General features: G+C 60.7%; 88 protein-coding genes and 1 riboswitch (1 of these 89 running past the window's edge). Of the genes, 46 read left to right on the top strand and 42 right to left on the bottom strand.

The genetic code is table 11. The features are described from left to right. Positions 1-134: 134 nt before the first annotated feature. Positions 135-542: an acyl-CoA thioesterase gene (locus tag GIW69_RS11450; protein ID WP_496570911.1), complete on the bottom strand. Its 408-nt coding sequence runs from the start codon at positions 540-542 to the stop codon at positions 135-137. A gap of 194 nt (positions 543-736) precedes the next feature. Further along, positions 737-837, top strand: a riboswitch (S-adenosyl-L-homocysteine riboswitch). A gap of 23 nt (positions 838-860) precedes the next feature. Here GIW69_RS11450 and ahcY point away from each other — a divergent pair. The 4 genes from ahcY (at position 861) to rhlE2 (ending at position 6,384) form a co-directional block, all read left to right on the top strand. Then, positions 861-2,270 carry an adenosylhomocysteinase gene (ahcY, locus tag GIW69_RS11445; RefSeq protein WP_236482583.1) on the top strand — a complete coding sequence of 470 codons (1,410 nt, stop codon included), beginning with the start codon at positions 861-863 and terminating at the stop codon, positions 2,268-2,270. Positions 2,271-2,455: 185 nt separating this feature from the next. After that, positions 2,456-3,301, top strand: coding sequence for a methylenetetrahydrofolate reductase [NAD(P)H] (metF, locus tag GIW69_RS11440; protein WP_236482581.1), 846 nt, complete (start codon positions 2,456-2,458; stop codon positions 3,299-3,301). A gap of 182 nt (positions 3,302-3,483) precedes the next feature. Continuing rightward, positions 3,484-4,296, top strand: a complete 813-nt coding sequence (locus GIW69_RS11435) for a transporter substrate-binding domain-containing protein (protein WP_236482579.1) — start codon at positions 3,484-3,486, stop codon at positions 4,294-4,296. A 222-nt stretch (positions 4,297-4,518) separates the two neighbouring features. Beyond that, positions 4,519-6,384: an RNA helicase RhlE2 gene (gene rhlE2 / locus GIW69_RS11430; protein WP_236482577.1), complete on the top strand. Its 1,866-nt coding sequence runs from the start codon at positions 4,519-4,521 to the stop codon at positions 6,382-6,384. Between the two features lie 69 nt (positions 6,385-6,453). Here rhlE2 and GIW69_RS11425 read toward each other — a convergent pair whose 3' ends face one another. Next, entirely contained in the window at positions 6,454-7,032 is a 579-nt protein-coding gene (locus GIW69_RS11425) for a YceI family protein (protein ID WP_236482575.1), read from the bottom strand. Between the two features lie 31 nt (positions 7,033-7,063). Beyond that, entirely contained in the window at positions 7,064-7,615 is a 552-nt protein-coding gene (locus tag GIW69_RS11420; protein WP_236482573.1) for a cytochrome b, read from the bottom strand. A 329-nt stretch (positions 7,616-7,944) separates the two neighbouring features. Between GIW69_RS11420 and GIW69_RS11415 the strand changes: the two genes are divergently transcribed. Beyond that, the gene (locus GIW69_RS11415) at positions 7,945-8,442 is read left to right on the top strand and encodes a hypothetical protein (RefSeq protein WP_236482571.1); all 498 of its coding nucleotides are present in this window, start codon (positions 7,945-7,947) and stop codon (positions 8,440-8,442) included. A gap of 347 nt (positions 8,443-8,789) precedes the next feature. Here GIW69_RS11415 and GIW69_RS11410 read toward each other — a convergent pair whose 3' ends face one another. Next, positions 8,790-10,556, bottom strand: coding sequence for a flavin monoamine oxidase family protein (locus GIW69_RS11410; protein WP_236482570.1), 1,767 nt, complete (start codon positions 10,554-10,556; stop codon positions 8,790-8,792). 222 nt (positions 10,557-10,778) lie between these two features. On the opposite strand from GIW69_RS11410, the gene GIW69_RS11405 reads away from it, so the two are divergent. Both GIW69_RS11405 and GIW69_RS11400 read left to right on the top strand, forming a co-directional pair. Beyond that, entirely contained in the window at positions 10,779-12,185 is a 1,407-nt protein-coding gene (locus GIW69_RS11405) for an adenosylmethionine--8-amino-7-oxononanoate transaminase (protein WP_236482568.1), read from the top strand. A 133-nt stretch (positions 12,186-12,318) separates the two neighbouring features. Next, on the top strand, positions 12,319-13,038 hold the full coding sequence (locus tag GIW69_RS11400) for a 16S rRNA (uracil(1498)-N(3))-methyltransferase (protein ID WP_236482566.1): 720 nt from the start codon (positions 12,319-12,321) through the stop codon (positions 13,036-13,038). A 92-nt stretch (positions 13,039-13,130) separates the two neighbouring features. Here GIW69_RS11400 and trhA read toward each other — a convergent pair whose 3' ends face one another. After that, a complete protein-coding gene (gene trhA / locus GIW69_RS11395) occupies positions 13,131-13,748 on the bottom strand; it encodes a PAQR family membrane homeostasis protein TrhA (protein WP_236482564.1) in 618 nt (205 codons plus the stop codon). Positions 13,749-13,964: 216 nt separating this feature from the next. On the opposite strand from trhA, the gene GIW69_RS11390 reads away from it, so the two are divergent. Next, the gene (locus GIW69_RS11390) at positions 13,965-14,879 is read left to right on the top strand and encodes a LysR family transcriptional regulator (protein ID WP_236482562.1); all 915 of its coding nucleotides are present in this window, start codon (positions 13,965-13,967) and stop codon (positions 14,877-14,879) included. Between the two features lie 138 nt (positions 14,880-15,017). On the opposite strand, the gene madM is transcribed toward GIW69_RS11390, so the two are convergent. The 16 genes from madM to pilG all read right to left on the bottom strand — a co-directional run bounded on the left by madM (position 15,018) and on the right by pilG (position 33,371). Then, positions 15,018-15,782: a malonate transporter subunit MadM gene (gene madM, locus GIW69_RS11385; protein ID WP_236482560.1), complete on the bottom strand. Its 765-nt coding sequence runs from the start codon at positions 15,780-15,782 to the stop codon at positions 15,018-15,020. A 5-nt stretch (positions 15,783-15,787) separates the two neighbouring features. After that, positions 15,788-16,180, bottom strand: coding sequence for a malonate transporter subunit MadL (gene madL / locus GIW69_RS11380; RefSeq protein ID WP_236482558.1), 393 nt, complete (start codon positions 16,178-16,180; stop codon positions 15,788-15,790). A 66-nt stretch (positions 16,181-16,246) separates the two neighbouring features. Next, positions 16,247-17,167, bottom strand: a complete 921-nt coding sequence (gene mdcH, locus GIW69_RS11375) for a malonate decarboxylase subunit epsilon (protein WP_236482557.1) — start codon at positions 17,165-17,167, stop codon at positions 16,247-16,249. After that, complete coding sequence (locus GIW69_RS11370) at positions 17,164-17,784, bottom strand: malonate decarboxylase holo-ACP synthase (protein ID WP_236482555.1); 621 nt, start codon at positions 17,782-17,784, stop codon at positions 17,164-17,166. The genes mdcH and GIW69_RS11370 overlap by 4 nt, the downstream gene beginning before the upstream one ends. Next, positions 17,778-18,581 (bottom strand): biotin-independent malonate decarboxylase subunit gamma, encoded by an 804-nt coding sequence (mdcE, locus tag GIW69_RS11365; protein ID WP_236482553.1) that lies wholly within the window; start codon positions 18,579-18,581, stop codon positions 17,778-17,780. Before mdcE ends, GIW69_RS11370 begins: the two co-directional genes overlap by 7 nt. Continuing rightward, positions 18,578-19,429 (bottom strand): biotin-independent malonate decarboxylase subunit beta, encoded by an 852-nt coding sequence (locus GIW69_RS11360; RefSeq protein ID WP_236482552.1) that lies wholly within the window; start codon positions 19,427-19,429, stop codon positions 18,578-18,580. The genes mdcE and GIW69_RS11360 overlap by 4 nt, the downstream gene beginning before the upstream one ends. Beyond that, complete coding sequence (locus GIW69_RS11355) at positions 19,422-19,721, bottom strand: malonate decarboxylase subunit delta (RefSeq protein ID WP_236482550.1); 300 nt, start codon at positions 19,719-19,721, stop codon at positions 19,422-19,424. The genes GIW69_RS11360 and GIW69_RS11355 overlap by 8 nt, the downstream gene beginning before the upstream one ends. Then, positions 19,721-20,593: a triphosphoribosyl-dephospho-CoA synthase gene (locus tag GIW69_RS11350; protein ID WP_236482548.1), complete on the bottom strand. Its 873-nt coding sequence runs from the start codon at positions 20,591-20,593 to the stop codon at positions 19,721-19,723. Before GIW69_RS11350 ends, GIW69_RS11355 begins: the two co-directional genes overlap by 1 nt. Then, positions 20,593-22,263 carry a malonate decarboxylase subunit alpha gene (gene mdcA, locus GIW69_RS11345; protein WP_236482546.1) on the bottom strand — a complete coding sequence of 557 codons (1,671 nt, stop codon included), beginning with the start codon at positions 22,261-22,263 and terminating at the stop codon, positions 20,593-20,595. The genes GIW69_RS11350 and mdcA overlap by 1 nt, the downstream gene beginning before the upstream one ends. Before the next feature lie 225 nt (positions 22,264-22,488). Continuing rightward, on the bottom strand, positions 22,489-22,854 hold the full coding sequence (locus GIW69_RS11340) for a DUF6124 family protein (protein WP_236482544.1): 366 nt from the start codon (positions 22,852-22,854) through the stop codon (positions 22,489-22,491). A 533-nt stretch (positions 22,855-23,387) separates the two neighbouring features. Continuing rightward, entirely contained in the window at positions 23,388-23,858 is a 471-nt protein-coding gene (locus GIW69_RS11335; protein WP_236482542.1) for a chemotaxis protein CheW, read from the bottom strand. Next, positions 23,851-29,754, bottom strand: a complete 5,904-nt coding sequence (locus GIW69_RS11330; protein WP_236482540.1) for an Hpt domain-containing protein — start codon at positions 29,752-29,754, stop codon at positions 23,851-23,853. Before GIW69_RS11330 ends, GIW69_RS11335 begins: the two co-directional genes overlap by 8 nt. Before the next feature lie 21 nt (positions 29,755-29,775). Further along, a complete protein-coding gene (locus tag GIW69_RS11325; protein ID WP_236482538.1) occupies positions 29,776-31,836 on the bottom strand; it encodes a methyl-accepting chemotaxis protein in 2,061 nt (686 codons plus the stop codon). A 154-nt stretch (positions 31,837-31,990) separates the two neighbouring features. Then, positions 31,991-32,530, bottom strand: a complete 540-nt coding sequence (locus GIW69_RS11320) for a chemotaxis protein CheW (RefSeq protein WP_236482536.1) — start codon at positions 32,528-32,530, stop codon at positions 31,991-31,993. A 10-nt stretch (positions 32,531-32,540) separates the two neighbouring features. Continuing rightward, entirely contained in the window at positions 32,541-32,906 is a 366-nt protein-coding gene (gene pilH / locus GIW69_RS11315) for a twitching motility response regulator PilH (protein WP_020295795.1), read from the bottom strand. 60 nt (positions 32,907-32,966) lie between these two features. Then, complete coding sequence (pilG, locus tag GIW69_RS11310; protein ID WP_236482534.1) at positions 32,967-33,371, bottom strand: twitching motility response regulator PilG; 405 nt, start codon at positions 33,369-33,371, stop codon at positions 32,967-32,969. A 214-nt stretch (positions 33,372-33,585) separates the two neighbouring features. Between pilG and gshB the strand changes: the two genes are divergently transcribed. The 7 genes from gshB to GIW69_RS11275 all read left to right on the top strand — a co-directional run bounded on the left by gshB (position 33,586) and on the right by GIW69_RS11275 (position 39,643). Next, positions 33,586-34,551 carry a glutathione synthase gene (gene gshB, locus GIW69_RS11305; RefSeq protein WP_236482532.1) on the top strand — a complete coding sequence of 322 codons (966 nt, stop codon included), beginning with the start codon at positions 33,586-33,588 and terminating at the stop codon, positions 34,549-34,551. 112 nt (positions 34,552-34,663) lie between these two features. After that, the gene (locus GIW69_RS11300; RefSeq protein ID WP_236482530.1) at positions 34,664-35,563 is read left to right on the top strand and encodes an energy transducer TonB; all 900 of its coding nucleotides are present in this window, start codon (positions 34,664-34,666) and stop codon (positions 35,561-35,563) included. A gap of 170 nt (positions 35,564-35,733) precedes the next feature. Then, complete coding sequence (locus GIW69_RS11295) at positions 35,734-36,306, top strand: YqgE/AlgH family protein (protein ID WP_236482528.1); 573 nt, start codon at positions 35,734-35,736, stop codon at positions 36,304-36,306. Further along, positions 36,306-36,743, top strand: a complete 438-nt coding sequence (gene ruvX / locus GIW69_RS11290; protein WP_236482526.1) for a Holliday junction resolvase RuvX — start codon at positions 36,306-36,308, stop codon at positions 36,741-36,743. The genes GIW69_RS11295 and ruvX overlap by 1 nt, the downstream gene beginning before the upstream one ends. Positions 36,744-36,836: 93 nt before the next feature. Then, positions 36,837-37,343: a bifunctional pyr operon transcriptional regulator/uracil phosphoribosyltransferase PyrR gene (pyrR, locus tag GIW69_RS11285; protein WP_236482524.1), complete on the top strand. Its 507-nt coding sequence runs from the start codon at positions 36,837-36,839 to the stop codon at positions 37,341-37,343. A 27-nt stretch (positions 37,344-37,370) separates the two neighbouring features. Further along, positions 37,371-38,375: an aspartate carbamoyltransferase catalytic subunit gene (locus tag GIW69_RS11280; RefSeq protein ID WP_236482522.1), complete on the top strand. Its 1,005-nt coding sequence runs from the start codon at positions 37,371-37,373 to the stop codon at positions 38,373-38,375. Beyond that, complete coding sequence (locus tag GIW69_RS11275) at positions 38,372-39,643, top strand: dihydroorotase (RefSeq protein ID WP_236482520.1); 1,272 nt, start codon at positions 38,372-38,374, stop codon at positions 39,641-39,643. The genes GIW69_RS11280 and GIW69_RS11275 overlap by 4 nt, the downstream gene beginning before the upstream one ends. A gap of 108 nt (positions 39,644-39,751) precedes the next feature. Here the strand turns inward: GIW69_RS11275 and GIW69_RS11270 are convergent, their stop codons facing one another. Then, positions 39,752-40,183: an NINE protein gene (locus GIW69_RS11270; RefSeq protein ID WP_236482518.1), complete on the bottom strand. Its 432-nt coding sequence runs from the start codon at positions 40,181-40,183 to the stop codon at positions 39,752-39,754. A 250-nt stretch (positions 40,184-40,433) separates the two neighbouring features. On the opposite strand from GIW69_RS11270, the gene GIW69_RS11265 reads away from it, so the two are divergent. Next, positions 40,434-41,051, top strand: coding sequence for a C40 family peptidase (locus GIW69_RS11265; RefSeq protein ID WP_236482516.1), 618 nt, complete (start codon positions 40,434-40,436; stop codon positions 41,049-41,051). A gap of 51 nt (positions 41,052-41,102) precedes the next feature. On the opposite strand, the gene GIW69_RS11260 is transcribed toward GIW69_RS11265, so the two are convergent. Next, positions 41,103-42,137 (bottom strand): type IV pilus twitching motility protein PilT, encoded by a 1,035-nt coding sequence (locus GIW69_RS11260; RefSeq protein WP_236482515.1) that lies wholly within the window; start codon positions 42,135-42,137, stop codon positions 41,103-41,105. 56 nt (positions 42,138-42,193) lie between these two features. On the opposite strand from GIW69_RS11260, the gene GIW69_RS11255 reads away from it, so the two are divergent. The 9 genes from GIW69_RS11255 to GIW69_RS11215 all read left to right on the top strand — a co-directional run bounded on the left by GIW69_RS11255 (position 42,194) and on the right by GIW69_RS11215 (position 48,806). Then, positions 42,194-42,880, top strand: coding sequence for a YggS family pyridoxal phosphate-dependent enzyme (locus GIW69_RS11255; protein WP_236482513.1), 687 nt, complete (start codon positions 42,194-42,196; stop codon positions 42,878-42,880). Between the two features lie 18 nt (positions 42,881-42,898). Next, positions 42,899-43,717, top strand: a complete 819-nt coding sequence (gene proC / locus GIW69_RS11250) for a pyrroline-5-carboxylate reductase (RefSeq protein ID WP_236482511.1) — start codon at positions 42,899-42,901, stop codon at positions 43,715-43,717. A 10-nt stretch (positions 43,718-43,727) separates the two neighbouring features. Then, positions 43,728-44,318, top strand: a complete 591-nt coding sequence (locus GIW69_RS11245) for a YggT family protein (protein WP_236482508.1) — start codon at positions 43,728-43,730, stop codon at positions 44,316-44,318. A 109-nt stretch (positions 44,319-44,427) separates the two neighbouring features. After that, a complete protein-coding gene (gene metX / locus GIW69_RS11240; protein ID WP_236482506.1) occupies positions 44,428-45,567 on the top strand; it encodes a homoserine O-succinyltransferase MetX in 1,140 nt (379 codons plus the stop codon). A gap of 7 nt (positions 45,568-45,574) precedes the next feature. Further along, complete coding sequence (gene metW / locus GIW69_RS11235; protein WP_236482504.1) at positions 45,575-46,195, top strand: methionine biosynthesis protein MetW; 621 nt, start codon at positions 45,575-45,577, stop codon at positions 46,193-46,195. Positions 46,196-46,221: 26 nt separating this feature from the next. Next, on the top strand, positions 46,222-46,656 hold the full coding sequence (locus GIW69_RS11230; protein ID WP_236482502.1) for a DUF4426 domain-containing protein: 435 nt from the start codon (positions 46,222-46,224) through the stop codon (positions 46,654-46,656). Next, complete coding sequence (gene rdgB, locus GIW69_RS11225; protein ID WP_236482500.1) at positions 46,653-47,249, top strand: RdgB/HAM1 family non-canonical purine NTP pyrophosphatase; 597 nt, start codon at positions 46,653-46,655, stop codon at positions 47,247-47,249. The genes GIW69_RS11230 and rdgB overlap by 4 nt, the downstream gene beginning before the upstream one ends. Then, the gene (hemW, locus tag GIW69_RS11220) at positions 47,246-48,451 is read left to right on the top strand and encodes a radical SAM family heme chaperone HemW (protein WP_236482498.1); all 1,206 of its coding nucleotides are present in this window, start codon (positions 47,246-47,248) and stop codon (positions 48,449-48,451) included. Before rdgB ends, hemW begins: the two co-directional genes overlap by 4 nt. A 31-nt stretch (positions 48,452-48,482) precedes the next feature. After that, positions 48,483-48,806: a DUF3392 domain-containing protein gene (locus GIW69_RS11215; protein ID WP_236482496.1), complete on the top strand. Its 324-nt coding sequence runs from the start codon at positions 48,483-48,485 to the stop codon at positions 48,804-48,806. A 64-nt stretch (positions 48,807-48,870) separates the two neighbouring features. Here the strand turns inward: GIW69_RS11215 and trmB are convergent, their stop codons facing one another. From trmB to GIW69_RS11195, 4 genes are all read right to left on the bottom strand, one after another. Then, positions 48,871-49,596 (bottom strand): tRNA (guanosine(46)-N7)-methyltransferase TrmB, encoded by a 726-nt coding sequence (trmB, locus tag GIW69_RS11210; protein ID WP_236482495.1) that lies wholly within the window; start codon positions 49,594-49,596, stop codon positions 48,871-48,873. Between the two features lie 9 nt (positions 49,597-49,605). Beyond that, on the bottom strand, positions 49,606-50,400 hold the full coding sequence (locus tag GIW69_RS11205; protein WP_236482493.1) for a thiazole synthase: 795 nt from the start codon (positions 50,398-50,400) through the stop codon (positions 49,606-49,608). Positions 50,401-50,449: 49 nt separating this feature from the next. Beyond that, a complete protein-coding gene (thiS, locus tag GIW69_RS11200) occupies positions 50,450-50,650 on the bottom strand; it encodes a sulfur carrier protein ThiS (protein WP_236482491.1) in 201 nt (66 codons plus the stop codon). Positions 50,651-50,762: 112 nt separating this feature from the next. Then, positions 50,763-51,134, bottom strand: coding sequence for a DUF423 domain-containing protein (locus GIW69_RS11195; RefSeq protein WP_236482490.1), 372 nt, complete (start codon positions 51,132-51,134; stop codon positions 50,763-50,765). Positions 51,135-51,208: 74 nt separating this feature from the next. Here GIW69_RS11195 and mtgA point away from each other — a divergent pair, with 74 nt between their 5' ends. Beyond that, positions 51,209-51,931: a monofunctional biosynthetic peptidoglycan transglycosylase gene (mtgA, locus tag GIW69_RS11190; protein WP_236482488.1), complete on the top strand. Its 723-nt coding sequence runs from the start codon at positions 51,209-51,211 to the stop codon at positions 51,929-51,931. 111 nt (positions 51,932-52,042) lie between these two features. Here the strand turns inward: mtgA and rpoH are convergent, their stop codons facing one another. The 4 genes from rpoH to ftsY all read right to left on the bottom strand — a co-directional run bounded on the left by rpoH (position 52,043) and on the right by ftsY (position 56,187). After that, the gene (gene rpoH / locus GIW69_RS11185; protein ID WP_042561557.1) at positions 52,043-52,897 is read right to left on the bottom strand and encodes an RNA polymerase sigma factor RpoH; all 855 of its coding nucleotides are present in this window, start codon (positions 52,895-52,897) and stop codon (positions 52,043-52,045) included. A 115-nt stretch (positions 52,898-53,012) separates the two neighbouring features. Further along, positions 53,013-54,038 carry a permease-like cell division protein FtsX gene (gene ftsX / locus GIW69_RS11180; RefSeq protein WP_236482486.1) on the bottom strand — a complete coding sequence of 342 codons (1,026 nt, stop codon included), beginning with the start codon at positions 54,036-54,038 and terminating at the stop codon, positions 53,013-53,015. Then, the gene (gene ftsE, locus GIW69_RS11175) at positions 54,035-54,706 is read right to left on the bottom strand and encodes a cell division ATP-binding protein FtsE (protein WP_003229148.1); all 672 of its coding nucleotides are present in this window, start codon (positions 54,704-54,706) and stop codon (positions 54,035-54,037) included. Before ftsE ends, ftsX begins: the two co-directional genes overlap by 4 nt. Then, positions 54,703-56,187 carry a signal recognition particle-docking protein FtsY gene (ftsY, locus tag GIW69_RS11170; protein ID WP_236482484.1) on the bottom strand — a complete coding sequence of 495 codons (1,485 nt, stop codon included), beginning with the start codon at positions 56,185-56,187 and terminating at the stop codon, positions 54,703-54,705. The genes ftsE and ftsY overlap by 4 nt, the downstream gene beginning before the upstream one ends. Before the next feature lie 344 nt (positions 56,188-56,531). Here ftsY and GIW69_RS11165 point away from each other — a divergent pair, with 344 nt between their 5' ends. From GIW69_RS11165 to GIW69_RS11140, 6 genes are all read left to right on the top strand, one after another. Beyond that, positions 56,532-57,887: a M16 family metallopeptidase gene (locus tag GIW69_RS11165; RefSeq protein ID WP_236482482.1), complete on the top strand. Its 1,356-nt coding sequence runs from the start codon at positions 56,532-56,534 to the stop codon at positions 57,885-57,887. Further along, positions 57,880-59,370 (top strand): M16 family metallopeptidase, encoded by a 1,491-nt coding sequence (locus GIW69_RS11160; RefSeq protein WP_236482480.1) that lies wholly within the window; start codon positions 57,880-57,882, stop codon positions 59,368-59,370. The genes GIW69_RS11165 and GIW69_RS11160 overlap by 8 nt, the downstream gene beginning before the upstream one ends. Then, on the top strand, positions 59,370-59,969 hold the full coding sequence (gene rsmD / locus GIW69_RS11155) for a 16S rRNA (guanine(966)-N(2))-methyltransferase RsmD (protein WP_236482478.1): 600 nt from the start codon (positions 59,370-59,372) through the stop codon (positions 59,967-59,969). The genes GIW69_RS11160 and rsmD overlap by 1 nt, the downstream gene beginning before the upstream one ends. Before the next feature lie 119 nt (positions 59,970-60,088). Next, positions 60,089-61,429: a M16 family metallopeptidase gene (locus GIW69_RS11150; RefSeq protein ID WP_236482476.1), complete on the top strand. Its 1,341-nt coding sequence runs from the start codon at positions 60,089-60,091 to the stop codon at positions 61,427-61,429. Further along, positions 61,422-62,885, top strand: coding sequence for a M16 family metallopeptidase (locus GIW69_RS11145; RefSeq protein ID WP_236482475.1), 1,464 nt, complete (start codon positions 61,422-61,424; stop codon positions 62,883-62,885). The genes GIW69_RS11150 and GIW69_RS11145 overlap by 8 nt, the downstream gene beginning before the upstream one ends. Positions 62,886-62,955: 70 nt before the next feature. Beyond that, a complete protein-coding gene (locus tag GIW69_RS11140) occupies positions 62,956-63,963 on the top strand; it encodes a hydrolase (protein WP_236482473.1) in 1,008 nt (335 codons plus the stop codon). A gap of 24 nt (positions 63,964-63,987) precedes the next feature. Here GIW69_RS11140 and GIW69_RS11135 read toward each other — a convergent pair whose 3' ends face one another. Together GIW69_RS11135 and GIW69_RS11130 are read right to left on the bottom strand one after the other, a co-directional pair. Next, positions 63,988-64,842 (bottom strand): sulfurtransferase, encoded by an 855-nt coding sequence (locus GIW69_RS11135; protein WP_236482472.1) that lies wholly within the window; start codon positions 64,840-64,842, stop codon positions 63,988-63,990. A 33-nt stretch (positions 64,843-64,875) separates the two neighbouring features. Then, the gene (locus tag GIW69_RS11130) at positions 64,876-65,547 is read right to left on the bottom strand and encodes a TetR/AcrR family transcriptional regulator (protein ID WP_236482470.1); all 672 of its coding nucleotides are present in this window, start codon (positions 65,545-65,547) and stop codon (positions 64,876-64,878) included. 147 nt (positions 65,548-65,694) lie between these two features. On the opposite strand from GIW69_RS11130, the gene GIW69_RS11125 reads away from it, so the two are divergent. From GIW69_RS11125 to GIW69_RS11105, 5 genes are all read left to right on the top strand, one after another. Then, positions 65,695-67,125, top strand: a complete 1,431-nt coding sequence (locus GIW69_RS11125) for a coniferyl aldehyde dehydrogenase (RefSeq protein WP_236482468.1) — start codon at positions 65,695-65,697, stop codon at positions 67,123-67,125. Between the two features lie 28 nt (positions 67,126-67,153). After that, a complete protein-coding gene (locus GIW69_RS11120; protein WP_236482466.1) occupies positions 67,154-67,699 on the top strand; it encodes a twin-arginine translocation pathway signal protein in 546 nt (181 codons plus the stop codon). Positions 67,700-67,794: 95 nt separating this feature from the next. Then, positions 67,795-69,390, top strand: a complete 1,596-nt coding sequence (locus GIW69_RS11115) for a GMC family oxidoreductase (RefSeq protein ID WP_236482464.1) — start codon at positions 67,795-67,797, stop codon at positions 69,388-69,390. A gap of 115 nt (positions 69,391-69,505) precedes the next feature. Then, positions 69,506-69,985, top strand: a complete 480-nt coding sequence (gene coaD, locus GIW69_RS11110; protein ID WP_236482462.1) for a pantetheine-phosphate adenylyltransferase — start codon at positions 69,506-69,508, stop codon at positions 69,983-69,985. 167 nt (positions 69,986-70,152) lie between these two features. Further along, complete coding sequence (locus GIW69_RS11105) at positions 70,153-70,404, top strand: YfhL family 4Fe-4S dicluster ferredoxin (protein ID WP_236482459.1); 252 nt, start codon at positions 70,153-70,155, stop codon at positions 70,402-70,404. Positions 70,405-70,537: 133 nt separating this feature from the next. On the opposite strand, the gene GIW69_RS11100 is transcribed toward GIW69_RS11105, so the two are convergent. The 3 genes from GIW69_RS11100 to GIW69_RS11090 form a co-directional block, all read right to left on the bottom strand. Next, complete coding sequence (locus GIW69_RS11100) at positions 70,538-70,861, bottom strand: multidrug transporter (protein ID WP_236482457.1); 324 nt, start codon at positions 70,859-70,861, stop codon at positions 70,538-70,540. 63 nt (positions 70,862-70,924) lie between these two features. Then, positions 70,925-71,737, bottom strand: coding sequence for a bifunctional DNA-formamidopyrimidine glycosylase/DNA-(apurinic or apyrimidinic site) lyase (gene mutM, locus GIW69_RS11095; RefSeq protein WP_236482456.1), 813 nt, complete (start codon positions 71,735-71,737; stop codon positions 70,925-70,927). Positions 71,738-71,760: 23 nt separating this feature from the next. Continuing rightward, the gene (locus tag GIW69_RS11090; RefSeq protein WP_236482585.1) at positions 71,761-72,573 is read right to left on the bottom strand and encodes an HDOD domain-containing protein; all 813 of its coding nucleotides are present in this window, start codon (positions 72,571-72,573) and stop codon (positions 71,761-71,763) included. A 228-nt stretch (positions 72,574-72,801) separates the two neighbouring features. On the opposite strand from GIW69_RS11090, the gene GIW69_RS11085 reads away from it, so the two are divergent. From GIW69_RS11085 to ilvD, 6 genes are all read left to right on the top strand, one after another. Continuing rightward, positions 72,802-73,341, top strand: a complete 540-nt coding sequence (locus GIW69_RS11085) for a type 1 glutamine amidotransferase domain-containing protein (RefSeq protein ID WP_236482454.1) — start codon at positions 72,802-72,804, stop codon at positions 73,339-73,341. A 153-nt stretch (positions 73,342-73,494) separates the two neighbouring features. Further along, entirely contained in the window at positions 73,495-74,691 is a 1,197-nt protein-coding gene (locus tag GIW69_RS11080; protein WP_236482452.1) for a class I SAM-dependent rRNA methyltransferase, read from the top strand. Between the two features lie 460 nt (positions 74,692-75,151). Beyond that, on the top strand, positions 75,152-76,231 hold the full coding sequence (locus tag GIW69_RS11075) for a SagB family peptide dehydrogenase (protein ID WP_236482450.1): 1,080 nt from the start codon (positions 75,152-75,154) through the stop codon (positions 76,229-76,231). Beyond that, positions 76,228-77,199, top strand: a complete 972-nt coding sequence (locus GIW69_RS11070) for a diiron oxygenase (protein WP_236482448.1) — start codon at positions 76,228-76,230, stop codon at positions 77,197-77,199. The genes GIW69_RS11075 and GIW69_RS11070 overlap by 4 nt, the downstream gene beginning before the upstream one ends. Beyond that, positions 77,192-78,406: an MFS transporter gene (locus GIW69_RS11065; RefSeq protein WP_236482446.1), complete on the top strand. Its 1,215-nt coding sequence runs from the start codon at positions 77,192-77,194 to the stop codon at positions 78,404-78,406. The genes GIW69_RS11070 and GIW69_RS11065 overlap by 8 nt, the downstream gene beginning before the upstream one ends. 191 nt (positions 78,407-78,597) lie before the next feature. After that, positions 78,598-80,439: a dihydroxy-acid dehydratase gene (ilvD, locus tag GIW69_RS11060; RefSeq protein WP_236482444.1), complete on the top strand. Its 1,842-nt coding sequence runs from the start codon at positions 78,598-78,600 to the stop codon at positions 80,437-80,439. A gap of 94 nt (positions 80,440-80,533) precedes the next feature. Here ilvD and GIW69_RS11055 read toward each other — a convergent pair whose 3' ends face one another. Beyond that, entirely contained in the window at positions 80,534-81,589 is a 1,056-nt protein-coding gene (locus tag GIW69_RS11055) for a haloacid dehalogenase-like hydrolase (RefSeq protein WP_236482442.1), read from the bottom strand. 252 nt (positions 81,590-81,841) lie between these two features. Here GIW69_RS11055 and GIW69_RS11050 point away from each other — a divergent pair, with 252 nt between their 5' ends. Continuing rightward, on the top strand, positions 81,842-83,233 hold the full coding sequence (locus GIW69_RS11050; RefSeq protein ID WP_236482440.1) for an L-cystine transporter: 1,392 nt from the start codon (positions 81,842-81,844) through the stop codon (positions 83,231-83,233). A 113-nt stretch (positions 83,234-83,346) separates the two neighbouring features. On the opposite strand, the gene GIW69_RS11045 is transcribed toward GIW69_RS11050, so the two are convergent. Beyond that, the gene (locus GIW69_RS11045; protein ID WP_236482438.1) at positions 83,347-83,859 is read right to left on the bottom strand and encodes a dihydrofolate reductase; all 513 of its coding nucleotides are present in this window, start codon (positions 83,857-83,859) and stop codon (positions 83,347-83,349) included. Between the two features lie 85 nt (positions 83,860-83,944). On the opposite strand from GIW69_RS11045, the gene GIW69_RS11040 reads away from it, so the two are divergent. Then, on the top strand, positions 83,945-85,318 hold the full coding sequence (locus GIW69_RS11040; RefSeq protein ID WP_236482437.1) for a DUF2868 domain-containing protein: 1,374 nt from the start codon (positions 83,945-83,947) through the stop codon (positions 85,316-85,318). Next, positions 85,311-86,687, top strand: coding sequence for a GTPase/DUF3482 domain-containing protein (locus GIW69_RS11035; RefSeq protein ID WP_236482435.1), 1,377 nt, complete (start codon positions 85,311-85,313; stop codon positions 86,685-86,687). Before GIW69_RS11040 ends, GIW69_RS11035 begins: the two co-directional genes overlap by 8 nt. A gap of 108 nt (positions 86,688-86,795) precedes the next feature. On the opposite strand, the gene GIW69_RS11030 is transcribed toward GIW69_RS11035, so the two are convergent. The 4 genes from GIW69_RS11030 to GIW69_RS11015 form a co-directional block, all read right to left on the bottom strand. Then, on the bottom strand, positions 86,796-87,353 hold the full coding sequence (locus GIW69_RS11030) for a phosphonate degradation HD-domain oxygenase (RefSeq protein ID WP_236482434.1): 558 nt from the start codon (positions 87,351-87,353) through the stop codon (positions 86,796-86,798). 178 nt (positions 87,354-87,531) lie between these two features. Next, entirely contained in the window at positions 87,532-88,557 is a 1,026-nt protein-coding gene (locus GIW69_RS11025; RefSeq protein WP_236482432.1) for a putative 2-aminoethylphosphonate ABC transporter substrate-binding protein, read from the bottom strand. A 39-nt stretch (positions 88,558-88,596) separates the two neighbouring features. Continuing rightward, positions 88,597-90,321 (bottom strand): putative 2-aminoethylphosphonate ABC transporter permease subunit, encoded by a 1,725-nt coding sequence (locus GIW69_RS11020; RefSeq protein ID WP_236482430.1) that lies wholly within the window; start codon positions 90,319-90,321, stop codon positions 88,597-88,599. After that, on the bottom strand, positions 90,321-90,696 hold the final stretch of the coding sequence (locus GIW69_RS11015) for a putative 2-aminoethylphosphonate ABC transporter ATP-binding protein (protein ID WP_236482428.1). Its footprint extends 701 nt past the window's final position; the window shows 376 of its 1,077 coding nt (coding positions 702-1,077); its start codon lies beyond the right edge, outside the window — the gene reads right to left on this strand; its stop codon occupies positions 90,321-90,323. Before GIW69_RS11015 ends, GIW69_RS11020 begins: the two co-directional genes overlap by 1 nt.

Genomic DNA, 90,696 nt, shown 5'->3' with positions numbered 1-90,696 from the left:
CCTAAGCAGATCATCTGTGCAGCGATGCGCAAACTGCTGCACTTCGTATACGGAGTGCTCAAATCGGGTCAACCATATGACCCAAATCTTGCAGTTGCGCGGTGAGATTTAAGACGGTATCTACAGGGCTCGCATTACTCGCTGTCGATGGCGTCTTCCTGAAACTGGTCTTTGACGTATTTGATTTCTGTGCGCCCGTGCGGTGCCGGCAGGCCGTCTTCACCCAGATTGACGAAGACCATTTTTTCAACCGTCAGGATGCTTTTGCGGGTGATCTTGTTGCGCACCTCGCAGGTCAGGGTGATCGAGGTGCGGCCGAACTCGGTGGCGGTGATACCCAGTTCGATGATGTCGCCCTGGCGCGAGGCGCTGACGAAGTTGATTTCGGAAATGTACTTGGTGACCACGCGCTGGTTGCCCAACTGAACGATGGCGTAGATCGCCGCTTCCTCGTCGATCCAGCGCAGGAGGCTGCCGCCGAACAGCGTGCCGTTAGGGTTGAGGTCTTCGGGTTTTACCCATTTGCGGGTGTGGAAATTCATGGGGGACGGACTCCGAGGTGTTTGGGCGATAGGTTTACTCCCCCAGCTTCAAGTTTCAAGCGACGAGCTGCAAGTAAAAGCAGTTTCGCTGTTACTTGCCGCTTGTAGCTTGCCACTTGCCACTTGCCACTTGCCGGACAAAGAAAGCTATAATCGCCACCGATTTCGAACGGCTGACTACCGTTTCCCGCCACCTGTCCGAGGGGCGCTGCAGCAGGTTCGACCTGTCAGGCTCGGATGGGGCGTTGCCCGGCCATGTTGCCGGACACTAAACGCACAACGGCGCCCATTCGCATACTTTACGAATGGAGGCTCTTCATGAGCGCTGTTATCACGCCTGCAGATTTTAACGATTACAAAGTCGCCGACATGTCCCTGGCTGCCTGGGGCCGTCGCGAAACCATCATCGCCGAATCCGAAATGCCAGCCCTGATGGGTCTGCGTCGCAAGTACTCCGGCGAACAGCCGTTGAAAGGCGCGAAGATCCTCGGCTGCATCCACATGACCATTCAGACTGCCGTGCTGATCGAAACCCTGGTTGCCCTGGGTGCCGAAGTGCGCTGGTCGTCCTGCAACATTTTCTCGACTCAGGATCAGGCCGCTGCCGCAATCGCCGCTGCCGGTATCCCGGTTTTTGCCTGGAAAGGCGAAACCGAAGAAGAGTACGAATGGTGCCTGGAGCAAACCATCCTGAAAGATGGCGCGCCATGGGATGCCAACATGATCCTCGACGACGGCGGCGACCTGACCGAGTTGCTGCACAAGAAATACCCGGCCGTTCTGGACCGCGTTCACGGCGTGACCGAAGAAACCACCACCGGCGTTCACCGCCTGCTGGACATGCTGGCCAAGGGCGAGCTGAAAATCCCGGCCATCAACGTCAACGACTCGGTGACCAAGTCCAAGAACGACAACAAGTACGGCTGCCGTCACAGCCTGAACGACGCGATCAAGCGCGGCACCGACCACCTGCTGTCCGGCAAGCAAGCGCTGGTCATCGGCTACGGTGACGTGGGCAAGGGCTCGGCCCAGTCCCTGCGTCAGGAAGGCATGATCGTTAAAGTGTCCGAAGTCGACCCGATCTGCGCCATGCAGGCTTGCATGGACGGTTTCGAACTGGTTTCGCCGTTCATCGACGGGATCAACGACGGCTCCGAAGCGAGCATCGACAAAGCACTGCTGGGCAAGATCGACCTGATCGTGACCACCACCGGCAACGTCAATGTTTGCGACTCGAACATGCTCAAAGCCCTGAAGAAGCGCGCCGTTGTCTGCAACATCGGTCACTTCGACAACGAAATCGACACCGCTTTCATGCGCAAGAACTGGGCATGGGAAGAAGTGAAGCCACAGGTACACAAGATCCACCGTACCGGTGCTGGCGCATTCGACGCACAGAACGACGACTACCTGATCCTGCTGGCCGAAGGCCGTCTGGTGAACCTGGGCAACGCCACCGGCCACCCAAGCCGCATCATGGACGGCTCGTTCGCCAACCAGGTACTGGCGCAGATCTTCCTGTTCAACCAGAAGTACGCCGACCTGTCGCCAGCCCAAAAAGCCGAGCGCCTGACCGTTGAAGTACTGCCGAAGAAACTCGATGAAGAAGTGGCCCTGGAAATGGTTCGCGGCTTCGGCGGCGTGGTCACCCAGCTGACCAAGCAACAGGCTGACTACATCGGCGTCACCGTCGAAGGCCCGTTCAAGCCGCACGCTTATCGCTACTAAGAGCAGCTGCAAGCTTTGAGCTTCAAGCTGTAAGTAAGGGCGGTTGGTTTACTTCAGCTTGCGGCTTGACGCTTGCTTCTTCATCGCTAATACGCAGCTGTTGGCTGCAAGCTTCAGGCACAAGACTTCGGCGCCCCGCCCTCTTGCCGCTCGCAGCTTGCAGCTTTCAGCTGGAGGTTCCCTCCATGTCCCAAGACCGTCGCTACAGCTTTGAGTTCTTCCCGACGAAGACCGATGCTGGGCATGAAAAGCTGATGAATGTTGCCCGTCAGTTGGCAACGTACAACCCCGACTTTTTCTCCTGCACCTATGGTGCGGGTGGATCGACCCGTGATCGTACGCTCAACACCGTGTTGCAGCTCGAAAGCGAAGTCAAAGTCCCTGCCGCACCGCATTTGTCCTGCGTCGGCGACAGCAAGGATGACTTGCGCAGCCTGCTGACCGAGTACAAGGCTGCCGGCATCAAGCGCATTGTCGCCCTGCGCGGTGACTTGCCCTCCGGTATGGGCATGACCAGCGGCGAACTGCGTCACGCCAATGAGCTGGTGGAATTCATTCGTGAAGAAACCGCCGATCATTTCCACATCGAAGTGGCCGCTTACCCGGAGATGCATCCGCAAGCGCGCAACTTTGAAGACGATATCGCCAACTTCGTGCGCAAGGCCAAGGCCGGTGCCGACAGCGCGATCACCCAGTACTTCTTCAACGCCGACAGCTATTTTTATTTTGTCGACCGTTTGCAGGCGCTGGGGGTGGATATTCCGGTGGTGCCGGGGATCATGCCGATCACCAACTACAGCAAGCTCGCGCGCTTCTCCGATGCCTGTGGTGCGGAAATTCCGCGCTGGATTCGCAAGCAACTGGAAGCGTTTGGCGATGACAGCCTGAGCATCCAGCGTTTTGGCGAGCAGGTTGTCAGCGAAATGTGCGAGCGCCTCCTGCAAGGCGGCGCGCCGGGGCTGCATTTTTATTCCATGAATCAGGCTGAGCCTAGTCTGGCGATCTGGAATAACTTGAAGTTGCCGCGTTGAATCAGCTGCAAGCCTTTAGCTGAAAGCTTCAAGCAAGATCAAGAGATCGCAGCCTTCGGCAGCTCCTGCAGAGATCGGTGCAGGAGCTGCCGAAGGCTGCGATCTTTTGCTTTTGATGCCCGAAACAGAGCTTGTGCAGGCAGTTTCTGGCTCTTTCGCATTTCTCGTCGTAATCTCAAGCCATGCCTTTGATCCCGCAGTTCTTCATGGTGCTGGTTTTTGCTTGCCTGAGCTTTGCCGCTCAGGGCGAGAAGTTGCGCATTGTCACGGAACCGTGGGCGCCTTACGTCTATGAAGACGGCGGAAAAAACCTCGGGCTCGATTACGAAACCACCGCAATCGTGTTCAAACGCCTGGGCATTGAAGTGGAATGGCAGTTCCTGCCGTGGAAGCGTTGCCTGTCCATGCTTGAAACTGGCCAGGCCGACGGTGCGCTAGACATTTTTCACACCGATGAGCGCGATGCGACGTTGTTGTATCCCAGCGAACCGCTGTCGGATGTCGAGTTCGTGATGTTTTATGCCAACGACCGCCCGCACCCATTCAGCCGGCTCGAAGACCTCAAAGGCCTGACCATCGGCACCTCGCCGGGCTACATGTACAGTCAGGATTTCAGTGAGTCGACGCTGTTTACCCGCGAACCCGCCCCCACACACGAAGCCAACTTCGGCAAACTGGTGCGCGGACGCATTGACCTGTTAATCACCGATCGCCGCGTCGGGCAGCACTTGCTGGATGAACTGAATATCCGCGACCTGATCACTGAAAACCCGGTGGTTATCAGCCGTCAAAGCCAGTTTCTGGCGGTTCGGCGCAATGCCGGCATGGATCTGCTGGTGGCGCGATTCGGTGCAGAACTCAAGCGTTTCAAGCGTGAGCCGGCCTATGCACAGCTGATTGCGCGCTATGGCGCCGACCCTGGCGTGACGCTGCCGATGGGTTCGGCCACCGCCAGCGGGAAAACCGTTGAGCAGCAGGAAAGCGGCGCGCAGTGATTGCTCTGTTATACTCCGGCCTCCCGCCAGGCTCACGCCCGGACGCCCGGAATCGTTACAGGCCTCCCCGCCCCGCTACAGCGCAGCTTTTCAGCCCGCGCGAGCGCTCCGGACGTGCCTTCGAGACCGAAGCAGGACCGGACGGGATTGCGTCCTCTTAAACGCCATTCGCGCCAGGCAAGACTCCCATTGGGCCAAGCCCTAACTAATACAGGATTACTCATGTCCTTTGCTTCCCTCGGTCTCTCCGAGGCTTTAGTCCGCGCCATCGAAGATGCGGGCTATACCGAGCCTACTCCGGTGCAACAGCGGGCCATTCCCGCCGTGTTGCAAGGTCGCGACCTGATGGTCGCGGCACAGACAGGTACTGGTAAAACCGGCGGCTTCGCCCTCCCGATTCTGGAGCGGTTGTTCCCCAACGGTCACCCGGACAAGTCCCAGCGTCACGGCCCGCGTCAACCGCGCGTGCTGGTGCTGACCCCGACCCGCGAACTCGCGGCCCAGGTTCACGAAAGCTTCAAGGTCTACGCCCGTGACCTGAAATTCGTCAGCGCCTGCATTTTCGGCGGCGTTGGCATGAACCCGCAGGTTCAAGCCATGTCCCGTGGCGTCGACGTGCTCGTCGCGTGCCCGGGTCGCTTGCTCGACCTGTGTGGCCAGGGCAGCGTCGATCTGTCCCACGTTGAAATCCTTGTGCTGGACGAAGCCGACCGCATGCTCGACATGGGCTTCGTCCATGACGTGAAGAAAGTCCTCGCCCGCCTCCCGGCCAAGCGTCAGAACCTGCTGTTTTCGGCGACCTTTTCCAAGGACATCACCGATCTGGCCGGCAAACTGCTGCATAACCCGGAACGCATCGAAGTCACGCCGCCGAACACCACGGTGGAGCGCATCGAACAACGCGTTTTCCGCCTGCCGGCCAGCCACAAGCGTGCGCTGCTGGCGCACCTGATCACTGCCGGCGCGTGGGAACAGGTGCTGGTCTTCACCCGCACCAAGCACGGCGCCAACCGTCTGGCCGAGTACCTGGACAAACACGGCCTGCCGGCTGTGGCGATCCACGGTAACAAGAGCCAGAACGCACGCACCAAAGCGTTGGCCGATTTCAAGGCTAATCAGGTGCGCATCCTGGTGGCGACCGACATCGCCGCTCGCGGTCTCGACATCGACCAGTTGCCCCATGTGGTCAACTTCGAACTGCCGAACGTCGATGAAGACTACGTGCACCGTATCGGTCGTACCGGCCGTGCCGGTCGTTCGGGCGAGGCGATTTCGCTGGTCGCGCCGGACGAAGAGAAACTGCTGAAAAGCATCGAACGCATGACCAAGCAGAAAATCGCCGACGGCGACCTGATGGGCTTCGATTCCAGCACCATCGAAGCGGAGAAACCGGAAGCGCGCGAGCGTCCGGACATCCGCAACCCGCGCAATCCTCGCGGCCCACGCGGCGACGGCCCGAATGGCGGCGGCGGAGGCGGTGGTCGTAAAGACAAAGGCAAAGACAAGGGCAAGGAAAAACCGGCCGGTGAACGCGGCGAGCGTCCAGCCCGTCAGCAAAAGCCGCGCGAAGGCACCCCTTCCCGTGAACAGCGTCAGCCAAGCCAGCCGCCACGCGCGGCCGCTGATCGTGCGCCGGACGAGTTCCTCGACGACGATATCGATAACTTCGGTAACCGCGTTGATTACGTGCCGAAGCCAGCGCCTAACGGTGGCCGTGGTCGTCGTCCTGGCGCTCCGGCTCAGGGCGCAGGTGCCGGCGCACCACGCGGCGGTCAGCCGCAAGGTCGCCAGAACGGCCCACGCAACAACAACGGCTCGAGCACAGGCACGCCGCCAGCCAAACGCAACGGCCCGCGCAACGGTGCCCCGCGTGATGGCCAAGGTCGTCGCGACGAGTCGCGCAACCGCCGCCCGGCCCGTGACGATCAGCCAAGCGCTGAACCGGCCGTGCAGAAGCCGCGCAACAATGGCCCGAAGATCATGCACAAGGAGTCGAAAGCCGACCGCTTCCCGACGCCCGAGCAACTGGATCAACTGCCAAGCCGTCCTCGTGGTGAAAAACCAGCCTTGCTGACCCGCAATCGCTGATTTGACGCTGCAATGAAAAATGCCCCGGTTCGCAAGAGCCGGGGCATTTTTTATGAGGCTGGCGAAAAATTACTTCGCTTTCACACCTTCAAACGATACGTACAGCTCCACCGCATCGGATTTCGGCCCCAGGTCTTTCTGCTTGCCGAAGTCGGAACGCTTGATGCTTGTGGTGCCTTCGAAGCCGGCACGGTAGCCGCCCCATGGATCCTTGCCTTCACCCAGGAATGCGGCTTTGACCACAACAGGTTTGGTCACGCCTGCGATGGTCAGATCGCCGGTCACGTCAGCGGTGTTGGCACCGGTGGACTTGACGCTGGTGGACTTGAACGTCGCCGTGGCGAATTTGCTGGCGTTCAGGAAGTCAGCGCTGGCGATGTGCTTGTCGCGTTCGGCGTGGTTGGTGAACACGCTGGCGGTGTTGACGTTGAACTCGATCTTGCTGTCTTCAGGCTTGGCAGCGTCGAAGCTGAACTTGCCATCGATGTCCTTGAAAGTGCCGGTAATGAAGCTGTAGCCCAGGTGGCTGATCTTGAAGTCGACGAAGGCGTGCTGGCCTTCCTTGTCGACCACGTAGTCAGCGGCCATTACGTTGGCGGACAGGACGGCGGAGCCGATTGCCAGAGCGGCCAGAGTCTTTTTCAACATGCTTTGTTTTCCTTTGAGTCGAGGATGAATTTCAGGCTTTGCGACCGAGCATTCGCGTCAGGGTCACATCACGATCGATAAAGTGGTGCTTCAATGCTGCCAACGCATGGAGACCGGAAAAAATTACCAGCGCCCATGCCAGATAGAAATGAATCACCCCGGCGGTATCTGCCTGATCCGGTAGTCCGGACACCAGTGCAGGGACTTCAAACAGGCCAAACACCGGAATCCCGACACCGTCTGCGGTGGAAATCAGGTAACCGGCAATCATCACGGCGAACAACGCCAGATACAAAAACGCGTGGCCGAATTTGGCGCCCATGCGCGTCATGCGGCTGTAGCTTTGCAGCGTAGACGGCGGCGGGCTGATGAAGCGCCATAACACCCGTAACACCATCACACCGAGCAGCACCAGACCTATGCTCTTGTGCAGATCCGGCGCGTCTTTGCGCCAGGTGCTGTAGTAATCCAGCCCCACCATCCACAGGCCAAGCGCGAACAGTCCGAAGACCGCCAGCGCGACGACCCAATGCATGAAGATGCTGACCCAACCATAGCTTGAAGAAGAGTTACGTAGCTGCATGCCCAAATCCTGTGAGAACTGCGAACCAAGACTAGCGAGTTATCTATCGAATTAAAGCGGAAAATTTTGCTTTGAAATATCGAGAAATACGATGAAGAGTGTTGAACAGGTGAGTTAAGGAAAGATTAAAGGCAATTCTGTCGCCGCGGTAGGCCGTGGACTTGCTCATTTTCTGCTCGTCATCCGGCCGTTTCCTGATCAGAGCAAGCAGCCCTTAACAAATAGATCACATAGCAAAAAATTGTTTCAGCCAAGCAATATATATTGCCACTCGTGTATTTGAACTTGATCAAATGAGCCCTCAACAACTCAATGAACAGGTGAAATATATGGCTATTCGTTATACCCCATTCCAGGCAAATGGCTCACCCGTGTTACCGCCAAATCAAACGATGTCACCGGGGCAATACCTTCAATCCGAAAACGGCCGCTTCCGCTTAATATTGCAGGGCGATGGAAACCTGGTAATTAAAGAAGGTGAAACCGTAGTCTGGATAGCAGATAGCAGTCAGCCTTACAGCAGAACATTACATCAAAAAAGAATGCGCGAGCCTCTACAGTTTGTCATCAGCAACAGTGGCTTTCTTTATGATCCGTCCAGGCGTCGCTTGTGGATTGCCGAAAGCACCCACAGCACTGACAAAGCCCTTTGGTACAACACCTGCCTGGTCGTCCAGGATGATGGGAATTTGGTCATCTACGACCAGCGTTCGGGGAGGCTATGCTGGGCTCGCTATGGGTTCGCTCCTGGACGTATCCCTAAACCCAAGCAAAGATGGATGAAAAACCTGCCGGCCGGCATTCCGGTTTTTGAGTGGATTTTTTAGTCACCCGCAGCTTTCCACTTAGGAGCTTTTAAAGAGTGGAGGCGGCTGCAAGCAATCAGGACTATAGGGATCAATCTTGCACTTATGAGCAAGTTCCGAGTTATGCGCCTTGAGCTTGAATTGGCCATTTATACAGCCAGAGGTTGTTAACAACAAAACCGTCAGCATGAAGATTTTCATGTACTCTCCCGTTTTTTGAAGAGCATAAAACGCAGAATCAGGCCATCTCTACCATTTCATTCCGATTCACTTGTAGGAAGTGTCCGATACATCTGTGTGATGTACCGCTGCCTAACTGATTCAAAAAAAACGCGGCTCTAAAGCCGCGTTTTTTGTTCACCTGAGCCTTACTGCCCCTTGGCCTCGGTGCTTGCCGCTGGTTTCGCCGCCGGTTTGGCCGCTGGCTTCTTCGCCGGTTCAGCCCTCTTCGCCGGAGCCTTTTTCGCTTCGGTTTTTGCCGCAGGCTTTTTCGCCGCAGGCTTGGCCGCTGCTTTCTTGGCTGGCTGAGCTTTCACCGGGGCCGCTGGTTTCGGCGCTTCAACCGGCGCTGGCGCAGGGGCCGGCGTCGGCGCAGGTGCTGGAGTCACGGGGGCAGGAGCAGGCGCAGGGGTCTTCACCGGCTCTGGTTTCTTCTCATCATCCGAACCACCAAACAGGTTGCTGAAGAAGTTGCCCTTCTTCGCCGCCACGGCACCTGCCGCGCCGGCTGCTGCCGCTGGAACCACTTTGGCCGGTTCAAACGACTTGCCGGCCGCCAGGTCTTCAACCTGGCTGGCCGCGCGCTGACCGGTGCGCAGTGCGCCTTCCAGGGTGCCCGGGTACAACGTGTCGGTGTGCTCGCCAGCGAAGGTTACGCGCTGCAACGGACGTTCCCACAGACGCCAGAACTTGCTGATTTGCCCCGGGCCGAATGCCAGGTAAGCGCCCCCCGTCGAAGGATCGGTGCTGTAGCGACGGATTTCATAGCCGGTGAATGAGCCACGGGCCTGTGGATAAAACGCGTGCAGGCGGATCAGCACCTGATCGGCCATTTGCTTGTCGCCGAACGCTTGCATCACGCGGGCATTGTCGCCGGACAAGTTGATCACCACGTTCGCGCCGCCCTTCAGCGCTGGTTCGATCCAGAGCATGCCGAGGCCGGCGTTACTGTAGATCTCGCCCGACATCCGTGCCTTGCTCTCCCACACCGGGTTCTTGAACTTGAGCATGATCTGGTCGCGCCAGCCGTAGTTGGTGCCCTTGATCGCCGCCATGTGCTGGGCATCCAGCGCCGGGGTCAGTTGAATCTTGTTGAGGGCACGCAATGGCACAGCCAGTACGACGTAGTCAGCCTGATAGCCCACCGGGCCAACCTTGACGGTCACGCCGTCCTTGTCCTGGCTGATGGCCGAAACCGGCGAGTTGGTCTTGATGATCTTCAGTTGCTTGACGAATGCCTGAGCCAGCACGGCGCTGCCGCCGACCAGACGCGAAGCGCGCAGGTCACGGTCGGACACGCCACGGTAGACGCGGCTCTGTTGCGCGTAATACAGCAGCGACAGGCGCGACGGCTCGTCGTAATGGGTGCGGATGTCCTGATTGATCAACTGACGCGCGGTGGCCGGCAGGTTCTGCTTGTCGAGCCAGCTCGACACGTTGATCTGATCCAGTGCATGCAAGGTGTTGGTCGCGGCCGGGTTCTGCGGGTCATCGATCGAGCGCGCCAGATCGTCGAGGGTTTTCGCGTAGCGCTTCAAGGCGTCGGCGGTAGCCGGCTGTTTGGTGGCCAGGTCGGCGGCGCTGAAATATTCGCCGTCGATCAGGTAACCCGGTGTACGCACGAATTCCGGCGCCGGCGTGGTGCCGAGCTTGAACGTCGACACGTATTTGTTCAGCACCGGTTGCGTCTTGTCGTTGCCGATCCACTCGCTGGTGGCCATGCCGGAGCGTCCGCCGAGGCTCGACCGGGCTTCGAGCAGGGTGACCTGCCAACCTTTGTTTTGCAGCTCGTAAGCCGCCGTCAGGCCCGACAGGCCGCCGCCGATCACGATCGCGGTTTTATCCTTGGCCAGCGCGGTCACGCTGAACAGCCCCAACATCACCAGCGCACAGGCGCGCAGCCAACCGACAGACATTCAGCGAACTCCGGAAATACACGAGAAAAAAGCAGTTCTTACGGGCCAGACGGCTCAAGAACCGCGAAGAATACGTCAGCCATCAAAACGCCGCCAGCGACGTCTGTCCGCCCAGACAAAGTAGCTCAATCGACACAATGGGTTGTCCCCGCGCGATGCATTGCATAGGCTTGCCCGATTGTTCGCCCGCGCCTGACGCGAGCCGCCTCGAGGAGACTGTAAATGGGCCTGAATAACCAGTGGATGCAACGCGATCTCGCGGTTTTGTGGCATCCCTGCACCCAGATGAAAGACCACGAACAGCTGCCGCTGATCCCGATCAAACGCGGCGAAGGCGTCTGGCTGGAAGACTTCGAAGGCAAGCGCTACCTCGATGCTGTCAGCTCCTGGTGGGTCAATGTGTTCGGCCACGCCAACCCGCGCATCAACCAGCGGATCAAGGATCAGGTCGATCAACTGGAGCATGTGATTCTCGCCGGCTTCAGCCATCAGCCGGTGATCGAGTTGTCCGAGCGTCTGGTGAAGATGACGCCGGAAGGCCTGAACCGGGTGTTCTACGCCGATAACGGTTCGTCCTGCATCGAAGTCGCGCTGAAGATGAGCTTCCACTACTGGCTCAATCGCGGCCAGCCGAATAAAAAGCGCTTCGTCACCCTGACCAACAGCTACCACGGCGAAACCATGGCAGCGATGGCGGTCGGCGACGTGCCACTGTTTACCGAGACGTACAAAGCGCTGCTGATGGACACCATCAAGGTCCCGAGCCCGGATTGCTACCTGCGCCCGCAAGGCATGAGCTGGGAAGAGCACTCGCGCAACATGTTTGCCGCCATGGAACAGACCCTCGCCGAGCACCACGACAGCGTCGCGGCGGTGATCGTCGAGCCGCTGATCCAGGGCGCCGGCGGCATGCGCATGTACCACCCGGTCTACCTCAAGTTGCTGCGCGAGGCATGCGACCGCTACGGCGTGCACCTGATCCACGACGAAATTGCCGTCGGCTTCGGCCGCACCGGGACGATGTTTGCCTGCGAGCAGGCCGGCATCCGTCCAGACTTTTTGTGCCTGTCGAAAGCCCTGACCGGTGGCTACCTGCCGCTGGCGGCGGTGGTGACCACCGACGAGGTCTACAGCGCGTTTTACGACGACTATCCGACCCTGCGCGCCTTCCTTCATTCGCACAGCTACACCGGCAACCCGCTGGCCTGCGCGGCGGCACTGGCGACGCTGGACATCTTCGAAGAAGACAACGTCATCGAGAACAACAAGGCCCTGTCTCAGCGCATGGCGTCGGCGACGGCGCACCTGGTCGATCACGCGAACGTCAGCGAAGTGCGCCAGACCGGCATGGTGCTGGCCATCGAAATGGTCAAGGACAAAGCCACCAAGGAAGCCTATCCGTGGCAGGAACGCCGTGGCTTGAAAGTGTTCCAGCATGCGCTGGAGCGCGGCGCGTTGTTGCGACCGCTGGGCAGCGTGGTGTATTTCCTGCCGCCTTACGTGGTGACGCTGGAGCAGATCGACTTCCTCGCCGAAGTCGCCAGCGAAGGCATCGACATCGCCACCCGCGAGAGCGTGAGTGTGGCGGTGCCGAAAGATTTCCATCCCGGTTTCCGCGATCCGGGCTAAGGGTGACGGCTCGTTCCCACGCTCCGCGTGGGAATGCAGCCCGGGACGCTTCGCGTCCCAACAGCTGACGCAGAGCGTCTGATGAGGCATTCCCACGCAGAGCGTGGGAACGATCCAATTTGAGAGACCCGAAATGAGACTGTCCCGCTTCTTTATCGACGCTCCCCTGAGCATCGGCGAACACGAACTGCCGGAAGCCCAGGCGCATTACATCAGCCGCGTGCTGCGCATGGCCGACGGCGACGCGGTGCAGTTGTTCGACGGTTCCGGGCATGAGTTTCTCGGCTCGCTGAAAGATGTCGGCAAGAAACGCGTCACCGTGCAACTCGACGAACAATTCGCCGGGCAGATCGAATCGCCGCTGCACATCCACCTCGGCCAGGGTCTGTCGCGGGGCGAGCGCATGGACTGGGCGATTCAGAAAGCCACGGAACTGGGCGTCAACGACATCACGCCGATCTTCAGCGACCGCTGCGAAGTCCGTCTGAAGGACGAACGCGCCGACAAACGCTTGCTGCATTGGCGCCAGGTGGCGATCAGCGCGTGCGAGCAATGCGGCCGCTCGCGGGTGCCGGTGATTCATCCGCCGGTATTGCTCGCCGACTGGATCAAACAGACCGAAGCCGATCTGAAACTGGTGCTGCACCCGGTAGCCGAGCCGCTGGTCAGCCACGCCAGGCCTTCGACGCTGGCGTTCCTGATTGGCCCGGAAGGCGGCTTGTCCGACGCCGAAGTCGAACAGGCCAAGGCAAACGGTTTCCACGCCGCCCGCCTCGGCCCACGGGTGCTGCGCACTGAGACTGCGCCAGTGGTGGCGCTGTCAGTTGCCCAACAACTGTGGGGAGATTTCTAAGGCCTCTTCGCGAGCAAGCTTGCACAGGGGATCGCATTCCAATGTGGGAGCTGGCTTGCCAGTTCCCACATTGGAATTGTGCTCAACCGGGGTTAAAGGACATAAAACAGAATCGCCACGAAGTGCAGCAGGCTTCCGGCAATCACAAACAAATGCCAGATCCCGTGGGCATGCCGCAGGCGATGATCCAGCGCAAAAAAGATGATTCCCACCGTGTACAACACGCCGCCCGAGGCCAGCCACGCGAATCCCGTACTGCCCAGCGCTGCGATCAACGGTTTGACCGCCACCAGCACGATCCAGCCCATCACCGCATAGATTACGATCGACAGAATCCGCGCTTCCGAGCGCGGTTTGATTTCTTGCAAGATACCGATCAGCGCCAGCCCCCAGACGATGCCAAACAACGTCCAGCCCCACACGCCACGCAGGGTCACCAGACAGAACGGCGTGTAACTGCCGGCAATAAGCAGGTAGATCGAAAAGTGATCGACCTTCTTCATGATCGCCTTCTTGCGCCCGCGCACGCTGTGATACACCGTCGAGGCGCTGTACAAAACCAGCAGGGTAAATCCGTAAATCGCCACGCTGACGATCTTCCACGGGTCGCCGTCGAGGCTGGCGATCACCACCATCCAGATTCCGCCGACAAACGCGGCCACCGCCCCGACCAGATGCGTCCAGGCGTTCAATCGTTCTCCGTGATACATGTGTTGCCCACCTCAAGTTCATCACTGCAGCGCGCAAGGCTCGGGCCTTGCGCGTAAAAGCGCAATGTTTCTGTTCAACGTTGATCATTCCCACGCTCCGCGTGGGAATGCAGCCGGAACGCACCGCGTTCCTCACCCGATCAAAAGATCGCAGCCTGCGCCAGCGCCTACAGAAACCGCGTATACAATCGAGCGATTCCAATAAGAGTCCGCGCCATGCTGATCGACGAAGAATTGACCCTGAAAAAACTCGAGGTGTTCCTCGCCTTCATGCGCACCGGCAACCTCGCCCGCGCCGCCGCTGAACTGCAAACCAGCAACGTCAGCGTGCACCGCGCCATTCATTCGCTGGAAAGCGCCCTGCGCTGCCCGCTGTTCAAACACGAAGGGCGCAACCTGACGCCGCTGGAAAGCGCTTACGTGCTGGAAGAACGCGCGCAAAAGCTGATCAACGATGTGCTCGAAAGCGTGCGCCTGACCCGTGAAGCCGCCGGGTTCTCCGCCGAACGTTTCAAGCTCGGCTCGCTGTATTCGTTGACGGTGAAGACCGTGCCGCAGCTGATCATGGGCCTGAAAATCCGCCGCAGCGAACTCAACATCGACCTGATCCTCGGCTCCAACATCGACCTGCTCTACAAGCTGAAAAACATGGAAGTCGACGCGATCCTCGTGTCCCTGGACGACAGCGTCAACGACCCGGACTGCGAGCAGATTCCGCTGTTTTCCGATGACATCTTTCTCGCCACCCCGGCCGATTCACGCTTCGCCCAGCGCAGCGAAGTCGACCTCGCCGAGGTGCGCGATGAAACCTTCATCACCCTGACCCAAGGCTTCGCTACCCATCAGGACGGCAACCGGGTGTTCAAACAGGCGGGGTTCGAGCCGAAAGTGGCGATGCAGGTGAATGACATCTTCACGCTGCTGAGCATGGTCAGTTCGGGGGTGGGTTATGCGTTGCTGCCGGGGCGGATTGCGGCGGTGTACGAGAACCGGGTGAAGCTGATCCCGTTGCAGGAAAAGTACCGGTTGCAGCAGCACATCGGCGTGGTGTTTTTAAAAGCCAAAGAGCGCGATCCGAATTTGTTGGCGTTGCTGGCGGAGTGTCGGATGTATGCCAATCGCCAGGCCTGACACCGAGGCGACGCCATCGCTGGCAAGCCCGCTCCCACAGGGTTTTGTGTCGATCAAAAAATCATGCTCTAACACAAAACCTGTGGGAGCTGGCTTGCCAGCGATGGCGTCAGCTCAGACAACAAAACACCAACGCCCTTAGCCCATCAGCCCGCGCATGACCAAAAACAGCACCGACGGCCCAAGCAGACAACCCAGCGCCGTATAGAACGCCGCCGTCAGACAGCCATAAGGCACCAGCTTCGGATCCGTCGCCGCCAACCCGCCGGCCACGCCACTGGAGGTGCCCATCAGGCCACCGAAAATCACTGCGCTGCGTGGGTTGTTCAGGCCGATCATCGGCGCCACGAACGGTGTCATCACCATCACCAGGATCGCCTTGATCAGCCCCGCCGCAATCGACAGCGCCATGACCTCGGAACTCGCGCCAATCGCCGCACCAGTCACCGGGCCAACGATGTACGTCACCGCGCCCGCGCCAATGGTCGTCAGGCTCACCGCATCGGTGTAACCGAACGCCATCGCCACGCCGACACCGGCAATGAACGAGGTGCCTACGCCGACAAACAAGGCCAGCACGCCGACGAACCCGGCGCGCTTGAGTTCATCGACACTCACACCGAACGCCGTCGCAACGATGGCGAAGTCCCGTAGCATGGCGCCGCCGAGCAGGCCGATGCCGGAGAGCAACGGAATGTCCACCACGCCTTTCTGGCCGCCGGTCAACGCGCCGCCGACATACGACAGCAGCAGCCCCAGCAGAATGGCGATGGCCGAACCGTGCAAACGGCCCTTGGTGAAGGTGTTGGACATCCAGTAGGACACCCACATGGTCACGCCGACGATCAGAAACCCGCTGATCAAACCGTAACCGGTGATCGCTTTCATCATGGATTCGTACATGGCGATTACCCCGCAGTCTTGGCTGGAGTGACCGGGGCCGGATCCTTGTTACCCATGCGCGTGAGCACCGGCACCAAGGCAAACGCGATCACCACCGCCGCCGTTCCCGCGAGAATCGCCATCGGCCCGCCCTTCAAGGCACCGTAGACGTTTTGCTGGGCGGCCATGGCGACCACGATTGGAATGTAGATTGCGCTCCAGAACTCCACACCCTGCTCGGTCTTGCCCTTGAGCCAGCCTGTTTTGTTGAGATAACTGCCCAGGCCGATCAGCAGCAGCATCGCGATACCGACACCGCCGACGTTGGCCGGCACGCCGATCAGCTTGCCGAGCAATTCACCGATGAAAATGCCCACCAGCGTACAAAAGGCGAGAAACGCCACACCGTAAATAATCATTGTTGTTGTCCTCAAAGTGCATCGTCGAATGTTGTTTTTGTTGTTCGAAGCTTCAAGTCGGCGGGTTCAGAGGTGGCGGCGGCCCTCCTCACGCAACAGCGCCTGCAAGGTATCGAGCCGCGCACCGTCGAAAGCGATGACGGTGCCCTGCTCGAATACCCGGCGCGCCAGCCCGGTCAGTACGGCACCGGGCGGCAGTTCGATCTGTAGTCGCACGCCTCGCTCGTAGGCGCTTTGCACGGTGCCGCGCCAGTCCACCACGCGGCACATGTTGAAGGCCAGATCCTCACGCAACGCCTCGACCTTGAGCACCGGCCGCGCACGGCTGCCGCTCAAGTAACCGATCTTCGGTGCCTGCAACGGCACCTGGGCGAAGGCCTCGGCGAGGGTCTGCGCCGGGGCGTCCAGCAACGGACAATGCGACGGCACGCTCACTGCCAGACGCTTGGCCAGACCCGCACCGCAACGCCGCGCCAACTCGGCCACGGCGTGCATCGCCGCCTCACTGCCGGCGATTACCACTTGGTTATCGGCATTGATATTGGCCAGATAAACCGGCGTCTCTGCACCGTGAACTTGCGCGAGCAAATCCTCGACCGTCGCCAGTTCCAGACCGATGATCGCGGTCATGCCGTAGCCCTGTGGATACGCCTGCTGCATCAGCTCGCCGCGCAGGCTGACCAAGTGCAGCGCATCACTGAAACTCAAGGCTCCCGCCACCACCGCCGCCGGATAAGCGCCAATGGACAACCCGGCGACGCAGTCCACCGCCAAGCTGTCCTGCAACAAGCGCCGCGAGGCCGCGACCCCGGCGATCAGCAGGCAAAGCTGCACCGCTCGGGTTGCGCGCAAGGCCTCGGCCGAATCCAGCAGCGAGACGTCTTCGCCCAGCGCATCGCTCGCTTCATCGAGGGTTTCCCGAGGCAACGACCGGAGCATGCCCGGTTGCTGCGCACCCTGGCCGGGAAACACCAGAAGACTGCTCACGCCGCTTGCTCCTGCGGGTTCCACGGATCGCTGACCAGACAAGCCTGATGGGCGTTTTTCAGCAGCACCCGCGACGCATTCCCCGCCCACTCACGCAAGGCGACAGCGCCGAACGGCGTTTGCAGTTGCAGGTCGACCCGGCAGGCGGCCTGATCAAAAGCGGCCACCATTTTGCGCGCCTCACTGCGCGTCAGTATTTGCGGTGCGCGCAAGATCAGATCGAGATCGCTGTCGGCATGCATCGCTGCAACGCCGCTCGCCAGTTCAAACCCGGCGCTGCCACTGATGCCCCAGACCCAACCGCAGTCATCGAGCATCGGGCGCAATTGTGCGAGGGCGTGAACCACGGGCAAATCCCGAGGGCTTTCAACCTGGCAAAGCGCTTCCGGACTGACGCGACAGGCGATCGAGCTGACTCGCATGAACGCCGCCAGCCGCTGATCCCGAGTCTGTCCGCGCAAACCGACAGCCACTAATCCTGCAGCGGCCAGCGCACGGCGAACCACCACCGGATGCCCGGCCTCAAGCGATTCGACCGCCCACAACGGCGCGTCCACGGGCAACTGCTCCGGGGTCATGCCCCAGAGCAGATCGTGGGCGAGCACGTCGTTCACCACTGCGCCCTCAACAGTTCACGTACGCGGCTGGAGGCGGCACGATTGCTCGCGCCGAGACGGCTGCTCAAGTCGCGACTGCTGGCCTGCACATCACTGATCGCCAGGCCCAGGCATTCACTCACGCGAACCACATCCTGCGCCGTCGGTTGCTCGATTTGCTCCACCGACAAAGTTTCCCAGAGCAAACCAAGGCTGGCGTAGCTGTCGATGTCATAGGCCATCGGCGGCACGCTCGCCGCCAGTTTTTCCAGTTCTTCAACACTGCGCAACGTCACCCGCGCCGCCGACGCCTTGCCCATGGCGTGCACCATGACGCCCGGGTCACGCAAAGCGATCAAGCGATTGGCCTGATACCCATGGGCGAGAAACGCCCCGGACATTGCCTTGCCCACCAGCAGCGCAATCACCGGATGCCCGGCCAGTCGTGCCCGCGCATAACTGTCTGCCGCACCCGCCAACGCCTGATGAATGCCGAGGGCTTCTTCGCGCCGACCATAGGCCTGACTCGGCACGTCAACAATGGCGATGATCGGGCGTTTCCGGCCTTTGTCGTGATCGGCCGTGATGACGTCGTCGACGGCTTTGGCCAGGCCCCAGCCTTCGAGCAATCCGACTTCGCCATGGCGAGCGCGCGGGAAGCGGTTTTCAGGATCGGCGACCACGGCGAGCAAACGCACGCGCTGATCACCGAGCAACACGTCGGCGGCTTTCAGCGACGGCGGCAGGCCATCGACGGTCGCGGCACCGGCGCTCAAGGCGTTGAACCAGTTCAGGCCCCGCAGGGAATAGCCACTCATGAGCGCTCTCCTTGATACAGATCGCGAACCGTCGACGGCTCGATTTGCGGTTCGGTGTCCAGTTGCGCCAGACGTTGCAGAAACAGCGCCGACTGGCGACTGCGCGGCTGCGCGGGCAAGCCCTGTTGCAGCAACTGGCTGACCTGATTGCGGATCTGCGCAACGTCATCGGCGGCATAGCGATCCACCAGTGCGCTGGCGAAACGTTGCTCGCCACCGGTCAGGCTCCAGATGAACGGCCGGTCACGGGAATCGTATTCTTCGATCCCGGCTTCCTGCTCGATCACCTGCGGGCCGTTGAGGCCCAGGCGTGCTTCCTGTGTCACCAGTAAATAACTGCACAACCCGGCGGCAATCGACATGCCGCCAAAGCAACCGACACTGCCGGCGACCACGCCAACCACCGGTTGGTATTGCTGCAAATCGACAATCGCCGCATGAATATCGGCAATCGCCGCGAGACCAAGATTGGCCTCCTGCAAACGCACGCCACCGGTTTCCAGCAGCAACACGGCGCGGGTCGGAATGCCTTTGCGGTTGTCTTCGGCGGCCAGTTCCAGCGCACCGGAAATCTTCGCCCCGCCGACTTCGCCGAGGCTGCCACCCTGAAACGCGCCTTCGATCGCGGCGATCACCACGGGCAGTCCGTCGATGTTGCCTTTGGCGATGATCACGCCGTCATCGGCCTGGGGCACTACGCCTTGGCGTTCGAGCCACGGCGACATCACACGCTGGAACGGATCGAGCAGTTCGCGAAAGGTGCCGACGTCGAGCAAGGCTTTCGCCCGTTGCCGTGCACCGAGTTCGACGAAGGATTGCTTGTTGAGCAGCGCGGCGTGATCAGTCATGAGCGATCTCCTCGAAGCCTTGCTCCAGACGCAGGCGCACCACGCCCGGGGTCGCGCCGAAATCGTGGATATCGATGGCCATGGCCGGCGGCGTCTGACCGTCGAACATCCGCGCAAACAGGTGCTGCCAGCGCTGCTCGGCGCCGTTGACCGACGTCTGTACGTTGATTGTCAGCTTGCCGGCCAGCCCCGGTTCGATGAGCACTTCCAGATCGCCCGAGCCGACACAGCCCACCAGCGCCCGGCCCCGTGGCGGCTGCCCGGCGGGAAATTCAAAGGATAAGGTTTCCATCAAAACGCTCCCTGAAGGGTGCCGTCGTGCTCGATGCGGTCGAGCAAAAGGGTGGCGGCGAGCAAGTCGGCCGCGCCACCGGGCGAGGCATTCAATGCGATGAGTTGTTGATCGAGTGCGTGCAGGCGACGGCGACCGGCGAGGCTCGCGCTGCCACCGGCATCCAGCACCGCTTGGGCGCCGGCCTGCATGGCCTGTAAGCCTTGTTCACCGGCGCGATAGAGCACGCAGGTGTCGGCCAGGCCGGTCATGATCGCGAGCAAGGCGTCAAGTCGGGCGTTCTGCTCGCCGTGGCCGGCGGCGCGGCTTTTGTTCAGTTGCGGCAGACCCCGTTGCAACACGGACGGAAAGGCCAGTTGCGCTTCTTCTCGGGCACCGCGTGCGCCGTAACGCGCGGCAACTTGTGCTCCGTGGCTGAGTGGGCGCGGGGCGTGACGATCATCGAGCAAGGCCAGACGTGCGGCGCGCAACGCGACAGCGCGGGCGCCGGTGGATTGCGGCTCAAGCGCGGCGGCAGTGACCAACAAACCGAGCGCCCAGATTGCGCCGCGATGAGTGTTCACGCCGTCGGTGGTGGTCATCATGGCGAGTTCACCTTCGCGACCAATGCGCCCGATGCTCTCGCGCAGCGTCACGTTGATCTCACCGGTAACGCCGCCAGCCTCGGCCATTTCCTTGAACGCCGGCCACAACGACAGCGCCGACGCGTGCATCAGGCCCAGGTGCAGATCGGTGTGAGCGCCGTTACCACGACGGTCGACCAGTGCCGGTTTCGGCGACAGATCGGCCTCGTCGATCAATGCGTCCACGGCCAGATCCGCCAGGCGTTCGCTCAGTGACAGCGGTTTCGCTTGCAGGTTGAGTGCGTGCATTACCAGCTCCTGAATTTCGCGGGCGGGTTGTAGAGGCCGCCGGACCACTCGACAAGATCGGCCACGCTCCTGGCCGCGAGCAGTTCGCGGGTGGCGTCGGTGCGGCGGATGCCGAGGTCTTCGGGCAACGCGATGAGGCCTTCGCGGCGCATGCGTTCGGTGTCTTTCGGGTTGTGGCGCAGGCCGATGGCGGTCACCCCGGCGACAGCGGCGATCATCGCCTGACGCTCTTCCAGCGAGCGCGCCTTGTACAGGTAGGCGATGCCTTCTTCGGTGAGCAGGTGGGTGACGTCGTCGCCGTAGATCATGATCGGCGCCAGCGGCATGCCGCTTTTCTTCGCCACTTCCACGGCGTCGAGGGTTTCGACGAAGGTCGGTTTGCCGCCCTCCTGGAACGTCTCGACCATTTGCACCACGAGTTTTTTGCCGCGTTCGAGCATCGGTTGTTCGGCGTCGCCGTGGCGCATGTCGAGCCACGCCGGGGTGCCGTGGCGGCGACCGCGCGGGTCGTGGCCCATGTTCGGCGCACCGCCGAAACCGGCCAGGCGGCCACGGGTTACGGTCGAAGAATGGCCGTCGCCATCGACCTGCAACGTCGCGCCTATGAACAAATCCACCGCGTATTGCCCGGCCAGTTGGCAGACCATGCGGTTGGAACGCAGCGAGCCGTCGCGGCCGGTGAAGAATACGTCCGGGCGCGCGGCGATGTATTTCTCCATGCCCAGTTCGGTGCCGAAACAATGCACGCTTTCGACCCAGCCGCTTTCGATGGCGGGGATCAGCGTCGGGTGCGGATTGAGCGTCCAGTTGCGGCAGATCTTGCCTCTGAGGCCGAGGGATTCGCCGTAGGTCGGCAGGATCAATTCGATGGCGGCGGTGTTGAAACCGATGCCGTGATTGAGCGACTGCACGTTATGTTTTTCGTAGATGCCACGGATCGCCATCATCGCCATCAACACATGCACAGGCTTGATGTGGCGCGGATCGCGGGTGAACAGCGGTTCGATGTAGAACGGCTTGTCGGCGACCACCACAAAGTCGACCCACGAAGCCGGGATGTCCACGCGCGGCAGCTCGCTGACGTCGTCGACCAGTTGATTGACCTGAACGATGACGATGCCGTCGCTGAACGCGGCCGGTTCGATCAATGCCGGGGTGTCTTCGGTGCTGGGGCCGGTGTAGATGTTGCCGGCGCGGTCGGCCATGAAACCGGCCGAGAGCACGACGTTGGGGATCAGATCCACCACCAGTCGTGCGTAGAGTTCGATGTAGGTGTGAATCGCGCCGACTTCCAGCAAGCCGTCTTCAAGCAACTGGCTGATGCGCAGGCTTTGGGTGCCGGCGAAGGAGAAATCGAGCTTGCGGGCGATGCCGCGTTCGAACAGATCCAGATGCTCAGAACGACCGACGCTGGGCATGATCATGTGCAAGTCGTGCAGTTTTTGCGGATCAGCCTTGGCGAGCGAGCGGGACAGGAAATCCGCCTGCTTCTGGTTGTTGCCCTCCAGCACCACACGGTCGCCGGGCAGAATCAGCGCTTCTAGCGCCGCGACGATCTTGTCGGTGGGCAGCACCGCTCCGTCGGCCAGGCCGCGCACCTTGTCGAGACGGCGCTGCTTCTCGTCACGCCGCCGCGTCCAGCGCGAGTCGGGGGATATTGTTGTTGTCATGACCACTCCACGGGTTCGCTGTCGTGGGAGCTACCGTAGGCGTGGTCGGGGAAGGCATCAATCAAGCACGGCGGTGAATCATTACGGTGAGCGTAATGGTCACCGGCCTCATCGCTGGCAAGCCAGCTCCCACAGGGTTATGTGGGCGTTCAAAAACTCATGAATCGCCGCAGATACTGTGGGAGCTGGCTTGCCAGCGATGAGGCCGGTGAACTCACTGAAAAATCAGGCGGTCGGCACCAATCGATCCAACACACGATTAACGGCCATCTCAGCCACCATCACCACCTGAGCAATCCCCTGCACGGTTTTGCGGTGCGTGCCTTCGAGCAGCGCGGCGTGGTTGTTGAGCATGACGGTGGCTGAACCGAGGGTTTCGCTGGCGTCGACCAGCAGGGATTCGGTATCGGCTTCGGGGCTGGCCATGTACAGCGTGTTGGCTTTATAAGGCGCGGCCATGATGTCGGCGGTCGCCGGGCAGAGATAGTGGTCGAGGGCGCGTTCGGCGGCTTCGTGGAGTTTCTTTGAATCGGTGGATTCGTAGGGGGATGTTGGGTCGGTGGGCGGCGGATTTGGGGTTACTTTGAACATGGAAGTGTTCCTCTGTGAAGCCTCACCTTCCCGCTGCTAAACGGTAGGGTGGCGGCTATGCGCAAGTTAGCAGACCGGTCACTCCCAACCCGGCGCACCCGAAGGTGCCAAGCGCACAGCCACCATCAAGCACAGGCAAATGCCTGACCGGATGACACTTATACGACCGGGAGCGAACGAAGCCGGGCTGCTAAACCCGATCACTGCGAATCAGTGACCCGATCCAAGTTACGCAGCAAGCCCCAGAGGCACAAGCCGGCGGATTCTGGCTTAGTGGTAGGCAGCGGCGCAAGGATTTGTAGGCCGGTGGGGCGTAACACCGAGTGTCTTTAAACAGGCGTGCTGCGGGGGTGTTTAATGCGCTGCAAAAAATGGTGATTTGTCTGTCGGCTTTGGGTGCGGCGACTGACGCCTTCGCGAGCAAGCCCGCTCCCACAGGGTTTTGTGTGGTTCACGGATTTGTGCGTCACCGCGGACACTGTGGGAGCTGGCTTGCCAGCGATGAGGCCGGTAAAAGCAACACACACTCCGGATCAGCCCGCCAACCCAGCCTCCACCAACAACCGCTCCAACCCCAACAAATCCGGGACCTTCGCCACTTGTTCGCCGACCTGCACCGCCGCCTGCTCCAGCGCACACAAAGGCACGTCGACATAGCTCAGTTGACTGTCGAGTTTGTACGACCGAGGGATTCCCTGTACCAGCAGCGCAATGAATTTCAACTCCGGCAACCCGCCAAGGGCATTGAGAATGACGATTCGCGCGCGTTCGCCGATGACGATTTTGTTGCCGCACGCCGACTCGAAGCTCAGCAACGGAATCTGCCGCTGCCGCCACATCACTCGCCCCAGATACCACGGCGGTGTGTCCAGATCGAAGGCGCTCGGCTGGTAGTCGATCAACTCGGCCACGGCGACGTTGGGCAGGATCAAGTTGCGATCCGCCAGCGGCAGCAGCAGCCCGGTGAGTTGGCTGGTGCGAGGGTTGTGGCGCCGCTCATGCATGTTTCTTGCTCCACTGGGCGATGCTTTCGAGCAGCACCGATTCCTGATACGGCTTGCCGAGGTAGTCGTTGACGCCAATGGCCATCGCGCGGTCGCGGTGTTTCTGCCCGGTGCGCGAGGTGATCATGATGATCGGCAGGTGTTGCAGACGTTCGTCGCTGCGCACCCGGGTCGCGACTTCAAAGCCGTCCATGCGCGGCATTTCGATGTCGAGCAGCATCACGTCCGGCGTGTGTTCTTCCAGCAGCAACATGGCGTCGACGCCGTCCTTGGCGGTCAGCACTTGCATGCCATGGCGTTCGAGCAGGCGGCTGGTGACCTTGCGCACCGTGACCGAATCGTCGACCACCAGCACCAGCAACGGCTTGTACGGTTCGACCTCGACCTCAAGCCCCGCCGGCCGCCGTGGCGCCCGGGCCTGCATCGCGCGAATCGGCGCCAGCAGATCAAGAATCAGCACCACCCGGCCATCGCCCAGGATCGTCGCGCCGGACACGCCCTGCACCGCCGCGAATTGCGGGCCGAGGCTTTTCACGACGATCTCGCGGGTGCCAGCCATCGCGTCCACCTGCACGGCGATGTGCCGCTCGTTGCATTGCACCAGCAGCACCGGCAGCGCCTGATTCTCGCCGAGCAATGTCGGCCGTGACGCGGTATTGAGCAGTTCGCCGAGGTAGCACAATTCATAGTGCTGGCCGGCGTAGTCGTAGCTCGGCGGATCGAGGCGCAAATACCCTTCCAGATCGTTGGGCAGCACGCGAACGATGCCGTCGATGATGTCGAGCGGAATCGCATATTGATCCTCGCCACACTGCACCATCAGCGCACGGTTGACCGAGACGGTGAACGGCAGGCGAATACGGAAATGCACGCCCTGCCCCGGCACCGAGTCGATGCTCATGCTGCCGCCCAGTTGCCGCACCTCTTCATGCACCACGTCCATGCCAACGCCGCGCCCGGAAATCTGGGTGATTTTTTCGGCAGTCGAGAAACCCGGTTGAAGGATGAATTGCAGCACTTCGCGGTCACTGATGTTGGCGTCCGGCACCAGCAAGCCGCGCTTGATCGCCTTGTTGCGCACCGCCTCCAGCGGCACCCCGGCGCCGTCGTCGCGGATGTCGAAGACGATGTCGCCACCCTCGCGCGACAGGTCGAGAGTGATCCGCCCCTGCGCCGGTTTGCCGGCCGCCAGCCGCGCTTCGGCGGATTCAAGACCGTGATCCACGGCGTTGCGCAGCATGTGTTCCAGCGGCGCGGCCATGCGTTCCAGAACGTTGCGATCCATCTCGCCATCGGCGTTGCCGACGATGAACGCGACGTCTTTGTTCAGCTCTTCGGCGACCTGGCGAACAATGCGCTTGAGGCGCGGCAGCATCCGTTCGAACGGCACCATGCGTGAACGCATCAGGCCTTCTTGCAATTCGGTGTTGATACGGCCCTGCTGTTGCAGCAGGTTTTGCGCATCGCGGTTGCGCCGGTCGAGGGTTTCTTTCAAATCGAGCAAGTCGGATGCCGATTCGAACAGCGCTCGGGACAGCTGCTGCAACTGTGAGTGGCGGTCCATTTCCAGCGGATCGAATTCTTCGTAACCGGAACGTTCGGCATCCACTTGCTGACGGCTGAGAATGCGCCCCTGGGTTTCCGTGTCGAGGCGACGCAACTGGTCGCGCATGCGCTCGATGGTGGTTTCCATTTCATTCAGCGCCACTTGCGCATCGCTGACTTGTTGCTCGATGCGCCCGCGAAAGATCGAGGTTTCCCCGGCGAGATTAACGAGGTCGTCGAGCAGTTCGGCGGACACCTTGACCATGTCGGCGCCGGCGTCGACCACCGGTGCCGCCGGCTCTGCCTTGACCGGCGCCGTCGGCAACGCAACCGGCGGCTCGGGCGTGAGCGAATGACTGAACGTCTGGATCGCGTTAATCAGGCGATCCGCTGGCGGGCACGGCTGGCCGGCGCGCACGCCGTCGAGCATTTGCGCCAGTCGATCCTGGCCGCGCTGCACCAGCGCAAACAGCTCGGCACTGGGTTTCAGCGTGCCGGCCGACAGGCTTTCGTAAAGGTATTCCAGTTCATGGGCGAGGTCGCCAATCGGGCCGATTTCGACCATTCGCGCGCCGCCCTTGAGCGTGTGCAAATCGCGCAACAGCGTTTCGATTTCCTGGCGGTTGCCCGGCTCGGCCTGCCAGCGCAGCAGCGCGGCGCCGGAGCTTTCAATGATGTCGAAGCCTTCTTCGAGAAAAATGTCCAGCAGTTCAGGATCGGCGCCGGGGCCGTCGTGGCTGGCGGTGGATGGCGGGGACTGGGCCGTCTCGGTCTTGCCCGAACGCCATTGCTCGATGGCTTCGACCAGATCTTCTGCCGGGGGCAACGCCTGGTGGTTGCGCAGGTGTTCAAGAAACGCCGCCAAGCGCTGATGGCATTGCTCCAGCAACAAGCCCAATGCCTCGTCGTAACGGTGACGACGATCCGCCAGCCCCTGATAAAGGCCTTCAAGCTCATGGGCGAGATCGCCGACAGCATCGACCTCGGCCATCCGCGCGCCGCCCTTTAGCGTGTGCAAATCACGCTGCAACGATGACAGCGGCGCGGTGTTGTCCGGATCGCTCAGCCAACGATCGAGGGCTTGGGCCGCACTGTCGAGAATGTCCACCGCCTCTTCAAGAAAGATCTCGACAATTTCATCGTCCTGCTCGATGTCGCCGGCGCTGTGCGCCAGCTCCGACGTGACGCTGCCCAGTTCGCGAATGCTCGTCGTGCGGCTGCCGTCGCTGCGGATCAGGCCCATGGCCGAAGGGTCGAGACTCTCGTCGAGCAGTTCGTGCAAGGCACGAATACGTTGCGGTTGCGGAGTGATTTCCTGGCCGGCGGCCAGTTCGTCGAGCATGTTGATCAGCGCTTCGTGGGCGCTTTGCGCTTCGCGGAAAAACCGCTCGCTGACCGCCAGACTGCTTTCTTCCACGGCGCCATAGAGGTCGAGCAAGGCTTCGCAGAGCACGTCCACCGGCAGCAGATCCGCCAGGTGTGCGCCTTCGCCCAGCGTGGTCAATTCATCGAGCAGTGCGCTCAATTCCTGACGCTCGCCGGGGTGCTGTTGCCAGCGTTGCAACAGGCTTTCGGCGTCGAGCAGGATGTCCATGCCTTGAGCGAGGAAGTTGTTGATCAGTTGCGGATCGCGCTTGATGCGCAGGCCGCTGCTGGGCGCGCTGAGGATTGATTCAAGGCGTTCGGCAAGCAGCGCTGCGGCGCGTTCGATCAACGCTTGCGCGCCCGGGATCGGCGCCAATGGATCGTGTTTGAGCTGGCGCAGGCCGACGCGGAACAGGCCTTCGGCTTCCAGCAGAATCTCTACTTCGTCGAGATCCAGATTCATCTGGTGTGCTTTGTATTCCCGCGCCAGTTTATCCAGCGGCGCGGCGAGTTCGGTAATCGGCAGCACGCCGGCCATCGACGCGCTGCCCTTGAGCGTATGCAGCGCTCGTTGCAATTCGTCGCTGGCCGCCAACGGCACATGCTCGGCGGCCTGATCGAGAAAACGGTTGAGGCTGGCCAGATGGATTTCGGCCTCGTTGCGGAAAATCTGCAGTAACAACGGATCGAGCGCGGCGACGTCTTCCACGTCTTCGGCGGCGGGCGGTGCATCACCCTTGGCCAGCGCATGGGCGCGGGCCGCCAGTTGATCGACGTCGTTGCGCTGGCGCTGGGCGTCGTTGGCAAATTCGTCGATCAAGTCGGGCAGCAGATGCAGCGCATCGGCGAGCAATTGCTGCACCGCCGCGACCGTTTCGACGCTGTCTTCGAGCACGCGATTGAGCAGGTTTTCCACCGCCCACGCGAGCTCACCGAGGATCAGCGCACGCACCATGCGCCCGCTGCCCTTCAAGGTGTGAAAGGCGCGACGCAGTTCGCTGAGGGCTTCACGGTCACGGACGTCAGCCGTCCAGCGTGGCAGGTGTTCGCGCAGCACTTGCAGGACTTCCTCGGTTTCTTCGAGGAACACTTCGCGCAGTTCATCGTCCACCGGTTCTTCACCGTCCGGCGGCGGCATCAGGCTGCCGGGCGTAGTCAGCGCCGGCGGGTTGAGCGCCGACACCGGGCTCGCCAGCACATCGGCCAGAGACTGTACTGCGTGCGGATCGTCGAGTGCCTGCACCTCTTGCATCACCAGCGCTTCGCTCGGGCTGAGCACATCTTCGAGCACCGGCACGTGCTGTTCGCTGGGGAAGTAACCGAGGCTCGCCAGCCCCTCTTGCGCCACGTCCAGCAGAGATTCGCCGGGGGCGAGCGGATCGTCGTTCAGGCGCTCCAGATAATATTCGAGGCTGGTGATGACGTCGGCCAGGTGCTCCAGTTGCTGCCAGCCCGGCTCGCGGGAATCGAGCAGCAGATGCTCGCGGATAAACCCGTTGCAAGCCTCGACCAGACTGGCGGCACGGTTCAGCGGAATCATCGCCAGCGCGCCGCGCACCTGCGTCAACAGGGCTGGCAGCGTTTGCAGTTGCTGGCGATCCCAATCGGCGTCGATGTAATCGATGATCATGTCTTTGGCCTGTTGCAGGCAGATACGCGCTTCCTTGATGACGATCTGGTGGATCTGCGTCAGGTCGGTGGTCGGCAGCCGCGCGTCTTCCCGGCTCTCCGGTTCGACTGTGCCGACCATGCCGGCCAGCGTCGCCTCGACATAGAGCAAGGCGCCGGCAACGTCCATCAGGATCGCGTCGTTGGGTTCGCGCTGTCCTTGGGCCAAGCTCAGCACCACCGCCAGTTGATCGATGATGACTTTGCGCGGCTGGCCGAAACCGAGCACCGCGAGGGTGTCGGCGATCTGGCGCAGAGGCGCCAGAAGACTGTCCAGATCCGACGCATGCTGGCGGTCGCTGCGCACGAACAGGTCGAGCCGCTCCTTGACCCGCACCAGTTCCTCGCAAAGTGCCGCGAGCACCGAGCGCATGGCGTCGCGGTCGGGGCCGGCGAGGCGCGCGCGTTCTTCATCGACCATCGCGCTGTCGGGCAACGCGTCGTCCAGGGAGTAGCGGTCTTTCATGGTCAGCATCTGCCCGGTGGGATGTTCGGCCTTGGCAATATAGAACAACAGACTTTTGAGCAGCTCCGGCGGTGGCGGCCGGTTGATACCCGGCATGCCTTGGTCAAGCAAGCGTTTGAGTTCTTTATCCGCATCCTTGAACAGACTGCGCAGGGCCGGGCTGTTGGCGATCTTACCTTCACGCATGCCCTCGACCAGTGCCGAGGCCACTTGCCACAACGGGCTCAGCGGCGCATCGGCGCACAGTGCTTCGAGACGAGTGAACACTTTGGCCAGGTAACCGAGATGCGTCAGGTCGTCCTGTTCACGCAGCAGACCGACCAGGGCCATTTGCAGCGTCTGGCGCAATTTGCGCAGCACATTGGGCAGCTCCGCCGGTTCGAGCAGCGCCAGCGCTTCATCGCTCAACGGCGGCAGCTCGGGCAGTTGCGGGCTGAACAGACTGGTTTCCGACAGCAATGTTTCGCCCCGGGCGCTGCGCAAATCGTTGATCAGCGGCAGCACCACCAGCGGCAAATCACGCCGGGCGCCTTGTACGCGGTCGAGGTAGGTTGGCAACTGGCCGAGGGCTTGCAACAACAGGTGCAAGGCTTCATCGCGATGGTTGACCCGATTCTGTTGCAGCGCCGCGCACAGGTGCTCCATTTCTTCAGCGAGCAATGCCGCGCCGTAGAACTCGACCATTTGCAAACTGCCGTGCACCTGATGGATGCAGGCCAGGCAATCGTCCAGCGCGGGCGACGCCTGCGGGTCATCAAGCACGGCTTCCACCGCCTGATGCGCCTGTTTCAGCGTTTCGGCAATTTCGCCCTTGACCCATTCGAGGGCCACGTAGTCGTGCCGATCGCCCATAACCGCTCCACTCAACATGCTTTACGTTTTGCCTGTCGTTTGCGCGGGCGCCGCCGGCAAGGTGAAACCGGACACCGAGCGGCGCAGCTGACTGGCCATTTTCGTCAGGTTGCCGATGCTCTCGGCAGTGGCCGTGGAACCGGACGAGGTCTGCGTCGTGATCTGCTGGATCACGTTCATCGTCAGGGAAATCTGCCCCGCCGACAACGTCTGTTGCTGGGCCTCGTTGGAAATGCTCTGGATCAGCGCCGCCAGGGTTTTCGACACGCCCTCGATTTCTTCCAGGGCCACTCCGGCATCCTGCGCCAGCCGCGCGCCGCGTACCACCTCAGTGGTGGTCTGCTCCATGGAAATGACGGCTTCGTTGGTGTCGGTCTGGATCGCCCGCACCAGTGTTTCGATTTGCCGGGTGGCGGCGGACGAACGCTCGGCCAGCCGCTGCACTTCGTCGGCGACCACGGCAAACCCGCGTCCGGCATCACCGGCCATGGACGCCTGGATGGCGGCGTTGAGGGCGAGGATGTTGGTCTGGTCAGCAATGTCGTCGATCAGGCTGACGATGTCGCCGATTTCCTGGGACGACTCGCCCAGACGCTTGATGCGCTTGGCGGTGTCCTGAATCTGTTCACGGATGTTGTCCATACCGTGGATGGTGTTGTGCACCACCTCGTTGCCCTTGTTGGCGATTTTCACCGAACGCTCGGCCACCGCCGAGGACTCGGCGGCGCTGGCCGACACTTGGTCGATGGATTCGGCCATGTCGCTGATCGCCGTGGACGCTTCGGAAATCTGCTGGGCCTGATGCTCCGAAGCTTGTGCCAGGTGCATGGCGGTAGCCTGGGTTTCCTGCACGGCAGCGGCAACCTGGCCGGCGGTGAGGTTGATCGTCGCCACCAGATCGCGCAGCTGATCGACGGAATAGTTGATCGAGTCGGCGATGGTGCCGGTGAAGTCTTCGGTCACCGAAGCGGTCACCGTGAGGTCGCCGTCGGCGAGGTCTTCGATTTCGTCGAGCAAGCGCATGATCGCGTTCTGGTTGCGCTCGTTCTTCTCGGCGGTTTCGCGTAGCTGACGGTTGGTTTCGCGAACCATGACCATGCCGATCAGGATGATCGAGGCCAGCGCCAGCAAGCCCAGCACGTAGCCGCCGATGGTGTCGGTGTTGCGCCCGCCCGCCAGGTTTTCGAAACCGGTGGCCAGGTGCGAGGCTTCGTCGAGCAGGGTTTGCGACAGGCTGAAAATATTAGTTGCCGACTCGCGCACCTTGAACAGCTCCGGCGAGGTTTCGAGGATTTCATCCACGGAGCCGGAGACAAACTGGAACAGCTCGGAAATTTCGCTCAAGCGCGCCCGGGCGTCACGGTCTTCGACCTGGCTGACTTTCAGGGCCGGATTGCCTTGCAGCATGCCGTTGAGCACCTGGCCGAAACGCGTGGCATCGCGGCCAAAGGCATCGGCGGCTTGCTGGGAATTTTCGTCGCCGGACAGCACGGTGTTGACCGCGCCGAGAATGCGTTCGGCCAGCAACGATTGACGCTGGGCCATCGCCACCTGACCGGCCGGGGCGCCGCGCTGCAACAGAATCTCCACGACTTTCTCGTATTCGATCTGCAACTGCGGCACGGTCTCGGCCAGGGTTGCCGCGACCTGATGCAGAGACAGCACGGTCTGTTCGCTGGAGAGAATGGCGTCGGTGTTTTTCAGCAGACGTTCCCAGTCCAGCTGCACGGCGCGCATTTCCGGGCGTACGGCGGCCGGAGCCGGTGGCAGGCCGGTGACCGGATCGCCCTTCTTCAAATAACCCCAGCGCTGGGCAAAATCGTTGCGCGCATCGCTGAGCAATTTGAACGCGGCAGCCTTGCCGGCGGCAGCTTCGGTGGCGTTCTTGGCGATACGTTGCGACAACACGCGCAACTCACCGGCGTGGCCGATGTACTGCTTGTCGTAGTTGGATTGGGTGTTGAGGTACGCGAAGTTGGCGAACAGCAGCATGATGAACACGATCAGCGCGATAAACAGCACAATGATCTGCGAGCGGCTGCGCGACCCTTCCCCGGGTGTGCCTGTTATTGCTTTTATCATCGGTTCTCGCCCTTAACCCGCGAACTTGAAGCTCACCGAGAAACCTGTGGGAGCGGGCTTGCCCGCGATAGCGTCAGGTCAGTCGATATCTATATCGGATGTGCCGGCCCCATCGCGGGCAAGCCCGCTCCCACAGGGTTCGGTGTTGTATTGGTTATATCGCTACGTTCATGAAGGCCTGGGATTGCGCCAGCGCAAACAGGCTGAACACTTGCCAGTCCTGCTCGCGCCGGAAACGGCCCTGGACGAACGTCGCCATCGGGCCTCGTCGGTTGTCGACGGGAAGCGCTTCGTAGCTGTTCTGCTCGAAATGCTGCAAGCCGAAGACCTCATCGACCATCAGCCCGGCGAACACATCGCCATGCTCGACCACCAGCACCCGGCACTGCTTGCGCACCGGCGACAGTTCATAGCCGAAGAACCCGCCCAGATCCATGATCGGCAATAGCCTTCCACGCAAATTGGCCACGCCCTTCACCCAGGATTTGACCCCGGGCAACTGGGTGAATCGCGGTTCGTGCAGCACTTCGCCGACTTCACCCATGGGCGCGACATACCATTGCTCGCCAAGGCGAAAGCCGATCCCGCTCCAGCGATCCTGCCGTCCGGGTTGTGACGGCAAGTCCGCTGCCAGCAAACGGCAGCGCTGGTCGATCTGCAACAACAGTTCGAACGCGGTCAGCAATTCCTTCATGGCGGCGCGGTCAGCCGGCCAGCACGTTGTTCAGGGTTTTGATCAGGGTTTCTTCATCGACCGGTTTGGTCAGGTAGTCCTTGGCGCCCTGACGCGTGCCCCAGACCTTGTCGGTCTCCTGATCCTTGGTGGTGATGATGATCACCGGAATGTGACTGGTTTCAGCATCCTTGGTCAGCTGCCGGGTCGCCTGGAAACCATTGAGGCCGGGCATGACGATGTCCATCAGCACCGCGTCAGGCTTTTCCTGTCGGGCCAGGGCCACGCCGTCGGCGCCGTTCTCGGCCTTCAACACTTCATGGCCGTGTTTTTCCAGCATGCCAGTGAGTTTGTACATTTCGGTCGGCGAATCATCGACGATCAGGATACGTGCCATGGTTTTCCCCATTTTTCTTGTCGACACCGGGCCCGCTGGCCGAGCGTCATTGTGCGTGTCTTACTGCGACAAAACGGCGGCAAAGCCCGGAACGTGGGCCTGGATCGCGTCGAGCAGTTCTTCCTTGCTGAACGGCTTGGTCAAAAATTGATCGGAGCCGACAATCCGCCCCTTGGCCTTGTCGAACAACCCGTCCCTGGACGACAGCATGATCACCGGCGTGGCCTTGAATGCGCTGTTGTTCTTGATTAAAGCGCAGGTCTGATAACCATCCAGACGCGGCATCATGATGTCGACGAAGATGATCCCGGGATGGTGGTCGGCGATCTTCGCCAGGGCGTCGAAACCGTCAATCGCCGTGATGACTTCGCACCCCACATTCTTCAACAAGGTTTCGGCCGTACGGCGAATTGTTTTCGAGTCGTCGATCACCATCACTTTCAAGGCGCTGGACTGCTGTTCCATAAGAGGGCTCTACCGTCGCCTTTGCGAATCAATTTGTCCGTTTTGCGCTCGAAACCCTTGATGCTCAAGGGCCAGCATGACTTGGCAGCCTTTTTAGCACAGTCTCCAAATCCAATCTATCGACGGGTTTTCCCTTGACCGAAAACCCGCCCGGCGCCACTCTGGCGGCACTTTTTACGTACCGTTCCGGTCACCCATTTTCGAGGAAAACCCAATGAGCGTTCGCGTCGGGATTGTCATGGACCCTATCGCCAGCATTTCCTATAAAAAGGATAGCTCGCTGGCCATGCTGCTGGCCGCGCAGAAGCGCGGCTGGGAACTGTTCTATATGGAACAGCGCGACCTGTATCAGGCTGAAGGTCAGGCTCGGGGGCGCATGCGTCCGCTGAAGGTCTTCGCCAACCCGGAAAAATGGTTCGAACTGGACGCCGAACAGGATTCGCTGCTCAGCGACCTGGACGTGATCCTGATGCGCAAGGATCCGCCGTTCGACATGGAGTTCGTCTACTCCACCTATTTGCTCGAACAAGCCGAAGCCGCTGGCGTGCTGGTGGTGAACAAGCCGCAGAGCCTGCGTGACTGCAACGAAAAGCTGTTTGCCACGTTGTTCCCGCAGTGCACGCCGCCGACCATCGTCAGCCGTCGCCCGGACGTACTGCGCGAATTCGCCGACCACCACGGCGACGTGATCCTCAAGCCGCTGGACGGCATGGGCGGCTCGTCGATCTTCCGTCACACCGCCGGCCATCCGAACCTGTCGGTGATTCTGGAAACCCTGACCCTGCACGGTCAGCAGCAAATCATGATTCAGGGCTACCTGCCGGCCATCGTCGATGGCGACAAGCGCATCCTGATGATCGATGGCGAGCCGGTTGATTACTGCCTGGCGCGGATCCCGGCACTCGGTGAAACCCGTGGCAACCTCGCCGCCGGTGGCCGTGGCGAAGCTCGTCCGCTGACCGACAAGGATCGCTGGATCGCCGCCCAGGTCGGCCCGACCCTGCGCGAGAAAGGCCTGCTGTTTGTAGGTCTGGACGTGATCGGCGAACACCTGACCGAAATCAACGTGACCAGCCCGACCTGCATCCGCGAAATCGACAACGCGTTCGGCACCGACATCGGCGGCATGCTGATGGAGGCCATTGAGAAGAAGCTGAAAGCTGCGAGCGTAAAGCCATAAGTTTGATCTCGATCACATGCAGCTTGTCGCTTCAAGCTTGCAGCTTGAGGCTAAAAACCAACATTGCGTTATCATGCCGGGCCCGTAAAAACGCGATGTTGGTTTTTCTGTCATGACCCTTCCGTCCGATCTGCCCCTCGAACTCGCCCACCGTGGCGTGCGCCCGGCCGATCGCCTCGGATTTACCCTGTTTCTCGCGGCGCTGATTCATTTGGCGCTGCTGCTCGGCGTCGGTTTCACCATGGTCGAGCCCAAGCAGATCAGCAAAACCCTCGAAATCACTTTGGCCACCTTCAAGAGCGATACCAAGCCGAAGAAGGCCGATTTCCTCGCCCAGGAAAATCAGGAAGGCAGCGGCACCCTCGACAAGAAGGCGACCCCCAAGACCACCGAGGTCGCGCCGTTCCAGGACAACCAGGTCAAGAAAGTCACCCCGCCACCGGCCGCCAAGCCGCAGGTTCGGGACGCCGCGCCCAAGGCTGCGGTGACCACCGTTGCGCCCAAACAGCAAAAAGCGCCGACCAAGCGCGAAGAGATCAAAACCGAGAAGAAGCCGGTGGTGGATGCACCGACGTTCGACAGTTCGCAGTTGTCCAGCGACATTGCCAGTCTCGAAGCGGAACTGGCCAAGGAGCAACAGCTCTACGCCAAGCGCCCGCGCATTCACCGCTTGAGCGCGGCCTCGACCATGCGCGACAAGGGCGCCTGGTACAAGGACGACTGGCGCAAGAAGGTTGAGCGCATCGGTAATCTCAATTACCCGGAAGAAGCGCGGCGCAAGCAGATCTACGGCAATCTGCGGCTGATGGTGTCGATCAACCGCGACGGCTCGCTGTATGACGTGCTGGTGCTGGAATCCTCCGGGCAACCGCTGCTGGACCAAGCGGCGCAGCGCATCGTCCGACTGGCGGCACCCTTTGCACCGTTTACCGGGGATCTGTCGGACATCGACCGACTGGAAATCATCCGCACCTGGAAATTCGCCCGGGGCGACCGACTCTCAAGCAACTGACACAGCACAATCCCCTGTAGGAACGAGCCTGCTCGCGATAGCATTCTTTCTGACACCTCAATGTTGAATGTGGCGCCCTCATCGCGAGCAGGTTCACGCCTACACTTGTTCTGTGTTGTTCTCTGATCTCCAGCTTGTCAGTTCGCCCCTGCAACGCCACACTAGCGCACATGAAAAACGTCAGCCCCAGCTACCTCAAGCATCACTTCCTGATTGCCATGCCACACATGGCCGACCCGAATTTTGCCCACACTTTGACCTACATCGTCGAGCACACGGCCAATGGCGCCATGGGGCTGGTGGTCAATCGTCCGCAAGAGCTGAATCTGGCCGATATTCTTGAGCAGTTGCGCCCGGAGATCGACCCGCCACTACTCTGCCAGCACGTGCCGATTTTCATCGGTGGCCCGGTGCAGACTGATCGTGGTTTTGTCCTCCATCCGTCGGGCAAAAGCTTCCAGGCCACCGTCGAGCTCGACGGCGAACTCTCGCTGTCCACGTCCCAGGATGTGCTGTTCGCCATCGCTGATGGCGTCGGCCCCGAGAAAAGCTTGATCACCCTTGGCTACGCCGGCTGGGAAGCCGGGCAGCTTGAAGCGGAAATGGCCGACAACGCCTGGCTGACCTGCCCTTACGACGCCGACATCCTGTTCAACACCAGCAGCGAACTGCGTCTGGAAGCGGCGGCACGGCATCTGGGCATCAACCTCAGCCTGCTGACCAGTCAGGCGGGGCACGCCTGATGGCCCTGCGCCTGATCCTCGGCTTCGACTACGGCACCAAACAGATCGGCGTTGCGGTCGGCCAGGTGATCACCGGCCAGGCCCGCGAACTCTGCACGCTGAAAGCGCAAAACGGTGTTCCGGACTGGAATCAGGTCGAAGCGCTGATTAAAGAGTGGAAGCCTGACGCCGTGGTCGTCGGCCTGCCGTTGAACATGGACGGCACCCGCAGCGACATGTGCGAGCGCGCCGAAAAATTCGCCCGCCGCCTCAACGGCCGTTTCAACCTGCCTTTTTATACCCACGACGAGCGCCTGACGACCTTTGAAGCCAAAGGCGAGCGACTGGTGCGTGGCGGACAAAAAGGCAGTTACCGCGACAACCCCGTGGACGCCATCGCCGCCGCCCTGCTGCTGCAAGGCTGGCTCGACGAAAACACCGCATTGTTTGAATTCTGAAAAGCGCTACGGCGCTTCTCTTTTAAGTGATAACCCGAGCCGGCGACCCGTTTTGTATCCGGACAACGAGGCTCGGGCCAAGAAGGAGCAACCATGAGCCTGCCAAACCCCGCCGAACTGATCACTCAGATGGCGACCCGCCTCAAGGCGCACCTTGCAAACCGTGGCATCAGCGAACCGCGCTACATCGGTATTCGCACCGGCGGTGTGTGGGTAGCCCAGGCATTGCTCAAAGAATTGGGCAGCGATGCGCCGCTCGGCACCCTCGATGTGTCCTTCTATCGCGACGACTTCAGCCAGAACGGCCTGCACCCGCAAGTGCGCCCGTCCGCCCTGCCCTTTGAAATCGAAGGCCAGCACCTGGTGCTGATCGACGACGTATTGATGAGCGGCCGCACCATTCGCGCGGCCCTCAACGAACTGTTCGACTACGGCCGCCCGGCCAGCGTGACCCTGGTCTGCCTGCTCGACCTGGATGCCGGCGAGTTGCCGATCCGCCCGAATGTGGTCGGCGCGACCCTGAGCCTGGCCGCCCACGAACGGGTCAAGCTGTCCGGTCCCGAGCCGCTGGCTCTCGAACTGCAAGACCTTGCCCTTTAATCCGCCCTATTGAGAGTCCCCCTCGCGATGACGCCTCTAGATACCAAGCGCCCGCTGCAGCTCAATGATCAGGGCCAGCTGCAACACTTCCTCTCGCTCGACGGCCTGCGCCGTGAGTTGCTGACGGAAATCCTCGACACCGCCGACTCGTTCCTTGAGGTCGGTGCCCGGGCGGTGAAGAAAGTCCCGTTGTTACGCGGCAAGACCGTGTGCAACGTGTTCTTCGAAAACTCCACCCGCACCCGCACCACTTTCGAGCTGGCGGCCCAGCGGTTGTCGGCAGACGTCATTACCCTGAACGTGTCGACATCGTCGGCGAGCAAGGGCGAAACCCTGCTCGACACCCTGCGCAACCTGGAAGCCATGGCCGCCGACATGTTTGTCGTGCGCCACGGTGATTCCGGCGCCGCGCACTTCATCGCCGAACATGTCTGCCCACAAGTGGCGATCATCAACGGCGGCGACGGCCGTCACGCGCACCCGACGCAGGGCATGCTCGACATGCTGACCATTCGCCGGCACAAGGGCAGCTTCGAGAACCTCTCGGTGGCCATCGTCGGCGACATCCTGCACTCACGGGTTGCGCGCTCGAACATGCTCGCCCTGAAAACCCTCGGCTGCCCGGACATCCGCGTGATCGCGCCGAAAACCCTGCTGCCGGTCGGCATCGAGCAATACGGCGTGAAGGTTTACACCGACATGACCGAAGGCCTGAAAGACGTCGACGTGGTGATCATGCTGCGCCTGCAACGCGAGCGCATGACCGGCGGCCTGCTGCCGAGCGAGGGCGAGTTCTATCGCCTGTTCGGCCTGACCACCGCACGCCTGGCCGGGGCCAAGCCGGATTGCATCGTCATGCACCCGGGGCCGATCAACCGGGGGGTCGAGATCGAATCCGCCGTGGCCGACGGCCCGCATTCGGTCATCCTCAATCAAGTGACCTATGGCATCGCCATTCGTATGGCCGTGCTGTCCATGGCCATGAGCGGGCAAACGGCGCAACGTCAATTCGAGCAGGAGAAGGCCCAGTGAAGCTCAGCATTCTCGGCGCCCGCGTCATCGATCCAAGCAGTGGCCTGGATCAAATCACCGACATCCACATTGAAGCCTGCAAGATCGTCGCCCTCGGCGCGGCACCGGCCGGGTTCACCGCGCTGGAAACCATCGACGCTCAAGGGCTGGTGGCCGCTCCGGGCCTGGTTGACCTCAACGTCGCCCTGCGCGAGCCGGGCTACAGCCGCAAAGGCTCGATTGCCAGCGAAACCCGTGCCGCAGCGGCCGGTGGCGTGACCAGCCTGTGCTGCCCGCCACAGACCAAACCGGTGCTCGACACCTCTGCCGTGGCCGAACTGATCCTCGACCGCGCCCGCGAATCCGGCAACACCAAAGTGTTTCCGATTGGCGCACTGAGCAAAGGTCTGGACGGCGAACAACTCGCTGAACTGGTCGCCCTGCGCGACGCCGGTTGCGTGGCGTTCGGTAATGGCCTCGACAGTTTCCGCAACACCCGCACCCTGTGCAGGGCGCTGGATTACGCGGCGACGTTCGATCTGACCGTCATTTTCAACTCGCAGGATCACGACCTCGCTGACGGCGGTCTGGCCCACGAAGGCCCGACGGCCAGTTTCCTCGGCCTGCCGGGCATTCCGGAAACCGCTGAAACCGTAGCGCTGGCCCGCGATCTGCTGCTGGTCGAACAGACTGGCGTGCGCGCGCATTTCAGCCAACTCACCAGTGCTCGTGGTGTCGCGTTGATTGCTCAGGCGCAGGCCCGTGGCTTGAAGGTGACGGCGGATGTTGCGCTGTATCAGTTGATCCTCACCGATGAAGCGCTGATCGATTTCAGCAGCCTCTATCACGTCCAGCCGCCGCTGCGCACCCGCGCGGATCGCGATGGCCTGCGTGAGGCGGTGAAATCCGGCGTGGTTTCGGCGATTTCCAGCCATCACCAGCCCCACGAACGTGATGCCAAACTGGCGCCATTCGGCGCGACCGAACCGGGCATCAGCAGCGTTGAACTGCTATTGCCGCTGGCGATGACGCTGGTCGAGGATGGTTTGCTGGACCTGCCGACTCTGTTGGCACGCCTGAGCGCCGGACCGGCCGAGGCGCTGCGCCTGCCGGCGGGCAAACTGGCGGTGGGGGGCGCGGCGGATATCGTGCTGTTCGACCCGAAGGCCTCGACCGTTGCGGGTGAGACCTGGCTGTCGAAGGGTGAGAACTGCCCGTTCCTCGGCCATAGCTTGCCGGGTGTGGTGCGTTACACCTTGGTGGATGGACGGATCAGCCACCAGGTTTGATACCGCGTAACGGCCAATCGCTGGCAAGCCAGCTCCCACAGGTTCTGTGTGTAACCATGGATTTGTGACAACGCAAATCCATGTGGGAGCTGGCTTGCCAGCGATGGTTTACTGGAAAGCGCCGCGATTCTGCGCGTTGCGCACCGACACCTGATCGTTCAGCGTCCAGAAGTCATACAGCACGCCAATAAAGAACAACCCACCACTCACCAGGTACAGCAATCCGCTGATCCATTTGCCCTGGTACATCCGGTGTACGCCGAACACGCCGAGAAACGTCAGCAGAATCCACGCCACGTTGTATTCGATCGGCCCAGAGGTGAAGCGCAGATCCGCTTCGCGATCCATCGCCGGGATCAGGAACAAGTCGATCAGCCAGCCGATGCCCAGCAAGCCGAAGGTGAAGAACCAGATCGTCCCGGTCACCGGTTTGCCGTAATAGAAGCGGTGAGCACCGGTAAAACCAAAAATCCACAGCAGATAACCCACCACTTTGCTGTGAGTGTCATGGGCGGGAGCATCGTTCCGATAGGTGTTCATGAATGACCTCATTTGCCTCAATAGATAAATATGTTCTGACTTTCTGTGACTTTTTTATGTTCAGCCGACAAGTGGCTAACACTTAGGGGAACTCTCGTAAGTCCTTGTCCTCGTTAGGTTCTGTCCGACAACCTGTGCAGATTTTCGTTCGTTGGGCTCTGGCCCGGGGCTTTCGCAATCGACCAACGGCCCCGGAAACAGTAAAAAAGCTGTTATAAAGTTGCGCGCTAACCCATATGAGCCCTGCCGAATGCGTCCATTTTTCAAGACATGGCTAACTATTTGCCTATTAATGCCACTGGCTGCCCACGCCACCAATCGTGAGCAACGTCTTCCCAACGTTAACGGTTTCACCCCTAAATCCCATGTTTCTGCTCCATCGAGCAAAAGCAAACAAAGCAAAACCACCACGCTGAGCAGCAAAAGCCACAGCAAACTGGTGCCGCCGATGGCGAGCAAGGAAAGCAGTAACGTCCTGAGCCGCGCCGTGAACGTCCTCGGTACACCGTACCGTTGGGGCGGCAGCAGCCCAAGTAAAGGCTTCGATTGCAGCGGTCTGGTGAAATATGCGTTCAACGACGCCACGTTCGATTTGCCACGCACCTCCAATGCAATGGCCAGCGGGCATGGCGAGAAAGTCGATCGCAAGGATCTGAAACCGGGCGACCTGATTTTCTTCAACCTCAAGAGCCGCCGGGTCAATCACGTTGCCATTTACCTGGGTAACGACCGCTTCATCCACGCGCCTCGTCGAGGCAAATCGGTGAGCATCGACACCCTGAACAAACCGTACTGGAAAAAGCATTACGTCGTTGCCAAGCGTGTATTGCCGAAAGAACAGGGCCAGATGCGCGTCGTTCAGCGCTGATCCCGTCCGCTATCGTTCCCACGTTGCGCGTGCGAGCGATAGCCGGCCCTATCAGAAATTATCCGGCGTACGCGCCTTCTCCCGCGCATGCTCGCGGCTGATCAGTCCTTTGATCACCAAGTCCTTCAGGCACATATCCAGTGTCTGCATCCCCAGCGACCCGCCTGTCTGAATCGACGAATACATCTGCGCCACTTTATCCTCGCGGATCAGGTTACGGATCGCCGGTGTGCCGAGCATGATTTCGTGCGCCGCCACCCGACCTCCGCCGATTTTCTTGATCAACGTCTGCGACACCACCGCCAGCAATGACTCGGACAACATCGAACGCACCATTGATTTCTCGTCACCGGGGAACACGTCCACCACACGGTCAATCGTCTTCGCCGCTGAGGTGGTGTGCAGCGTGCCGAACACCAAGTGCCCGGTTTCAGCCGCCGTCAAAGCCAGGCGAATGGTTTCCAGGTCGCGCATCTCGCCCACCAGAATCACGTCCGGGTCTTCGCGCAGCGCCGAGCGCAGAGCGGTCGCGAAGCTGCGGGTGTCGCGGTGCACTTCGCGCTGGTTGATCAGGCATTTTCGCGATTCGTGGACAAATTCGATCGGGTCTTCGATGGTGAGAATGTGGTGGTGGCGATGGGTGTTGAGGTAATCGATCATCGCCGCCAGCGTGGTCGACTTGCCGGAACCGGTCGGCCCGGTCACCAGCACCAGCCCGCGCGGGGCGTCAGTGATCTTGCGAAAGACGTCGCCCATGCCGAGGTCTTCCATGCTCAGCACTTTCGACGGAATGGTGCGAAACACCGCACCGGCGCCGCGATTCTGATTGAAAGCGTTGACCCGGAAGCGGGCTACACCGGGGACTTCGAAGGAAAAGTCGGTTTCCAGATGTTTCTCGAAGTCCACCCGCTGGGTGTCGTTCATGATGTCGTAGATCAATTCGTGCACTTGCTTGTGATCCAGCGCCGGCAAATTGATCCGTCGCACATCGCCGTCCACGCGGATCATCGGCGGCAGACCGGCCGACAGGTGCAGGTCGGAAGCTCCCTGTTTGGCGCTGAAGGCCAGCAGTTCGGTGATATCCATTGCGCTCCTCAATTCCAGTAGAATGCCGCGAACCTTCAGACCGCCGGCGCCTCTTGATGTCCACGATAGCAGACAACATTCAGTTGGTTAGTTCGCGTATCCGCGCCGCCGCCCAGGCTGCCGGGCGTGACGAAAACAGCGTTCAGCTCCTCGCCGTGAGTAAAACCAAGCCCGCCGAGGCCCTGCGCGAAGCCTATGCCGCCGGCCTGCGCGACTTCGGCGAGAACTACCTGCAAGAGGCCTTGGCCAAACAGCTCGAACTGGCCGACCTGCCCTTGATCTGGCACTTCATCGGCCCCATTCAATCGAACAAGACTCGCGCCATTGCCGAGCATTTCGACTGGGTGCACTCCGTGGATCGTCTGAAAATCGCACAACGCCTCTCCGAGCAACGCCCGGCGGATCTGCCGCCACTGAACATCTGCATTCAGGTCAACGTCAGCGGTGAAGCCAGCAAATCCGGCTGTACACCCGAAGACTTGCCCGCCCTGGCCAACGCCATCAGCACCTTGCCGCGTCTGACATTGCGCGGATTGATGGCCATTCCCGAGCCGACCGAAGATCGTGCCGCCCAGGATGCCGCTTTTGCTGCCGTGCAACGTTTGCAGGCCAGCCTCGATCTGCCGCTCGACACACTTTCCATGGGCATGAGCCACGACCTCGAGTCGGCGATTGCCCAAGGCGCGACGTGCGTACGCATTGGTACGGCACTGTTTGGCGCCCGCGACTATTCCCAGTCTTGAACCAGATAAGGATCTGACATGAGCGACACACGAATCGCCTTTATCGGCGCCGGCAACATGGCCGCCAGCCTGATCGGCGGCCTGCGGGCCAAGGGTCTGGAAGCGGCACACATCCGCGCCAGCGATCCGGGCGAAGACACCCGCGCCCGCGTCAGCGCCGAACACGGCATCGAAACCTTCGCCGACAACGCCCAGGCCATCGACGGTGTCGACGTGGTGGTGCTGGCGGTCAAGCCACAAGCGATGAAAGCCGTGTGCGAGGCGATTCGCCCAAGCCTGAAACCGAATCAATTGGTGGTGTCGATTGCCGCTGGCATCACCTGCGCCAGCATGAAGGCGTGGCTCGGTGCACAGCCCATCGTGCGCTGCATGCCCAACACTCCGGCGCTGCTGCGTCAGGGTGTCAGCGGTTTGTTCGCCACTGCCGAAGTGACTGCCGAACAGCGTCAACAGGCCGAAGAACTGCTGTCCGCCGTCGGCATCGCCCTGTGGCTGGATGAAGAGCAGCAACTGGATGCCGTGACGGCTGTGTCCGGCTCCGGCCCGGCGTACTTCTTTCTGTTGATCGAAGCGATGACCGCTGCTGGCGTCAAACTCGGCCTGCCAAAAGAAACCGCTGAACAGCTGACCCTGCAAACCGCCCTTGGCGCCGCGCATATGGCGGTTGCCAGTGATGTCGATGCCGCCGAATTGCGCCGCCGCGTAACCTCGCCAGCCGGCACCACGGAAGCTGCGATCAAATCGTTCCAGGCCAGCGGCTTCGAAGCTCTGGTGGAAAAAGCACTCGGCGCCGCCGCGCACCGCTCGGCCGAAATGGCCGAACAACTGGGCAAATAAGGAGCCTTACATGATTGGTCTGAACACCGCAGCGGTCTACGTGCTGCAAACCCTCGGCAGTCTGTACCTGCTGATCGTGCTGTTGCGCTTCGTCCTGCAACTGGTACGCGCAAACTTCTACAACCCGCTGTGCCAATTCATCGTCAAAGCCACTCAGCCGCTGCTCAAGCCGCTGCGCCGGATCATTCCGAGCCTGTTCGGCCTCGACATGTCGTCGCTGGTGCTGGCGATCCTGGTGCAACTGGCGTTGATGGCGCTGACGCTGCTGCTGACCTACGGCACCACCGGCAACCCGCTGCAACTGCTGATCTGGTCGATCATCGGCGTGACCGCGCTGTTCCTGAAGATTTTCTTCTTCGCGATGATCATCAGCATCATCCTGTCGTGGGTTGCACCGGGCAGCCACAACCCGGGCGCCGAACTGGTGAATCAGATCTGCGAACCGGCGCTGGCGCCGTTCCGTCGCATCCTGCCTAACCTCGGCGGGCTCGATCTGTCGCCGATCTTCGCATTCCTGGTACTGAAGCTGATCGACATGCTGGTGATCAACAATCTGGCGGCGATGACGATGATGCCGGAGATCTTGCGCGTACTGATGTAGCCCCTTCGTGAGCGTTCCCACGACCTGGTGGGAACGCTCACGGCTCGTTGCTTGCCGCTGACCTCGCCGGTCTTTAGACTTACGCCTCATTTCAACGAGAGCAGGGTCGATGCCAGCTGCCTTCCCCCCCGATTCTGTTGGTCTGGTGACGCCGCAAACGGCGCACTTCAGCGAACCATTGGCCTTGGCCTGTGGCCGTTCGCTGGCCGCTTATGACCTGATCCACGAAACCTACGGCACGCTGAACGCGCAAGCGAGCAACGCCGTGCTGATATGCCACGCCCTGTCCGGCCACCATCACGCCGCCGGTTATCACAGCGCCGACGACCGCAAACCCGGTTGGTGGGACAGCTGCATCGGCCCGGGCAAGCCCATCGACACCGACAAATTCTTCGTGGTCAGCCTGAATAACCTCGGCGGCTGCAACGGTTCCACCGGCCCGAGCAGCATCAATCCGGACACCGGCAAGCCCTTCGGCGCCGACTTTCCGGTGCTCACCGTGGAAGACTGGGTACACAGCCAGGCGCGCCTGGCCGACCGGCTCGGCATCGCGCAATGGGCGGCTGTGATTGGCGGCAGCCTCGGCGGCATGCAGGCGCTGCAATGGACGATCACTTATCCAGATCGCGTCCGTCATTGCCTGGCCATCGCCTCGGCACCGAAGCTGTCGGCGCAGAACATCGCGTTCAACGAAGTGGCGCGCCAGGCGATCCTCACCGACCCGGAATTCCATGGCGGTTCATTCCAGGAGGCGGGCGTGATTCCCAAGCGCGGCTTGATGCTGGCGCGGATGGTCGGGCACATCACGTATCTGTCCGACGACTCCATGGGCGAGAAATTCGGCCGGGGCCTGAAAAGCGAAAAGCTCAACTACGACTTTCACAGTGTCGAGTTCCAGGTCGAAAGCTACTTGCGTTATCAGGGTGAAGAGTTTTCCGGGCGCTTCGACGCCAATACCTATCTGCTGATGACCAAAGCGCTGGATTACTTCGATCCGGCGGCCAACTTCGACGATAACCTGGCGAAAACCTTCGAAAGCGCCACGGCGAAATTTTGCGTGATGTCGTTCACCACCGACTGGCGCTTCTCCCCGGCCCGTTCGCGGGAACTGGTAGACGCACTGATGGCCGCGCGTAAAGACGTCAGCTATCTGGAAATCGACGCACCGCAGGGCCATGACGCCTTCCTGATTCCGATCCCGCGTTACTTGCAGGCGTTCGGCAATTACATGAACCGAATCACGTTGTGAGAAAAGCATGAGAGCTGATCTGGAAATCATCCAGGAATGGATCCCCGCCGGCAGCCGCGTGCTCGACCTCGGCTGCGGCGACGGCGAGTTGCTGACGTGGCTGCGCGATCACAAGCAAGTCACCGGTTATGGCCTGGAAAACGATGCGGACAACATCGCCGAGTGCGTGGCCAAGGGTATCAACGTCATTGAGCAGGATCTGGACAAGGGCCTGGGCAACTTCGCCAGCAACAGTTTCGACGTCGTGGTAATGACCCAGGCCCTGCAAGCCGTGCATTACCCGGACAAGATCCTCGACGAAATGCTGCGGGTCGGTCGTCAGTGCATCATCACGTTCCCCAACTTCGGCCACTGGCGCTGCCGCTGGTACTTGGCGAGCAAAGGGCGGATGCCGGTGTCGGAGTTTCTGCCGTACACCTGGTACAACACGCCGAACATCCATTTCTGCACCTTCGAAGACTTTGAAGCCCTGTGCCGCGAACGCGATGCCAAGGTCATTGATCGGCTTGCCGTGGATCAACAGCACCGCCACGGGTGGGCCAGTAAGCTATGGCCTAATCTGTTAGGTGAAATTGGCATCTACCGCGTCAGTAGCCCTTTGCTGCAAGACCACAAAGTCGCGGTCTGAGCCACGACATTTCGAGGAGATCGATCATGGGACGCTTGATTACCGCACTGCTGGCCGCCTGCCTGAGCCTGTCGGCCGTGGCCGCCGATGTCATCAAGGGCGAGCGCAAGGAAGTGTTCGGCGATGTCACCGTGCATTACAACACCTTCAACTCGACGTTCCTGACACCGGACATCGCCAAGGCTGCCGAGCTGATTCGCAGCAAGAACCAGGGCGTGATCAACGTCTCGGTGATCAAGGATGGCAAACCGTTGATGTCTCAGGTCTCTGGCTCGGTGAAAGACCTGACCGGCAAGATGTTCCCGCTGGCGTTCCGCCAGATCACCGAGCAAGGCGCGATCTACTACATCGCCCAGTACCCGGTCGATCAGCAGGAAACCCGCACCTTTGAAATCAAGGTGCAGAACGGCGACAAGATCAACACCATCAATTTCAACCAAGAGCTTTTCCCCGGCGAATGATGAACCTCAAGCAACTCGTACTGGCCAGCCACAACGCCGGCAAACTCAAAGAACTCCAGGCCATGCTCGGCGACTCGGTGCAACTGCGTTCGATCGGCGAATGGAGCCAAATCGAGCCGGAAGAAACCGGCCTGTCGTTCGTTGAGAACGCGATTCTCAAGGCCCGCAACGCCGCACGTATTTCCGGACTGCCGGCGCTGGCCGACGATTCCGGTCTGGCCGTGGATTTCCTCGGCGGTGCGCCGGGCATTTATTCGGCGCGTTACGCCGACGGCAAGGGCGATGCGGCGAACAACGCCAAATTGCTCGACGCTTTGAAGGATGTGCCGGAACACGAGCGCGGTGCCCAGTTCGTCTGCGTGCTGGCGCTGGTGCGTCACGCCGAGGATCCGTTGCCGATGCTCTGCGAAGGCTTGTGGCACGGGCGCATCCTGACCGCTGCCAGTGGCGAACACGGTTTCGGTTACGACCCGCTGTTCTGGGTGCCGGAGCGCAACGTCTCCAGCGCTGAACTGAGCCCGGCCGACAAGAACCAAATCAGTCACCGCGCCCGAGCAATGGATCTGCTGCGCCAGCGTCTGGGCTCGAAATGACCGGTGATGCCTCTGCGTCGCCGCTGATTATCGGCGGCGCCGCCTCCTCGCCTCGGGCGCCGCTGCCGACGCTGCCGCCCCTGGCGTTGTACATCCACATCCCGTGGTGTGTGCGCAAATGCCCTTATTGCGACTTCAATTCCCACACCGCCAGCCCGGTGCTGCCGGAAGAGGAATACGTCGACGCGTTGCTGGCCGATCTCGATCAGGATCTGCACGCCGTTTATGGCCGTGAGTTGAGTTCGATTTTCTTTGGTGGCGGTACGCCGAGCCTGTTCAGCGCGCAAGCACTTGGGCGTTTGCTCAAAGGTGTCGAGCAGCGGATTCCATTTGCCAGCGACATTGAGATCACGCTGGAAGCCAACCCCGGCACGTTCGAGCAAGAAAAATTCGTCGCTTATCGCGCGCTGGGGATCAATCGTTTGTCGATTGGCATCCAGAGTTTCCAGCAGGAAAAACTCAAAGCCCTGGGCCGCATTCACAACGGTGACGAAGCCATTCGCGCTGCGGGTATGGCCCGTCAGGCCGGGTTCGATAACTTCAACCTGGACTTGATGCACGGCTTGCCGGATCAGTCGCTTGATGACGCTTTGGGCGATCTTCGCCAGGCCATCGCGCTGAACCCGACGCACATTTCCTGGTATCAACTGACCCTGGAACCGAACACTGTGTTTTGGAACCAGCCGCCCGTGCTGCCGGAAGACGACACCCTTTGGGACATTCAGGAGGCCGGGCAAGCCCTGCTGGCCGAACACGGCTACGCGCAATACGAAGTGTCGGCGTATGCCCAGGCCGGTCGCCCGGCGCGGCATAACCTCAATTACTGGAGTTTCGGCGACTTCATCGGCATCGGCGCGGGGGCCCATGGCAAGCTCAGCCACCCGGACGGGCGCATCGTCCGCACCTGGAAAACCCGACTGCCCAAGGATTACCTGAACCCGGCGAAAGCCTTTCAGGCCGGCGAGAAGGCGCTGACCAATGATGAGATGCCGTTCGAATTCTTGATGAACGCTTTGCGGCTCACGGCGGGCGTGGAATCGCGTCTGTATCCGGAACGCACTGGCCTGCCGCTGGAGAGTCTCGCTGAACACCGGCTAGAGGCCGAACAAAGCGGGCTGTTGCAGGTCGAACCGTCACGTCTGGCGGCCACCGAGCGCGGACAACTGTTTCTCAACGACTTGCTACAGAAATTTCTGAGCTGAAACCCCAAACGGCAGCCCTAAGGAAAAACCCATGGATTTGATACTCGACCTGCTCGCCACCGTGTCGCGCTGGAGCCGCAGCAATTTGTCGGAAATTGCCCTGGCGCTGGTGGGGTGTTTGCTGGTGCTGTTCGGCGCGGATTTCAAAGGTTGGGTCGAGCAACGCCTGGGCAGCATTGCCGGCGCTTTGCGCGTCCCGCTGATGGCCTTGCTGTGCATGATCGGCAGCGGCGCGGCGCTGATTTATGCGACGCCGTGGGTGATTAGAGGCCTGAGCCAGTTCAACAACTACAGCCTGGCGCCGGTGTTGCTGGTGGTGCTGGTGTTGATCGGCGTCGTCGCCGACCGCCGCTGAAGGGTGATGATCGTTTGTTGATGTTGATCGTTCCCACGCAGAGCGTGGGAACGATCGATATTCGTCAGGACTGTTTTTCGAACTTCAGATCCCAAACGCCATGCCCAAGACGTTCGCCACGGCGTTCGAACTTGGTGATCGGCCGCTCGGCCGGTCGCGGCACGCACTTGCCGTCTTCGGCGAGGTTGCGATAGCCCGGCGCGACGTTCATCACTTCCAGCATGTATTCAGCGTACGGTTCCCAGTCGGTGGCCATGTGCAGCACACCGCCAACCTTCAACTTGCTGCGCACCAGTTCGGCGAACGACGCCTGAACGATACGGCGCTTGTGGTGGCGGCTCTTGTGCCACGGATCCGGGAAGAACAGCATCAGGCGATCAAGGCTGTTGTCGGCGATGCAGCGGTTGAGCACTTCGATCGCGTCGCAATCGTAGACCCGCAAGTTCGTCAGCCCTTGGGTCAGCACGCCATTGAGCAGCGCGCCGACACCCGGACGGTGTACTTCCACGCCGATGAAATCCTGATCCGGCGCCGCTGCCGCCATTTCCAGCAGCGAGTGGCCCATGCCGAAACCGATCTCCAGCGAGCGCGGCGCCGACCGGCCGAACACTTGATCGAAGTCCACCGGCGCATCCGCCAGCGGTAGCACGAACAGCGGCGTGCCCTGATCCAGACCTTTCTGCTGGCCTTCGGTCATGCGCCCGGCGCGCATCACGAAACTCTTGATGCGGCGGTGTTGGCGCTCGTCGCCCTCTTCCGTCTGGATAGGCGTGTCGTTCGATTCAGTCATCAATGGCTCTTACTTGATCAGACCATCCAGCGGCGAAGACGCGCTGGCATAGAGTTTTTTCGGCATGCGGCCGGCGAGGTACGCCAAGCGGCCCGCGACGATTGCGTGTTGCATGGCCTGGGCCATCATCACTGGTTGCTGGGCGTGAGCGATGGCCGAGTTCATCAGCACAGCGTCACAGCCCAGTTCCATGGCGATGGTGGCGTCAGAGGCCGTGCCGACACCGGCATCGACCAGCACCGGAATGTTGGCTTCTTCGAGGATGATCTGCAGGTTGTACGGGTTGCAGATCCCCAGACCGGAACCGATCAGACCGGCCAGCGGCATGACCGCGATGCAGCCGATTTCCGCCAGTTGCCGGGCGATGATCGGGTCGTCGCTGGTGTAAACCATCACGTCGAAGCCTTCCTTGACCAGCGTTTCAGCGGCCTTGAGAGTTTCGATCACGTTGGGGAACAGGGTTTTCTGGTCGGCCAGCACCTCCAGCTTCACCAGGTTGTGACCATCAAGCAGTTCACGGGCCAGACGGCAGGTGCGCACGGCTTCGATGGCGTCGTAGCAACCGGCGGTGTTCGGCAGGAAGGTGTAGCGATCCGGCGACAGCACGTCGAGCAGGTTCGGCTCGCCTTCGATCTGGCCGAGGTTGGTGCGGCGTACGGCAAAGGTGACGATTTCGGCACCCGAGGCTTCGATGGCCTGACGGGTTTCGTCCATGTCACGGTATTTGCCGGTACCGACCAGCAAACGCGACTGGTAAGTACGACCGGCCAGAACGAACGGCTTGTCGCTACGAACGATGCTCATGGGGAATCCTCTGTTGGGGTGAGGGTCTTGCACAATGCTGCTGCGCGGATTAGCCGCCGCCGATGGCGTGCACCACTTCGACGGAGTCGCCGTCGTTCAGCGCAGTGTCTGCGTGCAGGCTGCGCGGGACGATATCCAGATTGAGTTCGACTGCTACCCGGCGTCCGGTCAATTCCAGACGGGTCAGCAGGGCCGCAACGGTTTCACCGTCGGGCAGTTCAAGGGATTCGCCGTTCAACTGAATGCGCATGCCAAATGCCGCCATCATTTTTAGGGGCTGGCATTCTAGCCCGATCATGACCTAAAGGTCAGTACCAAGCGTCAAGTGGTGAGCTGCAAGCATTCGGATCGCAGGCCTGGCGTCAGGTCAGGCGCCAGGCGGCGAGACCGAGGCAGATCCAGCCGATCAGGAAGGCCAGGCCACCGAACGGGGTGATGATGCCGAGTTTGCTGATGCCCGTGGTGGTCAGGACGTAGAGGCTGCCGGAAAACAGCACAATGCCGATGGCGAACGAGACGCCTGCCCAAGTGATCAGCCGCCCTTGAATCTGCGTCGCCAGCAGCGCCACGCCGAACAGCGCCAAGGTGTGTACCAATTGATAGGTGACGCCGGTATGGAAAATCGTCAGGTATTCGGGCGTCAGGCGGTTTTTCAGGCCATGGGCGGCAAAGGCGCCCAACGCAACACCGGTGAAACCGAAAAAAGCGGCCAGCATCAGAAAGCCACGCAGCATGTGCAACTCCAGTCAGACTCGAACGGCAGGGTCTGTATAATGGCGCGCTCAAACGGTTCGGCCAAGCCATCTCTATGCTGCGTATATTTTTCCGTCATCTCACGAAAGCCCTGCTCTGGTTCGCGGGCGGCAGTGTATTGCTGGTCTTGCTGTTTCGTTTCGTGCCGCCACCGGGCACCGCACTGATGGTCGAGCGCAAGATTGAATCCTGGATCGACGGCGAGCCGATTGACCTGCAACGCACCTGGAAGCCGTGGGACGAGATCTCCGATGACCTGAAAGTGGCGGTGATTGCTGGCGAAGACCAGAAATTCCCGGAGCACTGGGGTTTTGACTTCGGCGCGATCCGCGCCGCCCTCGCCCACAACGAACTCGGCGGCACCGTGCGCGGCGCCAGCACCCTGAGCCAGCAAGTGTCGAAAAACCTGTTTCTGTGGTCGGGCCGTAGTTGGTTGCGCAAAGGCCTGGAAGCCTGGTTTACCGCGTTGATCGAAGTGCTCTGGCCCAAGCAGCGGATCCTTGAGGTTTACCTGAACAGCGTCGAGTGGGATGACGGCGTGTTCGGTGCCGAGGCGGCGGCGCGGCATCATTTCAAGACCAGCGCCAAGGGGTTGAGTCGCCAGCAGTCGAGCTTGTTGGCGGCGGTGTTGCCCAATCCACGCGTGTGGAGCGCCGGGCGTCCATCGCCGTATGTATTGCGCCGGGCCGGATGGATTCGTCAGCAGATGAGCCAGTTGGGTGGCACCGGGTATCTGGTGGGGATCAATGATTCGCGCCGGGCGTTGTGGTCGCGATAGTGGCAAACCATCTTCCAGACTCCCACAGGGTTTTGTGTACACATTGTGAATGCAAAAACAAAAACGCCCCGATCATCGCTGATCGGGGCGTTTTTTTGTTACCGAGGCCGGTTACGCGGCGATCGACAGTTTGAGCTTGTTCATCGCGCTCTTCTCGAGCTGACGGATACGCTCGGCCGACACGTTGTACTTCTGCGCCAGATCATGCAGCGTGGCCTTCTCTTCCGCCAGCCAGCGCTGGTAGAGAATGTCACGGCTGCGCTCGTCCAGCACTTCCAGTGCTTCGTGCAGGTTGTTGTTGGAGTTGTCGCTCCAGTCGGCATCTTCCAGTTGACGGGCCGGGTCGTACCGGTGGTCTTCCAGATAGTTGGCCGGCGACTGGAAAGCGCTGTCGTCGTCCGCTTCCGCAGCCGGGTCGAAGGCCATGTCATGGCCGGTCAGACGGCTTTCCATCTCGCGCACTTCACGCGGCTCAACGCCGAGGCTTTCCGCCACACGGTGGACTTCCTCATTGTTCAACCAGGCCAGGCGTTTCTTCTGACTGCGCAGGTTGAAGAACAGCTTGCGCTGGGCCTTGGTGGTCGCGACTTTCACGATGCGCCAGTTGCGCAGGATGAACTCGTGAATTTCGGCCTTGATCCAGTGCACCGCAAAGGAAACCAGACGCACGCCCATTTCCGGGTTGAAGCGCTTGACCGCCTTCATCAGGCCGACGTTGCCTTCCTGGATCAGGTCAGCCTGAGCCAGACCGTAGCCGGAATAGCTACGGGCAATGTGTACGACAAAACGCAGGTGGGCGAGCACCATCTGCCGAGCCGCCCCCAAATCCTGCTCATAGTAGAGACTCTCGGCCAGTTCACGCTCCTGCTCCGGCGTCAGCAATGGGATGCTGTTGACGGTGTGCACATAGGCTTCCAGGTTTGCGCCTGGAACCAACGCGTACGCAGGTTGCAAAGAATTGGTCATACGAAAAAACCTCCGACTTACAATACTCGTGCTTCTCAGCACTGCGAAAAATTGACCGGAAACCAAAAGACAAGTTCCCATAAAAACCGTGAGGTCAATCACGCGCAAAAAGAATCTACTTCGGCGCCAGCTCCCTGAGGTGGCGTGCGACTGCAATCCATGCACCGATATAACCCAACAGCACCGCGCCAAGCAAGAGCGACAGACCATCGGCCACTGGCACTCCGGCCAGGGCGAAATCACTGCCGTACAAGCCGGCCAGTCCAACCACCGCGTCGTTCAGCCAGTCCAGGCCGAACGCCAAAACACCCCAGGACAGAATCCCCGCACCGAAGCCATACAGCGCGCCCATATAAAGAAAGGGACGACGCACATAGCTGTCCGTGCCGCCGACGAGTTTAATCACTTCGATCTCTGTGCGGCGGTTTTCAATATGAAGACGAATGGTATTGCCTATCACCAAAAGTAATGCAGACACCAAAAGCACCGTCAGACCAAAGACAAAACGATCACCGAGCTTGAGGATGGCGGCCAGACGTTCGACCCAGACTAGATCAAGTTGCGCCTGTTGTACCTTGGGCAATTCAGACAGTTTTTGTCTTAATGCTTCCAGAGTCGACTTGTCGACCTCGTTTGGCGTGACCAGCACAACCCCCGGCAGCGGGTTTTCCGGCAGCTCGCGCAGGGCTTCGCCGAGGCCGGACTGCTGCTGGAACTCCTCCAGAGCCTGATCGCGGCCGACATATTCGGCATCAGCAACACCGGGCATGCCTTTGATCTGCTCGCGCAGCGACTCGCCCTGCTCCGGGCTGGCGTCGAGTTGCAGATACAGCGAGATCTGCGCCGCACGCTGCCACGAACCACCCAGACGCTCGACGTTATTCAGCAGAAGCGACAGTCCCATCGGCAAACTCAGCGCGACGGCCATCACCATGCAGGTGAAGAAGCTGCCGATGGGTTGCTTGCCGAGACGACGCAGACTGTCCAGCAGGCTGGCGCGATGGCTTTCAATCCAGGCGCGGAACAGCGTGGCGAAGTCCGGGCCATCATCATCGTCGTGTTTTTTCTTCTTTTGCGGCTGCGGATCGGCGGCTTTCGGGGCCACGCGCTCGGAAACCTTCGGACTGCGAGTCGCACTCATACCCCGGCCTCCCCGTCGCCGATCAATCGGCCACGCTGCAGGGTGAGCATCCGGTGACGCATACGCGCGATCAGTGCCAAATCGTGACTGGCAATGAGCACGCTGGTGCCCAGGCGGTTGATGTCTTCGAACACACCCATGATTTCGGCCGCCAGACGCGGGTCGAGGTTACCGGTCGGTTCATCCGCCAGCAGCAAGGCCGGGCGATGGACGATGGCCCGGGCGATACCAACGCGCTGTTGCTGGCCGGTGGACAGATCACCCGGATACAAATCGGTTTTATCCGACAGCGCGACACGCTCCAGGGCCGAATCCACACGCTTGGCAATTTCGGCCTTGGACAGACCGAGGATCTGCAACGGCAATGCGACATTGTTGAACACGGTGCGGTCGAACAACAGTTGGTGATTCTGGAACACCACGCCGATTTGCCGGCGCAGGAACGGAATCTGTGCGTTGCTGATGGTACTCAGGTCTTGCCCGGCGAGCAGCAGTTTACCGCTGGTCGGACGCTCCATGGCCAGCAACAGCCGCAGCAACGTGGACTTACCGGCGCCAGAATGGCCGGTTACAAACAGAAACTCGCCGCGACGCACCCGAAAGCTCAGCTCATGCAAGCCGACGTGACCATTCGGGTAGCGCTTACCGACCTGTTCGAAACGAATCATGAACGCTCCCGCTCGGCAAACAGTGCCTGGACAAAGGGTTCGGCTTCAAAGGTGCGCAAGTCATCGATGCCTTCACCGACCCCGATGTAGCGGATCGGCAGGCCGAATTGCTTGGCCAGGGCGAAAATCACCCCGCCCTTGGCGGTGCCGTCGAGTTTGGTCAGCGCCAGGCCGGTCAACGTGACGGTCTGATTGAATTGCTTGGCCTGGTTGATCGCGTTCTGACCGGTGCCGGCGTCGAGCACCAGCAGCACTTCGTGTGGCGCATCTTCGTCAAGTTTGCCGATGACCCGGCGAACCTTTTTCAGTTCTTCCATCAGGTTGTCTTTGGTATGCAAACGACCGGCGGTATCGGCGATCAATACGTCGATGCCACGGGCCTTGGCGGCTTGCACGGCGTCGAAGATTACCGAAGCCGAATCGGCGCCGGTGTGCTGGGCAATCACCGGTATCTTGTTGCGCTCGCCCCAGACCTGCAATTGATCCACCGCCGCGGCGCGGAAGGTGTCACCGGCGGCGAGCATGACTTTCTTGCCTTCCAGTTGCAGCTTCTTCGCCAGCTTGCCGATGGTGGTGGTCTTGCCTGCGCCGTTGACGCCCACCACCAGAATCACGAAGGGCTTGTTCTGCGAAACGATTTTCAGTGGCTGCTCGACCGGTTTGAGCATGGCAGCCAGTTCGGCTTGCAGGGATTTGTACAGCGCATCGGCGTCGGCCAGCTCTTTGCGGGCAACCTTCTGGGTCAGTCGCTGGATGATCACCGACGTGGCTTCAACACCGACGTCGGCCGTCAGCAGACGGGTTTCGAGGTCTTCGAGCAACTCGTCGTCGATGATCTTCTTGCCGAGGAACAGGCTGGCCATGCCCTCGCCAATGCTGGCGCTGGTTTTGGACAAGCCTTGCTTAAGGCGGGCGAAGAAGCCGGATTTGGTTTCTTCGACGCGCGGCGCCTCGACTACCGAAGCATCAACGAGGGCTTCGACCCCGGCAGCGGGTGCAGCGGTGATCGGTGCAGGTTCAGGGGCGATCGGTTCAACGAATACCGGCTCGACGGGTTCCAGCGCAACCGGCGCGGTTTCGATCACTGGCTCGACCACGGGGTCTCGCAGCGGCTCGGGCGCAGGCGCAAACGGGTTCGGCTCGGGAATCGGCGGCGTCACATGCGACGTGGTCTCTTCGACAAACGCAACCGGCTCTTCCGCTACTGGCAATGTCAGCCATGGTTCGGCGACGGAAGTCAGCGGCAGTTCGGCGGCCATCGGCGCTTCTGGAGCAGGTTCCGGCTCGACAGCCGGCTGCAGAACCGGCTCAGTGAGCGGCAACACAATCGGCGCGTCTATAGCGGGCGCAGGCTCCGGCTCAGGAATCGCAGGCGGCTGTTCGACGACGGGTTCCTGCGGTTTCTTACGCAGCCATCCGAACAGGCTTTTCTTCTCGCCAGCCGCAGCTGGGGTCTTCTTGTCGTCGTTGGAACCAAACATGGAGGACGGCTATCTCACGGTAGCGAAGCGCCACAGGGCGCCCCGGCAAATAAATATTCGATGCAGAACAGACTGTGTTTCATCCAGCTTGTTCACGCGCAACATTTTGTCGAGGTACCGGAGGCACCTCAAAGGTCGATTTTTACGAAGGACTGGAACGGCATCATCGGCGAAAACGCTGAGTTTAGCTGACAAACCCAAAGCTTCTTCCGGAAACCCATTCAACCTATCGACCGATCAGTGACCCGATAGGCGTGGCCGCCAGTAAAACGGATCAGTATCCTAGCACCCTCTCGCCCGCCGACGCTAAGACCAAGCGGGCCGCCCAACAGGTTTAAAAACGAATGAATGCTCTTGCCCGCCGCGCCGCTGGCCTGCTGCTCAGCACAGTCTGCCTGCCCCTTTCGGCCCTGGCGGCCGACCCGCAACCGACTCATGAATTCACCCTCGACAACGGCCTGAAGGTCGTCGTGCGCGAAGACCATCGCGCACCCGTGGTGGTTTCGCAGGTCTGGTACAAAGTCGGCTCCAGCTACGAAACCCCGGGCCAGACCGGTCTGTCGCACGCCCTTGAGCACATGATGTTCAAGGGCAGCGAGAAGGTCGGCCCCGGCGAAGCCTCGCTGATCCTGCGCGATCTGGGCGCGGAAGAAAACGCCTTCACCAGTGACGACTTCACCGCGTATTACCAGGTGCTGGCCCGTGACCGTCTGGGCGTGGCTTTCGAACTGGAAGCCGACCGCATGGCCAGCCTCCGTCTGCCGGCCGACGAGTTCGCCAAGGAAATCGAAGTCATTAAAGAAGAACGGCGCCTGCGCACCGATGACAAGCCGATGGCCAAGGCTTACGAACGCTTCAAGGCGATGGCTTACCCGGCCAGCGGTTACCACACGCCGACCATCGGCTGGATGGCTGACCTGGACCGGATGAAGGTCGAAGAATTGCGCCACTGGTATCAGTCCTGGTACGTGCCGAACAATGCCACGCTAGTGGTGGTCGGCGACGTCACCCCGGACGAGGTCAAAACCCTCGCCCAGCGCTACTTCGGGCCGATCGCCAAACGTGACGTGCCGCCCGCGAAGCAACCGCTGGAACTGGCCGAGCCCGGCGAACGCCAGATCACCCTGCGCGTGCAGACTCAACTGCCAAGCCTGATGCTCGCCTTCAATGTGCCGAGCATCGCCACCGCTGAAGACAAACGTTCGGTCAATGCCCTGCGGCTGATTTCAGCGCTGCTTGACGGTGGCTACAGCGGTCGCATCCCGACGCAACTGGAACGCGGCGAAGAGTTGGTGTCCGGCGGTTCGTCGAGCTACGACGCCTACACCCGTGGCGACAGCCTGTTCACCCTGTCGGCCACGCCGAATACGCAAAAGAAAAAGACCATGGCGCAGGCCGAGGCCGGTCTGTGGAAACTGCTGGAGCAGTTGAAAACCACCGCGCCGTCCGCCGAAGAACTGGAACGCGTGCGCGCTCAAGTGATTGCCGGCCTGGTCTACGAGCGTGATTCGATTACCAGCCAGGCCACCGCCATCGGCCAACTCGAAACTGTCGGTCTGTCGTGGAAGCTGATGGACACCGAACTCGCCGACCTGGAAAGCGTCACCCCGCAAGACATCCAGAACGCCGCCAAGCTGTATTTCACCCGCGAACGTCTCAGCGTCGCCCACGTCCTGCCATTGGAGACGACTCATGAGTGAGCGCAAAACCCCACGTCTGTTGCTGCTCGGCCTGGTGGCCGCTGCCGTGATCGGCGCCACCGCGTTCTACCTGTCGCCGAGCGATAAATCCGTCGCGAGCGAAGCGCTGGACAACGCCAAGACCAGTCAAAAGCTGCAATCGCTGGCCGAGCTGGACGGCAAGGCACCGAGCAGTCGCAAGCTCGACGTGCAGACCTGGAGCACCGCCGAAGGCGCCAAGGTCATGTTCGTTGAAGCCCGCGAGCTGCCGATGTTCGACATGCGCCTGATTTTCGCCGCCGGCAGCAGTCAGGACGGCAGCGCGCCCGGCCTGGCCGTTCTGACCAATGCCATGCTCAACGAAGGCGTGGCAGGCAAGGACGTCGGCGCAATTGCCCAGGGCTTTGAAGGCCTCGGCGCGGATTTCGGCAACGGCGCGTTCAAGGACATGGCCATCGCTTCGCTGCGCAGCCTCAGTACCACCGACAAGCGTGAGCCGGCGCTGAAGCTGTTCGCTGACGTCGTGGGCAAACCGACCTTCCCTGCCGACTCGTTCGCGCGCATCAAAAACCAGATGCTCGCCGGTTTCGAGTACCAGAAGCAGAACCCGGGCAAGCTCGCCAGCATCGAACTGATGAAGCGGCTGTACGGCGATCATCCGTATGCGCACTCCAGCGATGGCACGCCGACAAGCGTCCCGGCGATCACCCTCGCGCAATTGCGTGACTTCCATGCCAAGGCTTATGCCACTGGCAACGTAGTGATTGCATTGGTCGGCGACTTGTCCCGCACCGAGGCCGAGGCGATTGCCAATCAGGTGTCCAGTGCGCTGCCGAAAGGCCCGGCACTGGCGAAAATCGCTGCGCCGCAAGAACCGAAAGCCAGCGTCGGTCACATCGAATTCCCCTCCAAGCAGACCAACCTGATGCTCGCGCAACTGGGCATCAACCGCGACGACCCGGATTACGCGGCGCTGTCGATGGGCAACCAGATCCTCGGCGGCGGTGGCTTTGGTACGCGGCTGATGAGCGAAGTGCGCGAGAAACGCGGCCTGACTTACGGCGTGTATTCGGCGTTCAGCCCGATGCAGGCCCGTGGCCCCTTCATGATTAACCTGCAGACCCGCGCAGAGATGAGCGAAGGCACCCTGAAACTGGTGCAGGACGTCCTCGCCGATTACCTGAAAAGCGGCCCGACCCAGAAAGAACTCGACGACGCCAAGCGCGAACTGGCCGGCAGCTTCCCGCTGTCCACCGCGAGCAACGCCGACATCGTTGGTCAACTCGGCGCGATGGGCTTCTATAATCTGCCGCTGAGCTACCTGGATGACTTCATGCGTCAGTCCCAGAGCCTGACCGTCGAACAGGTCAAGAACGCCCTGAACAAACACCTGAGCACGGACAAAATGGTCATCGTCAGCGCTGGCCCGACCGTGCCGCAAAAGCCGTTACCGGCCCCATCTGATAAACCTGCCGAGCAACCGCTCGGGGTTCCGGAGCATTAATGGCGACTCGTCCAAAAAAACCGGTTCACAACGTGCATAACGGCGTGAACCAGTTGCGCATCATCGGCGGCCAATGGCGCAGCCGCAAACTCAGCTTTCCTGACGTTCCAAGCCTGCGCCCGACGCCGGATCGGGTGCGCGAGACGCTGTTCAACTGGCTTGCGCCGTACGTGGAAGGGGCGAAAGTCTTCGACCCGTTCGCCGGCAGCGGCGCGCTGTTTCTCGAAGCGCTGTCTCGCGGCGCGGCCATGGGCCAGGCGCTGGACGCCAGTAACGTTGCAGTCTCCAGCCTGAAAGAACACCTCGGCACGTTGCGCTGCACCACCGGCCAGGTACAAACCGCTGACGCGTTGCGCTATCTCGAAACCCAAGCTGCAACGCCTTTCGATCTGGTGTTTCTCGATCCACCGTTCAACCAGAACCTGTTGCCAACCGTGTGCGCGCTGCTCGAAGAGCGACACTGGCTGGCCGACGATGCATGGGTCTATACCGAAAGCGAAACAGCGCCGTCGACCCTCGGCATGCCCGGCAACTGGCGCCTGCATCGCGAGCAGAAATCCGGACAGGTGTTTTACGCCCTGTGGCAACGCAGCGCATGACCTGTCACGGGTCTGGACTGAAATCGCGATGGAAGTGCGGTAAATAGTTACCGCACCTTGCTTGCTGAAAATCGCCATCGTGGATCAACGCAATTTGCGTTAATCCACGAGGACGATACATGGACATTCTGCGCAGCTGGACGCTGCTCCTTCTTTGCCTGACGCCGATGCTGGCCCGGGCCGCGCCACCACCGACCACTCACTCATTCATGCTCGACAATGGCTTGAAAGTCATCGTGCGCGAGGATCACCGCGCGCCGCTGGTGACGTCACAGCTCTGGTTCAAGGTCGGTTCCAGCGATGAAGCGCCGGGCCAGTCCGGTCTTTCCCATGCCCTCGAACACATGCTTTATCAGGGCAGCAGCAAGACGTGTCGCGGCGAGGCCTCGCACATCCTGCAAACACTGGGCGCCCGCGAAAATGCCTTCACCGGCAAGGATTTCACCGCCTACTACCAGACGCTTGAGCCGCGTTACCTGAACGTCGCGCTCGAACTCATGGCTGACTTGATGTCCACCGCACTGTTGCGCGAAGAAGACCTGACCACAGAGATGGCGGTGATTCGCGAAGAGCGCCGCATGTACTCGGATGATGCCGACGATCTGGCGCAAGAACGCCTGCTGACACTGGCCTATCCCGCCAGCAGCTATCGCACGCCCATCATCGGATGGATGCATGACCTTGATCGCATGGACGTCACGACGCTTCGCCACTGGTATAAAACCCGGTACATGGCCGCCAATGCGACATTGGTGATCGCAGGCGATGTCACGGCGGATCAGGTCAAGCCACTGGCGGAACGCTTTTTCGGCGGGCTGGCCAGAACGGCTGCACCGGCGCCACCCAGGCCTCTGGAACTGGCACAACCTGGCGAACGCAAATTGACGCTGCAACTGCCGGTGGCGTCGCCGCGCTTGATCATGACCTTCAACGTGCCCGGAATGGCCACCGCTGAAAGCCGCCGCGCCGTGCATGCCTTGCGCCTGATCGACGTCATGCTCGGCGGCAGCCTGAGCGCCCGCCTGCAAAAACGCCTGCAATACACCGAGCAGGTCTTCAGCACAGTTTCAACTTTTTACAATCCTCTGACCCGCGGCGACAGCTTGCTGCAAGTGAGTGCCGAACTCGCGGGCAACTACACCGCCGACCTCGACGCGGCGCAAGCACGAATCTGGCAACTGATCGAAGAACTGCAATCCACCCCGCCCGCTCTTGATGAACTGGATCGTGCGCGCACGCAATTGTTCGCCCGGCAAGTTTATGCACAGGACTCCATCGTCCAGCAGGCCACCGAACTGGCCCTGCTATCAATCGTCGACCTGCCGCTGGCGTTGAACGATGAAGATGCCGACGAGTTGAGCAAGGTGACACCCCAAGACATTCGCCAAGCCGCCATGACCTACCTGACGCGAGATCGCCTGAGCGTTGCGCACGTCCTCAAGGAGACTGCTCATGAGTGAATTCTTGCGTCATGTTCGCCCAATGTTCGTCTGCCTCGGATTTCTCGGTTGCCTGGCGGGCACCCAGGCCGCCGCCGATTTCCCTGCCTCACGACTCGAATCGTTGTCCGCTCCGGGCACCGCAAAATCCACTCCGCGTACGCTGGCGATCAAGGGCTGGAAAACCCCGGCCGGCACCAAGGTTCTGTTTATCCGCACGACGGAATTGCCGATGTTCGATGTGCACGTCAGCTTCCCGGCGGGTAGCGCATACGACAACGGCCCGCCCGGTCTCGCTGCCGCCACCTTCAGCATGCTCAATGAAGGCGTGCCGGGAAAAGACGTTTCCGCCATTCTCGAAACCTTCGACGGCCTCGGTGCGCAAATGAATTTCGCCCTCGATCACGAGCGCAGCCATTACACATTGCGCAGTTTGAGCGATGCGAAGCAAAGCGCACCCGCGTTGCAATTGTTTGCGCAGATCCTCGGTGAACCGCTGCTCAGCGAGGGGGCTTTGCAGCGGATGAAGAATGACCTGAAAGATCAACTAAAGTCCCAAGAGAAAAGCCCGGGACATCTTGCAAAGCAACGCATGCACAGCTTGATGATGCCCCGGTCGCCCTACGCATCGCCGATTTATGGGACGCAAGCGGGGTTGCAAGCGCTGACCAGAACTGCGGTGCAAGACTTTCATAAACAGGCCTATTCGGCGCGGCATGCGCAAATCACCTTGGTCGGTGACTTGTCAGTGGAACAGGCGCAGCGCATCAGTCTGCAGATCAGCAACGCGCTACCACCTCCCTCTGCGGCCACTGCACGGATTGCAGAAGCGCAGCGGACAGGCACCGAAATGAGCAGTCATATCGAACTGGCGCAGGATCAGACGCACTTGCTGCTGGGGCAGTTCGGCGTCTCGCGTGAGCATCCGGACTACCTGGCATTGCACACCGCAAACATGATTTTTGGCGGAACCTCGAACAGCCGATTAATGGCTGAACTGCGGCAAAAGCGCGGATTGGTGTATGGGGCGTATTCGGACATTGAAGACTGGGCGGGCACAGGTCTGATGACGATTTCGCTGCAGATCAGCCCGCAATGGCATCAGGCAACGCACACACTGATCGAGTCCATGTGGCGTGATTATTCACGTGATGGGCCGACGCAGCAGGAACTGGATCAGTACAAACGCTATTTGACCAATACCAGCGCGCTGACCAGCGCGAGTAATAAGCAAATACTCGCGCGACTGGTCGAGATCAACCGTCACAACCTGCCCCTCGATCTGGACTTTTCCGCACAACAGGCACAGCGCCTGACGCTGGCTGACATCAAGGCAGCGCTCAACAACCACCTCGCAGCCGATAAATGGCGCGTGGTGACGGTTGGAAAAACCGTCGAGCAACGGCCGTTACCTGAACCGATCGACACCCCGGACCAGAGCATGTGTCGCGCCGATGCGGGCTTTGTGGCAAGTTAGGTTTTTTTGCTGAACGCAGCAGGCAACCTTCTTGCCTGCTGCTGTGTGCATGACTTTTCAGAGATCTTCCGTGCAACCACCGTCCGCTTCGCCCAGTTCGCCTTTCACCCCGGCCTTCGGTCTCGGCAATCCACACCTGCAGACGCTGTGGGGGCCGCTGTGGCGCAAAACCGTACACCTTGAGCGTGAACGCGAGCGCCTGTGGCTCGACGATGGTGACTTCCTTGACCTTGACTGGCATGGCCCGCACGTGGCCGATGCGCCACTGGTGCTGGTGCTGCACGGGCTGACCGGATCCTCGAATTCGCCCTATGTCGCCGGCATCCAGGCCGCGCTGGCAGCGCAGGGCTGGGCCAGCGTCGCGTTGAACTGGCGAGGCTGCTCGGGCGAGCCGAATCTGCTACCACGCAGCTACCATTCCGGCGCCAGCGAAGACCTCGCCGAAGCCATCAAGCATCTGCGCGCCAAGCGGCCACTGGCACCGCTGTATGCGATCGGTTATTCACTGGGCGGCAATGTGCTGCTCAAGCACTTGGGTGAAACTGGCAGTGCCAGCGGCGTGCTCGGCGCGGTGGCAGTGTCGGTGCCGTTTCGTCTCGATCAGTGTGCCGATCGGATCGGCCGGGGTTTTTCAAAGGTCTACCAGGCGCACTTCATGCGCGAAATGGTCGCCTACATCAAGAACAAGCAGCGCCAGTTTCAGCACGACGGGCGAGAAGATGGCCTCGCGGCGCTGGCGGCGCTCGGTTCGCTGGAAAACATGCGCACTTTCTGGGATTTCGATGGCCGGGTGACGGCGCCGCTGCACGGTTTTACCGATGCCGAGGATTACTATCGCCGCGCGTCGAGCCGTTATTTTCTTGGCGAGATCCGCACGCCGACCTTGATCATTCAGGCGGCGGACGATCCGTTCGTGTTTGCGCACAGCTTGCCTCAAGCGGCCGAGTTGTCGGCGACCACGCAGTTTGAACTGCAATCACGGGGCGGGCATGTCGGCTTTGTCGACGGCACGTTTCGGCGGCCGGGTTACTACCTCGAACGACGCATTCCGCAATGGCTTGCCCAGGCAGGACAATGATGAGGCTCGCTCCTGCAGGGGTGTTTATTCGCCGAGCGCAACGCCCCGCGCCGGCTCATTGATCCACTCACTCCACGACCCCGCGTACAGCGACGCCAACGGATAACCCGCCAGGCACAGGGCAAACAGGTTATGGCACGCCGTTACGCCGGAACCGCAGTAAGCCACCAGATCCGTCGGTGAACGTGCGCCAAGCTTTTCGGCAAAGCGCTGCTTGAGCTGATCCGCCGGCAGGAACCGCCCGTCGCTGCCCAGGTTGTCGGTGAACACCGCGCATTGCGCACCGGGAATGTGCCCGGCAATCGGGTCGATCGGCTCGACTTCCCCCTTGAAACGCGGCATGGCGCGAGCGTCCAGCAACGTCAAGTCAGACTGGCCGAGGCGCTGCTGCAATGCGTCGGCGCTGAGCAGCAGCGACATGTCAGGCGTCCCACTGAAGGTGCCGCGCGCCACGGTCGGCGCATCCAGACTCAGCGGCAAACCCGCTTCGTGCCAGGCCTTGAGACCGCCATCGAGCATGAACACGCCATCACGCTTGCCCAGCCAGGCCAGCAACCACCAGGCCCGCGCTGCGTAAGCTCCCGGGCCGTCGTCATACAAAACCACGTCGCTGTCGGCATTGATGCCCCAGGCTTGCAGGCGCTCGATCAACGTGCCCGGCTCGGGCAGCGGATGGCGCCCGGTCACGCCTTTGATGACCTTGCCGCTGAGGTCACGCTCCAGATCCGCGAAACTCGCGCCGGCGATATGCCCTTCGGCATAACTGCGCTGCCCGTAATCCGGATCGTCCAGGGCAAAACGGCAATCGAGGATCACCAGACCCGGCTGGTCTTTGCGGGCATCCAGCGCTTGTGGACTGATCAGTTGCGCAATCGGCATAACGGGCTCCTGAAACGTGAGGATCGTAGGGATTCAGCGCCCTTCTTCAAGGGCTTGGGCCAGCGGTACGTAAAATTCTTCGAACAAGGCGTTCACCTCGTCCCGAGCTTGCTCGGTGACGAACCCGGCTTCCAGCACCAGAACCTGATAGACGCCGCGCTTGACCGCTTGTTCGCTGAGGTAGTTGGAATTCTCACGGGTTGTGCACAAGAAACGCACCCAGGAGGTGAGGATGATCCAGGCATTGAGGGTCAGGGATTCGATTTGCACGCGATCCATTTTCAGGATCCCGGCGGCGACGAATCCTTCATAGATCGCCGCTCCCTGGATCACGCAACGCTGGGAAAAACGCCGGTAACGCTCGGCCAGGTCGCTGTCGCTGTCGAGCAAATGCTCAAGATCCCGGTGCAGAAAGCGGTAACGCCACATCGCCGACAGCAACTCCTTGAGGTAGTAGCGCTTGTCTTCAACCGTCGCAGCGCGGCCCTGGGGCGGACGCAGGAAGCTGTCGACCAGGGTTTCATACTCGCTGAACAAAACGGCGATGATCGCCTGCTTGTTGGGGAAGTGGTAGTAGAGGTTGCCCGGAGAAATCTCCATATGGGCCGCGATGTGATTAGTGCTGATGCTGCGTTCGCCCTGTTGATTGAACAGTTCAAGGCTGTTCTGCACGATGCGCTCGCTGGTTTTTATTCGTGGGGCCATGGCTTGAGCTTAAATTCAGAGTGCGATGGCGGCCATCTTACGACCTATCGGTCATTGGATAAAACACGACCGGGTCGCAAAGCCGTTTGACTTTCTAGAGCATAGACTCTAGAAATAGCCTCATTACAATAAAATCCGGAGCCATTGATGACTGCCGACATTGCTTACCTGCAAACGCTGCAACAGCCTTTGGATGAGCTCCAAAGACTGTTCGATCAGCAACGGGCCGCGTATGCCGCCAACCCGATGCCGCCCGCCGCCCAGCGCCAGCAGTGGCTGAAGGCATTGCGCGATTTGCTGAGCAATGAGCGTCAGGCCTTGATCGACGCCATCAGTGCGGATTTCAGCCACCGCAGCGCCGACGAAACCCTGCTCGCGGAATTGATGCCCAGTCTGCACGGCATTCACTACGCCAGCCGTCATCTCAAGGGTTGGATGAAAGATTCGCGGCGCAAGGTCGGAGTGGCGTTTCAGCCCGCATCGGCCAAAGTGGTGTATCAGCCATTGGGCGTGGTGGGCGTCATCGTGCCGTGGAATTATCCGTTGTATCTGGCCATCGGGCCGCTGGTCGGCGCACTGGCGGCGGGCAATCGGGTGATGCTCAAACTCAGCGAATCGACTCCGGCCACCGGGCTGCTGCTCAAGGAACTGCTCGCGCGAATCTTCCCCGAAGACCTGGTCTGCGTAGTGCTCGGCGAGTCTGACATCGGCGTGGCGTTTTCGCGGCTGCGCTTCGACCATTTGCTGTTCACCGGCGCCACCAGCATCGGCAAACATGTGATGCGTGCGGCGGCGGAAAACCTGACGCCGGTGACCCTCGAACTGGGCGGCAAGTCCCCGGCCATCGTATCCCGCGACGTGCCGCTCAAGGACGCCGCCGAGCGCATCGCCTTCGGCAAAACCCTCAACGCCGGCCAGACCTGCGTCGCCCCGGATTATGTACTGGTGCCGGAAGATCGCGTCGGCGCATTTGTCGAAGCCTATCGTCAGGCCGTGCGCGGGTTTTATCCGACACTCACGGACAACCCGGACTACACCGCCATCATCAATGACCGACAGCAGGCGCGGCTCAATAATTACATCAGCGATGCCACCAGTAAGGGTGCGTTGCTGGTGCCGCTGTTCGACGAAACCCAGGGTCGGCGCATGCCCCACAGCGTGCTGTTGAATGTCAGCGAAGAGATGACGGTGATGCAGGACGAAATATTCGGGCCATTGTTGCCCGTCGTCCCTTACCGCGATCTGGAACAGGCATTTGCTTACATCAACAAGCGGCCACGTCCTCTGGCTCTTTACTACTTCGGCTACGACAAGCGCGAACAGCAACGCGTGCTCCACGAAACCCATTCCGGTGGCGTCTGCCTCAACGACACGCTGCTGCATGTTGCCCAGGACGACATGCCGTTTGGCGGCATCGGTGCATCAGGCATGGGCCATTACCACGGCCACGAAGGATTTCTCACCTTCAGCAAGGCCAAGGGCGTGCTGATCAAACAGCGCTTCAACGCGGCGAAGCTGATTTATCCGCCTTACGGAAAACCGTTTCAGAAGCTGATCCAGAAGCTGTTCATTCGCTAACGTTCGTCATCGCCGGGTAATAAAAACAATGCACCCAAGCCTGACCGAAACACCTGCGCTGTCGCGCCGTGGCCTGCTGAAATTCAGCCTCGGCGCGACGGCGTTCCTTGCCACCGCCGGGCTCGGCGCCAGCCTCAGCGGCTGTTCATCGAGCGTGTCCGCCAAGGGATTTGTCACCTTGCGTGACGGTGATCTGCTGTTTCTGCGTGCGCTGATTCCGGTGATGCTCGACGGCGCCGTGGCTGCCGGGAACATGCCCGCCGCCGTCGATGGCACCCTGAAATCCCTCGATGTCAGCCTCAATCACCTGTCGCCGGAAATGCTCAAACTCACCCGACAATTGTTCGACGTGCTGGGCATGGCCGTGACGCGCGGGCCGCTGACCGGAATCTGGGGCAGTTGGGAAAACGCCAGCCCTGAGGCCATGCGCCACTTCCTCGACCGCTGGGAAAACAGCTCGTTGAGCCTGTTGCGCATGGGCCACAGCTCCCTGCAACAAATGGTGATGATGGCCTGGTACACCCGCGCCGAATCCTGGGCCCATTGCGGCTACCCCGGCCCGCCGACAGTTTGAAAACCCCAACCCGACCCTGTAGGAGTGAGCCTGCTCGCGATGGGATCAGCCCAAACACCAAAAATCCGGCATATAACAAAAAGAGAGCCCGAACGATGCCCGTACCCGACCCATTCCGAGAAGGCCTCGCCCGTGGCTGGAAAACCTACAACGGCGCCCGACTGACCGACGACCTGACGCTGGAAACCGATGTGGCAATCATCGGCAGCGGTGCCGGCGGCGGCACCACAGCGGAAATTCTCAGCGCGGCGGGCTACAAAGTGCTGCTGATCGAAGAAGGCCCGCTCAAAACCAGCAGCGATTTCAAATTGCTCGAAGATCATGCCTACAGCAGTCTCTATCAGGAAGGCATCGGCCGCATGAGCAAGGATGGCGCGATCACCATCCTTCAGGGGCGCGCCGTTGGCGGCACCACGTTGATCAACTGGACCTCGAGTTTCCGCACCCCGGAGCCGACCCTCGAACACTGGGCCGCAGAACACAACGTCAAAGGTCACAGCGCCGCCGACATGGCGCCGTGGTTCGAAAAAATGGAACAGCGCCTCGGTGTCGCCCCGTGGTTGGTGCCGCCAAACGCCAACAACGACGTGATCCGCAAGGGCTGTGAACAACTCGGCTACAGCTGGCATGTGATTCCGCGCAACGTGCGCGGTTGCTGGAACCTCGGTTATTGCGGCATGGGCTGTCCGACCAATGCCAAGCAATCGATGATGGTCACGACCATCCCGGCGACCCTGGAACAGGGCGGCGAGTTGTTGTATCTGGCCCGCGCGGAGAAACTGCTGATCAGCGGCGACAAAATCTCGAGCCTGCAATGCGTGGCGATGGATGAGCGCTGCGTCGCGCCGACGGGCCGCACGATCACGGTGAAGGCGCGGCATTACGTGCTGGCAGGCGGCGGCATCAACAGCCCGGCGCTGCTGTTGCGCTCGGACGCGCCGGATCCGCATCAACGGGTGGGCAAACGCACGTTTCTGCACCTGGTGAACATGTCGGCCGCGCGCTTCGACGAAGTGATCAACCCGTTTTACGGCGCACCTCAGTCGATCTACTCCGATTATTTCCAGTGGCAAGACGGCGCCACTGGCCAGATGGGCTACAAACTTGAAGTGCCACCGCTGCACCCGGCGCTGGCCGCTACGTTGCTCGGCGGTTTCGGCCAGGAGAGCGCGCAACACATGGCGGATCTGCCCCACACTCACGCGATGTTGGCGTTGTTGCGGGACGGTTTTCACCCGGACAGTCCTGGTGGCAGCGTCGAATTGCGCGGCGACGGCTCGCCGGTGCTCGACTATCAAGTCTCGCCCTATGCCTGGGACGGATTGCGCCGGGCATTTCACAGCATGGCCGAGATTCAGTTCGCCGGCGGCGCCAAAGCCGTGATGCCGATGCACGCCGATGCCCGCTACGTGAACTCCCTCGCCGAGGCGCGCTCGCTGATCGACGGCTTGAGCCTTGAGTTGTATCGCACACGTCTGGGCAGCGCCCATGTGATGGGCGGTTGTGCGATGGGTGAAGACCCGAAAACCGCGGTGACAGACAGTCTGGGCCGGCATCATCAGCTCACCAACCTGTCGATCCACGACGGCTCTTTGTTCCCCACCAGCATTGGTGCCAATCCACAATTGTCGGTGTACGGTCTGACGGCGCAACTGACGAATTCTCTCGGCGAACGGTTAAGAAATCCCTAAAAAAACGGACCATTCCTATCGTCTATAGTGCTTTCTTACCCAACAGGCGACTTGGCCGACCGGGACGGCTGCGATACCATCCGACTCCCCAACGGACTCCCGCCAGGACGACGCGATGAACCGAGTGTTGTACCCAGGTACCTTCGACCCTATTACCAAGGGCCATGGCGATCTGGTCGAACGCGCCTCGCGCCTGTTCGATCACGTGATCATTGCCGTCGCCGCCAGCCCGAAGAAAAATCCGCTGTTCCCGCTGGAACAACGGGTGGCGCTGGCCCGCGAGGTCACCAAGCATTTGCCGAACGTGGAAGTGGTCGGTTTTTCGACGCTGCTGGCGCATTTCGCCAAAGAGCAGAATGCCAATGTGTTCCTGCGAGGCCTGCGCGCGGTGTCGGATTTCGAATATGAATTCCAGTTGGCCAACATGAACCGGCAACTGGCGCCGGACGTCGAGAGCCTGTTTCTCACGCCCTCCGAGCGTTATTCGTTCATTTCCTCGACGCTGGTGCGTGAAATCGCGGCCCTGGGCGGCGATATCAGCAAATTCGTCCACCCAGCCGTGGCCGAAGCCCTGACCCAGCGCTTCAAACGGTAGGAGTTGCCGTAGGCTCGGGCCGCGATCGGTCGATCTTTTGATCTTGATCTTCAAATAGCAGCCAAACCACCCTTGATCACCCTCGGCGTGCACTGCGCGCCCCAATGCGGCACAATTGCGCGCATTGATTTATAGCGCCCGGGCCTGCCGCCCCGGCTGGAGTGAGCATGTCCCTGATCATCACCGACGATTGCATCAACTGCGACGTCTGCGAACCCGAGTGCCCGAACGCCGCCATCTCCCAGGGCGAAGAGATCTACGTGATCGACCCGAACCTGTGCACCCAATGCGTCGGCCACTACGACGAACCGCAGTGCCAGCAGGTTTGCCCGGTGGATTGCATTCCGCTGGACGAAGCCCACCCGGAAACCGAAGAACAGCTGATGCAGAAGTACCGCCTGATCACCGGCAAGGCCTGAAATCTCTAGCGCCCGTTCCGACGCCATCGCTGGCAAGCCAGACTCCCACAGGTTTCGAGTTGAAACACAAATCGTGTGAGCGCCTGGTTTGCCAGCGATGAGGCATCAACATCGCAACAAAATCCCGATCAGTTCACTCGCGCTGCTCAAACCCTTCGCCAATACACCCCAGGCACCGCACAAACGCAGCCTTCGCCGGGTCCACCACCAGCGCCTGGCCCGCATCGCCAATACCGCCACCCAGCGCGGTAAACGGCAACGACACCACAAACGCTCCCGCACCAATCACCGTCGCCACCACCAGCAAAGGGCGTGCGATCAGCAAATCGCCGAGCATGGCGTAGGCCGGTGGGTTTTGAATCGTATAGCGAGGATCGCCGCTGCCGCTTTCCGCTGCCAGGGTTGGCAGGCTGGAACACAGCAGCAGTGCGAGTAACAGGACTTGCAGGGATTTCATGGCACGATCCTTCGGGCTGAGCAGTGAGATAACTCACTATAGACCGTCGGACTTTTCAGCCCCTTACGTCTGGCAACGTGGACACCAGACACTGGCACGCTGCCCCAGCTTCACTTCCCGCAAGCCGGTGCCGCAGACCTTGCAATGCTCGCCACCGCGCCCGTAAACGAACAGTTCCTGCTGAAAATACCCCGGCTGACCATCACCGCCGATGAAATCGCGCAAGGTGGTGCCGCCACGCTCGATGGCGGCGGCGAGGATGCGTTTGATCTCGATGGCCAGTTTCAGATAACGCCCCCGGGAAATCCCCCCAGCCTCGCGACGCGGGTCGATGCCGGCAGCGAACAGCGCTTCCGTCGCGTAGATATTGCCGACGCCGACCACCACCGCGTTATCCATGATGAACGGCTTGATCGCCATTGAACGGCCACGTGACAACTGGAACAGCCGCTCGCCATCGAACAGATCGGTCAACGGCTCCGGCCCGAGACGAATCAACAGTTCGTGATTGAGCGGGTCGGTGCTCCAGAGCATTGCGCCGAAACGACGCGGATCGGTGTAGCGCAGGGCTAGTCCCGATTCCAGCTCGATATCCACATGCTCATGCTTAAGGGCTGGCAACCCGGCCTCAACAAGACGCAAATTGCCCGACATGCCCAAATGGCTGATCAACGTCCCGACCTCGGCGTTGATCAGCAAATACTTGGCCCGCCGCTCCACCAAGACGATGCGCTGGCCGGAAAGCCGCACATCGAGGTCTTCCGGAATCGGCCAGCGCAAGCGCCGATCGCGCACGATCACCCGGCTGACACGCTGGCCTTCCAGGTGCGGGGCGATGCCCCGGCGGGTGGTTTCGACTTCTGGCAGTTCAGGCATGGGTTTCTCGAATCAGGTACGCATCAGTGAGCGCCGAGGTCGCGGATCGTTTGCTTCAGGGTTTCGAAATCGTAGTCCGACAGCCCCACGTAATCGAGGATCAGCGCCCCGATGCTGTTCCACTCGTGGTCTTCGGTCTGGTTGCCCAAAACCCGATAAGACGCGCAAATGTGCTCGGCCATTTTCAGGATCGCCAACAGGTTTTTCAGCTGACTGTTGCGCGACGTTTCATCGCTGAAAATCGCCAGGGCGTTGTGGTGATTGGCGATGGCCGCGCTGACATGCTCCGGCAGACGCCAGGACTTGGCAGTGTAATAACCGACCACGGCGTGGTTGGTGTTGAACACACTGTTTTCAGTGTCCACAACCCGGCAGGTGGCACTGGCACTTGCGTAGGCTTCTTCCAGCACCGACATGTAATTGGGAAACCGCTGCAACATCAACGGCACGCCGCAATCGTGGAACAGGCCGAGTGCATAAGCTTCATCACCAGCCTGGGTGCCGATGCGCTTGGCCAGTGTCAGGCAGGTCATCGCCACATCCTGGGCGGTGTCCCAGAAACGGTTAAGGGTGACGATGGTGTCATCATTCATCTCGCCCTTGATCGACTGCGCGTTGATCAGGTTGATGATCGAACGGCTGCCCAACAGGTTCACCGCACGCTGGATCGAAGTGATCTTGTTGCTCAAGCCGTAATACGGCGAGTTGACGATTTTCAGCAAGGCGCCGGACAGGCCGGGATCCTGGGAGATCAGCTTGGCGATCGTCTCCAGATCCGGATCGGGCATGTACTGCTCCATTTGCAGATCCACCATGATCTGCGGCTGCGCGGGCACACTGATGCCTTGCAGGGACTGTTGAATCTGTTCGGTGGTCAGCTCTTGGGACATAAGTACACACTCTGGGACAGGCGGCGATTCTAACCCGTCCGGTCAGTGATCTGACACACCGACGGGCGCACGGGAGGAACTTTCATTCAAGCTCAGGCTTCGGAATTGGTAATGCCGAGCGCATCAATTCGCACTCGAGCAACGACAAATTCCCACAGACTCAGGAGCTTATCGATGGCTACTTCCCTTCAAGGCAAACGCGTCGCCGTTTTGGTGACCGATGGTTTCGAACAAGCCGAACTCACCGGCCCGAAAGAAGCGCTGGAACAGGCCGGCGCGCAGGTCGACATCTTGTCGGCCGAAGCGGGACAGGTCAAAGGCTGGAACCATGACAAACCGGCGGATGATTTCAAGGTCGACCAGACCTTTCAGGCCAGCAGCATCGAGCAGTACGACGCGGTGGTGTTGCCCGGCGGCGTGCAGAACTCCGACACGATCCGGATCGATCAGGACGCCCAGCATCTGGTCAAAACCGCTGTTTCGGCCGGCAAGCCGATTGCGGTGATCTGCCATGGCGGCTGGTTGCTGATTTCTTCGGGACTGGTCAACGGCAAGACCATGACCAGTTACAAAACGCTCAAGGATGACTTGACCAACGCCGGCGCTCATTGGGTCGACCAGGAAGTGGTCAAGGACGGCAACCTGATCAGCAGCCGCCAGCCGGACGATATTCCGGCATTCAATCGTGAACTGATCAACTTGATGTCGGCGTAACCACCTTCGCGAGCAAGCTCGCTCCCACATTGAAACGCAACCCAATGTAGGAGCGAGCCTGCTCGCGAAAGCGTCATCAGCGTTTCATCGCCCTCCGAACCCTGCACAACCCTCAACACGCTATACTCCCGCTCTTTTTTCCGGAGCGACGTCATGTCCCTGCCTAGCCTGCGCCTCAAAGCCAACGCCGACCGACGCCTGCGAAACGGCCACTTGTGGGTCTACAGCAACGAAATCGACGTGGCCGCCACGCCATTGCACGGTTTCAAGGCCGGCGACCAGGCCATCCTCGAAGCCGCCGGCGGCAAACCGCTGGGCATCGTGGCGATGAGCCCGAACAACCTGATCTGCGCACGCTTGCTGTCGCGTGACATCAAGGTGCCGCTGGACAAATCGCTGCTGGTTCACCGCCTCAACGTGGCGCTGTCCCTGCGTGATCGTCTGTTCGACAAGCCGTTCTATCGTCTGGTCTACGGCGATTCCGACTTGCTGCCGGGCCTGGTGGTCGACCGTTTCGGTGACATTCTGGTGGTACAGATCGCTTCGGCGACCATGGAAGCCCACAAGGACGATGTGATTGCAGCGCTGACCCAAGTGCTCAAGCCGAGCGGCATCCTGTTCAAGAACGACTCCGCCGCTCGCGATGCCGAAGGCCTCAACCGTTACGTCGAAACCGTATTCGGCCTGGTGCCGGAATGGGTCGCACTGGAAGAAAACGGCGTGAAATTCGAAGCCCCGGTGATCCAGGGTCAGAAAACCGGCTGGTTCTACGATCACCGCATGAACCGCGCGCGTCTGGCGCCCTACGCCAAAGGCAAGCGTGTACTCGATCTCTACAGCTACATCGGCGGCTGGGGCGTGCAAGCCGCCACATTCGGCGCCAGTGAAGTGTTCTGCGTCGACGCCTCGGCGTTTGCCCTGGACGGCGTCGAGCGCAACGCCGCGCTGAACGGTGTCGCCGAAAAAATGACCTGCATCGAAGGCGACGTGTTCGAAGCCCTGAAAGAACTCAAGGCCAGCGAAGAGCGCTTCGACGTGATCGTGGCCGACCCTCCGGCGTTCATCAAACGCAAAAAAGACATGAAAAACGGTGAAGGCGCCTACCGTCGTCTGAACGAGCAAGCCATGCGTCTGCTCAACAAGGACGGCATCCTGTTCAGCGCCTCGTGCTCGATGCACCTGCCGGAAGACGACCTGCAAAACATCCTGCTGACCAGCGCCCGTCACCTGGATCGCAACATCCAGATGCTCGAGCGCGGCGGTCAGGGCCCGGATCACCCGGTGCACCCGGCCATCGCCGAAACCCGTTACATCAAGAGCATCACCTGTCGGCTTCTGCCAAACAGCTAAACGCTCGGAGCTCAAAGCTCGACTTGACGCTGCTATCAGACTTAACGGGGAGCCCACTGGGCTCCCCGTTTGCTTACACCCCTGCACGCCCCTTTCTCTAGTCGCCCGTCCTACACTTTCGTCCTACCGGCATGCAGGATGTTTCTGTTCGCCTCAGACTTTAATACATATAACTTACAACTCAAACTTCCCGACAAGATCACTCCGACAAATTACTGGAATATTCCTACTCAATTTCCTATTGCCAATATTCCATTACAAACTATTATCAAGTTGTCGCCACGAGGTGACTTTAACGAACCATTAATGAACAAGGAGTTCATGTCATGAAAACAATCATTCTGGAAAACAACACCCTCGCCAACCTGGCTTTTCTGGTTGCTCCTAAAGTCCGTTAAGTAAGTCCGGGCGCTGGAACACGCCGGCACTCCAGCGCCCTTGCCTGCCAGAGTGAATTGTCATGCACATCAATCCATACCTGTTCATATTGCCTCGTCCGCCCGGACAAATAATCTGGAATTATAAAGAACATACCCAACACGAACTTGATCTGAGTTATGCATCCAGACTGGCACAACTCATCAACAACCCAAATTCATTCAATAATAAAAACATAATAGATACAGATTTGCTGAGCGCAGGAATATTGACTGTTTCAAAAATAGAGAGCCCGCCATGGGGTTGGGATGAACTGTCGAAAATTTTCCATATCGGCACCCAAAATATTCCTTTCGAACATATACCGCGAAATATCCATGAGTGGTCCAGTCAATATCTGGAGCATTGCAACGATGTTTTGTCCACGGCTGCTCCTCACCATGCAAGACCGAAAACGCTGCGCGGTCGGCCTATCGCTCTGCCGCCTTCTTCAGCGCTGTGTCATGACGACCTGCTTTACGCCCTGACCCATCGCAAAACCTGTCGCTCGTTTACCGATGACGGCCTATCGCTCGAGGATCTCGGCACACTGCTTTATCTGTCGCTCGGCTACCTCCACGAACGCGCGCTGCAACCGGATGAGGGCGTTGCCCAAGGCCTTGGCGCACGCCGCTGCAGCCCTTCCGGCGGTGGACTGAATGCCTGTGACGGTTTTGTCTGGATTCGCAACGTCGAGGGCGTTACGCCTGGCATTTATGCCTATCTTCCCTCCAGCCACGCCATTAGCCGGGTCTGTCGACTGCCCGACACACCGCTCGGCCAGATCCTGAGCGGCCAGCATTTCATCAATAACCTGCCGCTGGGCCTGTTCATCACGGCACGATTCGACAAACTCTGGTGGAAATATAAACACTCACGGGCCTATCGGATGGCGCTTGTCGAGGCCGGGCATCTGTCACAAACCTTTCAACTGGTGGCCACTGCGCTGGGCTTGCACACCTGGCTGACGGGTGCATTCGCCGATGACCAGGTCGAACGCTTGCTCGTCCTCGAAGGCTCGTCCGAGCAGCCACTGTTTTTCGTCGGCTGCGGCGCCAGCGAGGGTCAGGCGATGTGTCAGGAGATCAAAGCCCTGTTGCACCGACAGGAGGCGCAACAATGACGATGCCGCTGCCAGACCCGGTCACCGCCTCGCGCCAGCATCAATACACGCTCGGTGACTGGAACAGCCGCGCCTCGGTGCGCACCAGCACCCATGATTACCGACTGCCGGACGATCTTGAGCAGCAACTGGAAACTCGACACTGGTTTCCGCCGACCTTCCTCCCTTATCTTGCGCATCCGGACATTCAGGTGGCTGGCCGGGAGCTGATCCACCGCCTCAGTGCCAATCACCTGGTGCATTTCCTCGACTACACCACCCTGCTCGAACACCGCATCGTCAATCGTGCCGTGGAAACCCTCGTCCACGGCGAATTGCCGGCCTACGTGCCTAAGCGCATGAAAACTGCCGCGCTCCAGCTGTATACGGACGAGGGTTACCACGCGCTGTTTTCCAACTCGCTTGCCGAGCAGATCGCCAGAATCCACGGCATCTCCGATCGTCCGGCCATGCCCCAGCGCATCATTCGACTTAATGCTCTGATCGAGCGTGTTCCCGAAAAGCACCGTTCACTGGGGTGGTTCTTGCTCGGCTTCGTGTCGGAAACGATCATCGCGCGGGAGCTGCTGGAAGTCTGTCGCGACAGCCTTGTGTCCTGCGTCAACGATATGTTGCGCGACCACCTCGCCGACGAAGCCCGCCACAGTCGCTACTTTGCCGAAGTCTTTCACTATTTGTGGCAGACCTTGAACAGCCATCAGCGCACGTTCGCAGCCAGAACGCTGTTGGAGATCCTCGGCATTTTCTTCGAAACCGATGAACGCTGGCTGAGGCAGAGCTTGCGCGGGGCTGGTATCGCCGAGGGCGTAGTCGCAGACGTTGTCGGCTCGATGGCAACGGTTGCGGCAAACCGTCTGCGTGCCCGCGCAGGTTCCGTCGCAACGTTGAATGCACTGAAAAAGGCCGGTTTTTTTACGTTGGCCCACAATAAAAAACTATTCGCCAAGGCAGGCCTGATAGATGACTAACGGATCGTCCGCTAGAACCGCTTCACGTCGTCGGGGAGCCGCCAGACTGTTATTCGCCATCACGTTGCTCGGCGTGTTTCCACTGGATGTCCTGCTCCCCTCGTTTGCGGCCATGGCCGAGCATTTTCAACGTACCCCGGCGGACATCGCGCTGTCGATCAGCCTGTTTGCCATCGGGATCGCCTTCAGCCAATTGCTCATCGGCCCGCTTTCCGATGTGATCGGACGCAAAGGCCTGCTCATATCGGGCATGGCCGTGGCCATGCTCGGCGCGATCGGGTGCGCCGTGACTGACGATTACACGCTCTTTCTCATCTTTCGGGTGATGCAGGCAACGGGCTGCGGTTGTTTCGTGCTGTCCCAGGCATTGCTGCAGGATCTGTTCGACAGTGAGGAGCGCAATCGTCTGCGCATTTTGCTGGTGACCGCCGGCGGCATCTTCATTTCGGTATCCCCCCTGGCCGGCAGCGTGTTGCAGGCAACGCTTGGCTGGCGAGCCAATTTCTGGGGGTTCGCCCTGCTGGCGGCACTGGTGATGTTTAGCGCCTGGCGGCTTCTGGAGAACACTCGACCGGCCCCTGGCGTCGCGAGCGTGAATTTCATCCAGTCCTACTGGCGGGTATTGAGTAATTCCGACTTCGTCAGCTGTTGGCTGATTTCAGCGTTCGCCTTCGCCTGCCACTTCTCTTTCATCGTGATTTCACCGCTGATCTTTATGGATCAACTGCAACTGCCAGCCTATGAGTTTTCGCTGATTTTGTTGCTATACGGTGTCGCCTACATCATCGGCGGTATCATCGCCACGGTGCTCAGCCGACGGATTGCGCCGGGGCGGCAGATTCTCGTTGGTCTGAGCCTGATCCTGCTTTCGGGCCTGTGCATGCTGTACCTGTCTGCCCATTTCACACTCGCCCCGGCCACGGTACTGCTGCCGATGTTGATCTGCACCGCCGGCACGACGATCAGCCGTCCTATCGTGACCTCGCGGGTCATGAACATGTTTCCGGACAACGCCGGCACCGCTGCGTCGGCCGGCACCTTGCTGATTTTCATCTGCGGCGGACTGATCAGCGCCTTGATCAGTCTGAGCACGGCCAACCTGCAATCGACCCTCGGCTACAGCTTTGTCCTGCTCAGCGGCATGGCATTACTGCTCAACAGACGGGTCAACCGTCGTGTTAAACGCCTCGACGTCATTCCCTCCTGACGCCAGCGGTGTAGAATCGCGCTATTCATCGCCATTCATCCCCCGGCGGGTTTATGAGCTCAAGCTGAGGCAAGCGGCGATCCCGCAAAGTCATCGGCAACTTCCGGACACTCGGCCATTTTCGAGGTGTTCCAGACGTCAATAGAAGCTCACTTCCCTTTTGATACCCGATTAGCCGCCCGGAGTGCTCCATGCCTGATTACCGCTCGAAAACATCTACCCACGGCCGCAACATGGCCGGCGCCCGCGCACTGTGGCGCGCCACCGGGATGAAAGATGACGACTTCAAGAAGCCGATCATCGCGATTGCCAACTCCTTCACCCAATTCGTTCCGGGCCACGTACACCTGAAGGATCTGGGTCAACTGGTCGCCCGGGAAATCGAACGTGCCGGCGGTGTGGCAAAGGAATTCAACACCATCGCCGTGGATGACGGCATCGCCATGGGCCACGACGGCATGCTGTATTCGCTGCCGAGCCGCGAAATCATCGCCGACTCCGTCGAGTACATGGTCAACGCCCACTGCGCCGATGCGATCGTCTGCATCTCCAACTGCGACAAGATCACCCCCGGCATGTTGATGGCCGCCTTGCGCCTGAACATCCCGGTGATCTTCGTTTCCGGTGGCCCGATGGAAGCCGGCAAGACCAAACTGGCCAGCCACGGCCTCGATCTCGTCGATGCGATGGTCATCGCCGCCGACTCCACCGCATCTGACGAGAAGGTTGCCGAGTACGAGCGCAGCGCCTGCCCGACGTGCGGTTCGTGCTCCGGCATGTTCACTGCCAACTCGATGAACTGCCTGACCGAAGCCCTCGGCCTCGCGCTGCCAGGCAACGGTTCGACACTGGCGACCCACAGCGACCGCGAACAATTGTTCCTGCAGGCCGGCCGCACCATCGTCGAGCTGTGCAAGCGTTACTACGGCGAGAACGACGAATCGGTACTGCCGCGTAATATTGCCAACTTCAAGGCGTTCGAAAACGCCATGATGCTCGACATCGCCATGGGCGGTTCGACCAACACCATCCTGCATTTGCTGGCCGCCGCCCAGGAAGCCGAGATCGATTTCGACCTGCGCGACATCGACCGTCTGTCCCGCAGCGTGCCGCAGTTGTGCAAAGTGGCGCCGAACATCCAGAAGTACCACATGGAAGACGTGCATCGTGCCGGCGGCATCTTCAGCATTCTCGGATCGCTCGCCCGTGGCGGCCTGTTGCACACCGATCTGCCGACCGTACACAGCCGCAGCATGGAAGAAGCCATCGCCAAGTGGGACATCACCCAGACCACCGATGAAGCCGTGCATCACTTCTTCAAGGCAGGTCCCGCCGGCATTCCGACCCAGACCGCGTTCAGCCAGTCGACCCGTTGGGAAACCCTCGACGACGACCGTGAAAACGGCTGCATCCGCAGTTTCGAGCACGCTTACTCGCAAGAAGGTGGCCTCGCCGTGCTTTACGGCAACATCGCGCTGGATGGCTGCGTGGTGAAAACCGCCGGTGTCGACGAGTCGATCCATGTCTTCGAGGGCAACGCGAAGATCTTCGAAAGCCAGGACAGCGCCGTACGCGGCATCCTCGCCGACGAAGTGAAGGCTGGCGACGTTGTCATCATTCGTTACGAAGGCCCGAAAGGCGGCCCGGGCATGCAGGAAATGCTTTACCCGACCTCCTACCTGAAATCCAAAGGCCTGGGCAAGGATTGTGCGCTGCTGACCGACGGCCGCTTTTCCGGCGGCACGTCGGGCCTGTCCATCGGTCACGCTTCGCCAGAGGCAGCGGCCGGCGGCGCGATCGGTCTGGTTAAGGACGGCGATAAAGTACTGATCGACATTCCGAACCGTTCGATCAACCTGTTGGTCAGCGACGAAGAAATGGCCGCACGCCGTGCCGAGCAGGACAAAAAAGGCTGGAAACCGGTGGAAGTGCGTCCACGTAAAGTGACCACCGCCCTGAAGGCCTACGCCCTCCTCGCAACCAGCGCCGACAAGGGTGCAGTGCGTAACAAAGCGATGCTGGACGGGATTTAAATCAGTAGCAAGCTGCGAGCCACAAGCGGCAAGAAAGGGCAAAGGCGCTCTTGCTTACCGCTTGTAGCTTGTAGCTTGTAGCTTGTAGCTGCTCTTACTGTATTTCCTCCGGTTTGACGATCACCCAGTTTTTGTCCGCCGTCACCGGCAATCCTTCTTTCGCCTGCGCCGCCGAGTGCTTGGCCATCATGCCGTTGAGCTGGGTCATGTATTTGTCTTTGCGGTTGATCCACAAATGGATGCCGCCCTTCGCCACGTCGACATCGTGGAACAGCATGTAACCGTCACTCGTCGGGGTGTCGCCGCCCACCAGCACCGGTTTTTTCCACTCATCGATGTAGGTCAGGATCGCTGCGTGCTTGCCGGCCATCCAGGTCGCCGGTGTCCACAGGTACGGCGTCAGTTCGAGGCCGAGGTTGGCTTTCTCGTCGTAGTTGCCGGCAGTGATCTGTTTGCGCGTGGTGGTCAGTTCATTGGTTTCTCGGTTCTTCAGCAGCGTGGTCACGCCGATGACGTTCTGCGGTTTGACGTTGTAGCCGTACTTCGGATCCGCCGCGACCATGCGCACCAGTTCCTCGGAAGCGGCCGTCATCACATAGACCTCGATGCCGTTCTCCATCAGCTTGTTGTACAGCTCTTGCTGACCGGTGAAGATTTTCGGCGGGTTCACGTCGAGGTTCTTGACCACGTCACCTTCGTAATACGTGGTCGGCACCGGTTTGCCCGAGGCCATCAACTCATCGACGTAGCCTTTGAGTTCCTTGAGGGTAAAACCGGAGAACACTTGCGCCACCCACGGGTAGCAGACCATGTCGTCGACTTCGCACAGGCGATAGTAGTAGCTGAACAGGCTTTCCTTGTGCTCGGCGGTGTCCTTGAACGGCATCAGTTTCAGGGAGGGATCGAGTTTGTCGCGAGTGATCAGGCCTTTGTTTTCCATGAATGGCAGCAACGACTCTTCGAGGTCGTAACGGTAACTGGTGTTGTCCATGTCAAACACCGCGTAGTTACCCTTGTTGGCGTTGGCTGCGATCATCGCGTCCAGCGCCTTAGCCTGATCCAGTGGCCAGTGCTTGAGATCGGTGGCGAACGCTTGGCCGGCGAGGCCAAGGCAGAGTGCTACAGCGAGAAATTTCGGTGCGAACCTCATCGGCAGGCTTCCCCTTGTAAAAATCCATGATCAAGCGATCGACGCTAACAAATTAGTGTGACAACCCTCGCCTGTCAGCGACTGCCCGCGTCCCCTTTGCGTCAACTGCATCCCCGAGAGCGACACCGGCTTATTCCAAAAACGACGGACAAGCTGCTCTTTTGGTATTAATTCATTGCAAATCAAACTGTTAGGCTTCCCCGTTCGCGGTCGCCCAAGGATGCGACCGGCACACGTCTTATCGGAGTTTTCATGAATCTGCCGCTGATCCTCAATCTGCTGGTGTTCCTCGTCCTGCTGTTCGGTCTGGCGCAAACCCGCCACACGTCGTGGAGCCTGGCGAAAAAAGTCCTGCTCGCGCTGGTGTTGGGCGTGGCGTTCGGTGTGGCGCTGCACGCGGTTTACGGTGCCGGCAATCCGGTGCTGAAAACGTCCATCGGCTGGTTTGATCTGGTCGGTAACGGTTACGTGCAGTTGCTGCAAATGATCGTGATCCCGCTGGTGTTCGCCTCGATCCTCAGCGCCGTCGCCCGCCTCCACAACGCGTCATCCCTGGGCAAGATCAGTTTCCTGACCATCGGCACGCTGCTATTCACCACGGCGATTGCGGCGCTGATCGGTATCGGCCTGACCAACCTGTTCGGCCTTACCGCCGAAGGCCTGGTGGCCGGCGCTCAGGAAATGGCGCGTCTGCAAACGATTCAGACCGACTACGCCGGCAAGGTCGCCGACCTGAATGTGCCGCAACTGCTGCTGTCGTTCATTCCGCAAAACCCGTTCGCCGACCTGGCCCGCGCCAAGCCGACGTCGATCATTAGCGTGGTGATCTTCGCCGCCTTCCTCGGGGTCGCCGCGCTGCAACTGCTCAAGGATGACGTCGAAAAAGGCCAGAAAGTGATCAACGCCATCGACACCCTGCAAGCCTGGGTGATGCGGCTGGTGCGTCTGGTCATGAAACTGACCCCGTACGGCGTGCTGGCGTTGATGACCAAAGTGGTCGCCGGCTCCAACCTGCAAGACATCATCAAGCTCGGCAGTTTTGTCGTGGTGTCATACCTCGGCCTGGGCCTGATGTTTGTCGTGCATGGCGTGCTGGTGTCGGCGGCCGGGATCAACCCGCTGCGCTTTTTCCGCAAGATCTGGCCCGTGCTGACGTTTGCGTTCACCAGCCGCTCTAGCGCCGCGACCATTCCGCTGAGCATCGAAGCGCAGACCAGCCGTCTGGGCATCCCGCAAGCCATCGCCAGTTTTGCTGCCTCGTTCGGCGCGACCATCGGCCAGAACGGTTGCGCCGGTCTGTACCCGGCGATGCTCGCGGTCATGGTCGCGCCGACCGTTGGCATCAACCCGCTGGATCCGCTGTGGATCGCGCCGCTGGTGGGGATTGTGCCGCTGAGTTCGGCCGGTGGGGCGGGGGTGGGCGGCGGCGCGACATTCGCGGCGCTGATCGTGCTGCCGGCGATGGGCTTGCCGGTTTCGCTGGTGGCGTTACTGATTTCAGTCGAGCCGCTGATCGACATGGGCCGGACGGCGCTGAACGTCAGCGGGTCGATTGCGGCGGGGGCGATTACCAGTCAGGTGATGCAGCAGACCGATCAAGAATTGCTGGATGCGGATGTGCATGCGCAGTTGGCGCACACCTAAGTAGCGCCTGACAGACAGCTATCGCTGGCAAGTCAGCTCCCACAAGGATCGAAGCGTACGCATAATCTGCGTTCACCTCGGACACCGTGGGAGCTGGCTTGCCAGCGATGCTTTCAGGCTTTTTCCCAGACTTCGAAGTTGTACGAAGGCTTGTCACCTTCGGCCGGGTTTTCGATGTTGGACACCAGCTTCCACTGGCTCAAATCAAACGCCGGAAACCATGCATCCCCTTCCGGGCTTAACGCCACGCGCGTCAGGTACAAGCGATCAGCCTGTTCCAGCCCTTGCGCATACAACTGCGCCCCGCCGATCAGCATCAACTCATCAACGCCCTGCGCCTTCGCCCATTCTTCGGCGCGAACGATAGCAGCCTCCAGCGACGGGTAAACCTCCGCGCCTTCCAGCACCAGATCCGCCTGACGGCTGACCACGATGTTCAAGCGTCCGGGCAACGGTCGTCCGAGGGAATCCCAAGTCTTGCGACCCATGATGATCGGCTTGCCCAAGGTCGTGGCCTTGAAGTATTTGAAGTCCCCCGGCAAGTGCCAGGGCATGCTGTTATCGACGCCGATCACGCGGTTTTCACCGAGGGCTGCGATCAGGCTGAGAGGGAGTGATTTAGTCATGCCGGCGAGGATACCAGAGCCTTGCTTACCCCGATAAGCGCCACAGCGGTTATGCTCACGGCTCAATTGAGCGACGGGATGCCGCGTGACTGAACTGACTCCACTGCAAAACCTCTGGCTGACCGAAACCGTGCGCCTGCGCGAAGAACACGCAGGCGCGCTGGATGACCTGGAAGCCAATCGTCTGGCCCGTGCGGCCGGCGGCGATCTGCCGAGCCGCGTTCAGCGCCGCAACCTGTGGCTGGCCGAGCGCGATGGCCTGACCGACGCCTTGCAACACTGGTTGCAAGGGGCGCGTCTGGCGCTGGTGTTGTTGATGATTTTCGCTGTGTTGAGTGGCGCCGGGTTGGCGTTCGCCGCCCTCGGTCAGTCGCCGGTCAACGTGTTCTGGGCTTTGGGCAGTCTGCTCGGGCTGAATCTGATTCTGCTGTTGAGCTGGGCGCTGGGGCTGGTGTTTGCCGGTGAACACGGCGCGACGCTCGGACGTCTGTGGCTCTGGCTCAGCGAAAAACTCGCCCGTGATGCCAAAGCCGCGCAACTGGCGCCTGCCCTGCTGCTGATGCTGCAACGCAAAAAACTCAATCGCTGGGCGCTCGGCACATTGGTCAATGGACTCTGGCTGCTGGCGATGCTCAGCGCACTGATTTTTCTGCTGACGTTGATGGCGACCCGACGCTATGGCTTCGTCTGGGAAACCACAATTCTCAGTGCCGACACGTTCATCCACGTCACCCATACCCTCGGCGCGCTGCCGGCGCTGCTCGGTTTCAACGTGCCAAGCGTGGACATGATCCGCGCCAGCGGCGACGGCGCGCTCGACATCGAAAGCGCCCGTCAGGCCTGGGCGAGTTGGCTGGTCGGCGTGCTGGTGGTCTACGGCGTAATGCCGCGTTTGCTGCTGGCAATGTTCTGCTTCTGGCGCTGGAACAGCGGCAAAGCGGCGCTGCGTCTGGATCTGAACCTGCCCGGTTATGCGCAACTGCGCGAACGCCTGATGCCGACCAGCGAACGCCTCGGCATCAACGATGCGGCCCCTGCGCAATTGCATCGGGTCGAAAGCGCCGTCAGCGAACACGCCACCGACGGTGCGCTGTTGGTGGCGATCGAGCTCGACGATCAGCGTCCATGGCCTCCGCAACTGCCGAAGAATGTCAGCAACGCCGGCATCCTCGACAGCCGCGAATCACGCCACAAACTCCTTGAGCAATTGAGCCGCTTTCCCCCGGCGCGCCTGGCAATCGCCTGCGACCCGCGCCGTTCGCCGGATCGCGGCAGCCTCTCGTTAATCGCCGAACTGGCGCGCAACGCTGGCGCCACCCGCGTGTGGTTGTTGCAGGCGCCGCCCGGCCAGGCACTGGATGGCGAACGTCTCGGCGACTGGCATGTGGCGCTGCAACAACTTGAGGTGCCGTTCGCCGATAGCGCCCCGCTGAACTGGCTGGAGAGCGGTCATGACTGATGCCTGGAAAGCCCCGCTGAAACTCGCGGTGGTCGGCCACACCAACGTCGGCAAAACTTCGTTGCTGCGCACCCTGACCCGTGACGTCGGCTTCGGCGAAGTCTCGCATCGCCCGAGCACCACACGGCACGTCGAAGGCGCGCGATTGTCGGTGGATGGCGAACCGTTGCTCGATCTGTACGACACGCCGGGACTGGAAGATGCCATCGCCTTGCTGGATTTTCTCGAACGCCTGGAGCGCCCCGGCGAACGCCTCGACGGCCCGGCACGGCTGGCGCGATTCCTCGACGGCAACGAAGCACGCCAGCGCTTTGAACAGGAAGCCAAAGTCCTGCGGCAATTGCTCGCCTCGGACGCCGGCCTCTATGTGATCGATACCCGCGAACCGGTGCTCGCCAAGTACCGCGATGAACTGGAAGTGTTGGCCAGTTGCGGTAAACCGTTGCTGCCGGTGCTCAATTTCGTCAGCAGCGCCAACCACCGCGAGCCGGACTGGCGTGAAGCGCTGGCGCGGCTTGGCCTGCATGCGCTGGTACGTTTCGACAGCGTCGCGCCGCCGGAGGATGGCGAGCGACGGCTGTATGAAAGCCTCGCGTTGTTGCTGGAGAACGCGCGCCCGCAACTGGAGCGCCTGATCGCCGGTCAACAGGCCCAGCGCATCGCCCGTCAGCAGAGTGCGGCACGCTTGATCGCCGAGCTGCTGATCGATTGCGCGGCGTGTCGGCGCAGTGTGTCCAGCGAGGCGGAGCTAGAACAACAGGCGATCAGTGAGCTGCGCAAAGCCGTGCGCCAGCGTGAGCAGCGTTGCGTCGAGGCGCTGCTCAAACTCTACGGCTTCCGCCCGCAAGACGCGGCGGCCAGCGATCTGCCGCTTCTCGACGGACGCTGGGGCGATGACCTGTTCAACCCGGAAACCCTCAAGCAACTCGGCGTGCGGGTCGGTGGCGGAATTGCTGCCGGTGCAGCGGCCGGCGCGGGTGTGGACTTGCTGGTCGGCGGCCTGACGTTGGGCGCCGCCGCCATTGCTGGCGCGATTGCCGGCGGCGCGCTGCAAACCGCGCGCAGTTATGGCAACCGCTTGCTCGGCAAGATCAAAGGGCAGCGCGAATTGACCGTCGATGACAACGTGCTGCGGCTGTTGGCGTTGCGTCAGCGCCAGTTGCTGCAAGCGTTGAATGCTCGCGGGCATGCGGCGATGGAAAGCATTCAGGTGGCGACGCCGCAGGACAAGAGCTGGCGCGAGGGCAAGTTGCCGGAGGCGCTGAACAAGGCGCGGGCGTACCCGCAGTGGTCATCGTTGAATCCACACCCGAAGTTGAGTCAGGCGGAGCGCCAGGAGCAGATTGAGGTGTTGGCCGCAGAGTTGTAGCGTCTGACCCGCCGCCATCGCTGGCAAGCCAGCTCCCACAAGTTTTTGGGTGCAGTCCAACCTGTGGGAGCTGGCTTGCCAGCGATTGCAGCAACCTGGTTTGTAGCCTTATGAAGCCAACAATCGCAGCGCTTTCTGTTTCAAAACCCCAAGATCCATCACCGCCACGTCCATCTCCTTCGCCAACTCATCCCACTGACGCATGCGCAAACTCACCGCACACAACGGATCACGTTCAAATGCTTCAGCCTCAGTGACTGTCATCACTCCGCCCTGATAGTCCAGTGTGCGCCGACTGGCCTCGCTCAAGCGTGCGTAATACCCGGGATCTTTCAGCGTCAGATAACGCTTGGCCTGCACGTGATATTCCACCAGCCGCGCCAGCCGTTCGCTGAACCCGGCGCGACGCAGATAATCGGCCCCCAGCCGTTCATGACTGACCACGCCATAACCGCCCATGTTCTGCGCGCCTTCGGCGCACAAATGGCCAATGTCATGGAAAAATGCCGCCAGCACCACCTCATCATCGAAGCCCTCGGCCATGGCCCATTCGGCGGCCTGGGACATGTGTTCGATCTGCGACACTGGTTCGCCGATGTAATCGTTGGCGCCGAAGCGCTCATACAAACCGAAGACCTCGGCGATGACCTGCTCGTGACCCTGCATCAGATTTCCTCCAGCAATGTGGCAACATTTGCCTGGCCAACCCCGGGATGAATTCACAACCGCCATCGCTGGCAAGCCAGCTCCCACAAGGTTGGTTGTGTACATTAATACTGTAATCACTCAGAAACCTGTGGGAGCTGGCTTGCCAGCGATGGGCCCCATGGAGCCAATACCACTCTTACTTGGCCGCCACTTTCTCGGACTTGCCGTCATAGCGCTTGCGCCATTCGCTCAGGATGTCGTCGCGATTCTTCGAAGCCCAGGCAAAGTCGTTCTTGATCAAACGCTGTTCGTAGTCGGCGGGCAATTCGGTCTGCGGCTTGGCGATGCCCGGCTGCGCGAGCACGGCGAAGTTCTCCTTGTAGAGATTCATCGCTTCGGTGCTGGCGGAGAAGTCGGCGAGTTTTTTCGCCGCCTCTTCATGCGGGGTGCCTTTGATCACGGCGGTCGCTTCGATCTCCCAGCCCAGGCCTTCCTTCGGCAGGATGATGTCCAGCGGCGCGCCTTGGCGCTTGAGCTGCACGGCCGGGTACTCGAACGAAATGCCGATCGGGAATTCACCCGACGCCGCCAGTTTGCAAGGCTTGGAGCCGGAGTGAACGTACTGGCCGATGTTCTGGTGCAGGCCGTCCATGTAGGCCCAGCCCTGCGGCTCGCCGAAGGTTTGCAGCCAGGCGCTGACGTCGAGAAAACCGGTGCCGGACGACGCCGGGTTCGGCATGACGATCTTGCCTTTGTACTCAGGCTTGGTCAGATCCTGCCAGCTCACCGGTTTGCTCAACCCCTGTTTTTCGGCCTCGACGGTGTTGAAGCAAATGGTCGCCGCCCACACATCCATGCCGACCCACGCCGGTGGATTGGCGGCGTCGCGGTAGTTGCCGCCGATTTTTTCCAGATCCTTCGGCGCGTAGCTTTGCAGCATGCCTTGCTGATCGAGAATCGCCAGGCTCGACGCCGCCAGCCCCCACACCGCGTCAGCCTGTGGGCGGGCCTTTTCGGCGAGCAGTTTGGCGGTGATGATCCCAGTGGAGTCACGAACCCACTTGATCTCGACGTCCGGGTTGGCCTTTTCGAAGGCTTCTTTATAGGACTTGAGCTGTTCGGCTTCGAGGGCGGTGTACACCGTCAATTCGGTTTTCGCCGCGAAGGCGTTCAGGCTGAACGTAGCGAGCACAGCAGCGGCCAGGGCCAAGGGCTTGAACATGATCGGTTTCCTGTCGTTGTTGAAGTGGGGTTGCTGGAATCAGTGGCCGGGCGCGGTTTGCCGCCAGGCCTGGGAACGGCGCAGCACGCCGCGCGAAGCCCACGCCAGCAGCAGGGACACGCCCGCCGAGGTGAACAGAATCAGGGTCGACATCGCCGCCGCGCCGCCCACGTTGCCGGCGTCGTCCATGTTCAGCACCGCCACCGCTGCGAGGATGGTGTCGGGGCTGTAGAGAAAAATCGCAGCGGAAACCGTGGTCATCGCCGACACGAACAGGTAGCGCACGATGTCCAGCAGCGCCGGCAGGCAGATCGGCACGGTGACGCGCAGGTAGTGGCGGTACAGCGGTGCCTTGAGCGACAGCGCGGCGGCTTCGAACTCGGCGTCGAGTTGGCGCAGCGCGGTGGTCGCGGTCATTTGCGCGGTGGTCAAATAGTGAGCGATGGTGCAGACGATCAGCAGCGTCATCGTCCCGTACAGCACGTGCAACGGGTTGCCGGTCAAGTTGAAGAAGAAAACGTAACCCAGCCCCAGCACCAGCCCCGGCACCGCCATCGGAATAAAGCTGAGCATGCGCAGAGTCAGGTTGAGGCCGCACTGGGTGCGGGTTTTCTCCATCAGATAGGCGCCGGTGAAAATCAACACACTGCCGATCAACGCGGTGCCGACAGCCATTTTCAGACTGTTGCCATAGGCCAGCCAGCCACCGCCGGCGGTTTCGTTGAATTGATAGTGGTTGAGCGACAGCGACAGGTTGTACGGCCAGAATTTCACCAATGACGAGAACACCGCCATGCCGAACACCAGCAACAGCGCTGCGCTGATTAACGTCACGATCGCCAGATAAGACCCATCGCGCACTGTCGACGGCGCCGGTTTGAACACTTGAGCGCGGCCGCTCATCGAGTCACCGTGACGGCGGCGCAACCAGGCATCGACACCGAAACTGAACAGGGCCGGCAGCAACAGCACCATGCCGATCAACGCGCCGCGACCGAACTGTTGCTGGCCGACCACGGCTTTGTAGGCTTCCAGCGCCAGCACTTGATAGTCGCCGCCGACCACCACGGGCACGCCGAAATCGGTGATGGTCAGGGTGAACACCAGGCAGAACGCAGCAAACACGGCTTGGCGAGTCCCCGGCCAGGTGATGCTGCGAAACGCCTTCGCCGGACTGGCGCCCATGCTCGACGCGGCGTCGAACAATCGCGCATCGGCCAGCGACAGCGCTGACAGCAAAATCATCAGCGCATGCGGAAAGGTGTAGATCACCTCACCCAGCACGATGCCCCAAAAACCGTAGATGTTGTCCGAAAGCAAGCCGCGCAACAGGCCCTGATTGCCGAACAGATACACCAGAGCAATCCCCGGCAGCATCGACGGCGCCATCAGTGGCAACAGGGAAATCCCGCGCCAGATGGATTTGCCGGGAATCAGCGTGCGCTGCAAGGCGTAGGCAAACAGGTAGGCCAGCGGTACGACGATGGCCGCGACACTGAGAGAAACCTTCAGGCTGTTGCCGAGCAACCAGTGGAAGTTGTCGCTGGTCACCAGTTCTTTTGCAGCGAGCCAGCCACCGCCCTGCCCGGCTTCGCTGCTGAAACCGCGCCAGAAGATCGCCAGCAACGGCAATAACACCGCCATACCCAGCAGCACCAGCAGCAGAATTTTGCCGCCGAGCACAAAGATCCGGTCGCCGACTTCGGCTCGGGACATTGGCCGCGCCTGCTTGTGCGGTAGCGGCAGGGCGAGGTTCGCGCTCATCAGGCAAACACCTGCAGACTGCGCGGCGGGAGGGCGACCATGATGTGCTGGGCGCCGAGACGCGGCATCGCTTCTGGCGCCAGTTCGGCAAGCAGCGCATGGCCGGGCAAGTGATCGAGTTCGAAGCTCATGCGGCAGCGATTGCCAAGGAAGGTGATTTCACGAACCTTGGCCGGGAACAGGTTTTCTTCGTGCACCAGCGGATTGACGTTGATCGCCTCCGGGCGGCAAAACAGTCGGCCCGAAGCACTGCTGGCACTGCCGTCGGCCAGACGCAAATCCATGCCGCCAACCCGGGCGTGGGTGTCGCTGCTGCGCTGGAACGGCAGCCAGTTGCCCTGCCCGACGAACTCCGCGACAAACGGCGTGGCCGGG

This window comes from Pseudomonas syringae, from assembly GCF_021605415.1.
Classification (GTDB): domain Bacteria; phylum Pseudomonadota; class Gammaproteobacteria; order Pseudomonadales; family Pseudomonadaceae; genus Aquipseudomonas; species Aquipseudomonas syringae_S.
The sequence above is the reverse complement of the archived record's forward strand: the minus strand, read 5'-3'. Positions and strand labels throughout refer to the sequence as shown.

Excerpts from the sequence above, each read along its gene's own strand:
- GIW69_RS11450 (WP_496570911.1), bottom strand. The coding sequence starts at position 542 with ATGAATTTCCACACCCGCAAATGGGTAAAACCCGAAGACCTCAACCCT.
- ahcY (WP_236482583.1), top strand. The coding sequence starts at position 861 with ATGAGCGCTGTTATCACGCCTGCAGATTTTAACGATTACAAAGTCGCC.
- metF (WP_236482581.1), top strand. The coding sequence starts at position 2,456 with ATGTCCCAAGACCGTCGCTACAGCTTTGAGTTCTTCCCGACGAAGACC.
- GIW69_RS11435 (WP_236482579.1), top strand. The coding sequence starts at position 3,484 with ATGCCTTTGATCCCGCAGTTCTTCATGGTGCTGGTTTTTGCTTGCCTG.
- rhlE2 (WP_236482577.1), top strand. The coding sequence starts at position 4,519 with ATGTCCTTTGCTTCCCTCGGTCTCTCCGAGGCTTTAGTCCGCGCCATC.
- GIW69_RS11425 (WP_236482575.1), bottom strand. The coding sequence starts at position 7,032 with ATGTTGAAAAAGACTCTGGCCGCTCTGGCAATCGGCTCCGCCGTCCTG.
- GIW69_RS11420 (WP_236482573.1), bottom strand. The coding sequence starts at position 7,615 with ATGCAGCTACGTAACTCTTCTTCAAGCTATGGTTGGGTCAGCATCTTC.
- GIW69_RS11415 (WP_236482571.1), top strand. The coding sequence starts at position 7,945 with ATGGCTATTCGTTATACCCCATTCCAGGCAAATGGCTCACCCGTGTTA.
- GIW69_RS11410 (WP_236482570.1), bottom strand. The coding sequence starts at position 10,556 with ATGTCTGTCGGTTGGCTGCGCGCCTGTGCGCTGGTGATGTTGGGGCTG.
- GIW69_RS11405 (WP_236482568.1), top strand. The coding sequence starts at position 10,779 with ATGGGCCTGAATAACCAGTGGATGCAACGCGATCTCGCGGTTTTGTGG.
- GIW69_RS11400 (WP_236482566.1), top strand. The coding sequence starts at position 12,319 with ATGAGACTGTCCCGCTTCTTTATCGACGCTCCCCTGAGCATCGGCGAA.
- trhA (WP_236482564.1), bottom strand. The coding sequence starts at position 13,748 with ATGTATCACGGAGAACGATTGAACGCCTGGACGCATCTGGTCGGGGCG.
- GIW69_RS11390 (WP_236482562.1), top strand. The coding sequence starts at position 13,965 with ATGCTGATCGACGAAGAATTGACCCTGAAAAAACTCGAGGTGTTCCTC.
- madM (WP_236482560.1), bottom strand. The coding sequence starts at position 15,782 with ATGTACGAATCCATGATGAAAGCGATCACCGGTTACGGTTTGATCAGC.
- madL (WP_236482558.1), bottom strand. The coding sequence starts at position 16,180 with ATGATTATTTACGGTGTGGCGTTTCTCGCCTTTTGTACGCTGGTGGGC.
- mdcE (WP_236482553.1), bottom strand. The coding sequence starts at position 18,581 with ATGAGTGGCTATTCCCTGCGGGGCCTGAACTGGTTCAACGCCTTGAGC.
- GIW69_RS11360 (WP_236482552.1), bottom strand. The coding sequence starts at position 19,429 with ATGACTGATCACGCCGCGCTGCTCAACAAGCAATCCTTCGTCGAACTC.
- GIW69_RS11355 (WP_236482550.1), bottom strand. The coding sequence starts at position 19,721 with ATGGAAACCTTATCCTTTGAATTTCCCGCCGGGCAGCCGCCACGGGGC.
- GIW69_RS11350 (WP_236482548.1), bottom strand. The coding sequence starts at position 20,593 with ATGCACGCACTCAACCTGCAAGCGAAACCGCTGTCACTGAGCGAACGC.
- mdcA (WP_236482546.1), bottom strand. The coding sequence starts at position 22,263 with ATGACAACAACAATATCCCCCGACTCGCGCTGGACGCGGCGGCGTGAC.
- GIW69_RS11340 (WP_236482544.1), bottom strand. The coding sequence starts at position 22,854 with ATGTTCAAAGTAACCCCAAATCCGCCGCCCACCGACCCAACATCCCCC.
- GIW69_RS11335 (WP_236482542.1), bottom strand. The coding sequence starts at position 23,858 with ATGCATGAGCGGCGCCACAACCCTCGCACCAGCCAACTCACCGGGCTG.
- GIW69_RS11330 (WP_236482540.1), bottom strand. The coding sequence starts at position 29,754 with ATGGGCGATCGGCACGACTACGTGGCCCTCGAATGGGTCAAGGGCGAA.
- GIW69_RS11325 (WP_236482538.1), bottom strand. The coding sequence starts at position 31,836 with ATGATAAAAGCAATAACAGGCACACCCGGGGAAGGGTCGCGCAGCCGC.
- GIW69_RS11320 (WP_236482536.1), bottom strand. The coding sequence starts at position 32,530 with ATGAAGGAATTGCTGACCGCGTTCGAACTGTTGTTGCAGATCGACCAG.
- pilH (WP_020295795.1), bottom strand. The coding sequence starts at position 32,906 with ATGGCACGTATCCTGATCGTCGATGATTCGCCGACCGAAATGTACAAA.
- pilG (WP_236482534.1), bottom strand. The coding sequence starts at position 33,371 with ATGGAACAGCAGTCCAGCGCCTTGAAAGTGATGGTGATCGACGACTCG.
- gshB (WP_236482532.1), top strand. The coding sequence starts at position 33,586 with ATGAGCGTTCGCGTCGGGATTGTCATGGACCCTATCGCCAGCATTTCC.
- GIW69_RS11300 (WP_236482530.1), top strand. The coding sequence starts at position 34,664 with ATGACCCTTCCGTCCGATCTGCCCCTCGAACTCGCCCACCGTGGCGTG.
- GIW69_RS11295 (WP_236482528.1), top strand. The coding sequence starts at position 35,734 with ATGAAAAACGTCAGCCCCAGCTACCTCAAGCATCACTTCCTGATTGCC.
- ruvX (WP_236482526.1), top strand. The coding sequence starts at position 36,306 with ATGGCCCTGCGCCTGATCCTCGGCTTCGACTACGGCACCAAACAGATC.
- pyrR (WP_236482524.1), top strand. The coding sequence starts at position 36,837 with ATGAGCCTGCCAAACCCCGCCGAACTGATCACTCAGATGGCGACCCGC.
- GIW69_RS11280 (WP_236482522.1), top strand. The coding sequence starts at position 37,371 with ATGACGCCTCTAGATACCAAGCGCCCGCTGCAGCTCAATGATCAGGGC.
- GIW69_RS11270 (WP_236482518.1), bottom strand. The coding sequence starts at position 40,183 with ATGAACACCTATCGGAACGATGCTCCCGCCCATGACACTCACAGCAAA.
- GIW69_RS11265 (WP_236482516.1), top strand. The coding sequence starts at position 40,434 with ATGCGTCCATTTTTCAAGACATGGCTAACTATTTGCCTATTAATGCCA.
- GIW69_RS11260 (WP_236482515.1), bottom strand. The coding sequence starts at position 42,137 with ATGGATATCACCGAACTGCTGGCCTTCAGCGCCAAACAGGGAGCTTCC.
- GIW69_RS11255 (WP_236482513.1), top strand. The coding sequence starts at position 42,194 with ATGTCCACGATAGCAGACAACATTCAGTTGGTTAGTTCGCGTATCCGC.
- proC (WP_236482511.1), top strand. The coding sequence starts at position 42,899 with ATGAGCGACACACGAATCGCCTTTATCGGCGCCGGCAACATGGCCGCC.
- GIW69_RS11245 (WP_236482508.1), top strand. The coding sequence starts at position 43,728 with ATGATTGGTCTGAACACCGCAGCGGTCTACGTGCTGCAAACCCTCGGC.
- metX (WP_236482506.1), top strand. The coding sequence starts at position 44,428 with ATGCCAGCTGCCTTCCCCCCCGATTCTGTTGGTCTGGTGACGCCGCAA.
- metW (WP_236482504.1), top strand. The coding sequence starts at position 45,575 with ATGAGAGCTGATCTGGAAATCATCCAGGAATGGATCCCCGCCGGCAGC.
- GIW69_RS11230 (WP_236482502.1), top strand. The coding sequence starts at position 46,222 with ATGGGACGCTTGATTACCGCACTGCTGGCCGCCTGCCTGAGCCTGTCG.
- rdgB (WP_236482500.1), top strand. The coding sequence starts at position 46,653 with ATGATGAACCTCAAGCAACTCGTACTGGCCAGCCACAACGCCGGCAAA.
- hemW (WP_236482498.1), top strand. The coding sequence starts at position 47,246 with ATGACCGGTGATGCCTCTGCGTCGCCGCTGATTATCGGCGGCGCCGCC.
- GIW69_RS11215 (WP_236482496.1), top strand. The coding sequence starts at position 48,483 with ATGGATTTGATACTCGACCTGCTCGCCACCGTGTCGCGCTGGAGCCGC.
- trmB (WP_236482495.1), bottom strand. The coding sequence starts at position 49,596 with ATGACTGAATCGAACGACACGCCTATCCAGACGGAAGAGGGCGACGAG.
- GIW69_RS11205 (WP_236482493.1), bottom strand. The coding sequence starts at position 50,400 with ATGAGCATCGTTCGTAGCGACAAGCCGTTCGTTCTGGCCGGTCGTACT.
- thiS (WP_236482491.1), bottom strand. The coding sequence starts at position 50,650 with ATGCGCATTCAGTTGAACGGCGAATCCCTTGAACTGCCCGACGGTGAA.
- GIW69_RS11195 (WP_236482490.1), bottom strand. The coding sequence starts at position 51,134 with ATGCTGCGTGGCTTTCTGATGCTGGCCGCTTTTTTCGGTTTCACCGGT.
- mtgA (WP_236482488.1), top strand. The coding sequence starts at position 51,209 with ATGCTGCGTATATTTTTCCGTCATCTCACGAAAGCCCTGCTCTGGTTC.
- rpoH (WP_042561557.1), bottom strand. The coding sequence starts at position 52,897 with ATGACCAATTCTTTGCAACCTGCGTACGCGTTGGTTCCAGGCGCAAAC.
- ftsX (WP_236482486.1), bottom strand. The coding sequence starts at position 54,038 with ATGAGTGCGACTCGCAGTCCGAAGGTTTCCGAGCGCGTGGCCCCGAAA.
- ftsE (WP_003229148.1), bottom strand. The coding sequence starts at position 54,706 with ATGATTCGTTTCGAACAGGTCGGTAAGCGCTACCCGAATGGTCACGTC.
- ftsY (WP_236482484.1), bottom strand. The coding sequence starts at position 56,187 with ATGTTTGGTTCCAACGACGACAAGAAGACCCCAGCTGCGGCTGGCGAG.
- GIW69_RS11165 (WP_236482482.1), top strand. The coding sequence starts at position 56,532 with ATGAATGCTCTTGCCCGCCGCGCCGCTGGCCTGCTGCTCAGCACAGTC.
- GIW69_RS11160 (WP_236482480.1), top strand. The coding sequence starts at position 57,880 with ATGAGTGAGCGCAAAACCCCACGTCTGTTGCTGCTCGGCCTGGTGGCC.
- rsmD (WP_236482478.1), top strand. The coding sequence starts at position 59,370 with ATGGCGACTCGTCCAAAAAAACCGGTTCACAACGTGCATAACGGCGTG.
- GIW69_RS11150 (WP_236482476.1), top strand. The coding sequence starts at position 60,089 with ATGGACATTCTGCGCAGCTGGACGCTGCTCCTTCTTTGCCTGACGCCG.
- GIW69_RS11145 (WP_236482475.1), top strand. The coding sequence starts at position 61,422 with ATGAGTGAATTCTTGCGTCATGTTCGCCCAATGTTCGTCTGCCTCGGA.
- GIW69_RS11135 (WP_236482472.1), bottom strand. The coding sequence starts at position 64,842 with ATGCCGATTGCGCAACTGATCAGTCCACAAGCGCTGGATGCCCGCAAA.
- GIW69_RS11130 (WP_236482470.1), bottom strand. The coding sequence starts at position 65,547 with ATGGCCCCACGAATAAAAACCAGCGAGCGCATCGTGCAGAACAGCCTT.
- GIW69_RS11125 (WP_236482468.1), top strand. The coding sequence starts at position 65,695 with ATGACTGCCGACATTGCTTACCTGCAAACGCTGCAACAGCCTTTGGAT.
- GIW69_RS11120 (WP_236482466.1), top strand. The coding sequence starts at position 67,154 with ATGCACCCAAGCCTGACCGAAACACCTGCGCTGTCGCGCCGTGGCCTG.
- GIW69_RS11115 (WP_236482464.1), top strand. The coding sequence starts at position 67,795 with ATGCCCGTACCCGACCCATTCCGAGAAGGCCTCGCCCGTGGCTGGAAA.
- coaD (WP_236482462.1), top strand. The coding sequence starts at position 69,506 with ATGAACCGAGTGTTGTACCCAGGTACCTTCGACCCTATTACCAAGGGC.
- GIW69_RS11105 (WP_236482459.1), top strand. The coding sequence starts at position 70,153 with ATGTCCCTGATCATCACCGACGATTGCATCAACTGCGACGTCTGCGAA.
- GIW69_RS11100 (WP_236482457.1), bottom strand. The coding sequence starts at position 70,861 with ATGAAATCCCTGCAAGTCCTGTTACTCGCACTGCTGCTGTGTTCCAGC.
- mutM (WP_236482456.1), bottom strand. The coding sequence starts at position 71,737 with ATGCCTGAACTGCCAGAAGTCGAAACCACCCGCCGGGGCATCGCCCCG.
- GIW69_RS11085 (WP_236482454.1), top strand. The coding sequence starts at position 72,802 with ATGGCTACTTCCCTTCAAGGCAAACGCGTCGCCGTTTTGGTGACCGAT.
- GIW69_RS11080 (WP_236482452.1), top strand. The coding sequence starts at position 73,495 with ATGTCCCTGCCTAGCCTGCGCCTCAAAGCCAACGCCGACCGACGCCTG.
- GIW69_RS11075 (WP_236482450.1), top strand. The coding sequence starts at position 75,152 with ATGCACATCAATCCATACCTGTTCATATTGCCTCGTCCGCCCGGACAA.
- GIW69_RS11070 (WP_236482448.1), top strand. The coding sequence starts at position 76,228 with ATGACGATGCCGCTGCCAGACCCGGTCACCGCCTCGCGCCAGCATCAA.
- GIW69_RS11065 (WP_236482446.1), top strand. The coding sequence starts at position 77,192 with ATGACTAACGGATCGTCCGCTAGAACCGCTTCACGTCGTCGGGGAGCC.
- ilvD (WP_236482444.1), top strand. The coding sequence starts at position 78,598 with ATGCCTGATTACCGCTCGAAAACATCTACCCACGGCCGCAACATGGCC.
- GIW69_RS11055 (WP_236482442.1), bottom strand. The coding sequence starts at position 81,589 with ATGAGGTTCGCACCGAAATTTCTCGCTGTAGCACTCTGCCTTGGCCTC.
- GIW69_RS11050 (WP_236482440.1), top strand. The coding sequence starts at position 81,842 with ATGAATCTGCCGCTGATCCTCAATCTGCTGGTGTTCCTCGTCCTGCTG.
- GIW69_RS11045 (WP_236482438.1), bottom strand. The coding sequence starts at position 83,859 with ATGACTAAATCACTCCCTCTCAGCCTGATCGCAGCCCTCGGTGAAAAC.
- GIW69_RS11035 (WP_236482435.1), top strand. The coding sequence starts at position 85,311 with ATGACTGATGCCTGGAAAGCCCCGCTGAAACTCGCGGTGGTCGGCCAC.
- GIW69_RS11030 (WP_236482434.1), bottom strand. The coding sequence starts at position 87,353 with ATGCAGGGTCACGAGCAGGTCATCGCCGAGGTCTTCGGTTTGTATGAG.
- GIW69_RS11025 (WP_236482432.1), bottom strand. The coding sequence starts at position 88,557 with ATGTTCAAGCCCTTGGCCCTGGCCGCTGCTGTGCTCGCTACGTTCAGC.
- GIW69_RS11020 (WP_236482430.1), bottom strand. The coding sequence starts at position 90,321 with ATGAGCGCGAACCTCGCCCTGCCGCTACCGCACAAGCAGGCGCGGCCA.